Origin of the sequence: Seonamhaeicola maritimus (genome assembly GCF_008056315.1) — a bacterium.
GTDB classification, from domain to species: domain Bacteria; phylum Bacteroidota; class Bacteroidia; order Flavobacteriales; family Flavobacteriaceae; genus Seonamhaeicola; species Seonamhaeicola maritimus.
In genome coordinates this window covers 346,028-461,370 of the sequence record NZ_VRKQ01000010.1, presented here as the reverse complement: position 1 = coordinate 461,370, position 115,343 = coordinate 346,028, and the positions used below count along the sequence as shown (strand labels likewise).

Genomic DNA, 115,343 nt, shown 5'->3' with positions numbered 1-115,343 from the left:
ACCGATATAAAGGATAGGATGCATGAATTGAATAATACCATTAATTGGAAGCCAAAGAGTACTGGTGAAGGACGTTTTGGTAATTGGTTGGCAAATGCTAACGACTGGAATTTATCACGTTCACGTTATTGGGGTATCCCGTTACCAATTTGGAGAACCGAAGATGGTAAGGAAGAATTGTGTATAGGCTCTGTTGAAGAATTAAAAGCTGAAATGCAAAAAGCTATGAATGCAGGTGTTTTAGCAGAAGATATTTTTGCTGATTTTGAGGTTGGCAACATGACCGAAGAAAACTACGCCAAATTAGATTTACATAAGAACATTGTAGATCAAATTACCTTAGTGTCGCCTTTAGGAAAACCAATGAAGCGTGAGAGCGACTTAATTGATGTTTGGTTTGATTCTGGTTCTATGCCATATGCACAATGGCATTATCCGTTTGAAAATGCTAGTTTAATTGATGATGGTACAACATATCCTGCTAACTTTATTGCAGAAGGTGTAGACCAAACACGTGGTTGGTTCTATACCTTACATGCTATTGGTACTATGGTATTTGATTCTATTGCCTACAAAAATGTGGTGTCTAATGGATTGGTATTAGATAAGAACGGGCAAAAAATGTCTAAGCGCCTAGGAAATGCTGTAGATCCGTTTGAAACATTATCAAATTACGGAGCAGATGCTACTCGGTGGTATATGATTTCTAACGCAAATCCTTGGGATAATTTAAAGTTCGATTTAGAAGGTGTTGAAGAAGTAAAACGTAAGTTTTTCGGAACGCTTTATAATACCTATTCATTCTTTAGTTTATATACTAATTTAGATAATTTCAGTTATAAAGAAGCTGATATTCCTTTAGCTGATAGGCCTGAACTAGATCGTTGGATTCTTTCAGAATTGCATACATTAATTCAGAAGGTAGATGCTTATTATGCAGATTATGAGCCTACCAAAGCTGCTAGAGCAATTTCAAATTTTACACAAGACTATTTAAGCAACTGGTTTGTACGTTTAAGTAGAAGACGTTTCTGGAAAGGAGATTACCAAGCCGATAAAATTTCGGCATACCAAACCCTTTACACTTGTATGGAAACCATTGCTAAATTAGGTGCTCCAATTGCACCGTTCTTTATGGATAGATTGTATTTAGATTTAAATGCGGTTACCAAAAAGGAAGCTTTTGAGAGTGTTCATTTGGCAAATTTCCCAGTTTTTGATGAAGCTTTTATAGATAAAAGTTTAGAGCGAAAAATGGAGAGTGCGCAAACAATTTCATCTTTGGTATTGTCGTTAAGAGCTAAAGAAAAGATTAAGGTACGTCAACCGCTTCAAAAAATTATGATTCCTGTTGATAGTGAACAGCTAAAGGAAGAAATATTAGCGGTTTCAGACTTAATAAAACATGAAGTTAATATTAAAGAAGTTGAGCTTTTAGAAGATGCTTCTGATATTTTGGTCAAGCAGATAAAACCAAATTTTAAGGCCTTAGGCCCAAGATTTGGAAAGGATATGAAGCTCATTGCAAACGCCATAAGACAGTTTGATGCAGAGGATATTAAAAAAATTGAACAAACTGGTGAAATTGGTGTTGACATTAATGGAAAAAATGTTACTTTAGGGCTTGAAGATGTAGAGATTACATCTCAAGATATTGAAGGCTGGTTAGTCGCCAATGAAGGTGCTTTAACGGTCGCCCTAGATGTAACCATTTCTGATGATTTACGAAGCGAAGGAATAGCGAGAGAACTTATCAACCGAATTCAAAATTTACGTAAAGACTCAGGGTTTGAAGTCACTGATAGAATTGATGTGAAGCTTCAAAAAGATGATAATATAGTGAATGCTATTGACTCTAATATGGCTTATATTAAAACGGAGACATTGGCTAATGAGCTTAAAATAATTGACAAATTAGATAACGGTATTGATATTACTTTTGATGATATATGTACCAAATTGTTTATTCAAAAACATTAATATTATGGGAACTGCAAATGTTAGATATTCTGATGCTGAATTAGAAGAATTCAGATCTTTAATAAATGAAAAAATAGAAAAAGCGCAACACGATTTAGAGCTTATTAAAAGTGCATATATGAATGACCATAATAATGGAACAGAAGATACCGCACCTACTTTTAAAGCTTTTGATGAAGGAAGCGAAGTAATGAGTAAAGAGTCTAATTCTCAATTGGCTATTCGGCAAGAAAAGTTTATACGTGATTTAAAGAATGCTTTAATTCGTATTGAGAATAAAACTTATGGGGTTTGTCGTGTTACCGGAAAGTTAATTAATAAGAAAAGATTAGAGTTAGTGCCTCATGCTACTTTAAGCATTGAAGCTAAAAACATGCAGAAATAATTAATCCCTTCATTAAATAAGGGTTTTATAAAATAGAAACGCCAATCTTAAATTATTTTATGAAGGGCGTTTTTTGTTTTTCAGTCATATGTCATTAAAGAAATCAATTGTTTTAATTAGTATTATTTTACTTATTGATCAGATAAGTAAAGTGTATATTAAAACACATTTTCAACTTCAACAAAGCCTTGAAGTTTTTAGTTGGTTTCAAATATATTTTATTGAAAACGATGGAATGGCTTGGGGAACAAAAATTAGCGATTTTATTCCCTTTATATCAGATAGTGCAGCAAAAGTAGCTTTAACATTATTTAGAGTTGTAGCGATTTGTGGTATAGGTTATTGGCTTTATGATGTAACAAAAAAGTGCAGGCCTAAAGTGTTAATATTGGCTATTGCTTTGATATTTGCAGGAGCCTTAGGGAATATTATAGATTCTGTTTTTTATGGTGTTTTATTTAGCGAAAGCGCTATAGATGTAGCATCTTTTTTACCAGAAGAAGGTGGTTACGCTGGTTTACTTCATGGTAAAGTTGTAGATATGTTATATTTCCCTTTATGGAAAGGGTATTTACCAGAATGGATACCGGGTTTTGGGGGTAAATATTTTACGTTTTTTGAGCCTGTTTTTAATGTGGCAGATGTAGCTATAAGTACTGGTTTTATTATGCTTATTGTCTTCAACAAAAAGGCGTTTCCTAAAAAAGAACTTTCATAATATTATTTGATTAAGTAAGTGTTTCTTTACTTTATTAGGATTGATTATATTTAATTTTTCAATCTAAAAATCCATTAATGAAATTCAAAACTCTCCTCATTGCCCTAACAATTTTTAGTCTAAATAACCTTTCTGCCCAAAACACTTTCGATATTGTTTTTCCACAAGCTAACCGAAATCAAGTTTGTCAATCTTGTACAAATATTTTCAGGCAAAAGCCCAAAGAGGTCAAGTTTTCAATAGAAAGAGAAAAGTCTAATCTATATTTTAGAATAAATGACAAAAAGTGGTTTAATATGTTATTTAAAAATGCTGGAGACGGTATTGCTATTGATGTAGTTAGAAAAAACAGATATGATTGCGATGAAACAACAACGGCTTCTCAAATAAAAGGATTGCTTTTGAAGCCTGTTTATGGGGCCAAATTGAGAAATATGTTAAAACCGGCCGGAGAAAACAGATTTAGAGTTCATGTTGGCAGGTTACCAGATGCTTTTTTAAATGATGAGTTAGAGTACAATATTTTGTTCTTAAGTAATAAGAATATGTGTAGATATCAGGTTATTTATAATCTGGAATCTTACCCTTGGGAATTGTTAGATATGGGTATGTATTTAGATTCTTTGACCTACAATACAAAACAAATAAAGCCAAGTTCTGGTGAAGGTTATATTCTTAAAAATAAAATATTAAAGTTTACTATTCCTTTTGAAAAGAATAAATCTGAATATTCACATGAAGATATAAAGCCCATTTATGACTCGTTGAGATTGACAGACTTCAACATTAAAACGATCAATATTAAAGCTTATTCATCTGTTGAAGGAAGTTTAGAGCGTAATGTGGAATTACAAGAACAAAGAGCCAATAGTATTGCCGCTGCGTTACAAACTTTTCAAAAGCCTACAATTAAAACTGAGGTGTCATCATCTGAAAATTGGGTGGAGTTTTTAAATGATATAAAAGACACCAAGTATGATAATTTAAGCGGACTGAGTAAAAGCGATGTAAAAGCAAAATTGGTTGGAGCGCTCTCAAAAGAAATGGAGCCTATTTTAAGCCATCATAGAAAAGCATTGCTAGAGTTAGGCTTAGAAAAGAAAGATAAGTATAAAACGATGTCTCCTGATGAGTTGCTTCTGAAATTTAATGATGCCATAAGCAGCGAACAATTAGTTGCTGCTAATGAAATTCAAAACTCCATTTTTGAAAAGCTTAAAAGTAAAGTCATCTCTCCAGAATTTCTGCGGAAAATGAACATACCAAAGCAAGCTAAATTTGCTAAAATATTTAATAAGAATTCTGCTTTTAGGTATATGCTTAATGTAAGGCAAGCTTTAATTGTTTATAACGAACTTTTAGAGCTTGAAAAGTTAGTTCCTAAAAATGGTGAGGTTAAATACAATATCACAGCTATTAAGATTAGACTTTGGCGTTTCAGAGCTTTAGAAATAAATGAAACCAAGCTTAAAAATCAAATTTATGGCTTAAAGAATTATGGAATTGATGCCTCATTAATTTCTAGAATGATGGTAAATTTCCATATCATAAAAGCAGAGAATTTAATGCGAAAACGGGATTATTCTGATAAAGATGCATCGGTGTCATACATTAATAAAAATTACAACAAATTCTCATTATCTGACTATGACTATTTAAGTTTAGCCCAGTTTTTTAGTTACTATGCCAATACAGATATGTCGGTTGCGCTTTTAGAAGAAAAAGCCAGGAGCATTGATATAGATGAAGATTTATTGTTCTACTATTTGAATTTGACTTTAATTAAGGACGAACTCACTTATCAAACAGATTATAGAACCATTATGTTAAATGCCATAAACATTAATAAAGAACGCTATTGTAAACTGTTTAATGTCGTTGAAAAAGGAGGAGTAACCTTTCAGTTATTAGAAAATGAGTATTTAAAAGAAACTTATTGTGAGAATTGTGAGGAGTAAAAGGTTCATGTAGATAGTTTCTTTAATTTATTAATTTTGAAAATTAAGTTTATTTTTGTGTAAAAGTTACACATATGAGTAAGCAGTCCATTAAGTTAACAGTTGATGCAGTCGTATTTGGTTACGAGGAAGGTGAAATTTCAGTTTTACTTATAAAACGAAAGTATGAACCGTTTAAGGAAAAGTGGGCTATTCCTGGAGGATTTGTATTAAATGATGAATCTTTGGAAGAAGCAGTTCAAAGAGAACTACAGGAAGAAACGGGTGTTAAGATTAATTACCTTGAACAGCTTTATACTTTTGGTAATCCAACGAGAGACCCTAGAGGAAGAGTAGTTTCCATTGCCTATTTCGGATTAGTAAGACCGAATACGTTTAAAATATTTGCATCTACAGATGCAGCAGAAGTAGCTTGGTTTAATATTAATGAATTACCCGAACTATCTTTCGATCATAAGGATATACTTGAATTAGCAATTAAGAGATTGAAGGGAAAAATCACTTATGAACCTATAGGCTTTGAATTACTAGATAAAAAATTCCCTTTTTCAGATTTGGAAAAATTATACACTACCCTATTAGGCAGAGAAATTGATAGACGTAATTTTAGAAAGAAAATAATAGGTCTTAATGTGCTTGATGAACTCAATGAAAAAGTATCAAAAGGATCAGGTAGACCAGCCAATTTATTCCAATTTAACCAAAAACGCTACTTTCAACTTAAAAAAGAAGGTATAATATTTGAAATATAAACACCTGTATTTCAACATTATAATGTATTTGCGTAAAAAAAACACAAAATATATTTGGTGACAATAATATTCTAATTTACATTTGTGTAATGAATACGCAAAATAAATTTAAATATTATGAATGGATTATTGCTAACAGACGGGTACAAAACGGGGCATCATCAACAATACCCAGTTGGGACTGAAGAAGTATATTCCAATTGGACACCACGAAGTAATAAATATGCTCCTAAAGGCTGTGATAAAGTAGTTTCTTTTGGCCAGCAGTACGTGATTCAATGGTTACATGATTATTTTAATGACAATTTCTTTTCTAAGCCAAAAGAACTGGTCTGTAGAGAAATTCAAGAAGAACTGTCATTATATCTTGGAGGTAGTTATGATGTTTCTCATTATGAAGAATTACATGATTTGCAGTATCTTCCAATAAAAGTTAAGTCATTGCCTGAAGGTGTTGAAGTTCCTATTCGAGTTCCAATGCTTACAGTTGTAAACACAATAAAGGAGTTTTATTGGGTTACAAATTTTTTAGAGACTATATTATCTACAATGCTATGGCAAACTATGACATCTGCATCTATTGCAATATTGTACAAGCGTATATTTAAAAAGTGGGCATTAATTACAGATAGTGAAAACGTCTCATTTATTGATTTTCAAGGACATGACTTCTCAATGAGAGGAATGGGAGGTCTCGGAAGTGCATTGTCTTCTGGAATGGGGCATGCAAGCGTTTTTTTAGGATCTGATACCCTTCCTGTTATAAGTGGATTACGCAAATATTATAATGCATCAGGGTTTATTGTAGGTTCAGTGAATGCAACGGAACATTCAGTTATGTGTGCAGGAACAAAAGAAGATGAAATTGGCACATTTCAAAGTTTAATGAATACTTACCCAAAGGGAATATTGTCTGTTGTTAGTGATACATGGAATTTATGGAAAGTACTAACGGAATATTTGCCCAAACTTAAAGATGAGGTTATTTCAAGAGATGGTAAATTAGTTATTCGTCCTGATAGTGGTGATCCAGTTGACATTATTTGTGGAGAAATGGCACAAATAGGAGGTCAATTACCTAATGAAAAAGGTGTAATTGAATTGTTATGGGATATTTTTGGAGGGACAATCAATAAAGAAGGGTTTAAAGTTTTAGACCCTCATATTGGAGCTATTTATGGAGATAGTATTACTACCGAAAGAGCTGAACAGATTTGTCAAAGATTACATGATAAAGGGTTCGCCACTACAAATGTGGTTTTAGGGATTGGGTCTTTTACTTATCAATTTAATACTAGAGATACATTTGGATTTGCAATGAAAGCTACTTCTGTTGTTGTACAAGGAGAGAGAAGAGAAATTTTTAAGGATCCTATTACTGATGATGGCATCAAGAAATCTGCAAAAGGATTAATTAGAGTAGATTTTGTGGATGGAGAATACAAAATGGTGGATCAAGTTTCTGAAGTTGAAGAGAATGACGGTGAATTGCAAGTCATTTACCAAAATGGAGAATTTTTGAATCAAATAAAATTGGAACAAATAAGAGACAGAATAAATAAGTGTGTTTAAGTTAGATTTTACAAATAACAAAAAACTAAGAAATGAAGTACGAAATAAATAAATATAAAGATGGGCAAGTGACTGCTAAGATAAAAGAATCAGGTAATTTACATATAAAGATAAGAGGTAATAGTTATGAAGATTTATTTAGAATTGCATCGATAAAAGAGGCATGGGATAATAGCAATTCAACTAATAAAAACCTGATATCTATTCTAACAATTTATTGCCTTATTGGTCAACGTTCAGATAGACGTTTTAATGATTTAGAATCATTTGATTTAAAGATAATTGCAAATTTTATAAATGCAATGAACTTTGATAAAGTTGAAATTTTGCACCCGCATAGTAGCATAACATTAGCATTAATTAATAATTCAAAAGAATTAAAAAGTCATGAATATGTTAAGTTGGCATATTATGATATTGGTAATCCAATACTTGTTAGTCCAGATGCTGGATCTTATAAAACTACTCATGAAATAGCTGAAAAATTAAACGCTGATTTAGTGCCATCAAACAAAGTTAGAATTAATGGTTTACCAATTATTAAAATACAGGGAAATGTAAAAGATAAAGATTGTTTGATAGTTGATGATTTAGCTGATGGTGGAAGAACATTTAAATTTCTTGCTGAAGAATTAAAAAGTCAGGGAGCTCTAAGGGTGTATTTATATGTTACTCATGCACAATTTAATTATGGTTTTGATGAATTAAAAGAATCAATAGATCATATATATTGTACAAATAGCTATAAAGATATAGTTGATCAGTATGTTACTCAAATTAAAGTACTTTAATACTTTTTAAGAACTTAAAAAGTATAATCCCGTTCCGGTGTCACACAAAAGTCCAACCCAATATCGCTATCAAAAACATCAGTTATTTCATTTTCGGCTTCAAAAAACGATAACCCTATTTTAATGGTGTCTGGTTTACAATCGGCTAAAAACCTATCATAAAAACCTTTGCCATAACCTACGCGGTTTCCTTGTTTATCAAAGGCTAAAAGTGGAATAAATACTACGTCAATTTTATCGTTTGATATTTCAATACCATCAAGCGGTTCTGGAATATTGTATGCGTTCTTTTTAATTTTTGTACTATCAGTCAATAAAAAATGTGTCATCGTTCCTTTTTCAAAATCACTTTTAGAAATAAGCACATTTTTATCTTTCCCTGAAAGGATACTCAAAATATAATCGGTATTAACTTCTTTTTGTTCTTCAATGGCTAAGAAAATATGATAAAATGAATACTCCCAAATAGGTAGCTTAATAAGGCTATTGGCAATAGATATACTGGCTTCATCTATATCATCAATAGATAAACCTGCTCTAAGTGCTTTATGTTTTTTTCGTAATTCTGCCTTAGTCATTTACTTTTTCAGTTTGGTGCTAATGTGAAAAAGCGCATCGCCTTGATATACAATGGGAGCTTCATTTACATTAATAATGTAACCGGTGTTTTGGGCTTTAACAAAGTAATTTAGTTTGCCGTAAGGGTCTGTAATATTACCTAAAGCATCACCTTTTTGCACTTTGGAGTTTATTTTAACAACTGCTTTAAACATGCCAGAATATTTGGCACGAATCCATTTGCTTTCCCCAATAATAATAGGTGTCTTTTTAGGGGTTGATGCTTTGTATTTTGAACTTAGCATATCCAAATGATTCAGAACACGCTTAGCGCCATTAACACCAGAATTGGTAACTAAGTCATCAATATGAAATGACTTGCCCCCTTCAAAAAGCAACAAAGTTTTACCTAGTTTAGCACAGGTATTTCTAAACGATTTGTTTAAGTTTTTGGAATATAAAATAAAAGGGGCGCCAAATATTTTAGCTAATTGCTTTGGCTTTCTTTCACCTTCGGCTATACGTATTTGTGGTGCATTAAACCTGTCTGATCCGCCTGTGTGAAAATCCATGATATAATCTACATGCGGAATAACTTCATGAATTAATTTATGGGCAACTCTACTGGCTAATGATCCTTTTGGGCTACCTGGAAAAACACGGTTTAAATCTCTTCCGTCAGGAAATTCACGGTTCAAATTTATAAACCCAAAAATATTAATAACAGGCATGCAAATAATAGTACCGCACTTAGGTTTGTTAATGCCTTTGGCAATAATTTGACGCACAATCTCTACACCATTTACTTCATCGCCATGAATACCTGCCGTAAATAAAACGGTTGGCCCTGGTTTTTTGGCGCGTTCAATAATTACCGGAATATGAACAGGTGTTGAGGTATGTAGATTGGCAACATCAAAACTCACCTCTTTGCTTTCTCCCGGTTCAATAGTTTCGTTAAGTATAGTTAATATTGTTTTATCAGAACTCATAAATCAATTATCATTTTACCGAACTAACGTCGGTTTCTTTCAATGTAAGTAATAATGTTTTTGGCAATATTTTTTCCGGTGGCTTGCTCAATGCCCTCTAAACCTGGTGTTGAATTCACTTCTAAAAGTAATGGTCCTCTAGATGATTGTAACATATCCACACCACAAACAGGAAGTTTTAATGCTCTGGAAGCTTTCATAGCTACTTTTATTTCGGCTTCCGTTAATTTTACTATTTCGGCACTTCCACCTCTATGTAAATTTGATCTAAACTCACCTTCCCGTCCTTGACGTTTCATGGCTCCAACAACATGACCGTCAACTACCAATGCTCTTAAATCGGCGCCTTTAGCTTCAGCAATATATTCTTGTACAAGTGCACGGGCTTGCAATCCGTTAAAGGCTTCTAAAACAGATTCGGCTGCATTTCTTGTTTCAGCTAAAACTACACCTAAACCTTGTGTGCCCTCTAATAATTTTATGATTACTGGTGTTCCTCCAACATGTTCTATCACTTCTTCAACATCTCTAGAATAATTTGTAAATACGGTTTTAGGCATACCAATACCTGCTTTTGAAAGCCTTTGAAAACTTCGCAATTTATCTCTAGAGCGTATTATGGCATCTGAAGTTACCGAAGTGAAAACATTCATCATTTCAAACTGCCTTACTACGGCGCAACCAAAAAATGTAACCGAAGCTCCAATTCTAGGAACAATGGCATCAACATAATCTAAATAACGGTCTTTGTAATAAATAGTTGGTTTTTCCTTTTCAATAATGATGTCACATTTCAACGGGTCTATTACCTCCATTTCATGACCTCTGTCTTCGCCTTCTTCAACAAGTCGTGCTGTAGAATATAAATTCGCGTTTCTAGAAAGAATAACTATGTTCACTTAGTGTAATATTGTACATGCAATATACTAAAAAACCTTATCTCATTTTCAACTATGTTACTTTTAGCATACCTTTGATATAATGAGTGGAACACCTTTAGATATTCAACTTAAAACCTTACCAAATGCTCCGGGTGTTTATCAGTACTTTGATGCTGAAGGAACTATTATCTATGTTGGAAAAGCCAAAAATTTAAAGAAACGCGTTAGTTCATATTTTACCAAAACACATGACTATGGTAAAACTAGGGTTTTGGTTAAAAAAATTGCCAATATCAAACACATTGTGGTTGAAACAGAAACAGATGCGCTGCTTTTAGAAAATAATTTAATTAAAAAGCATCAACCTAGGTATAATGTGATGTTGAAAGACGATAAGTCTTATCCTTGGATTTGTATAAAGAAAGAACGATTTCCTAGAGTATTTTCTACCCGTCGTGTTTTTAAGGATGGAGGCGAATATTTTGGCCCGTACACTAGCGGGAAAACGGTGCACACTTTATTGGATTTAATAAAAGGTTTGTATCCTTTGAGGACTTGTAATTATCATTTATCTGAAGAAAAAATAAAGGCAGGTAAGTATAAAGTGTGTTTGGAGTATCATTTAGGAAACTGTAAAGGGGCTTGCGAGGGTAAAGAAACAGAAGAAGAATACAACGAAAATATAAAAGCCATCCGGCAAATTTTAAAAGGGAATTTTAAAGATTCTCTACATCAGTTTAAGGCTCAAATGAAGCAATATGCTGAAGACATGTTGTTTGAAGATGCTCAAAAAATAAAGGAAAAGATAGAAGTCTTAGAAAACTATCAAGCACGTTCTACTATTGTAAATCCTAAGATTAGCAATGTTGATGTGTTTTCTATTATGAGCGATGAAACCTATGGCTATGTGAATTTTTTGCAACTGTCTTACGGGTCTATTATCAGGTCTCATACTTTAGAAATTAAAAAGAAATTAGACGAAACTGATAAGCAATTATTAGAGCTTGCAATTACAGAAATCAGACAGCGTTTTCATTCAAACTCCAAAGAAATTTATGTGCCTTTTGAAGTTGATTTAGGCGATAAAATAAAGGTGACTATTCCAAAGTTGGGTGATAAGAAGCATATTTTAGATTTATCTCTCAGGAATGCCAAGTATTACAGAATGGAGCGTTTTAAGCAGGATAAGATTGTAGATCCTGACAGACACGCCAATAGAATTATGGCACAAATGAAGGCCGATTTGCGCTTAAGCGAAGAACCTCGTCATATTGAGTGTTTTGATAATTCTAACATACAAGGAACCCATCCGGTGGCAGCATGTGTGGTGTTTAAAAACGGTAAGCCTAGTAAAAGAGATTACAGGCATTTTAATATTAAAACTGTTGAAGGGCCCGATGATTTTGCATCGATGGAAGAGGTGGTTTTAAGACGTTACAAACGGCTGTTAGATGAAGATCAGTCGCTGCCACAACTTATTATAATTGATGGTGGAAAAGGACAATTATCGTCGGCTTTAAAAAGTTTAGATATTTTAGGGTTAAGAGGCAAAATTGCCATTATAGGAATTGCAAAACGTTTAGAAGAATTATACTATCCAAATGATCCAATTCCCTTATATTTAGATAAGAAAAGCGAGACGTTGAAAATCATTCAACAGTTACGAAATGAAGCACACCGTTTTGGTATTGAACACCACCGAAATAAACGCAGTAAAAGTGCGTTAAATACGGAGTTGGAAACCATTCCTGGGATTGGTGAAAAAACAGTAGTTGAGTTATTAAAACATTTTAAATCGGCTAAACGTGTGGCAAATGCTAAGTTAGATGAATTAGAGGCTGTAGTTGGAAATTCAAGAGCCGAAAAGGTTTATAATTATTACAATGGGAATAACTAGAGAGTGTTTAATTTGAAAATAAGATTTATCATATCGATCTTATGTCTATTTGTTTTTATTTTCGCGAAAGCCCAAACAAATACATCTGAAAACAACAAACAAAAAGTTGGGTTGGTGTTAAGTGGTGGTGGAGCTAAAGGATTGGCACATATTGGTGCTCTTAAGGTTATTGATAGTTTAGGTGTTAAAGTAGATTATGTTGCAGGGACCAGCATGGGTGCTATTATTGGTGCTTTGTATGCGTCAGGGTATTCAGGGAATCAACTGGATTCTATTTTTAGAGATGCTGATTTTGATAACATCATTATAGACAACCTTCCTCGTGCATCCAAAGGTTTTTTTGAACGTAATAATGATGAAAAATACGCTGTAAAATTACCATTTGATGATTATAAGTTAAAACTACCTTCAGCACTTTCAAGAGGCCAGAATGCATACAATTATTTGTTAAAGCTGTTACTTCATGTTAATGAAATAGAAGATTTTAGCAAGCTCCCTATTCCTTTTTTCTGTATTGCAACCAATATGGAAACTGGTAAACAGGTAATGTTAGAAAAAGGTAGTCTTACCCAAAGTATTATGGCAAGTGGTGCTTTGCCAACCTTGTTTCAGCCTGTTGCCCTGAATGATATGATTTTAATAGATGGTGGCGTTGTAAACAATTACCCTATTGATGAATTGAGAGCTAAAGGAATGCATATTATTATTGGTGTTGATGTTCAAGACGGACTTATGGGAAGAGAAGAACTAAAATCTGCGCCAGATGTATTACTTCAAATTAACAACTTCAGGACAATAAAAGATATGGAGGTGAAGTCAAAGCAAACGAATGTTTACATTAAGCCTAATATAAAAGATTATAATGTAGTGTCTTTTGGCGCTGCTAAACAAATAGTTAGCTTAGGAATATTAGCTGGTTTAGAAAAGGAGGCAGAACTTAAAGCCTTAGTAAAAAGACGGACAGATGATGTTTCTTCATTAGATGTAAAACCCTATATTCAAGATAGTATTAAAGTAAACGAAATATCTTTAAGAGGATTAGAAAAGTATACCAGGTCTTTTGTTTTAGGAAAACTAAAACTTAAAAGTGAAGAAATAATAAGCTATTCAAACCTTTTAAAAGGTATCAATAGTTTAATTGCAACCAATAACTTTGAGGCGTTTGAGTACCAATTAAAAACCTCAAGAGAGAAAGAAGGGTTTGATTTTATTGCTAATTTAAAGGAAACTGAAACCACCACATTTTTAAAGTTTGGAGTGCATTATGATAATTTATATAAAAGTGGCGTATTGGTAAATATAACTAAGAAAAGATTGCTCTTTGATAATGATATTGCCTCATTGGATGTGGTTTTAGGTGATAATGTTCGTTATAATTTTGAATACTTAATTGATAAAGGATTTCATTGGAGCATAGGCTTGCGTTCAAGGTTTAATGATTTCCACAAAAATATTAGTGCGCAATTGTTATTAGATGATACGGAGTTTGATGCGGTTGGGTTGAATAAAATTGATGTGGAATTACAAGATCAAACTAATCAGTTTTATTTACAAACCTTATTAAGAAAGGATTTTGCCCTAAGTATAGGTGCGGAACATAAACGACTAGAAATTAAGTCGGAAACGCTTGCTGCTGATGAAGAAGATGAGGATTTTGTTTTTGAAAATACAGATTACTTAAGCCTTTTTGGGGAATTAAAATTAGACACCTATGACAATAAGTATTTCCCGAAAAAAGGGGTGTGCTTTAATGGCGATTTGCATACCTATCTTTATGCCTCTCATTTTAATAGCGAGTTTGAAACCTTTTCAATTGCCAAGGCAGATATGGGGTATGCTTTTAGTTTATCTGATATGCTAGCTATTAACTTAAAAACAAGTGGCGGATTTAAATTTGGTGATAAATCTACTCAAACATTAGATTTTGCTTTAGGAGGTTATGGTAATAATTTAATAAATAACTTTATTCCGTTTCTTGGATACGATTTTATATCATTAACTGGTAATAGTTATGTAATGGCATCCGCCAGTGTAGACTATGAGATTTTCAAAAAGCACCACTTAACAATTGAAGGTAATTGGGCTAATGTTGATGATGATATATTTGATACTGGTGAATGGTTTACATTGCCAGACTACAGAGGTTATGCTCTAGGGTATGCTATTGATACTTTTCTTGGTCCCATTCAAGCTAAATACACCTACTCTCCAGAACGAAACAAAGGTATTTGGTTTGTAAATCTTGGTTTCTGGTTTTAACTATTCGTTAAGAAGCAAGTAATTTATTTTACCGATATTTGTGGAGTTATGAAGTTTTTTTTCGAAGACTTATTGCAATTTCTACACTATCTTATCAAGAGGAGTCCTGAATAAGCAGGCATTTTTTGTATATTTATATATGACTGTAAGTTAAAGTTTTACAACTTTTCAACTTATTATTTTCACATTTAAAATTAACAATATGCCTTTTTATCACAAATTAGGAAGTATTCCACATAAACGACATATTCAGTTCAAAAAACCTGATGGCAGTTTGTATTATGAGCAGTTATTCGGTACCATTGGTTTTGATGGTATGTCAACCAATAGTTACCACGAACAACGTCCTACACAAGTAAAGGAGATTAGAAACCAATACAGTGTAGAACCTAAAATAGCTTTAAGGAACAACCTAAAATCCTATCGTCTTAAAGGGTTTCAAGTGAAATCAGAAAATGATTTTTTAGAGAGTCGGAAAACGGTTTTAGTAAATTCAGATTGTGCTATAGTTTTATCGGCGCCAAAATATTTAACAAACGATTATTTCTATAAAAACACGGATGCCGATGAGCTAATTTTTATTCACAAAGGAACGGGTAAATTACGCACCATGTTAGGTAATCTCGATTTTAAATATGGTGATTATCTGTTGATTCCTAGAGGGATTATCTATAAAATAGATTTTGATACTGAAGACAATAGGCTTTTCATTGTAGAGTCTCATAGGCCAATTTATACACCAAAACGATACAGAAATTGGTTTGGTCAGTTGTTAGAGCATTCACCATTCTGTGAACGGGATATTCGTCAGCCACAAGAATTAGAAACTTATAATGAAAATGGTGATTTCCTCATCAAGGTTAAAAAACAAGGAGATATTATAGAAATGGTATATGCATCACATCCATTTGATGTGATTGGGTATGATGGTTACAACTATCCGTATGCTTTTTCAATCCATGATTTTGAGCCAATTACAGGTCGTGTTCATCAACCGCCACCAGTACATCAAACCTTTGAGACAGATGCCTTTGTAGTGTGTAGTTTTGTGCCACGTTTATATGATTATCACCCGCAAGCCATTCCTGCACCTTATAATCATAGTAATATAGATTCTGATGAGGTGCTCTATTACGTAGATGGTGACTTTATGAGCCGAAACGATATTGAGGCAGGTCATATTTCACTGCATCCAGCAGGCATTCCACACGGGCCACATCCAGGAGCAGCAGAACGAAGTATTGGCGAGGTAAAAACCGATGAACTTGCGGTAATGGTAGATACTTTTAAACCATTAATGGTTACAGAAGAGGCTATGAAAATTGCCGATGAAGATTACCATAAATCTTGGTTGGAATAAATTATAATTAGAAGCTATTTCCCGCTTTCGGTAGTCGCTTTTTGCTCGTCATGTTCAATTAATTTCAACATCTCACAAAAGAGCTTCAACAAATACCTCAATCGGGGCTAAAAACATAAAATCATGAGTAAAGACATAAAATCAGTAAACTACGGTTTAGAAAAAATATTTGAGGGAGCGCAAGATTTTTTGCCTCTTCTAGGAACAGATTATGTAGAATTATACGTTGGTAATGCAAAACAGGCGGCGCATTTTTACAAAACAGCATTCGGATTTCAATCTTTTGCTTATAGAGGTTTAGAAACCGGAAGCAGAGACACTGTGTCTTATGTAATAAAACAAGATAAAATTAAATTGGTTTTAACTACACCACTTAATTCAAAACACCCTATTAACAATCACATTGTAAAACATGGTGATGGCGTGAAAGTTATTGCGCTTTGGGTAGAAGATGCTAGAAAAGCATACCAAGAAACAACAAGTAGAGGCGCCAAATCATATATGGAGCCTTTTGTAGAAAAAGATGAACATGGAGAGGTTGTAAGAGCAGGAATTTATACTTACGGAGAAACGGTACATATGTTTGTTGAACGTAAAAACTATAATGGCGTATTTATGCCGGGGTTCGAAAAATGGGAATCAGATTATAATCCAGAAGTATTAGGTTTGAAGTACGTAGACCACATGGTTGGTAATGTGGGTTGGGGTGAAATGAATACTTGGGTGAAATGGTATGAAGACGTTATGGGCTTTGAAAACTTCTTGTCTTTTGATGATAAACAAATTCATACCGAATATTCTGCTTTAATGAGTAAAGTTATGAGTAATGGTAACGGTCGTATCAAATTCCCAATTAATGAGCCCGCAGAAGGAAAGAAAAAATCTCAAATTGAAGAATATTTAGATTTTTATGAAGGTTCTGGTGTACAACATATTGCGGTTGCCACAGACGATATAATATCAACTATTGAAGGTATGCGTTCCAGAGGGGTGGAATTTTTATCAACACCTCCAGATGCATATTATGAAGCTGTACCAGAACGCTTGTTGGCTCATGATCATGAATTAAGAGAAGATATTGAAACATTAAAAGGGCTTGGGATTATGATAGATGCAGATGAAGAAGGGTATTTGCTTCAAATATTCACGAGACCTGTTGAAGATAGACCCACTTTGTTTTTCGAAATAATTCAGCGCATGGGTGCGCGTGGTTTTGGAGCTGGTAATTTTAAGGCACTTTTCGAGTCTATTGAAAGAGAACAAGCAAGACGAGGTACACTTTAAACAAGTATTAATATAGAATTATAAAGCATCATCTAATGTGCTAGATGGTGCTTTTTTGTGTAACAAATTAATGTTAAGAACTTCTTATATAAAGAAGCTGTCCAAAGTTTTTTTATATTTTTGGAATAGTAATTGTAATTTCTTAGGTGAGAATGCTTTGAATAGCTAACAATAGTTTAATAGTTATTACGCTTATTCAAAGATTTTATAGCAATAAAAATGTATTTAAGAAGTTAATTACATAACCCAAAAAAAGAATGAAGAAAATACTACTTATAATATTAACTATTTGTTTCGTGCAAATGTCTTTTTCTCAACAAGAATCGGCATTTGGAGATGGTGAATGGTTTAAATTCAGAATGAGTTACAGTGGCTTTTTAAAAGCTGGTAATGCTACTCTTACTGTAAAAGACACCAAATTAGATAATAAAGATGTATACCATGTAGTTGGCAAGGGATGGACTACTGGTATGATAAAATGGTTCTTTAAAGTAAGGGATAGATATGAAAGCTATTTTGATAAAGAAACCATTGTGCCTTATAAATTTGTTAGAAATATTGATGAAGGTGGTTATACAAAAGATATAGAAATTGATTTTGATCAGCTAAATAATAAGGCTTACGTTAATAATAAAAAGCACAAAAAGAAAACTATTATTGATACCAAACCTAATATTCAAGACATGGTGTCAACCTTTTATTATTTAAGAAATAACATGAATACGGATTCATTGGAGGTTGGTGATGAAGTTAGAGTAGATATGTTTTTTGATGAAGAGAATTACGGCTTCAAACTAAGATATTTAGGTGAGGAAATTTTAGATACTGAATTTGGTGATGTAGAAACATTAAAATTCAGGCCATATGTAATGGCAGGACGCGTATTTAAAGAAGAAGAAAGTTTAACGCTATGGGTGTCGAAAGACAAAAATAAATTACCTTTGCGCATCAAAGCAGATTTGGCAGTAGGATCTTTAAGAGCCGATTTAGATGCCTTTAAAGGATTAAAACATCCTTTCCAAATAGTAGTTAAACAATAATGAGTTTAGATTCTAAAATAACTAACCAACTCAAAGAAAAATATACTGCAATAGACCAGGATTTAGAAGATCACTTAGAAGGTTTGTTGTATAGTAAACCCATTACTTATTGGGATTATATTCAGACCGATGCTTTATTGAATCTACAGTTGCCAAGAACTGATTTTCCAGATGAGATGGTTTTCATTATGTATCATCAAGTTACAGAGCTTTTGTTTAAAATGATTCTTTCTGAAATTGAACAGGTGGCAAAAAATGAAGATGTTGATGCTGTTATATTTACTGATAAGATAATGCGTGTAAGTCGCTATTTTGACGTACTTACATCATCTTTTAGTATTATGAAAGATGGGATGGATGTAGAGCAATATAACAAGTTTCGGCAAACTTTAACGCCTGCCAGCGGATTTCAGAGTGCCCAATACAGAAAAATTGAATTTGCTTCAACAGAATTGATTAATCTTATAGATAAAAGATTTAGGAAAACCATTGATAGAAATTCGTCTTACCAAAATGCTTTTGAACATTTATATTGGCAAGCGGCAGGAAAGGATTATAAAACAGGTAAAAAGACTTATACTTTAACGGTTTTTGAAGAAAAATATAAAGAAGAGTTTATTAGATTTACTAAGTTTTATTACGAAAATAACCTTTGGTCAAAATTTAAAAGTTTACCAAAAGAGGCTCAGGAAAATGAAGCTCTTATTAAAGCAATGCGTCACTATGATTATACTGTAAATATTAAGTGGGTTATGGCACATTATAATACGGCTAACCATTATCTGAATATTGGAGGTGAAACAGCAGAGGCTACAGGTGGTAGCGAATGGGTGAAATATATGCATCCTAAATATCAAAAAAGGATATTTTTTCCAGAGTTATGGACAGAAAAAGAAATAGAAGATTGGGGAACAAATATTTAATTGTAATAGGCTTTTTAGTTGCCTTCTTTGTTAGTTGTAAAGAAGATAAGAAAGATATTATAGAAGAAGTTGCTGTAGTTGAAGAACCAAAAGATGTATATGAGTTTGGTTTCAATTTAAATGACTATGTTGTTAAAAAAGATACTGTAAGATCTGGAGAAAGCTTCGGGCAAATTTTAGAACAAAACAAAATAGGTTATCCCAAAATATTTCACATTGCTGAAAAAACCAAGGAAACTTATAATATTGCTAGATTTTTTCAAGCTGGAAAACCATATACAATTTTATGCTCAAAAGATTCTTTAGAATTACCAGAATCCTTCATTTATCAGCCAAATAAGGAGGAGTATATTGTTATCAATTTTAGAGATTCTATTCATGCATTTAAAAGTAGAAAGCCAATATCCTACGTTGAGAAGACAGTTACTGGTGTAATTACAAGTAGCATTTCTGAAACTTTAGATGCAAAAGGAGTAAGTCCGGTTTTAACCAATAAATTAGCCGATGATATTTATGCATGGACTATTGATTTTAGGCGCCTTCAAAAAGGTGATAGATTCAAAGTAATTTATACCGATAAATATATTGATGACTCTATTTATGGAGGTATTCACGATGTGAAAGCGGCTTATTTTGAGCATAATAATGAGCCATTTTATGCTTTCCAGTTTGAAACAGATTCGGTTAAAGGCATAATTGATTATTTTAATGAAGAAGCTAAAAATTTAAGACGTGCTTTTTTAAAAGCACCAGTCAAATTTAGTAGAATTTCTTCGCGTTATAATTTAAGAAGACGAATTGCTGTTTACGGTTATAAAGTGAGAGCACATAAGGGAACTGATTTTGCAGCTCCAATAGGTACGCCAATTATGGCAACAGCAAATGGTACGGTAACCAAATCTGAACGTAGAGGTGGTAATGGTAATTATGTGAAGATTAGACACAATGCTACCTATGAAACGCAATATTTACATATGCGAAAACGCAAGGTGAAAGTGGGCGAATTTGTTAAGCAAGGCGATGTTATTGGATGGGTAGGAATGACAGGAAATACGGGTGGGCCTCATGTTTGTTATAGATTTTGGGTAAACGGCAGACAGGTGGACCCTTTTAAACAAAAACTACCTGAAGCCAAACCTATTTCAGATTCGTTGAAATATAGATATTTAGAATATATTAAACCAACAAGGTACAAGTTAGATAACATCAATTTCGAGCCAGAAATTATTCAAGAAGAGCAACAAGTACAAACTATAGTTAAACAATCAAATTCGTAATATGTCATTACCAACTATTAATCCAACATCAACTAATGCTTGGAGTAAACTTCAAGACCACTATAATAAAGTGAACAATTTACATATGAAAGATTTATTTGCTCAAGACAAGGAACGAGCGAATAAATTAACCATTAAATGGGATGATTTTTATGTAGATTTCTCGAAAAATAGAATTACCGAAGAAACCTTTAAATATTTATTAGAATTAGCTGATGATGTTAAGCTTAAGGAAGCGATTCAAAGTCAGTTTTCTGGCGAAAAAATTAATCAAACTGAAGGAAGAGCCGTATTACATACAGCTTTAAGAGCGCCAGAAACAGCTATTGTAAATGTTGATGGTGAAAATGTAATACCTGAAGTGTATAATGTTAAACGAAAGATTGAAGCTTTCACAAATGAAGTAGTTAGTGGTGATAGAAAGGGTTTTACCGGCAAACCGTTTACACATGTAGTAAATATTGGTATTGGAGGTTCAGATCTAGGGCCTGCTATGGTTGTTGATTCCCTTCAATTTTATAAGAATCACCTAACTACTTATTTTGTAAGTAATATTGATGGTGACCATGTAAATGAAGTCATTAAAAAGCTTGATCCAGAAACAACACTATTTGTAGTAGTTTCAAAAACCTTTACTACTCAGGAAACATTGTCAAATGCCAATACAATAAAAGATTGGTTCTTACAATCAGCTTCGGAAAAAGATATTGCTAAACACTTTGTAGCAGTTTCAACAAACATTGATGCTGTGAAAGGTTTTGGAATAGACCCTAATAATATCTTTCCTATGTGGGATTGGGTAGGTGGTCGTTTCTCTTTATGGAGTGCAGTAGGATTATCAATAAGTTTAGCCGTCGGTTATGAAAATTATGCCAGCTTATTGGAAGGTGCTCACAAAATGGACGAGCATTTTAAGAGTGAAGATTTTGAATCTAACATTCCAGTAGTGTTGGGCTTAATTAGCATTTGGTATAATAACTTTTTTAAAGCCGAAAGTGAGGCTGTTATTGCATATTCTCAATATTTAAATCAGTTTGCAACATATCTACAACAAGGTATTATGGAAAGCAATGGTAAAAGCGTTGATAGAAATGGAAACCCAATTGACTATGATACCGGAACTTTAATATGGGGTGAGCCCGGGACTAATTCACAACACGCCTTTTTTCAATTAATTCATCAAGGGACTAAATTGATTCCAGCTGATTTTATTGGGTTTGCAAAGTCTTTACATGGAAATCAAGATCATCAAGATAAATTAACATCTAATTTTTTAGCACAAACAGAGGCGCTTTTAAATGGAAAAACTGAAGGTCAAGTTGTTGCAGAAGGAACAAAATCAGGCATTGTTCCATTTAAAATATTTGAAGGAAACAAACCAACAAATACTATTTATATTGATAAGTTAACACCTGAAAGTTTAGGTAAGTTAATAGCCATGTATGAACACAAAATATTTGTTCAAGGTGTTATTTGGAATATCTTTAGTTATGATCAATTTGGTGTTGAATTAGGAAAGCAATTGGCTTCAAAAATATTAAAAGAGTTCAATTGTTCGGATATAGCAGAGCATGATTCTTCTACCTCAAACTTGTTGAATCACTATAAAAGTATGAAGTAAAAAAGCTTACTATTTATAGCCTAAAAGGTGAAAAGGCATGAATATTTTAATATTCATGCCTTTTTTAGTTAAGTTATTGTTAATTAAATTTAATGCACGCATAACAATTTTAAGGTTTTTATATGTATTTTTGCGCTGACTAATTTCAATTAATTAAATAATTAATCTTTCTGAAAAAATGAAAAAAACTACACAATTTTTATTGTTGACTGTGGCTATGTTATTTAGTGCAGCAATTTTTGCTCAAACAATATCAGGGACAATTGTAGAGGCAGGTACTAATGTACCACTTCCCGGTGCCAATGTTGTTGAGGCAAACACATCTAACGGTGTTACTTCAGATTTTGATGGAAACTTTACTTTAAAAGCTACATCATCTTCTGGAGAGATTGTAATTTCCTTTATAGGATATAACTCTAAAACAATTTCTTTTTCTGGTGATACAGATTTAGGAACTATCGAACTTGAATCAAGTCAAGTTGGCTTAGAAGAAGTTCAAATTATTGCTTCTGTTGCTGTAGATAGAAAAACACCAGTTGCTGTTTCTACTATTAAAGCAGCCGATATCTCTTTAAAGTTAAGTACTCAGGAATTTCCTGAAATACTAAAATCAACACCTGGTGTATATGCTACTAGAGCTGGTGGTGGTTACGGTGATGGTAGAATTAACTTAAGAGGTTTTAATTCTGAAAATGTGGCTGTAATGATTAATGGGGTTCCTGTTAATGATATGGAGAACGGTCGCTTATATTGGTCTAACTGGGCAGGTTTAGGAGATGTTACTTCTTCAATGCAAGTTCAAAGAGGTTTAGGAGCATCTAAAGTTGCGGTTCCTTCTATTGGGGGTACTATCAATATTATTACAAAAAGCACTGATGTTGAAGAAGGAGGAAATGTTTTTTCTTCTTTAGCTAATGATGGCTACTTTAAATATGGCATGACTTATTCCACAGGTCTTTCTGAAAATGGATTTGCTGCTACTGTTAGTGCATCAAAAATTTCTGGAGATGGCTATATAGATGGAGGAGAATTTTCTGGATACAATTATTTTTTAAGCTTATCTCAGCAAATAAATGAAAAAAACAGGTTGACATTTACAGCCTTTGGGGCGCAACAAACACATGGTCAACGTTTTAATCGTTCTACTATTGCTGAATTAAGACAAACAGATTCTGGTCCTCAAAAAGTTAATAAAGATTGGGGTTATAAAAACGGAGAGGTTTATCACCAATCATACAACTTCTATCATAAACCACAAATGTCATTAAATCACTTATGGAATATAAATGATAAGTCAGTTTTATCTACCGCTTTTTATGCCTCATTTGGCTCTGGTGGAGGGCGTAGAGATGAAGGGTCAAAAATAGGATCTAATAACTATAGAATTGGTTCTGCAGGTTTGCAACCAATTGATTTTGATAAAGTAATTGAAGAAAACAAAGCAAATGGTATAGGCGGATCTACAGATATTATCTCGTCTTCAAGAAATTCACATGAGTGGTATGGAATTTTATCTACTTATAAAAATAGGGTAAATGATAAGTTAGTTATTTCTGGAGGTTTAGATGCGCGTTCTTATGTTGGGCATCACTGGTATGAGGTTGATGATTTGTTAGGAGGAGATTTCTTTTTAGATAATGAGTCGGATACATTTGCTTACGGACAAGCTTTAACTGTTGGTGATAGGTATAATAAAGATTATGATGGTATTGTAAAAAGATATGGTGTTTTTGCACAAGCCGAATATCAAGTAAATGATAAGCTTAATACTTTTGTTGCTGCAGATATATCAAATACCAATTATAGCAAGAAGGAGTTTATGAATAGTGAAATTGTTGGAAGCAGAGAGTCTGAAGATGCTAATTTCTCTGGTTTTGGTATAAAAGGTGGTGGAAATTATAACTTAGATTTAAACAATAACATATTTGTTAATGTTGGATATTTTTCTAAGGCTCCGTTTTTAGATGGCATTGTTTTTCTAGAAGATGATGAGCTTGATTTAAATAAAGAAGCTGTAAACGAAAAAGTATTTAGTGCAGAAATTGGTTATGGTTACAGAAGCGAAAAGTTTAGCGCTAATGTAAATATCTACCATACTAACTGGTTAGATAAGGCAAATGCAGGATCTCTACAAGGACCAAATGATGAAATGTATTTTTACAATTTGTCAGGTATTGATGCGTTACATCAAGGTGTAGAAATTGATTTTAGATATAAAGCATCAAATAATTTATCAATTACAGGTATGGCTTCTTTAGGTAATTGGGAATGGAAGAGTGATGTGTCTGCTGTTATTAGAGACCAAGCAGGAGATGAATTAGATGTTATTGAGGTTTATGCTGATGGATTAAAAGTTGGTGATGCTGCTCAAACTACTTTTGCTTTTGGTGCAAACTATAAATTGACTCAAGGATCTAATCTTTATTTAGATTATAATTTTGCAGGCGATAATTATGCTTCTTATGATGTAACCAACAGAGGAAGTTCAGACTTGCCAGATGTTTGGAAATTACCAGATTTTGGTTTATTTGATATTGGGTTAAGACATTCATTTGACATGGGGTCATTTGGTGCTGTTTTAAATGGAAAGATAAACAACGTTTTTGATACGGAGTATGTATCTGATGCTAATGACGTTGATGGAACTTCAAATACCGCTTTAGTTTATTATGGGGCAGGTAGAACGTTTAGTGTAGGGTTAAAACTTAATTTTTAAAAAAAGAAAAATGAAAAAATTTATTTATTTATGCACAATTTTATTGGGTACAGCGTTAGTAGGTTGTAACCCTTTAGAGGATATTAATAGTGAAGTTGATGCAATAGAAACTCCTATTGTAGGTGATATAGAAATTACACTTTCTGATGATGATTATGAAGATTTAGACTTGAACTATGGAAATTTTAATTCAGTAGATGATGCTAAAGCCTTATTGCCAGATTTTCTAAGTGATAAATACCCTGTATTAGGCAAAGGGTCTTCTGCTTTGGTTACTTATAAAAGGTATGCTAAAGTTGATACTTTTAGTGAGAATATTTATGAATTAACAGATGCGGATCACAATGATATCACAGGAAGCTCTTATGGTAATTTTGATAGATCTTATCATATCTATAACTACTTAGATGCTGCTTATCCTAGCCCACAAGAAGGTGATTTTGTTTCTTTAAGATACCGTTATTACTCTGGAGGTGAAAGTACATTAACAGATGGTTTTTACTATTCAGATGGGGACTGGAATAAAATAAAAGGTTTTACTGAAGATGAATATAATGCGATGGGAGAGAGTTTTCCTAATTTTTCAGGCCATGATGAAGCTGATACAAAAATCCCAATTGCTTTACTAGATGTTTATAAATATGAACCTAAAGAAGCAGGAGATGTTGTTATGGCAATGTATGAACTGTATAAAGGAGGTGGTGTAACAAAAAGTTATACTAGTAATTTCGTTTTTAACGGAACTTCTTTTGAAAAATACAATAATGAAGCCGTTGAAACTTTACAGTTTGGTCATGATGGTACTGTATGGGTGCCAGACAATACAATTAAATATACGTTAGAGCCAGCCGATTATGCTTTAATAGTGTCTTCATTAAGTTCTAAGTATCCTGCTGCTACAGGTAGTATGGATAACTATGGTAACTTTGAAAGAAGACCGGGTAATGCTGCTGAATGGACTAAACCTATGATAGCTGAGGCTGCGGGAGTTGTAATAGATAATAAAGACCCTTCTGCAGAAAATGGCCAAAAGTATGTTGTTACCTATGATATTTATAATGGATCAAGCGGAACTGAAGATACAGCTGTTATTAAAACAGATGGTGTATGGGTTCTTAATGAGTAATAATATTTTTAGTAATTATTTAAAACCACCTTTGTATCAAGGTGGTTTTTTTTCCTCATATTTCATATCTTAATAATTGTAATGAAAAAAACTATTTTATTTTTTACAGTAGTCTTAATTTTTAGTTGTAGTTCGGGAGGCGGGGACGATTCTCCCACACCAGAACCAGACCCAACTCCAAATGGTAAGTCTGTGGCTGTTAATGATTCTTTTACAACTATAGAGGATACTGCAGTTATTATTCAAAATATATTGAATAATGATACGGTTTTAGATAATGCAAGAATAACGTCATTTGATACTTCGAGTACTGAGGGAGGAACAATTGAAGACAATAGAGATGGCACGTATACTTATACACCTAAAGATAGTTTTATAGGTAGTGATACATTCACGTACACGATCTGCGATAAAGACACTCCGCCAGATTGCTCTACTGCAACAGTTACTGTTACGGTAAATGATGAGGGGAGCCCTACGGCTGAAGATGATGCTGTTAATGTGGCCGAAAATAGCACAAGAATTATTTCTAACTTGTTGGAAAACGACTCTGTTATTGATGATGCGGTATTAACTTCTGTTGATGATACTGGAACACAAGGAACAGTTGTTTTAAATACTGATGGTACTGTTAGTTATACAGCCAAAGCAGGTTTTATAGGTAGTGATTCATTTACATATACCATTTGTGATGACGATACTCCAACAAGCACTTGTTCTACGGCTACTGTAAACATTACGGTATTAAGTTCTATAAGTTATAATATTCCTTCGGAGTTAGAAGCTTATTACAGTGGTGTGATTTTCACAAACGATTCAGATTTAATGTTAGAAGAATTAGAAGACTTAACACAATCTAAACACACAACTATTTTGGCTTACGCACAGAGGCATCAATATTTATATAATGCCGATGAAGATTTGAGTAATGCTGATAATGTTATTCTAATGTATTCTGGTGAAAGCAGATATTGGGAGGAATATGATTCTCCAACAAACAGTCATACTCCACAAACATTTAATACAGAACATGTGTACCCTCAATCTTTATTGGAAGCATCAAATGCAATTACTGATTTACATCATTTAAGAGCCTGTGATGCAAATGTTAATTCTGAAAGAAGTAATTATCCTTTTGTTGATGGAAGTGGAGTATACAAACTCACTGGTGAAACCTGGTTCCCCGGAAATGATTGGAGAGGAGATGTGGCGAGAATGATTATGTATTTGAACATAAGATATGGGGAAACTTTTGAAAAAGTAGGTAATATTGATTTATTTATTGCTTGGAATATTGCAGATCCGGTATCAGATTTTGAAATCCAAAGAAACAATGTCATTTATGCTGCTCAAGGAAACAGAAACCCTTTTATAGATAATCCTTATTTAGCAACTCTAGTTTGGGGAGGAAATGATGCCGAGAATAAATGGGATTAAGAAAAATAAACTTTATAATAAAAACCGCTTCTTTAAAGAAGCGGTTTTTTTATAGATTAAAATCACTATTTTTGGAATCAATAAAATTTTAAAACATGTACCAGACTATACTTAATTTACATTCTTATTGGGCATATATTGTTCTATTAATATTAATCATTGCAACTTTTAATGCAATTATAAAATCTGCAGGAGGTAAAGAGTATAGTGCCAAAGATTTTAGGGTTTCGTTATTCACTTTAATAGTATCTCATATTCAATTATTAATTGGTATTGTACTTTATTTTGTTTCAGAAAGGTTTAGCCTGTGGAGCGAATTAGGAGGTGAAGTAATGGGTAATAGTCTTGCTAGATTATATTTGGTTGAACATCCTTTAGTAAATATCATTGCTGTAGCACTAATAACTATTGGGTACTCAAAGCACAAAAAGAAGTTAACCTCTAAAGCTAAGTTAAAAACAATTGCAATTTTCTACACAATTGCGCTAGTGTTGTTTTTATCTAGAATTCCTTGGAGTACTTGGATGTCTTAAATTCTTTATTCAACCTCTTTAATTAGGTAAACATAAACTGGGTAATGGTCACTATAGCCATTACTAAAACTTCCGTTAGACCAACTTCTAAAAGGGTACCCTTTATATTTACCCCTGCTATGAGTTAAAAAACCAGCGTTAAAAATATTTGCTTTATAATATCTTAAGGAGGAAGTGTCTTCATTTAACAGCGGTTTACTTATTATTATCTGATCAAATAAATTCCAAATGTCTCTGTAAGCGGTTGTACCTAATCCGTTTTTATAGTATGTTGTAAATGGGTTGTAAAGACCTTTTAGGCCAACATCACTTTTGCTTTCTTTGGCATTTAAAACATCTTTTACACTTGCGTTTGTTGGGTTATCATTTAAATCACCCATTAAAATTACTTTAGAATAGGGATCAATAGATTGTAGTGAATCAATTATTCGCTTACTAACTCTAGCAGCCGCAACTCGCTTAGGATTACTTCTGGCTTCTCCGCCTCGTCTTGACGGCCAATGATTAACAATTACATGAATTAATTCACCTTCAAGATTACCGCTAACCAATAATTGGTCTCTCGTATAAATCCTTGATTGGTCTTGGTCGTCATATATTTTCAAACCATGAGTGCTAGAATTTAAAGGAGTAAACGCAGATTTTTTATATAATAGAGCTACATCAATTCCTCTTGCGTCAGGGGCATCATAGTGAATAATTCCATAATCTTTATCAATCAATAAAGGGTGGTTTATAAGGTCTTCTAAAACGTCGTTGTTTTCAACTTCACAAACCCCAATAATACTTGGTGTATTTTGAGCTGTTTTGCTGCCTATAACCGCTAGAACTTCAGCCATATTATTAACTTTTTTCTTATAAGCCTCCTTTCGACCGGTTTTAAGCTCCATTATAGGACTGTACTCATCTAGTTTATTAGGATTGTTTATAGTATCAAACAAATTTTCTAAATTGTAAAAGGCTACAGTATGAATTTTAAATTTCTTGTCTTGTGCATTTGTATTTATACTAAAGACTATCAATAAAAGGGAAAGACAAATTTTTAAGTGCTTCATTGTAATGAAATAGATGTAAGTTATTTGTTAGAAAGCAAAAGCTAAGCCAAAGGTAGGATTTTGTTCGAAATAGATTGTTTTTTTTGATTTTAATCAGAATTAGGTTACTTTTCTTAAACATTTGTGTCTAATCTTTAGAATGAAAAAATCATTACTCTTATTTCTTTTCGTGCTTTTCTCAGTCTCTATTTATGGGCAACAAACTGTAATTAAAGGAAGCGTAAAAGAATCATTGTCTTTTGAGCCTATTGAAGGTGTTTTAGTAGTGATTGAAAAGACCAATTTAAAAACGCTTACGGACCAATTAGGGGAATTTGAATTTTCCGAAGGAATAACTTTTGGAGAACAAATTTTAACAATTTCAAAAACCGGGTATAGCACAAAGCGCTTTCCAATTGTTGTAAACGAAGGAAAGACTGTAAACATATCTGATATGACTTTGGAAAGGGATGTGTCTGAAACAGAGGATTTATTTACTATCACACTATCTGACGATGAATTAAATGATGATACAAGTGGTGCAGATAATATTTCAGGATTATTAGCATCTTCACTCGATGTATTTCAAAGAACAGCGGCGTTTGAGTTTAGCTCGTCTTTTTTCAGAATACGAGGGCTAGATTCTAATAATGGATCCATTTTAATAAATGGAATAGAGATGAATAAGGCATACAATGGAAGGCCACAATGGAGTAATTGGGGTGGGATTAATGATGTTTTAAGAAATCAAGAATTGTCTCTAGGGTTTTCACCTTCAAGCTACGCATTTGGGGGTGTTTTAGGTAGTACAAACATTAATGTTAGAGCTTCAGAAGCAAGACCTGGTGGACGGATAACCTATTCTTCTTCAAACAGAAGTTACACTAACAGATTAATGGCAACGTATGCTTCTGGATTGTTAAAAAATAATTGGGCCTATACCTTATCCATAGGAAGACGATGGGGAAATGAAGGCTATCAAGATGCAACGCTTTATAATTCTAATTCGTTTTTCGCTTCGATAGAAAAGAAGCTAAGTGATGTACATAGTTTAAGCTTAACAACAATTTATACACCTAATAGAAGAGGGAAATCTTCACCAAACACTCAGGAGGTTTATGATTTAAAAGATATAAAGTATAATGAGTATTGGGGATGGCAAGATGGTGAAAAACGGAACTCAAGAATTAAAGAAGTGAATGAGCCCATTGTGATGTTGAATCATTATTGGGATTTAAATTATAAAACGAGTTTAAATACTAATGTAGGTTATCAATTCGGAAAATTAGGGAACAGTCGTTTAGATTATAACGGAACCGATTTAATCAATGGATTCCCGCAAGGAGGTGGTGCAAATCCAAGCCCGACTTATTATCAAAAGTTGCCAAGTTATTTTGAAAGAAACTTTCCGAATGATTTGCAGTTTGCCTATTTGGCATTAAAAGACTTTCAAAATGATGGACAAATCAATTGGAACGCCATGTATGATGCTAATTTAAATCATGTCCAAAACGGAGGAAATGCAATATATGCTTTATACGAAGATAGAGTTGATGACACGCAGCTTACTATAAATTCAATATTTAATAGTAAAGTAAATGATAATGTAATTTTAAACGCCTCGGTTGGGTATAAAAATTTAAAATCCGAAAATTTTGCCCAGGTTTTAAACCTTTTAGGGGCTTCAACCTATTTAGATATTGATGGTTTTGCAACAGATATAGACGAAGCACAAAACGATTTATTAAATCCAAACAGATTGGTTAATGAAGGTGATAAATTCAAATATCATTACAATGTATTGTCTAATGAACTTAATGCCTTTGCACAAGCGCAATTCACTTATAATAAGTTGGATTTTTACCTATCGGGAAGTGTAAGGCAAACGCAATATCAAAGAGAAGGTATCTACCAAAACGGCGGTTTTCCAGATAGTTCTTTAGGTAAAGGAGAACAATTATCGTTTACTGGTTTTGGGGCTAAAGCAGGAACCACACTAAAATTAACCGGAAAGCATGTGTTCAATGTTAATACAGGTTTTATTTCAAGAGCACCGTCTGTTCAAAACACCTTTTCCAATTCTAGGGAAAATCATAATATAGTTCCTAATGTTTCAGAAGAAAATATAATGTCTGTTGATGCTAGTTACATATTGCGTTCGCCAATTGTTCAGTCAAAATTGACTGGATATTACACTAAAATTACCGATGCCAGTGAGATTTCTTTCTTTTTTGCAGATGGTATTGGTGGTGATAATGCTGTGTTTGTTCAAGAGATTTTACAAGGTATTGATAAAAAACATTTAGGTGTAGAACTTGGTGTTGAAGCACAAGTAACATCCAGTATAAAATTAAAAGGAGCAGCTTCGGTTGGTCAGTTTACCTATGATAATAATCCTAATTTGTACCTTTCAACAGAACCAGACCAAGAATCTGTAGATGCTGGTTTTGTTAATGGTTTTAAAGACTTTGGTCAATCGCAATTAAAAGATTATAAGTTGGCTTCTGGCCCACAGAGAGCGTATTCAGTTGGTTTTGAATATAGAGACCCAGAGTATTGGTGGTTTGGAGCTACAGCCAATTTTTTCTCCAACACTTATGTTGATGTTAGTCCGTTAACCAGATCTTCAAATTTTAATACTGATTTTGATGGGAATGTATTTAATGATTATGACGAAGATTTAGCTAGAGCATTGCTGAAGCAAGAAAGATTTGATGATTATATGGTAATCAATTTGGTAGGAGGTAAATCTTGGAAAGTTGGTAAGTATTACATCGGTCTATTTGCAAGTATTAATAACCTTTTGGATGAAGTTTATAAAACCGGGGGTTTTGAACAGGGGCGCAATGCTAATTATAGAGAGTTGAGAGATGATAAAGCATTAGACACACCAGTGTTTGGACCAAAATATTGGTATGGAAGAGGAACAACCTATTTCTTAAACCTTAATCTTAGATTTTAAAAAGATGAAAAAGATTGAAAAAATTATAATGGTACTGGTCTTCACGAATATATTACTATTTGTGAATTCATGTGTTAAAGATGATGATTACGGTATCCCTGATATATCAGTTTCTGAACCTGAAATTCCTCAAAATCAAATAACAACATTTAAGGCTATAAAGTCTTTATATGAACAAGCTGTTAATGGCGGAAATACAACAGTGGTGATTGAAGATGATGTTTATCTTGAAGGATATGTGGTCTCTTCTGATAAAGCTGGAAACTTTTTTGAAGAATTAATTATTCAGAATAAAATTGATGCTAGTAACCCAGACAGCGACCCAAGACTTGGGTTTAAAATAGACATCAACAAGAGTAACTTGTCAGATACTTATCAATTTGGACAAAAAGTTTTTGTTAAATTAAACGGATTAACCATTGGGGAAACAAGTGGAGTAATTACTATTGGTAAAGGAGATGCCGCAAGTGTAAAACAAATTCAAGCAACTGAATATAAAGATATTGTTCTTCGGAGTACTGAAATAGCTGAAATTCAACCTAAGACTGTAAGTTTAGAAAACTTAACAGAGGCCGATGAGAATACACTAATTCAATTAGATAATATGCAATTGAATAGGTTTGAATTGGGTGCAACATTTGCTAGTGAATCTTTTGATGAATTTGATGGTTTACGCTTGTTGGAAAGTTGTGATTCAGGTATTCAAATTATAATGCAAACCAGTACATTTTCAGATTTTAAGTCGCTATTAGTTCCTGAAGGAAAAGGAAGTGTGGTTGGGGTTTTTAGTCGTGATTTTAGAGATGATTTTAGCGTGATTTTACCCTTAAGTTCAGCAAGTGTTAATTTTGATAGTTCTGAAAGATGTGACCCTTTAGAGCTTTCATGCGGATTAGCATCAACTTTTGGTTCTGAGAATTTGTTTTATGAAGATTTTGAGTCTCAATCTAATAATAGACAAGTTTCTATTTCGGGTTGGACTAACTACGTAGAAGAGGGTTCTGAAGGATGGGAGGGCTACTCCTCAACATCTTCTAATGCTTCTTTGGGACGTTCTGCCAGAGTGCAAATAGCAAGTTCAGGAGACATAAAAAATGTTACTTGGTTAATCACGCCAGCTATTGATTTAAACTCTTATAGCAATATTACTCTTCGCTTTAAAACTTCTAATAGTCTAGCAGACAGTAGTTTTATGGAAGTATTGTATTCTTTAGATTGGGATGGTACTGAAGCTAATGTAACATCTGCAACTTGGGGTGTGTTGTCTGATGCTTATGTAGTTAAAGATTCCGATTCTTTCGCTTCCTGGTTTAATTCAGGTAATGTGAATTTGTCCTGTGCCACTGGAACTATGCATATAGCTTTTAAATACACAGGTGGTGGACTAGAGACTTTTGATGGTATTTATGAATTGGATGAGATTAGTGTAGATTATGATTTGTAACTTCTAATGTATCGAAAAACTCATATTAAAAAGTATTAAATTCGCAGAATGACCGTTTTCGACCATTATTTTTATTCCATATTTTCTTTTTATAAAAAACGCTTTAAACAGAGAGCAAATACCATTGCTATAGGTTATGTCTCTATACTTCAGATAAGTTTAATATTTCTGTTGGGATGTTTTTTTGCCGCATTCTTTAATCAAATGAATGTTAATACCATGTCAAGTACAAAAGCATGGACATTATTTGGTATAGTTTCTTTAGGTGTCTATTTTAAAAATTGGCTCCAATATACTGGTAAAAAAAGAATAATGATTAATTCTAAAATGGTTAAAAAGAATAAGTCTCAAACTAATGTTTGGTTGCTTTGGTTGTTGCCAGTTGCCACTCTTTTTTTAGCATATATTTTGTTTCAAGCGGTTTAATCACTTTTTAAAAATAGCGTACACAGGAAAATGGTCACTATAGCCTCCTTTATACTTTTTACCAACATAAGTTCTAAAAGGAGCCCCTTTAAACCTGCCGTTAAAAGTCTTTAAGAAATCTTCGTCAAAGATGTTGGCATTGTAGTATTCAAATTCGTCTTTTGAGCTTTTAAAAAAGTTAGATGAAATAATGGTTTGGTCAAATAAACTCCATTGTTTAAACCTACTAACGGTACCTCTATTATAAGAACGAAGCGTTTCAAATGGATTATACAGTCCATAATTTTCAACTAACCTAACAATACTCTTGTTGTGTGGTTCATCGTTAAAATCACCAATTAGTATAATTTTGGCATTTTCATTTTCGTCCTGTAAAGAAGTTATAATTTCGGCAACTTTCTCCGAGGAAGCTAATCGTTTAAATTCCGTTTCTTTGGTCCCTTCTCTTCTAGAAGACCAGTGGTTAACAATGACATGAATAAATTCGCCATCAAGCTTACCACTTACCAATAGAATATCGCGTGTGTAATCTGGCGATCCATCTTCATCTGTTAAATGAACCGTATAAGGCTCTGAATTTGTGATTTTAAAAGCTTTTTTGTCATATATCAAGGCAACGTCAATTCCGCGTTCGTCTGGAGATTCGTAATGAACGTAGTCGTAATCAAGGTCGTCTAAATGTTTTGAATCTAAAAGGTCATCAATTACTTTGGCATTTTCAACTTCAGCTAAACCAACAATAGCTGGATGTTTGCCGGTTTCTTTTCTGCCAATGTTTGAAATAGCAAATCCAATTTTTCTTAATTTATTTTTATAACGTTTGGGAGTCCATTTTTTAGCCGAAGTAGGTAAAAAGTCATAGTCATTGGTGTGCTCATCTTTAGAGACATCAAATAGGTTTTCTACATTATAAAAAGCTACGGTCTGCATGTTATCTTGAACCGGAATTCCCTCAAATAAATCACTCATAGGTTGTTTTTTCGCATTAAAAATATAAAAATTAAAATGGATGCAATTACGTAACTTTGTGCATTATTAAGATTTATGATAGAAAAGAAAAACATAGCTTTAGAGAAAGCGGTTTTAATTGGAATTATTACGAAAGACCAAGACGAAACTCAGTCTAAAGAATATTTAGATGAGTTAGAGTTTTTGACCTATACGGCAGGAGGTGAAGTAGTAGCACGTTTTACACAGAAAATGGAAATGCCCAACCCTAAAACTTTTATTGGTTCTGGTAAAATGGAGGATGTACGCCGATTTATTGAAGAAAATAAAGTAGGTACAGCAATTTTCGATGACGAGTTATCTGCAGCGCAGGAACGAAACATTAGTAAAATACTTGATGTTAAGGTTTTAGATAGAACCAACCTAATTCTCGATATTTTTGCCCAACGTGCTCAAACTAGTTACGCTAGAACCCAGGTAGAGTTGGCACAATGTGAATACCTGCTTCCAAGACTTAGAGGAATGTGGACTCACCTTGAGCGTCAAAAAGGGGGTATTGGTATGCGTGGTCCCGGTGAAACAGAGATTGAGACTGATAGACGTATTGTACGAGATAAAATAGCCTTACTTAAAGCTAAAATAAAGACCATTGATAAGCAAATGGCAGTACAACGTGGTAACCGTGGTAAAATGGTGCGTGTTGCTCTTGTTGGATATACTAATGTAGGTAAATCTACATTAATGAATGTGGTTAGTAAAAGTGAGGTGTTTGCTGAAAACAAGTTGTTTGCAACTCTTGATACCACGGTAAGAAAGGTGGTTATTCAAAACTTGCCTTTTTTATTAAGTGATACTGTTGGTTTTATTAGAAAACTGCCAACACAGTTGGTGGATAGTTTTAAAAGTACTTTAGATGAGGTAAGGGAAGCAGATTTGTTATTACATGTGGTTGATATTTCACATCCAAATTTTGAAGAACATATAGAGTCTGTAAATAAAATTTTAGGCGAAATAAAAAGTGGGGATAAGCCAACTATTATGGTGTTTAATAAGATTGATGCCTATAAAGCAGAACCTCTAGATGAAGATGATTTAGGTACTGAAAAAACCAAAGCCAATTATAGTTTAGAAGAATGGAAAAAAACTTGGATGAGTAAAATTGGAAACAATGCCTTATTTATTTCAGCTATCAATAAAAGTAATCTAGAAGACTTTAAAAAGCGTGTTTATGATGAGGTAAGAGAAATTCATATCACGCGTTTTCCGTATAACCATTTTTTATATCCTGATTATAATTATGAGGATATGAAGTAATAAAAAGGCATCTTAAAAGATGCCTTTTTTATTTATAATAGTTTCAACTTAGAACTTATAGCTTAAACCTAAAGTCCAATAGGTTTGTAAATCATTGTCAACGTCATCAAAACCAGTTGCCGTAGCTGGGTTTTGCGCTAAAGCATAGTTTAAAGCTTCTTGCTTGTTGCTTCTTAAACCAAAATCAAAACCTACTCCAATCATTTTCCAAAGGGTGTAGCCAAAAGAGTTAGTCCATGTCCAGCTAGAGTAGTCTCCGCTCTTATAACTTTGGAACGTAGAAAAGTTTGTTTTAAAGTTTATAGCACCAATTTGTCTTGTATAATCTGCTACTATTTTGGCACCTAAAGATGATTCAAAAACAGTGTCGCCGCTACTAAATACAAAATTGTAGTTTAATGGATGTATAACAACCACTAAGTTTTCAGCAGGTGTCCATGTTGCACCAATCCCCAAATCTAAATAACCTGGGTCATTGAAGTTGTCTAACAATGTAGTTCTGTACTCACCCATACCAGAAATCGCGAATTTCTCACTTAATTTTTTTCCATAAAGAGACGATATGTTAAACACATCTGTAGTGGGGTTAAAATCGTCATCATCATTTGGGTCATCCTTGTCATCTAATTTAACCCAGTTAAGATTAGTGGTTAAAGCATTTCTCCAAAAGAACTTATCTTCAATTAAGTTAGCATAAGCATTTACGGTAAAGCCTATGTTACCAGAATTGTTATTTGGTGAACCTTGTGCATACCAATTGTTAAAGTTTGATAGACTTCCACCTATAGTCCCAAAGGCTCCAGTTCTCCAGCCTGGTAGAGCATCAATTTGCGCTTGTAAAGCATTTGCTTCTTTTTGAGCAGCATCAGCTTCCGATTGTTTTTCGGCTTTTTTAGTTTGTAATTCTTCTTTAGTTTGGGCATTTATTGAAAATACACCAATAAACAGAAAACATAATAGTAGTACTTTTTTCATGTCTTTGAAATTGTTAAATTTTTTGCAAATATAAAGTTTAGACCCTTTTTTTAAATGAAGGTCACAGGAAAATTATTTGTTTTTATAAAGCGGAACGGAAGAGCATGCTTCACCGTACATAATTGATTTAGCAACGGGTTTAAGCTTGTTAGTTAACATAATGTATGCGTTTTGTGGGACAGGTTTATTAGAACAACCTTTTATAATGATTGGTTTGTCTTGAAATTCATCAATGCTAAGATTATTTATGATATCATGGTAAATAGAAGCTTCCAAGATTTCTAAATCACCCACAACTACTTTTTTGGCATAAGGCTGCAATTGAACGGTTAAAAGCATATAAGCCCACCCAGGAATAATAGCATCTGTACTGCAAGTTAAAGCAATATAATTATCTTGGTATTTTGACCAATCAAATTCAGAAACTTGAGTTCTAAAATCTTTTTCTCGTAAAACGAAACCTTCAAATAACCAGTCTTTAATATCAAACACAATACGATTGCCCTCCGGATAAAAATCCTCAAGGTCTAGGGTAACAAGTTTGCTATTCGCTACGCGATTTATGATTTCGTTTGGCATTTTTATAGTTGTCTTACTGTGATTCCTGCTAAAGGGTTACAAACAGGTTAGATTAAAGCATACCTAATTCCAACTTTGCTTCTTCGCTCATTAAGTCTTGAGTCCATGGTGGATCAAAAGTAATTTCTACTTCAGCGCTTTTTACTTCATCTAAAGATTTTACTTTTTCTTCAACTTCTAATGGCAAGGTTTCTGCTACCGGACAATTAGGCGTTGTTAAAGTCATTAAGATTTTTACATCGTAATCTTCGTTTACAAATACATCGTAAATAAGCCCTAGTTCGTAAATATCTACTGGGATTTCAGGGTCGTAAATGCTTTTTAAAACGTTTACTATTTTTTCGCCTAACAAGGCTGTGTCTATTTTTGTTTCACTCATAATTAATTAGTTTAACTGAGTTTGATATGCAATGGCGTACATTTTTAACTGTTTTACCATACTTACTAAACCATTGGCCCTAGTAGGTGATAAATGTTCTTTTAAACCAATATCATCTATAAAGCTAGTGTCTGCATCAATGATATCTTTTGGATGCTGATTTGAAAACGTTCTAATTAAAATAGCAATGATGCCTTTAGTAATGATAGCATCACTATCAGCTGTAAATTCTAATTTATCGTCTTTCATTTCGGCATGAACCCATACTTTACTTTGGCAACCTTTAATAATATTGCTGTCCGTTTTGTATTGGTCGTCAATTAAGGGTAATTCTTTCCCTAAATCTATCATGTATTGGTAACGCTCTTCCCAATCTTCAAACATTGAGAACTCGTCTATGATTTCGTTTTGAATTTCTTCAATTGTCACAGTGTCAAATTTTAAACAAAAATACAATAAGAAAAGTTGCTATTCAATGTTTTGAGCTATTGATAAGATTTCTTTAACAAGATTGGCGATTTCTGCATGCGGATTGCCGTGGTCAAAAATTGGGGTTTCATATATTTTGCCTTCAAAAGTCACCTTCAATTTAGCAATAGCAGCACCATCATATAGTCTTTTTTGGGAAGGCGCTTCAAGATTTTGAATATTTTCTATATCTATATCTTCAATGGCATCCATAATTTTCTGCCATTGTTCTTCACTACAACCTGTTACTATTACATCTCCTTCTCTTTTATTTTTAATTGTAATAGATTTTTTGTTGATACTTATATTTTGATAGATTCCTCGAGAATGTTGAGAGTACTCAAATGACATAGATTGATTGCGTGTCTCTTTCTTAACAGCTTCAATTAGGAGTATTTTGTTTTCTAGAAGTCTCAAAAATGAATTCTCTTTTGAAAAAGTAATTTCTTTTGAGAGAATGTCTAACATTTCATTTTCTATAGTGTTGAATTCTGGGGGGCACATTTTTCTTGTTGACGCCAATGGTCCCAATTTTAAGGTTTTGCCTTCAATGGTGTAAGAACCAAAAAAACGATTACACCCTGAGAATCCTGATACTTGTTTAGTAGAATTATAAAATGCAATATTTAGTTTGAAATCTGAAACGTCTTTGCTGTTTAAGGTGGTTATGTTGTAGGTATCATTTAACATGGTGACTTGTTTTTGTACGCTTTGATTATCACAAGTTTTCATTGTAATAACACTGAAAAGAATCAATATCCATTTCATAATTAGGAATTTTAAAACTTAATGCACAAAAAAGACGCCAAAGTAAGCGTCTTTAATATTCTTGTATTTATCCAATAATGTTTATGGAAGAACAAAGCTTTCACGAGCACCACCTGACGCAAAGAGTGCACGCATTCTGTCAGTTTGCCCCTGGGTAAACATAAATAAACATCTGTCATCAGTATAATCCATGTAATTCATAGTCATATCGTTACTTCTGCAATGTACTGTAGGGTACAAAGGGCAACCTCTATTAGCTCTGTCTGAATTAGGAGTGTCGGATACAAAATCATCTTGTTTGCATCTTCCATCTCCCCAAATATGACGTAAGTTTAACCAGTGCCCTACTTCATGAACGGTTACTTTGCCAAGATTATTAGGGTAGGTAGCAGTTCCGCCAGTACCAAAGTCATTATAGTCCATAACAACACCATCGGTTTCTGAGTTTCCCCCAGGGAATTGCGCATAACCTAATATTCTTCCGCCGCCGTAAGGTATCTGACTTACCACCCAAATGTTAAGATATTTACTGGTGTCCCAAGCGTCCACACCTCCAAGTTCAGAATGTTTCATTTCTTCAGCACTTGAATATGGCCATGAGGTTTTGTTTGTTTCCTTTCTTGTAATATCATTTAGTACAAATTGAATATTGATATTTCCAGCTTTTACTCCAACAAATTCATTAGGTATGTTGTTGCTGTCAGCGTCAGTTCCATTAAAGGCATCATTAAGAACCTTAATTTGATTGTTAATTTGTGTACTACTAATATTTTCATTAGTCCCTGCTCTGTGTAGTACATGAACTACAACAGGAATAGTTACAGTACCTTCAAATACAATGGGGTCTTCCCCTCCTCCGTTTCCACCACCAGGGCGTCCACCACCATTACCATTCCCGCCTTTTTTTGCAGTAATTAAAGCTCTGGTGTGATGTTCAATATCAAACATTTTTTTCTCTAAACCTGAATTCTTGGCAAGTTGATGATTTAAGTTTTGCATTGAAAAGCATGATTTAAAATTGCTTTTCTCATTAGTTTGTTTAGCTGCAACATTATTTTCTTCTGGACTAGTATAGACATAAAAATCACTCATATCAATGGTGTCTTGGATCAATTCTTGATCCCGGTTTTGAGTGTCTTCTTCACAACCAAGAAATAGTAATCCTAAAGCTGTTAAACCAAAAAGTAATTTTTTCATAAATATATAATTTGAATTAGTCGTTGATTAAGATATCATTTTTTAACGAAACCTTTAAATTAAATCTGAAATGACGACTCAAAAATTCGATAAACTGTGAGGGATGTCAGAAAATAATTGTTTAAGACAACATCTTTTTAGCTTTCTTAACGCCTTCAACCAAAGCATCAATTTCAGATTTGGTGTTATAAAAAGCGAAAGAAGCTCTTATTGTTCCAGGGATTTTGTAGTAATCCATAATGGGTTGTGCACAGTGGTGACCCGTGCGTACAGCAATACCTAATTTATCTAAAATAGACCCAACATCATAAGGATGAATACCTTCTAAATTGAATGATAATACAGAAGTTTTATGTTTTGAGGTCCCGTAGATTTTTAAACCATCAATTGATAACAATTTTTCGGTAGCGTATTCAAGTAATTCATTTTCATATTGGGCAACTGCATCGAACCCTATACTATTCATATAGTCTATTGCAGTGCCAAAAACGATACCTCCAGCTATGTTTGGTGTGCCTGCTTCAAATTTATGAGGTAAATCTGCGTAGGTGGTTTTTTCAAAAGTAACTTCGGCAATCATTTCACCTCCACCCTGATATGGCGGTAGTTTATTTAACCATGCTTCTTTACCGTAAAGCATACCAACACCTGTTGGTCCACACATTTTATGAGCGGAAGCCACATAAAAATCAACGTCTAAAGCCTGAACATCTGGTTTAATATGTGGACATGCTTGTGCACCATCAATTAAAACAGCAGCTCCAACAGCATGCGCTTTTTTGATAATATATTCAATAGGATTTATAGTTCCCAAAGCATTCGAAATATGATTTGTAAACACCAATTTTGTGTTTTCAGAAAGCAGATTATCATATTCGGACATTACCAACTCTCCTTGATCATTCATAGGAATGACTTTAAGATTAGCACCAGTATGTTCACAAAGCATTTGCCAAGGTACAATATTGCTATGGTGCTCTAAAGCCGAAACAATGATTTCATCTCCTGTTTTTAAGATAGATGAAAAGCCATTGGCAACTAAATTAATACCATGTGTTGTTCCTGATGTGAATATGATTTCATGCGAAAACTTAGCATTGAAATGTGCTTGTATCTTTTGTCTTGATTGTTCGTACAAATCTGTTGCCTCTTGACTTAAGGTATGTACGCCTCTATGAATATTGGCATTGAAGTTTGAATAATAATCTACAATAGCATGAATAACTTGTTGCGGTGTCTGAGATGTTGCAGCATTATCAAAATATACTAAAGGTTTACCATTAACTTCTCTTGAAAGAATGGGAAAATCTTTTCTTATTGCTTCAACGTCTAACATACTTTTGTTTTAGCCCCGATAGAAGCGGCATCCTTTTTTGAGGAACGAGAAAAAGATACAGCGGATAGCGGGAAATAGCTTCTAAATATTTTATAAATCGAAACCAATATCAACACCTAATTGATTTGCGATAATTTTTGTGATACGACGTTTAATCTCTGGGATTTTTACCGAACTAAGCACATTATTACTAAAAGCGTACATCAATAAAGCTTTGGCTTCCTTTTCAGGAATACCACGAGAACGCATATAAAATAGAGCACTTTCGTCTAATTGACCAATTGTACAACCGTGTGAACACTTAACATCATCAGCAAAAATTTCTAATTGTGGTTTGGTGTTAATCGTTGCTTTGTCAGAAATTAAAATATTGTTATTTGCTTGAAATGCATTGGTTTTTTGCGCTTCCTTTTCAACTACAACTTTACCGTTAAAAACACCTGTTGCATTATCATTAAAAATACCCTTATAGTCTTGATGACTTTCGCAATTTGGTTCTATATGGTGTACCAATGTATTATGGTCTACATGCTGTTTGTTGCCAATAATGGTAACACCTTTTAAAGTGGAATCAATACGTTCTCCTTCTTGGTAGAAATTAAGATTATTACGTGTTAATTTCCCTCCAAATGAGAATGTATGAACAGATACAATACTTTCTTGCTTTTGCTTTATGAAGGTGTTATCTATTAGAGAAGCATCTATAGTGTCATTCTGGATTTTATAATAATCGACAATAGCACGTTTTTTAGCAAATATTTCAGTAACACTGTTGGTTAATACTGGGTTACTTGTTAAACTTTGATGACGCTCTATAATTTGAACATGTGAATTCTCATCAACCACAATTAAATTACGCGGTTGCAACATGGTTGCTGATTCGTTTCCTGTTGAAAAGTGAATTATTTGGATTGGTTTTTCAACAATCTTTCCCTTTGGGATATTTATATAGGCGCCTTCTTTTGAAAATGCTGTATTAAGCGATGTTAAACTATCATCAGTAGCTGCTTTATTAAAGTAATTTTCTATTACTAAGCGGTACTTTGGTTTGTTTAATGCTGCAGACATTAAACATACATCCATACCATCGTGCGTGGTTTCAGATAAGTGAGATGAATACTTTCCATCTATAAATACAATTTTGTAAGTGTCTATTTCATGGATTAAGTATTTTTTAACCTCTCTGTATTCCAAAGCGTTTTCTTGCTTTGGGAATACGCTATAATCTTCTTTTAAAAGTTTGTTTAAAGAGGTGTATTTCCAAGCCTCGTCTCTTTTTGTTGGGAAGCCTTTTTCTTCAAACGCTTTTATAGCATCATTTCTAACATCACTTACATAAGAATCAATTTCGGTTTGATTCTCAAATACTAGAAAGGACGATAATAGTTTTTCTTTTAAATCCATTTGCTTTTTATTAAGCGTTCACTTCTTCTTTAATCCAATCGTATCCTTTTTCTTCAAGCTCATGAGCAAGTTCTTTGGTTCCGGACTTTACAATTCTACCATTGTGTAATACATGGACAAAATCGGGAACGATATGATCTAATAAACGTTGATAGTGTGTAATAACTATGACAGCATTATTTTCGCCTTTAAGTTTATTTACGCCATTAGCTACAATACGAAGCGCATCAATATCTAACCCAGAATCAGTCTCATCAAGAATAGCTAATTTGGGGTCTAACATAGCCATTTGAAAGATTTCATTACGTTTCTTTTCACCTCCGGAAAATCCTTCGTTCAGCGAACGAGATAAAAACTTTCTATCAATCTCTAATAAATCAGATTTTTCTCGAATCAATTTAAGCATGTCTTTAGCGGGCATATCCTCCAACCCTTGTGCTTTTCTTGTTTCGTTAATGGCCGTTTTAACAAAGTTTGTTACTGAAACTCCAGGTATTTCAACCGGGTATTGAAATGATAAAAAGATGCCTTTGTGAGCTCTTTCTTCAGCAGCTAATTCTTCAATGTCTTCTCCTTCAAATAGAATACTTCCTTCTGATACTTCGTACTCTTCTTTACCTGCAATTACAGATGACAAGGTGCTTTTTCCAGATCCGTTTGGACCCATGATAGCATGAACTTCTCCTGGTTTTACTTCAAGATTAATACCTTTCAAAATACTTTTATCTTCAACACCTGCGTGTAGATTTTCTATCTTTAACATATTACTGACTTAGTTTTATAACGTTATTATAGTCTTCATTAGGAAGCGCTTTTACATTGAGAATTTCTGTAATCTCAATTTTATCTTCCCAAAGAATAGTTTCGTGTTTTTCTTTATTTATAATTGCTCTAATTTCAACCTTAACCATGTCTGTCGGCTGTTTTTTTAAAGGTTCAACTTTTTGATTTAATTCATGCACTTTCTCATTAATAATAACGCCATAAATTAGAGTGTCTGTCTGTAAAACAGCCGCATCACCATGAAAGACATAATCGCCCGAAATTATTTCACCACTCTTTTGTTCTTGTTTGCAACTAAAAAAAGCAAAAAAAAGGCATGTAAAAAGAATAATTGATTTTTTCATAAAAAGTAGTTTTTACCCAACACTTCCTTCTAAACTTATTTCTAATAATTTTTGAGCTTCAACAGCAAACTCCATTGGTAACTTATTCAACACCTCTTTACTAAACCCGTTTACAATTAATGCAATGGCTTTTTCGGTATCAATACCTCTTTGGTTACAGTAGAATATTTGGTCTTCACCAATTTTACTCGTTGTGGCCTCATGCTCAATTTGAGCAGTTTGGTTTTTCGCTTCTATATACGGAAATGTATGTGCCCCACACTCGTTACCCATTAATAAACTATCACATTGTGAAAAGTTACGAGCGTTTTCAGCCCTTGAATTAATTTGAACTAAACCACGATATGAGTTTTGAGATTTTCCTGCCGAAATACCTTTTGATATGATTGTAGACTTAGTGTTTTTTCCTAAATGAATCATTTTGGTACCAGTATCGGCTTGCTGATAATTGTTTGTTACGGCAATTGAGTAGAATTCACCAACCGAATTATTACCTTTCAATATACAAGAAGGGTATTTCCAAGTTACTGCACTACCAGTTTCTACTTGAGTCCAAGAAATTTTCGCATTGGTTTCACATAAACCACGTTTAGTAACAAAGTTGTAAACACCACCTTTACCTTCGGCATTTCCAGGGAACCAGTTTTGTACAGTAGAGTATTTAATCTCTGCATCATCAAGTGCAATCAATTCAACTACAGCAGCGTGTAATTGATTTTCATCTCTGCTTGGAGCAGTACACCCTTCAAGATAACTTACATAACTGCCTTCATCTGCAATTACTAGTGTTCTCTCAAACTGTCCTGTTCCGGCTTGATTAATTCGGAAGTATGTGGATAATTCCATCGGGCACCTAACGCCTTTTGGTATATAACAGAAACTTCCATCACTAAAGACGGCACTATTTAAAGCCGCGTAAAAGTTGTCTTTTTGAGGTACAACCGATCCAATATATTTTTTTACAAGTTCTGGATGCTCTTTTATAGCTTCAGAAATACTCATAAAAATAATGCCTTGTTCTGCTAAGGTTTTTTTAAACGTTGTAGCTACTGAAACAGAATCTACCACAACATCCATAGCTACTCCAGCTAACTTTTTTTGTTCGTCCAATGAAATCCCAAGTTTTTCAAAAGTAGCCAATAACTCAGGGTCCACTTCATCTATACTATCGTATTTTGGTTTGCTGTTAGGTGCAGAGTAATAAGAAATACCTTGAAAATCTGGTTTTTCATAATTAACATTAGCCCATTCAGGCTCTTCCATAGCTTTCCAGATTCTAAAAGCCTCTAAGCGCCATTCAGTCATCCATTCAGGTTCTTCTTTCTTTTTGGAAATGGCACGAACTATATCTTCATTCAGGCCATTCGGAAAAGTTTCTGACTCTATATCTGTATAAAAACCATATTCGTATTCTTTGGTTTTTAGTTCTTCGCGAAGATCATCCTCGGTATATTTCGACATAATGCTTTCTTAAAAATTTTATAATGAAAATGATTCGCCACAACCACAGGTTCTGTTGGCATTTGGGTTGTTGAATACAAACCCAGTTCCGTTAAGTCCGCCGGAATATTCCAAAGTAGTACCAATTAAATACAAAAAGCTTTTTTTGTCAACAATGATTTTCACGCCATTGTCTTCAAATAACTTGTCGCCATCTTGTTGTTCCTTGTCAAATTTCAAATCATATGACAACCCTGAGCAACCACCACTTTTCACACCAACGCGAACAAAATCTGTAGACGCATTATAACCATCTTCGGTCATAAGCTCAATTACTTTTTTCTTAGCTGTTTCTGAAACTTTAATCATTTGTTTTTAATTAGATTGACTCTAAATAGAGTGCAAATATACAATATAAGTCATGGATTACAAGATAACCTAACATTATATTAATATATGGTTTTATAGTTTTTAGTTATTGGTTTTTAAAAGCAGGATTATTGATGAATTCATAATCTGAAAGTGATAATAGAAAAGACTTTAAATCTGCCTTATCTTGTTCACTTAATTGTACACCTCCTTGCGCTACTTTTTTCATTAAAGGATCTATTGTTGGGGAGTTTTGAAGACCTTCGCTATAATGATTAATTACTTCATCTAAAGTGCTAAACCTACCATCGTGCATGTATGGTGCGGTAAAAACTAAATTACGAAGTGAAGGAGATTTGAATTTGCCATTATCAGCAGGGTCTCCTGTAATTGCTCCAAATCCTAAATCTGAGAATTGAGAGTCTAATCCATTATTGTGAAACAAATTGTCAGTCCATAATGGATTGTTTTCACTACCATGACAATGGAAGCAATCGCCTTTGTTTTCATCCATAAAAACATTGAAACCATTAAATTCTTCTGGAGTTAAAGAGATTTCATTTAAAAGATATTTATCAAATTTTGAATTAGAGGATATCAAGGTGCGTTCAAATTGAGCAATAGCCTTAGTAACTAAAGATGAGTCAATTGTTGCAGTGCCAAATGCTAATTGAAACAAGTTGGGATATTCAGAATGGTTTTGAAGTTTTTGTTCAACATCTTTCCAGGTGCTTGCCATTTCTATAGGGTCTGTAACCGGAATAAAAGCTTGATGTTCTAAGCTAAAAGAATTCCCATCCCAAAAGAATTTTTCGTCATAATTCCAAGCTAAATTGAATATAGGCATGGAATTACGAGTTCCTAAAGCACCGCTTATTCCATCGCTAAATCGGTCTGTGTCGGTAAAAGCATTTTCTGGAGCATGACAATCGGCACAGGCCTGTGTGTTATCGGCGGATAAAATAGGGTCAAAGAATAACTTTTTTCCCAATTCTATACCTTCTTCTGTTTGAGGGTTGTCAATTGGAATAACCGGATTTAAAATTTTGTCTTCAAATAGCTGCGGTATTTGTAACGGGCTTGGAGTTGAACTAAATATATCTACCTTTTCATTGGTGCATGAAGCAATAATGAATAGAGTTAATAGGCAAATATGTAAGTTTAATTTTTTCAAACATTACTGATTTATAGATTCTAAACTAAATACGTTTTGCCCGTTATCATACATTAATATTTGTGCGTTAGAATTTGGCATTAACATTTGGTTAAGTACATTTAAATCCCAAGTATGCGGATTTTTAAACCATTCGGCAATGTTCATTTCAATATTAAATATAGCATCATTTGAAATAGTTACGTTTCCTAAATGCACTTCAAAAAAGGTGTCTTGCGGAAAGGTTGGGTTCATACCCGGGTTATCTGCAGCTCTAATAGCATGATAGTTGTACCCTTGTTCAGTATTAGAACTATTTAGAAATTTACCGTCTAATTGCATATAATGATAACCACCACCTAACATAGCAGGGACATTCCATGAAGTCGCGTTTAAATCTGGATATGCCCCATCAATATTTTTCTCATTTTTAAAACCAAAAATGAAAGAGACATTTGAATATGTGCCTTTTCGAATAGATACCGAAGGTGCAAAACTTAAGTTTTGATTGTTTGTAACATCTATCAAATTATAACCTTCAATAATAATGCTTTCACCATTAGAATTTTCAAATTTGATATCTGAGATTAAATAACGTAATCGTTCAATACTTAATTGATCATTGTTAGCATTGGTGAATTTTATGGAGTTAAAATCTTCATTGCTAACAGGTGTTTCATCCCAATTATGGCTAAAGTTAAAACTAAAATTAACCGTGTTGATTTTATCATCTGTACCACATGCAAACAATGAAAAAAGGAGTAGGATGGAGATGATTTTTTTCACTACAATTATTTTGTTTTAATAATTAAAACATCTGAAAACCCTTTGTTTTCCAGAATATCGATATCCGAACTACTCGATTCTCCAACAATTATAACAGATTTGTCATTAAGTTCAATAGCATCGTAGGCAAGATCAATATCTGATCCACCTATACTTTTTTGCCATTCTATTTTACTGCTACTATCAATTTTAATCACCCATGCATCATTTTGTCCATTATTATTGGTAAGGTTCTTATTAGCACTTCTTGAGCTTCCGCATATAATAAAACCACCATCTTGAGTTTTTGAAACAGAACGAGATGCATCAAAACTACTTCCTCCAAAGGTTTTTTCCCAAATCAAATTACCGTCAGGAGAAATTTTTATTACCCAAAAATCGGCCGCTCCATTATTAGCGGAAACATCAATATCATTGCTTCTGGTGTCTCCAACTATTAGGTAATTGCCATCATTAGTTTTAGTAATGGCTCTAGCTTCATCGGTTTGAGAACCTCCAAAAGATTTTTCCCAAATAAGTGCGCCAGTTTCTGAAATCTTGATAACCCAAAAGTCATAAGAGCCTTTATTGGTTTTGATATCTACATCATCGCTATCCGAAGAACCAATAAGAATGTATCCGTTATCATTGGTCTGAACAACATCAAAAGGGGTGTCTGTAAAAGAGCCTCCAAAATATCTGGTCCATTCCTGCTTTCCAGTTGAATTGAGTTTAATAGCCCAATAATCACCACCAGCATGTCTTTTATAAGAATAAGATTTACTATTTCCTTGTCCTCCTGATGCAGATACATCTAAAACCCCTATAAGAAGAAATCCGTTGTCGGCCGTTTCGATGATTGATATGCCGTCATCTGCTCCTGAAAAACCAAATGATTTTTCCCAAGCAATGTTACCGGAATCATCTGTTTTTAAAACCCAAAAATCATTAAAGCCATTATTGGTGGTAACATTGCCATCATTACTTTTGCTAGAGCCTAAAATTACAAAGCCGCTATCTGAGGTTTGAATTATGCTACTACCTCTATCATCATTACTTCCTCCATAGGTTTTTTGCCATTCTATGGCGTGGCTTTGATTGAATTTGAGTAGTAAAAAATCAAAAGATTCATCTGTTTTACCTGAGATATCACCATCGGCACTTTGCGTATAGCCTAGAATAGCGTACCCTCCGTCTGAAGTTTTGATCAATGAGCGACCGCTTTCGTTTTTAGAGCCGCCAAATGTTTTTACAAAATCTATTTCTAAAATTTCTGAATCTTTTTCTGAAACACTATTTTCCGAGCAACTAAAAATAAGTAAAGCAAATAGGGCTAAATATGTTTTGGGGCGAATCAACATAAAGTATAGTTGATTATAAATTATTTTTTTTTACTATAAAAAGACCGTTATTCATGTCACTTATAATAATATTTCCACTAGGAAAATAAGGGTAAACATTCCAAGCTCCATCAAATTCTGGCGCATCATTTTCAGGATAGGTGTCAAAGAATCCTATTTCTGAAAACGATTTGTTTTGAATGCCAGATATGTCTAAGATTTTTATTCCTGCTCTGTAATTCGCAAAATAGTACAAATTGTCTTTGATATAGCCATTATGATCTATAGCTGCGGATGAACCGAAATAATTAAAATGGAATATGGGGTTGTCCAAATCTGAAAAATCAAAAACTATGGTCTTGGTATTAATCCCTATCCTAAATTCATCTAATTCATCTCCCAGAATAAAATATTTCATATCTGAGGTAAACCAACCTTGGTGAGCATACCTAACGTTGTTGTATGTTATTGTTGAAATAACTACAGGATTTGACTTTTCAGTAACATCCGCTATAACTACTTCATTTTCATTACTTCCAATAAGGATTTCTCTACCAGTATAATCACTGTCAGGTCCATTATATGTTACTACTTGTGCATCATGGGAATAGCCGCCAGCTGCAAAACCTCCCTCAATAACCGGAGTAGTAGGGTTTTGAATATTTATAAAAACAGGTCCGCCTGAATAAATATTATTTCTATTACCTCCTACTATATAGGCATAGCCACTTTGTTCATTAATGACTATATTATGTGCCCGACCAATACCTGTGAAACGTATGTCTTCTGTAAAGTTTTCTGGCGGATTTGATATGTTTCTTAGTCTGCTTAAGTCAAAAACCTGCATACCGTGGCTATCTTCACCAACCACATTATCTGCAACTATAAAGGCATAATTATTATAAACTTTTATATCTCTCCAAGGACTTGAAATGGTAGCAGTTGCAAGTTTTCCTAGGAAAATAGGCGAATTAGGAATTGATATATCAACAAAGGCTACGCCATTATCAAGCCCCATTAAAGCATACTCCTTTTCAGTTGCCGGATCTGTCCAGCCCCAAGAATCATTACCAGAAGAGGCATTAAAAATACTAAGTGGTATATGTGCCATCAAGTCATAATCATTACATGGATAAATGTCGGCAAAACCGTTTTCGCAATATGCTAATGGCAAGTTGGGGTCGGCGTAGTCTTCATCACAGGCATTACCTATACCATCCCCGTCATCATCATTTTGATCTGGATTTGAGATAGATATACAATTGTCGTTTTGGTCTAAAACACCATCATTGTCCGTATCTACATTTTGTGGAGGTATTTCAACAGGTTCTGTATTGCATGATTGTAATAATGGAGTGAATGCTATAGAAAATAGAATTAAATAAAGAATTTTATTTAGGAAAAGTTTCATAGATGCAATTTTTTCTTTTCTATCAAATTTAGAAGAATATTATCAACTAACCTTTAGAACTTAATTATTTTAACGATAAAAACAAGTTAAAAGTATTATTTAGGTTTTTGTGTGCATGTTTTGCAATCAGTATAGTGAGTTTATAAAATAGCTTCTTATTTTTGCAGCATGATAGAAGATAAAAACAAACAGCGGACTCAATTAAGTGATTTAGGGGAGTTTGGATTGATTGATCATTTAACAAAGAATTTTGAAATTAAGCAATCCTCAACGGTTAAGGGCATTGGTGATGATGCAGCCGTTTTAGATTTTAAAAAGAACAAAATTGTAGTTACTACAGATCTACTTGTCGAAGGTGTGCATTTCGATTTAAGTTACATGCCATTAAAACATTTGGGATATAAGGCTGTTGTTGTGAACTTATCTGATGTATATGCAATGAATGCAAATGCTACACAAATCACCGTATCAATTGGAGTTTCAAATAGATTTCCTTTGGAAGCTTTGGAGGATTTATATGCAGGTATTATGACAGCCTCTAAAGTTTATAATATTGATGTTGTTGGTGGAGATACCACCTCTTCAAATACAGGATTGTTAATTTCTGTTACGGCTATTGGTGAGGTTGAAGAAGATAATGAAGTTTATAGAAATGGAGCAAAACCAAATGATTTATTGGTTGTAACTGGAGACCTTGGAGGTGCCTATTTGGGTTTGCAGGTTTTGGAAAGGGAAAAAGAAGTTTATAAAGTGAACCCTAATAATCAGCCTGATTTAGAGCCCTACTCATATGTTGTTGAGCGTCAGTTAAAGCCAGAGGCAAGAAAAGATGTGGTTAAATTATTGAAAAATTTGGATGTGAAGCCAACCTCAATGATTGACGTTAGTGATGGGCTTTCTTCTGAAATCATTCATATTTGTAAACAAAGTAAGGTTGGGTGCGATTTATATGAGAATAAAATTCCGTTAGACCCTCAAGTTATTTCAGCTTGCGAAGAATTTAATATTGATAGTACAACGGTTGCTTTAAATGGTGGTGAAGATTACGAGTTGCTTTTTACCATTTCTCAAAAAGATTTCCCGAAAATAAAAGCAAACCCTAGTTTATCCGTTATTGGATATATTAGAGAACCCCAGGATGGAATTCATTTAGTTACAAGGGCAGAAACTAAAATTCCAATTCAGGCACAAGGGTGGAAAAATTTTAATGCTTAAATGCCAATAAGTTTAAGTCTGAATTTAATTTTTTCCGAGCTTTTGTAATGCGCCTATTGTGGATGTTACCTAATACTTGATTTATTTCCTTGAATTTAGGGGTGAGGGCTGTAATATTTCCGCTACTGTCGGTAGTGAATTCCTTTTTACAATTATTACAAGTGTATTCTTTTACAAAATTTGTAACATGACGAGAGATGTAAAAATCATGTCCGAATACTTTGCAGTGAATGTACTTCATAAAACTTTTCGCTATTAATTTAATACTTTGAGAGGCAAGAGATTAAATGTATAAAAAAATCGATAAAAGTTTTGTTAACTGATTAACAAATCGATGAAGCGAATGATTTCCTCTTTAAACGGCGCATTCTAGATTCATGAATGCGTTCCAAAATGTTATTTATTTCTTTAAACTTTGGAGTAAGTTCAATTAAATTTCCATTGCTGTTTGTAGTTAGCTCTTTTTTACAGTGACAACAAGTATATTCTTTTACATGCTTGGTAACTTTTTTGGAAATTTCGTAATCATGACCAAAAAGCGAGCAATAGATGCTAGGAATAAACGCAGGTTTTCTAGTAGAATTTTTCATAACTCATAGATTTGGTACTGTAAACGTACGAAAAAAAGTATAAATAACGATTAAAAGTTATATAAATTCGATGAAATGCAATATATTTTGTAAGAAAATATGTTTATTTTCTATATAAGACATGTGGCCGCCACTAAATTCTACAACATTTACTTCTGTGTTTTCTGTTTGAGATTTTAAAGTATTGTAGGGAAGAGCAGGATCATTTTTTCCTATAATCATCATTTTTTTATAAGGCGAAAAATGAAGGAGCACCTCTCTATCTTCTCTAATTTTCATGCCCTCCAAAGCGGCAACAATTCCTTGAAGTGGTGTTTTTAGACATTCTTTTACAAGTGCATCTATTTCTTTTGAAAAGAGAGATTGGTTTTTTGGAGTAAAGAGGTTAGCGATGGCAATTCTAATAAAGGTTTTATGATTTTGTTTAACAGCTTCTATACCTCTATCTCTATTTATTTTCTTTTCGTGAGTATCAGCACTCGCAGTTGAATTCATCAAACATAAACCTTTTATATTATCCGGGTTTTTTTCAGCAAAAGCCAGAGCAACATAACCACCCATAGAGTGCCCAATTAGAATAGACTTTCTAATCCTTAAATGTTTTAAGACAGCTTCAACAGCTTCTGCCATTAATTCCATAGAATGGATATACCCTAAACATTCTGTTTTGCCATGACCTAATAGGTCTATACAAATAATTCTGTTTTTTTTCGAAAGTTGGGTTAGAAAAGGAGACCATATTTTTGAACTCTCTAAAAATCCGTGAAGTAAAACTACCGTTTTTCCTTTGCCTTCATCTGTATAAAAAACATTGATGCCTTTGTGTTCTAAAATCATAGATTTAAAGTAAGCCACAAAGGTAAAATGGATTACCCAAATTTACTAAGATTTCACTCTTTTTATAGCTGTAAAAGCTTTATCAACATATTCGTCTTCCACCAAAATGGTAAACTCATTTGTAGTAGAAAGCACTTCGTATAAAACAATACCTTCCCATGCTAATCGCTTGAAAAAATGATAATATAAACCAGCAATTTTTGAGTTGTCTTGAGGCAAATTGATACTAATGGCTGAGAGGCCTCCTTGAACCGCCAGAAAAGTTTCATTTATTAAATTTTCCTGAACGAATTCTTTAAGGCTACTGGAGATTATAATATTACTTTCATGAATCCCTCTAGTAAAGGTGTAAAACAACTTATTTTCTTGGTTAATTCTTGCTAAAATTTTGGCGTGATTATCAATTAAAGTATCTGAGTTCCTAACTGTAAAATCGGTCAGATTTGAACGTACAGTGATGTCTCCCAAATTTTGGATAACACGTTTCATTTTAATTGAATTCCCTAGCGTTGGTGGCGGATTATATCTTCTTAAAGCCATCATAATGGCTCCTGGTTTCACATCCTTTTTTAGCATTTTGCTAATAGGTTCAGTAAGTTCAACGGCTAAGGCACTGTAGTTAATAATGTTTCTTGATAATGCCTCCTCTAGGTACGGTTGTGTGATTAATATGTCTTCTACACAGTTAGATACGGTCTTCATGTTAATTATTTAACAATATGTGTAAAAGTAAACTTTTTTTTATAAAAATAGTTTGAATGAATAATCGAATTTTACTTTTGCACCTCAAATTGATGATAATGATGTGAATAGGTGATAATGCCTATTAGAATTAAGAAAATATATGAAAGTTTTAAAGTTTGGAGGTACTTCTGTTGGGTCTATTGAAAGCATTAATAATGTTAAATCCATTATTAATGATGGAGATAAAAAAATAGTAGTACTTTCCGCTATGTCTGGTACTACTAATTCATTGGTGAGTATTGCTTCAAAAATTGAAAGCAATAATATAGAGGAGGCTAAATTAGAAATAGAGGATTTATATAAAAAATATGTTGAAGTTGTAAATGAATTGTTGGTTGATGAAGGGCTGAAAGCTCAAGTAGGTACTTATTTATCTGAGCGCTTTAACTATTTGTTAGAATCTGCTAATCAGTCATTTTCCTTGAATTTAGAAAATCAAATATTAGCTCAAGGAGAATTGCTTTCAACCTTTATGTTTAATGCGTATTTACAACAAGAAGGTATAAATTCTCAGTTGTTGCAAGCATTAGATTTTATGAAAATTGACGCTATTAAAGAACCGGATTTAGATTATATAAGGGAGCGTTTAAATAATGTTTTAAAATGCACTCCAGAGGCTGAAATTTATATTACTCAAGGTTTTATTTGTTTGGATGATGAAGGAGCGGTTTCTAATTTACAACGTGGAGGTAGTGATTACACAGCAACTATTGTTGGAGCGGTCATTAAAGCAGAGGAAGTTCAGATTTGGACAGATATTGATGGGATGCATAATAACGATCCTAGATTTGTTGAAGGTACGCAGCCTATATCAAATTTATCCTTTGATGAGGCAGCGGAGTTAGCCTATTTTGGTGCTAAAATTTTACACCCACAGACGGTATTACCAGTAAGAGCAGATGGTATTCCGGTGAGGTTGAAAAATACTATGAACCCTCCTAAGCCTGGGACATTAATTAGTAGTAATCATGTTGAAAATGGTATAAAAGCCATTGCAGCTAAAGATAATATTACCGCAATTAAAATCAAGTCTGGTAGAATGCTTCAAGCACACGGCTTTTTAAGAAAAGTATTCGAAATCTTTGAAGTTCATGAGACTCCTATAGATATGATTACCACTTCTGAAGTAGCGGTTTCATTGACTATTGATGATGATAAAAATCTTGATAAAATTGTATCTGAATTAGAATCTATTGCCACAATTGAAGTAGATAAAAACCAGAGTATTGTATGTTTAGTAGGTCATTCTATTGTAAATCATGAAGGCACTTTTAAACTATTCCAAATTTTAAAAGATGTAAAAATTAGGATGATTTCTTATGGTGGAAGTAGAAATAACATTTCACTACTAATTGATACTGAAAATAAAATAGACACATTGCAAAAACTAAACGCATATTTATTTGAATTAGTCACTCTTTAAAATTAAGGTCAAAAGTTTTAGCAATAAAAAAGGGTCGTGACAAGCGACCCTTTTCCTTTTTATGAATTCATAATATCCTCAATTTCATCAGCTTCAATAGGAATGTTTTTCATTAAATTGAAAGGTTCTCCCTTTTCTTGAATAACAACATCATCCTCTAACCTAATGCCGAAACCTTCATCAGGAATATAAATGCCGGGTTCAACTGTAAAAACCATATTGGCTTGCATAGGTTCTGTTAAGATGCCATAATCATGTGTGTCTAACCCCATATGGTGACTTGTTCCATGCATTAGATATTTCTTATATGCCGGCCATTCAGGATTTTCATTTTGAACATCAGCTTTATCCAATAGGCCCAAACCTAATAATTCGGAAGTCATTATTTTACCTACTTCAATATGATATTCTTCCCAAAGTGTTCCGGGGACTAACATTTTAGTAGCTTCTTTTTTTACCCTATTCACCGCATTATAAACAGCTCTTTGTCGCTCATTAAATTTACCTGATACAGGAATAGTTCTGGTCATGTCACTAGAATAATTAGCGTATTCAGCTCCAACATCCATTAAAATTAATTCGCCAGCATTACATTGTTGATTATTTTCAATATAGTGTAATACATTGGCATTATTGCCAGAAGCCACAATAGGTGTATAAGCAAACCCCTTAGATCTGTTTCTTATAAATTCATGGATGTATTCAGCTTCAATTTCGTATTCCATAACGCCTGGTTTTACAAAACTCAAAACTCTACGAAATCCTTTTTCAGTTAAATTACAGGCATGCTGTATGAGTTCTATCTCTATTGGGTTTTTTACAGAACGAAGTCTTTGTAAAATAGGATTGCTTTTTGCTACTGAATGTGCTGGGTATTTTTCTTTCAGCCAATTTGTAAACCTATCCTCTCTGGTTTCAACATCAACATTAGAGCGGTAGTGTTCATTGGTGTTAATGTAAACTGTATCACATTGTGTCATGATTTCAAACATAATTTTTTCCATGTCCTGTAGCCAATAAACGGTTTTTATGCCGCTAACTTCAAATGCTTTTTCTTTGGTAAGTTTTTCACCTTCCCAAACAGCTATATGTTCATTGGTTTCTCTTAAGAATAAGATTTCTCTATGTTTTTCTTTAGGACAATCCGGGAATAAAACCAATATACTTTCCTCTTGATCTACGCCTGATAAGAAAAAAATGTCTCTATGTTGTTGAAAAGGCAAGGTACTATCAGCACTGATTGGGTATATGTCGTTTGAGTTAAAAACAGCTAAACTGTTTGGTTTCATTTTAGAAGCAAAATTCTTTCTATTGTTAATAAAAAGTTTGCTATTTATTTGAGAGTATTTCATTTTATTTAAATTTATCGGTTAAAAGTAGCAAATAATTAATAAATTTTTAAGTGCGAATCGAGATAAATTAGAGTTTGGCGAATTAGTAAAACAGGTTGAATAGAGTAAGGTTTATTTTTGGTTATAATAGAGAAAAAATTAAATATTCTTTGATAGATGACTATGATGAGATAAAGGAATTTCATTAGAAGCTTTATATAATCATCATAATAAATACTTAGTTTCTTTATGTAATGGCAAAGAATAGTATTGAATAATATAAAGTTTTCATTTTGATAGGTTTTCTTTAAATTCATTCTAAATAACAAAACATGACATTTGTTATTTGTCTAAAATGTCCACCTAACCTACCTTTGCCTTTCATAAATTAACTTCAAAAAAATGAGCGGATTTTTCAAATCTTCAATTGGAAGAAAAGTAGCCATGGCGCTTTCAGCATTCTTCCTAATGTTTTTCTTAATCATTCATTTAGCAGTTAACCTTACTTCAATTTTTAGTGAAGATTTATTCAATGAGCTGTCTCACTTCATGGGGACAAATCCAGCTGTACAATTTGCAATGCAGCCAGTATTATTATTCGGGGTGGTTTTTCACTTTGTAATGGGGTTTGTTTTAGAGTTGAGGAACAGAAAAGCTATTGGTGTATCTTATGCTAAAAATAATGGAGCTGCAAACTCTACTTGGATGAGTAGAAACATGATTTATAGTGGATTGGTAATACTAGCGTTTCTGGTATTACATTTTATTGATTTCTGGATTCCTGAGATCAATGTAAAATACATTCAAGGTGATATGTCTGGAATGCATGATGGTGAGTTTAGATACTTTCATGAATTACAGCATAAATTTTTAAGTCCTGCCAGAGTGGGAGCCTATGTAATTGCATTTATATTACTTGCATTACACTTGCTTCACGGATTTACATCGGCGTTTCAGTCAATGGGTTCTACAGCAGGTAGAAAGAAAGCGTTGCAAACTTTTGGAAAAGTTTATTCTATAATTATCCCATTAGGATTTATTATAGTGGCTGTTTATCATCATTTTAATCACCATTAATTTTTAGAATATGAGTGTTTTAGATTCAAAAGTACCAAAGGGTCCAATTAAAGATAAGTGGACTACTTATAAAGATAAAATAGATTTAGTAAACCCTGCTAACAAACGTAATATTGATGTTATAGTTGTTGGTACAGGTTTAGCTGGTGGTTCTGCTGCTGCAACATTAGCAGAATTAGGATATAATGTAAAGGCTTTTGCTTATCAAGATTCACCTAGACGTGCGCATTCTATTGCGGCTCAAGGAGGTATCAATGCAGCAAAAAATTACATGGGTGATGGTGACTCAACTTACAGATTGTTTTATGATACTGTTAAGGGAGGTGATTATCGTTCTCGTGAGGCTAACGTACATCGTTTAGCTGAAGTTTCTGGAAATATCATAGATCAATGTGTGGCACAAGGTGTTCCTTTTGCTCGTGATTATGGTGGGTTGTTAGACAACCGTTCTTTTGGTGGGGTTCTAGTATCAAGAACGTTTTATGCTAAAGGACAAACGGGTCAGCAATTATTATTAGGCGCTTATTCTGCAATGAACCGTCAAATTGCTCGTGGTAAAATACAAATGTACAATCGCCACGAAATGTTAGATGTAGTTGTTGTTGATGGAAAAGCAAGAGGTATTATTACTAGAAACTTAATTACTGGTGAAATTGAACGTCATTCAGCTCACGCAGTAGTAATTGGTTCTGGTGGTTACGGAAATGTATATTTCTTATCAACCAATGCCATGGGGTCTAATGCAACCGCTGCTTGGAAAATTCATAAGAAAGGAGCATTTTTTGCAAACCCTTGTTATACACAAATTCACCCAACTTGTATTCCACGTTCAGGGGATTATCAGTCTAAGTTAACCTTGATGTCTGAGTCACTTCGTAATGATGGTCGTATTTGGGTTCCAAAAAATATTGAAGATGCTAAGGCAATTCAGCAAGGAAAATTAAAGCCTACTGATTTAGCTGAAGAAGATAGAGATTACTATTTAGAAAGACGTTATCCTGCTTTTGGTAACCTAGTACCTCGTGATGTGGCATCTAGAGCTGCAAAAGAGCGTTGTGATGCAGGTTACGGGGTTAATGCTACTGGTGAAGCGGTTTATTTAGATTTTGCTGCGGCGATTGAAAGATATGGAAAAGAGCAAGCTAAAATTCAAGGTATTGATAATCCTTCTGCAGACAAAGTTTACGATTTAGGTCAAGCTATTGTTGAGGCCAAATACGGAAACTTATTCCAAATGTATGAGAAGATTGTTGATGAGAATCCATACAAAACGCCTATGATGATTTATCCTGCAACGCACTACACTATGGGAGGTGTTTGGGTAGATTATAACTTGATGACTACTGTTCCTGGGTTGTACTGTATTGGAGAAGCTAATTTCTCTGATCACGGAGCCAACAGATTGGGAGCATCTGCCTTAATGCAAGGACTTGCAGATGGATATTTTGTGTTACCATACACCATTGGAGATTATTTATCTGATGAAATTAGAACTGGTGCTATTCCAACAGATACACCTGAGTTTGAAGAGGCTGAAAAAGCTGTGAAAAGTCAGATAGATTTCTTTATGAATAATAATGGAACCAAGTCTGTAGATCATTTCCACAAACGTTTAGGTAAAGTGATGTGGGATAAAGTAGGAATGGCACGTAATGAGAAAGGTTTAAAAGAAGCCATGGCTGAAATTAAAGCTATTCGTGAAGAGTTCTGGAAAGATGTGAAAGTTCCAGGTATTGCTAACGAGATGAACCCTGAATTGGAAAAAGCAGGTAGAGTTGCAGATTTCTTAGAGTTAGGAGAATTGTTTGCTAAAGATGCCTTAATGAGAGAAGAGTCTTGTGGTGGTCACTTTAGAGAAGAATCTGTTGAAGAATCTGGTGAGCAAAAAGGAGAAGCAAAACGTAATGATAAGGATTTTGCTTTTGTTGCCGCTTGGGAATTTAAAGGAGAACCTGCAGATGCAGTCCTTCATAAAGAAGAATTAGAATTTAAAGACATTGAATTAAAACAACGTTCATACAAATAAGAAAGTTATGTCGGGAAAAGGAATGAATTTAACATTAAAGATTTGGCGTCAAAAGGATGCTCAATCTAAAGGTAAGATGGAAACTTACAATGTAACTGATATTTCAGAACACATGTCTTTCTTAGAAATGATGGATGTTCTAAATGAGCAATTAATTGCTTCTGGTGATGAGCCTGTAGCTTTTGATCATGATTGTAGAGAAGGTATTTGTGGAATGTGTTCTTTATATATTAACGGTGAAGCTCACGGACCAGATAGAGGCATTACAACCTGTCAATTACATATGCGTATGTTTAATGATGGCGATACTATTTATATTGAACCATGGAGAGCAGCAGCTTTTCCGGTAATCAAGGATTTGGTAGTAGACAGAACATCTTTTGAAAGAATACAACAAGCAGGAGGATACATTTCTGTAAATACCTCTGGTAACACTCAAGATGCAAACGCATTACCTATTTCTAAACACGCTGCCGATGAGGCTATGGATGCGGCAACTTGTATTGGTTGTGGTGCTTGTGTAGCAACTTGTAAAAATTCATCAGCAATGTTGTTTGTAGGTGCTAAAGTATCTCAATATGCTTTATTACCTCAAGGACAAGTTGAGGCTGCAGATCGTGTTAAAAATATGGTAGCTCAAATGGATTTAGAAGGTTTTGGTAACTGTACCAATACTGGTGCGTGTGAAATTGAGTGTCCTAAAGGAATTTCATTGGAAAATATAGCTAGAATGAATAGAGAATTAATGAAAGCTAGTATTAAATAGACTAGTAAAAAATAATTTTTAAAAGCCCATAAAATTTAATTCTATGGGCTTTTTTGTTGTATTCTAAATATTGTTTTACCATTCTGCAAAACTACCATCTTCATGTCTCCAAATTGGGTTAGACCAATCGTGACCTATTTTTTGTGCTTCACGTAATTTATCTTCGTCTATTTCTACTCCTAATCCTGGTTTTTTAAGTAATTCTATGTAACCGTCTTTAATATCAAATACTTCTGGATTAGACATGTAATCTAAAATATCATAACCTTTATTATAGTGAATCCCAATGCTGCTTTCTTGAATAATTGCATTTGCAGACACGAAATCAACATGTAAACAAGAAGCCAAAGCTACGGGTCCAAGAGGGCAATGAGGAGCTAAAGTAATATCATAAGCTTCTGCCATTGCTGCAATACGTCTAACTTCAGAAATACCTCCAGCATGACTTAAATCTGGTTGAATAATATCTACAACACCTTGATGTAATATTTCTTTGAAATCCCACCTTGAAAACATGCGCTCACCTGTAGCTATAGGTATGCTAGTATATCCATATATATGTTTTAAAGCATCATTATTTTCAGTTAAAACTGGCTCTTCAATAAACATAGGTTCATAAGGGGCTAATTCATCTATCAATCTTTTAACCATTGGTTTATGAACTCTACCATGAAAGTCTAAACCTATGTCTAAATCGTATCCAAACTCTTCTCTTAATAGTTTTATATTATTTGCTACAGTTTTAACATCTTTAATTGAAGACACCCATTCCATGGCACCAGTAGCATTCATTTTAACAGCTTTGAAGCCATCTTTCACCTTTTCATGTGCTTGCTCTAAGACTACATCTGGATTATCGCCTCCAATCCAGCAATACATTTTCATTTTATTACGAACAGCTCCTCCCAAAAGTTCATGAATGGGTACATTTAAATGTTTACCTTTTATATCCCATAAGGCTTGATCAATTCCCGAAATAGCACTCATTAAAATAGCTCCTCCTCTGTAAAATCCGCCACGATATAAAATTTGCCATATATCTTCAATTTCATTTGCATTACGGCCAATTATAAATTTTTCTAATTCTTTAATGCAAGCAGCAACTGAATCAGCTTTTCCTTCAACAACAGGTTCTCCCCAACCAATAATACCTAATTGAGTAGTTATTTTTAGAAATAACCATCGAGGTGGCACTTTGAATAATTCTATCTTAACAATTTTCAAGTCGTTCATCTAAAGTTGTTTTTATTCTTTACAAGTTACAATATATTCAACTTTGCTAACAATTGGATGCTATGTTTCAATAGCATTATTTATTCTGGTTTCATTTAAAACAATTCTTAATTGCATTTGATACTTACAGCACAGGATGGTATTTTATTTAATATTGCCTGAATGAAAAGATCTTTTAAAAGCTTCAATTTAGGCGTAAAAGATAAAATGTTGTTAAAAAAAACCCATACCTACTATTAGGCATGGGTTTTGTTTTTTAATATGTAAATCTTAATATTTGTATATTGAATTTATTAAACAGCGCATTATGTATCAACTACATTTAAAAATTACTTTGTTTTTTCTGGTTGGTTTTCAAGCTTTAATATTTTCGCAAGAAAAGATTGAGTTAGAAGGTTTAGTTAAGGATGAGCACGGTTATGAAGTACCATATGCAGCAGTTGGAATTCCATCAAAGTATGTAGGTACAGCCACTACTGAAGATGGTAATTTCTATTTACTACTGTCAAATAGTAACTTGGAAGATGTTTTAGAAGTTTCAAGTATTGGTTACTTAACCTTCAAAATTAAAGTTCAAGATTTGCTCAATTTAAAAGAAAAGGTCATAGTATTAAAAGAGGATATTGTGTCACTTGATGAGGTAAATCTTCTTGCTTCTACAGATTATGTAAAGAATGCTTTTAAGAACTTGAAGAACTCAGCTATGAGTACTACACATCAACTAAATATGTTATATCGAAGATTCTCAACCGAAGCAGGAATGGCACGTTTTTTTGTAGAGCATTATATTAAAGTATTAGACCGTGGTCCTATATCTCCGGAGTATAATCGTATTGAAGTTGTTGAAGGAAGAAAATCAGCAGATTATAGATTTATTAAGGATAAATATTCTGGACATCAGGCCATAGTAACTGCTAATAGAAACCCTTTAAGGCAAGGTATTAATCAGAAAAGTTTTAAATGGACCAAAGTTGGTGATAGCTCTTATGATGGGGAAGATTTAGTGATTCTTGAAGGTGTTGGCATTAAAAATAAATGGAAAAAAATCAAACTTTATATTGGTGTAGAATCTTACGGCGTTTATAAAATTGAAACGTCTGATTTAAACGCTGTATGGATTTATAGAAAGGCTAGTAATGGTAAGTTGGTATTGAGTTATCATAATAGAGTTTGGGAAAAAGATTTGCCAATTAATGATATGCAACGAAGACTTTTACAAATAGATAAGAATAAAGTTAAAGTATCTTATAGACATGAATTGTATATTCTAGGAACCGAGACCAATAAAAAGAAAATTAAGGTTGGTAATTATGAGGGTTATAAGAAAGATATGGGAGATATAGAAATTAAATACAATCCATACTTCTGGAAAAACTTTAGTATGCCACCTGAGACGGCCTTTTATAAGAAAAGTGTAAAAGAATTGGAGTCTATTTATGGCGTACCTTTAGAGCAACAGTTTAATGCTGTAAATAAGTAATAGAATTTTTGAGGTATTTAAAAGACTTATATAAACAAACATTAGCACTAGTTTTCACTAGTGTTTTTTGTGTTTCTATTGGTTTTTCTCAAAAATCGAGCTCAAAAAGTTATTTTGATCAAACCACATTGTTAAGGCATGTTGAAGCTTTGTCTTCAGATGCTTTTGAAGGAAGACGAACCGGAACTAAGGGAGCCGTTAAAGCAAAAAAATATATCATAAATCAGTTTCATAGCTTAAAAGTAAAGCCGCTAAAAAAGTCGTATGAACAAACTTTTGTTTTCTCTAAAGGGAAAAAAGAATATAAAGGTACCAACGTTATTGGTTTTATAAAGGGAACATGTGAACCCAATAAGGTAATAGTTATTAGCGCACATTATGATCATGAAGGGATAAAAAGAGGAAAGGTTTATAACGGAGCAGATGATAATGCTTCGGGAATCGGTGCCTTATTTAGTTTTGCTGAATATTTTAGAAAAAACCCACCTAAACACTCCGTGATTTTAGCAGCTTTTGATGCGGAGGAATTAGGAATGAAAGGGTCATCATATTTTATAAATAATCTGTTTTTTTCTCCCAAGAAAATAATAATGAACTTAAACATGGATATGATTAGTCGAAGCGATAGGAGCGAACTATATGTGGTAGGAACAAACTTAAATCATTCTTTCAAAAATGCTATTTGCTGTATTAAATCTAAAAGAATAAAGCTTGTCTCCGGTCATGATGGTTATGATAATAAAGACAGTTGGGTCTATTCATCAGACCATGCAAACTTTCATAAAAAAGGAATACCGTTTTTGTATTTTGGTGTTGAAGATCATAAAGATTATCACGAACCCACCGATGATTTTGAAAATATTCATCCAGAATTTTATATTGAAGCGGTAAATGTTATTATCTCCGTTTTCAACAAAATTGATTCACATTAAAAATAAGCTTTCAACTGAATAGATCCAGTATGGATGGTTTTACTAGTTTCGGTTTTTCTTCCAAAGTAACTTAAGTTTAAATCTAAAAATTTGGTGAGTTTCTTTTGAGCCAGCAATGTCCAAGTAAAGTTTTTCCCTGGTTGTAATCCTTCTAACATTTGGTATGCAACAGGAGTATTAGCATTTCCATTAAAAGTGTTTGAAAAGAAATTAAATTCACCATTAATGGCACTTCTGGCATTGGTAGCAAACATAAAGGAAGCTCCATATTTTTGTTGTTTCAAAGACTCCATTCCACCAATTAAATTGTCCTTTTTTGCAAATTGATAGAAAATATCAAAGCTGGAGTTGTCATTAAACAAATAGGATAATTTAGGGTTAAAACGCGTTTCTTCAAAGTTGTAATTCTTGCTTGCAAAATTCTCGCTTAAACTTTCGTTGTCTTCAAGGGCTGTTAGTAATGTCATTAACCAATTGTCAGATAATTTATGATTGAAATTAAGTTGATGGCTTTTTAAGCTATTTTCAACAAAACCTACCGAAAGTATGTTTCTGGTTTTATTTTCTAAATAGGTGTAAGAGGTTGTGTATTTCTGTTTTCCTCTATTAAAGAACAAAACATTTCTGAAATTAAGTTGAAGTCCTAATTGATTATCAATATCACTTTTAAAAGGATTTAAATTAAAACTGTTGCCATCACGCCTAATTTTTCTGTCTATTAAATAACTGGTCTGATTATAAAAATGAGACCAAAATTTCTTTGATTTTTTTTCGCTTACAGACCATTGAGAAGGATTAATAGTAAACGTTTGACTTAATCTATTTTGATGTGTTTTTATAAAAACCCTGTTTGGTAAAAGCACACGAATATATTTGCCTTGGTCTTGAAATTGGGCTATTTCAAATTCTTCCAATTCTTGTATGCCATTTTCGTTATAATCAATCCAAGTGTAGGTGCCTTGTCCTGCTTCAACTTCAACATAAGTAAAATCTTGTTGAGGTAGTGTTCCCGAATTGGTTTCAAAAATGGTATTCCATTGCACAACATTCTTAAAAAGTTTCTGATTAAATTGAAGTCTTGAGTTTATAGATTGCTCATCATCAATTCCAGATTCTTCACTTTTTAAATTACGGTAGTTAGCATACAATGATAAGTTGGTGTTTTTGTTTTGTATCAATTTTGAATCTAAATAAAAGGTGTTGGAGGTATTGACTTTTTGTAATTCGTTATTTCTAATACTGTCATTAACACGGTTTTTATATCCTACTTCAACAAAAACGTTAGTGCTATCACCAACACCAAAGAATAGCTCATAGGATTTGAATTTTTGACTCAAAGGAGTTAAAGTTTGTGTTGAGACTTCTTTTTGCTCATTATCTTCAATTGATAATTTGGTTCCAACCCAACTTTTTTCCATACCATATGTAAGCGTACTATATGATCTTAAGAACGAGGATTCATTTAAATCAGATTTGGCATTCAAAAAACTGGAATAGGAGTTGATTCTGAATTTGTTCAATTGTAAGTCAACATTAGCCACATGTCTATTCCCGTTAAAACCATCAGAATAATTTAAATGCTCAAATTGATAGTTGATTAAACCTTTTTCAGGATGAAATAGACGCAAACCAGAATGCATTAATGTTTGGTCACCAATATTAATGTTTGAGACGTTGCCGTTTGAAGATAACAAGTTCCAATCTCTCGCAAATTCCGCATTGTACAAACGTTCAATGGTTCTGAAATTGTCTTGAATATGATCAGCATTTGCAAAAACATTTAATGACCATAGGCTGTCTTTTTTTATTAGGCTTTGTTCAATATTTAGCTTACCAGCGAATCCGTCATTATCATCATCATCTAAATTAGAAAACAAATTCAGGTCGTTTTTACTTCCAGCTAATTCAAAAGCAATATTGGTTTTTTCATTAGGTTCATAGCTTCCATTTAGAACCGCGATTTGAAGTTTGGTAGGTGCAATTAATTGTACAATGGGAGCATAATTACCTAATCCAACGCCAGCATATTCATAAATATTATTGATAGCATTAATATTACTGAGGTTGTAATCACCTTGGTTGGCACCAACTTGAGTAAAGGTGACACGATACAATTCATCGTTGGGGTTGTTTGAAAAGACAAAAGCTTCTACGCCTCCAATGAGTTCTTTTCTATATAAGATGCGGTTTTCATTTAAGGCTTCCTGAACTTCTGATGGGGCTACCATTTGTGTTCTATCATCACCGGCACCTGCTAAAATTTGAACTTGTGCTTCTGATAAATTTTGTTGTAAGGGTTGATTTTTCGCGTCATTTTCAGAATACACCGAAACCCCAATTTTTAATTTTTCGCTATTCAAATTACCGCCGCCATAAGCCACAAAGCGAGAATAATTACGTTCACTAAATTGATAATCAACCGTGATACGCATTTCGGACGTTATGGGATAGGTTGAGTTGAAAATTATTTCACCTGCGTTATAATCAATAATATAATCTTGATCTTCACCACGTTTTACAGGAACTCCATTCACATAAACTGTTTCACTGCCAGAGACAATGAGCACAAATAATTCACCATTTGGCCCTTGTAGCTTATATGGCCCTTGGTTGCCTTCTTGAGCTGTAAACTGGCTTCTAGTAAATTGCCCCCGAACAATAGCTCCAGCAGCAAATAAATTGGTTTGAGAATCTTCGTCACCTATATTAGCGTTTACCGATAATCCTTGTACCCGCTTTGAAAATTTTGCGAAGTACGAGTTGTTGTTTTGCAGGTCAATATCACCAGCTCTAATGTTCCAATTATCACTAAATAATTCAATAAAAACTTGGTCAAACTCATCTAAACGCTGACTATAACCACTTTCTTGTAACGGAATATTGGCATCTTGAATTGAGGCTCTCAATGATACTTTATCATTCAATTTTCCGGTGATTTGTAAATCTAATTCACTATTTAAAACCGAGTTTTGATTGTTTCCAACGGTAACACCTCTTGAAATACTACCAGAAGTAGTTAAACCATCAAAAGGTGTAAAATTATTGCTAGTATTGGGTTGTGATAGTTTGTAAAGTGTTTGGTTGTTGCTGTTGTCTGAAATTATAATCGACTCATCTAACTGCTTGTAAGTTTTGGTCAAAAACTCAGGGAACTTCAAATAATTTATGATGATAGAATCCGTTTCAACGGGTTTTTTAAATGTTAAAAGTGCCTTTGCAAAATCAACATAGTAATAAGAGGAATCAATTAGAGTTTGGTTGTTTCTCAGTATTGAAAAACTATTCGAATTAATACTTACACTATCAATTTTTATAGAATCTTGTACAGCTACTTTTATCACTTTGTAGTTAGAATTTTGCTGTTGTGCAAATCCACAAATGCAAAAAGTTAAAAAAAGAAAGCGTAAAAGATATTTCATTTAAATACTTAAACTGCAATAAGTTTAAAATAGTATGTTGATAGTTTTCTGTATAAATGCTTGTTAAAGCTTTAGTGTAAAAGTAATGTATTATTTATTTTAGCTGAAATCAAAAGATAAGAGAGTGAAAATTATATCATATAACGTAAACGGCATTAGAGCTGCGGTGAATAAAGGGTTTATAGATTGGTTAAAAGTGGCAAATCCAGATGTAATTTGTTTACAGGAAATTAAGGCTTTAAAAGAGCAGTTAGATTTAAGCATTTTTGAAGAAGCCGGATACAAGTATCACTATTGGTTTAGTGCACAAAAAAAGGGGTATAGTGGTGTTGCTGTTTTATGTAAAGAAGAACCAAATCATATAGAATATGGTACAGGTATTGAATCTATGGACTTTGAAGGGCGTAATTTACGTGTAGATTTCAATAATTATTCAATTATGAGTTTGTATTTGCCATCTGGCACAAATATTGCTAGGTTGGAACATAAACTAGAGTATATGGCTATGTTTCAAGATTACGTGAACGAGCTTAAAAAAACCATTCCTAACTTGATAATTTGTGGAGATTACAATATCTGTCACGAAGCAATCGATATTCATAATCCTAAAATGAAAAATGTTTCAGGGTTTTTACCTGTGGAACGTGAGTGGATTGGTGCTTTTATAGATAGTGGATTCATTGATTCTTTCCGACACATAAACCCAGAAACACAACAATATAGTTGGTGGAGTTACAGGGCCAATGCGCGTGCTAACAACAAAGGTTGGCGATTAGATTATGCTATGGTTTCAGAACCATTACAAGAAAACATAAAAAGAGCCGTTATACTCTCGGATGCTGTTCATAGTGACCACTGTCCAATACTAGTTGAAATAGATAAATAATTAAATACAGTCAAATCAAAAAACCTAACCTAATGATTAAAAGAATCTCAGTATTAGTGCTAACCTTAGCAGTTTTTGCTTCTTGCGTATCTCCAAAAGTTTATAAAGAACTAGAAGGGAAATACAATAATTTGAAAAATGAAAACCGAAAACTATCCGATGAAAATGAAACCCTTTTAAAGGCTAAAAACGCAGCAACAAATGAATTAAAACAAGTTCAGGCAGCTTACGAAGAAGCCATTGCAGACCGCGATAAGTTGCAAGGAGATTATAATGCAATGAAATCTAATTACGATGCCTTAAAGGCATCATACGATGCTTTAGAAAAAAATAGTTCAGCAGCCATTGCCAAAAACTCTCAAAAGAACAGAGAGCTATTAGCACAACTTGAAGCTAAAGAACAAGCCTTAGCTGCAGAAAATGCACGTTTAGCAAAACTTAAAAAAGAGTTAGAAGACCGTTCCAACAGAGTAGCAGAATTAGAGAAGGTTATTGCAGACAAAGATGCAGCTATGAGTGCCTTAAAAGATGCCATTTCAAGGGCTTTAACAGATTTTGAAGGTAAAGGATTAACCGTGGAACAACGTGATGGTAAAGTTTATGTTTCTATGGAAAACAAGCTGTTATTCAGTTCAGGAAGTTGGGCCGTTAATTCAGAAGGACGTAGAGCGGTACAACAACTAGGTTCTGTGTTAGGAGACAATCCAGACATAGCGGTATTAATAGAAGGTCATACAGATAACGTACCTTATAAAGGTAGCGGACAATTAAGTGGTAACTGGGATTTATCAACCAAACGTGCCACGGCTATTGTAAATATTCTTAGAGAGAACGTAGCTATTGCTCCAGAGAATTTAACAGCGGCTGGACGTGGTGAATATGCACCGGTTGCTACCAATGATACCTCAGAAGGAAAAGCTAAAAACAGACGTATAGAAGTAATTTTAACGCCAAAGTTAGATGAGCTTTCTAGGTTGTTGAATGATAATTAGCGTTTGGGCGTTACCCTAGCGGGTCGCACTTTCGGCAGTCACTCTCTTCGAGGAGCTTCAACAAATGCCTCAATCGCTAACGCATAAAAAACCTCTCAAAGTATAATAACTTTGAGAGGTTTTTTATATTTACTCCTTTCTAATAACCTAATAGTATAAATTAGTCTAACAATCTATAATGAAATACACTAAACTTCCCAACACCGATATAAAAGTCAGTAAAATATGCCTAGGTACCATGACCTGGGGAAACCAGAACACCCAAGACGAAGGCTTTGCACAAATGGATTATGCCTTAGATAAAGGAGTAAATTTCTTTGACACAGCCGAATTATACCCGGTGCCAGCAACCGCAGAAACCTATGCAGAAACCGAACGTATCATTGGTAACTGGTTTAAAAAGTCTGGGAACAGAGAAAAGGTTGTGTTGGCTACAAAAATATGTGGCCCTGGAGATTATACGGCCCATGTTCGTACAACAGGATTCAGTACAGAAGCATTAAAGGAAGCTTTAGAAAACAGTTTAAAACGTTTGAAGACCGATTATATAGATTTATACCAACTCCATTGGCCAGAGCGACAAACCAATTTTTTCGGACAAAGAGATTATAAACATAATCCTAATGATGCTTGGGAAGATAATTTTAATGAAGTTCTACAAACCTTAGATGGTTTTATTAAAGCCGGTAAAATTAGAGAAATAGGGATTTCTAACGAAAAGGCATGGGGAACCATGCGCTATTTAGAAGAATCTAAAACCAATAATTTACCAAGAATCAGAACCAAACAAAACGCATATTCTTTATTAAACAGAACTTTTGAAGGCGATTTAGCAGAACTATCTATTCGTGAAAATATTGGCCTTTTAGCTTATTCACCTTTAGCCTCGGGGACTCTTTCAGGAAAATATATTGGAGGCAAAGTACCCAAAAACTCAAGGTTTGATTTGTTCCCTAGGTTTGCAGGACGTTATAATAGTCCGCAAGCATTACAAGCTACAGAGCAATATTTTAAAATAGCCCAAGACCATGGTTTATCACTAACTCAAATGTCATTGGCATTTATAAACCAACAACCTTTTTTAACGGGTAACATTATTGGTGCAACTAGTTTAGAACAACTAGAAGAGAACATAAGTAGTATTGATGTTGATTTAAGTGATGATGTTATAGATGGTATCAACGCAGTACATAGTGCTATTCCTAATCCAGCACCTTAGATTTAGATTGTTATTTCGAACTGTTCATTTATGAAGAAAATTATAATTATCACTTTATTCCTATTCCTGGTTTCGTCTTGTAAAGAATCTGAACAATCCCTATTTGAGGAGAACGGATTGTCTTTTATTTGTGCAAAAGGATGGTCGGTTGTAGATAAGGAATTTTTAGAAGGAGATACTTATTTTCTTTCTTTGGAAAAAGATGGATTTGATTCAAGCGGTGCTATTACCTTAGTTGTTTCGGATTATTTCATTAATTCAAATGCCAATATTGAAGCTTATCAAAATGAGTTAAAAACAGCTTATATTTTTAAGAAAGCTAATATTGTCTTTGAGCCAATTAAGTTTGATAAATTCAATGGTTTTGATTGTAAATCTAGTGATTTTACTTTTAAGCTTTTAGGGTTAGAGCATCATGGAATAATTTATTCGTTTTTTAAAGATGATCGTAGTTTTTTGATTCTTAGGCAAGAGGCTATAGAAGATAGAACAGACAATGAAGAAGGATTTCATTTGTTCGAATCAACTTTAATCTTTATATAGAGTTAGTTTTAGGTGGTTGACCTCACAAATCGAGTAACCCCAAATCAGTCCTTTAATTATTTAAATTATAAACCTTATTTTTATTAGGTTGATAAAACCTAATACAATGAAAACAATTATTGCAGTATTCGTATGCGCATTTCTGTCATTGGGAATGTACGCTCAAAACATTATTGGTGCTTATGAAGCTTTTGAAACTTCCGAGAATGGAGATAAAATAAGGAGTGTGGTAATTTTTGCTGATGGTTACCAAGTACTTTCTAAATACAATGTAACTACCGGAAAATTTATTCACACCAACGGTGGAACATGGAAATTAGAAGGAGATATGATGACCGAAAAAGTGGAGTTCCATACCGATAATGCGGAAAGTGTAGGAACCGAAGTCACTTTTAAAGTTGCTATTACAGAAAACACCATTCAAATTGTGGGTCATGACATGATATTAAAAAGAATTGATGATGGCACACCCGGAGAACTTCAAGGCGCTTGGTTAATGTCTGGCAGAATAAGAGATGGAAAAACCCAAACTAGAGACACCAATAGACCGAGAAAAACCATGAAAATCTTATCAGGAACACAGTTTCAATGGATTGCATATAATACCGAAACTAAACAGTTTATGGGGACTGGTGGCGGTACTTACACTACCATTGATGGTAAATATACGGAGAACATTCAGTTCTTTTCTAGAGACGACTCTAAAGCAGGTTTGAGTTTAAAATTCAACTATGAATTGATTGATGGCAACTGGCTTCATTCAGGTTTGTCTAGTAAAGGTAGTCCTATTCATGAAATATGGAGTGTTAGGGAATAATTTCTAAGTGTTTTAAGAACTACACTATAACCAATTATTTACTGCGCAACCAATGATTAAATTTTTTAGAAAAATTAGACAAAAACTACTTGCTGAAAATAGATTTAGTAAATATTTGCTTTATGCTGTTGGAGAAATTGTTTTAGTGGTTATTGGTATTTTAATTGCTCTACAAATAAATACTTGGAATCAAGAAAAAGCAAACCAGAAACTAGAGGTGAAAATTTTAAAAGAATTAAAAAGAAATCTTAAAAAAGATTTAATCGAAATCACTTCTGATATAGGGGTTATGGATGAAAATCAGATTAGGTTGGGTGAAGTAATTAAAGAATTAAAAAATAATGTGAATCCTTCTGATGAATTTTATAATAATGTTGCAGCACTAAAACGAGTACCACATTTTGATCCAATTAAAAGCGCTTATGAATTCTTACATTCTAAAGGGGTGGATATTATAAGTAATGATAGTCTTAGGGAAATAATATCTAATCATTACGAATTAAACTACCCTTATTACAACAAATATGAAAATGAAAGACTGCAATTCAAAATTCATCAAACAAACGACTATATGTTAAATCATTTTATTTGGTTTGATAATCCTGAAAGGGGTGGACGAGATGAATATATAATTACGGGCGAAGAATTTTTAAAAGTTAGAGATAATGGTAGCTTAGAAAGAATAGTAGCCGCGGGCATATGGGAAAATAGTCTGATTAGAGATAGGGCTAAAAGGGTTGAGGAACAGATTGAAGGCCTAATTCAATTGATTAATAAGGAACTTGAATAAGTAGCTATTAAGGTTACTACCGAAATTGTCAAAAAAAAAGCCTTACTAAATAAATAGTAAGGCTTTTTAAATTATTTAATTTGATTACCATCTTTATCGAAAAAGTGGTACTCTAAATATGTGTAAGCATCTCTTGGTAAAATTTTAACCCATTTTTTGTGTTCAAAAAACCATTTTGAACGTATAGATGGAAAACCTTTAGTTAAAAAGGCTGCTATAAAAGGATGTGTGTTTAAGGTCACCTTTTTATAGTCTTTACGGTACAATACTTCAAGATCGTGCGTTATTTTTTGTACTAAACCAATAGGTGCTTCTACTTCGGCACCATTAATACCGTTAGGATTTTCCTCCCGGGTTTTAATATTCATTTCTGGTCGTACACGCTGTCTTGTAATTTGAATCAATCCGAATTTACTTGGAGGCAAAATTTTGTGTTTTGCTCTATCGTCTTTCATTTCATCACGAAGATGATTAAAGAGCTTTTGCCTGTTTTCGGCACTGGTCATGTCAATAAAATCTACTACTATAATTCCGCCCATATCACGTAATCGTAACTGGCGAGCCATTTCTGTAGCGGCTATTAAATTAACTTCTAGCGCTGTATCCTCTTGGTTACTGGCTTTGTTAGAACGGTTTCCGCTATTTACATCTATAACATGTAATGCCTCTGTATGCTCTATTACTAAATAGGCACCTTTAGCCATAGAAACGGTTCTTCCAAAGGAGGTTTTTATTTGTCTTTCAATTCCGAATTTTTCAAAAATTGGAACTTTGGATTGATGCAACTTAACTATTGATTCTTTCTTTGGTGCAATTTCTTGCAGATAATCTTTTACTTGATAATAAAGCTCTTCATCATCAACTGTTATTCCTGTAAAGGTGTCGTTAAAAATGTCTCGTAAAATAGACGAGGCTTTGTTCATTTCTCCTAACACTTTACTAGGATGATGGGCTCTATGTAACTTTTTACACATTGCTGTCCAACGACTAAGCAAATTCTGTAAATCTTTATCTAGTTCGGCTACTTTTTTGCCTTGTGCTACCGTACGTACAATAACTCCAAACCCTTGTGGTGTTATACTTTTTACCAATCGTTTTAAGCGGTCTTTTTCTTCGCGTTCTTCTATTTTTTGTGAAATAGAAATGCGACTAGAAAAAGGTACTAAAACAATATATCTACCGGCAATAGAAAGCTCTGAGCTTATTCTAGGGCCTTTTGTAGAAATGGGTTCTTTTACTATTTGTACTAATAGCGATTGATTTGATTTTAATGCGTCGACAATCTTGCCGTCTTTATCAATATCTTTTTCAAATGGGAAATTTTTTAAAGAAAAATCTCTTAATTTACCTGTGCTTACACGTTTTGTGAATTTTAAAAGTGAAGGCAATTTTGGACCTAAATCATGATAATGCAAAAATGCATCTTTGTCATATCCTACATTAACAAATGCAGCATTTAAACCCGGAACTGTTTTTCTTATTTTGGCTATAAACACATCACCAACAGAAAAATTGTTCTCGTCTTCATCCTTTTGTAATTCAATTAGTTTTCCATCTTTTAATAAGGCAAAATCAACAGCTTCGGAACTAGATCGAATAATCAATTCTTTATCCATTTAGTTAATTTTTATCCATACGCTTCATAATTGGTTCTCAGTTTTTCTGTTTTCATTTTTATCTGAAAACTAATTACTATCAACCAATTACAGGATTGTACAGATGGATTAAACAATATTTTATAGATTACCTAAGGTTTGTTTTAGATAATCTTCACAGGATTTTTAACCCGTGGAGTTCATACTCTATGAACTCATTTCAAAGAACGTTGTTGTTTTTAACCAAAAAAGTAGTTAGGATAACTACTTTTTTGATTTATTTTTTCTTTTTGTGACGATTAGCGCGTCTACGTTTTTTACGCTTGTGCGTCGCTACCTTATGTCTTTTGCGTTTTTTACCACTTGGCATAAATAGTGTATTTTTAAATTAATAATTTATTTTTAAATGCGTTTGTTACTTAACGTCTACGTTAGTTTTAACTCCTTCAACAAAAACTTTTGCAGGCTTAAATGCAGGAATGTTGTGAGCAGGAATTTTAATAGTTGTGTTTTTAGAAATGTTTCTACCAGTTTTTTCAGCTCTTGTCTTAATAATAAAGCTACCAAAACCTCTTAAATAAACGTTGTCACCACTTTCTAAAGAAGTTTTTACTTCTTCCATAAAAGATTCAACAGTTGCTTGAACATCTCCTTTTTCAATTCCTAATTTCTCAGAAATTTTTGCTACTAAATCAGCCTTCGTCATTTTAAATTTTTATTTTTTGATTACTATAATAATATTTTAAAGGGATGCAAATATAGGAATTAAATATTCAATATTTCAAACCTAATTCATTAAAATTTAAGATTATAAAGGTTTATTTTAGCCCTTCGTCTAAAAACGGCTAATGCAATTTTCAGAATCTTTAATCAACTGGTATTCAATCAATAAGAGAAGTCTTCCGTGGAGGGAAACTAAAGACCCTTATTCTATTTGGCTTTCAGAAATTATTTTGCAGCAAACACAGGTTAAACAGGGGTTACCTTATTATGAAGCTTTTTTAAGTGAATTCCCTACTGTCTTTCAATTGGCATCGGCAGATGAGAGCAAAGTGTTAAAGCTTTGGCAAGGGTTAGGATATTATTCACGCGCCAGAAATTTACATGCTGCCGCAAAATACATTGTTAATGAATTAAATGGTAGGTTCCCAAGCACCTATAAAGAACTGTTAACTTTGAAAGGTGTGGGTGATTATACCGCTAGTGCCATTGCTTCTATTTGTTTTAATGAATCAGCAGCTGTAGTTGATGGTAATGTGTATAGAGTGCTGTCTCGGTATTATGGCATAGATATACCTATTAATTCATCAAAAGGAACTAAAGAATTTAAAACTTTAGCTCAGGAACTAATTGATAAAAAAGATCCAGCCAATTTCAATCAAGCTATTATGGAATTTGGTGCGGTGCAATGTAAACCACATAGTCCGGATTGTACAATATGTCCTTTTAAAGATTCTTGTGAGGCATTTAATAAAAATTTAATTAATCAATTACCCGTCAAGATTAAATCCGCTAAAGCGAAAAAGAAATATTTCAATTTCTTGGTTTTTATTTCTGGAGATGGAAAAACCATTTTAGAGAAACGAGAAGGAAAGGGTATTTGGCAGAATTTATATCAATTCCCTTTAATGGAAACAGAAGCTGAAATGGATTTTGATGCCTTTAAAAGGCAAATTGAAGCTCATGAATTTGCTAAAGACATGCCTTTTGAGTTGTCTCTTTACAATGAAAAAAGTGTTGTTCATAAATTATCGCATCAACATTTATATACTAAGTTTTGGATTGTTAATGTTGAAAGCCTTAAGACTGAAGGAGTTTCAATTGAGAAAGTAGATCAATTTGCGGTCCCAATTTTAATTGGCAACTTTATTGAAGCTTTTAGTTTTTAGCTCAAAAGAATTGCTAATCATATTTTTTTATTAATTTTAAAAATGAGTTACAATTAAGTAATTTTGCATACATAAATAATTAAAGCTATGTCAGGAACATTAAATAAAGTAATGCTAATAGGGCATTTAGGAGATGAGGTGAAAATGCATTATTTTGAAGGAGGAGGATGCATTGGAAGATTCCCTTTAGCAACAAACGAAACCTATACTAACAAACAAACTAATGAACGTGTTACCAATACAGAGTGGCACAATATTGTTGTTAGAAATAAAGGCGCTGAAATTTGCGAAAAGTACTTAAGTAAAGGCGATAAAGTTTATATTGAAGGGCGTTTAAAAACACGTAAATGGCAAGATGATAACGGAAATGAACGCTATTCTACAGAAATTCAGTGTAACGATTTTACTTTTTTATCTACAAGAAAAGAAAGTGAGAATAACGCTGCTTCTAGTAAACCGGCGCCAGCTCAAAATCCTGTTGCAAACAATCAACAGCCTGCTGCAAGTGAACCTGTTCAAGACGATGACCTTCCGTTTTAAAGAATTAATGAGCCTTTTTTACGGCTTTTGTTTAACTAAAACCAAAGTATTTGGACCCTGACCCTTCCAGTTTTGTAAGCCTATTCATTACAATTGATTTTTCAGTTGTTTCTGGTTTTGTATTGCTGATTATACTTTTAATTTGTTCTGCGCTTATTTCTGGTGCCGAAGTGGCGCTTTTCTCGCTGAGTAAAAATGATATTGAAATAGGTTTAGAGGAAAAGTCTAAACGCTTGCAATTAGTTTCAAAACTATTAGACAGACCTAAAAAGCTATTGGCAACTATTCTTGTTGCGAATAATTTTATAAATATTGCTACGGTTATTTTATTTGCTTATTTGGGCGATTTTATTTTTGGAAATATTTCAGATCCAACAGTGAAGTTTATTATTGAAGTAATTGTAATTACCTTTTTAATCTTGCTTTTTGGTGAAATATTACCCAAGATTTATGCTAGCAGAAACAATGTAAAGTTTGCTTCTTTTATGGCGTATCCGCTTAAGGTTTTAGATGTGGTTTTTTCTCCCGTTAGTTTACCAATGCAAAGTGTAACCTTGGCTATCCATAATAAATTAGGTAGACGTAAATCTAATTTGAGTGTAGATCAATTATCACAAGCATTAGAGCTTACAAGTGAAGAAGATACAACTAAAGAGGAGCATAAGATTTTACAGGGCATTGTGTCATTTGGAAATACCGATACTAAACAAGTTATGCGTCCGCGCATTGATATTTTTGCCTTAAATGTAGAGCAAAAATATGCAGAAATTATGCCTGAAATAATTGCAAAAGGGTATTCAAGAATTCCAGTTTTTGAAGATAACATTGATCAAATTAAAGGGATACTTTATGTAAAAGATTTGTTACCTCATATAAATAAGAAACAATTTAATTGGGTAAAATTGATTAGAGAACCATTTTTTGTTCCAGAGAATAAAAAGTTGGACGATTTAATGGCTGAATTCCAAGATAAAAAAGTGCATTTAGCAGTTGTTGTTGATGAATATGGAGGAACCTCTGGTTTGATTTCTTTAGAAGATATTATTGAAGAAATTGTAGGCGATATTAGTGATGAGTTTGATGATGAAGATTTGCAATACTCTAAATTAGATGAGAACAACTATGTGTTTGAAGGGAAAACAGCTTTAAAAGATATTTATAGAATAACCAAAATTGAAGACGAAGATCTTTTTGAAGAAAATAAAGGTGAAGCCGAGACCATTGCTGGTTTTGTTTTAGAAATATCTGGAAGCTTTCCGAAATTGAATAGTAAAATAAATTTCAAAAATTACGTTTTTACTATTGAAGCTTTAGACCGAAAAAGAATTAAACTTGTAAAATTCACTATTACCTAATGAGTCGTTATTTTTTACTTTTCCTGGTTATTGTTTGTGTTTCTTGTGGTGAAGATTATAAGCCAAAGCCTAAAGCTTTTTTAAGGTTAGATTACCCAGAAGCAAAATATGTGAAGTCTAATTTTAAAGTGCCTTTTTCGTTTGAAACCAATTTATTAGCTGAAAATATTTCTTTAAAAGAAATGAAAGCTCCAACAAAGAGCTATGGTATTAATATAGAATACCAAACACTAAAGGGAACTATTTTTTTAACCTATAAAGCGGTTGAAGGCAATAAAAAAAACTTGCAGAATTTTCTGCGTGATGCTCAGAAATTCACTTTAGAACATACTAAAAAAGCCGATGAGATTCCGGTTACACCATATGAAAATGCAGAGCATAAAGTTTATGGTACTTTGTCTGAAGTGAAGGGTAATGTCGCGTCCCCTGCACAGTTTTATGTAACGGATAGTGTGAATCATTTTTTAACAGGTTCTTTATACTTTTATGCGAGACCTAATTATGATTCAATTTTACCGGCAGCAAATTATCTTCAAAAAGATATTATGCATATTATGGAAACCCTTAGGTGGAAATAAAAAAGCTTCCCTTAAAAAGAGAAGCTTTATTTCTAATAAAAACTCGTTAAGCTTTTTGTGCGCAACAGGCCTTTTTACAATCTTCTGCACATGCTTTTTTCTCTACTTCGGTTTTATCTGCACAACATTCTTTTTTACAGTCATCAGCACATTTCTTTCCTGTCGAAAAATCATCAACAGATTTCATATCACTAACTTTATAAATGTCGGCAACTTTAGTTACGGTTTCTTCTAAAGAAGTTGTAGTTACTTTAGCATCATTATATTCAACCATAGCTAGTTTTCTGTCAAAATCTACCTTAGCAGACTTTACGCCTTCCATTTTTGCTATTTTCTTTTCAATGGTCTTAGCACAACCAATTTCACAGGTCATACCATCAATTTTAAATTCAGCTTTTGTGTAGTTAGCGTTTGGGTCTAAAGTTTTTGAAGTTTCAGAAGCAACGTCAACCGTCTTAACTTCTGGTTTTACTTCATTTTTGCAATTAAGAGTTATTAGAACCATTATTGCAAGGGCCATAATATTTTTTAATGTTTTCATTATGATAGAAATTTAAAAGGATAAACAATTTACTAATACAGCGTTAATAATCAAAGGACTTAAGAATTAATTAACACCTTATGCAATTGCAAAATTACTAAATAAAGCTGTGTATTGAATTAAAAATACGCACTTTTGTGTATGCAAAATTTGTATAGGTATGGGAAGAAATATTAAATGGGTTTACCTAATTGTACTTTCATTAATTTGGGGTAGCTCATTCATACTTATTAAAAAGGGGTTGGTAGGTTTGACTCCAATGCAGTTAGGAGCCATCAGAATCATATTCACAGGAACATTTCTGTTCATTATAGGGTTTAAAAGAGTAAAAGAAATTCGTATTAAAGAATGGAAAGGGATTATTCTAACCGGACTATTGGGGACTTTTTTCCCTGCATTTCTTTTTGCTTTTGCAGAAACGGAAATAGATAGCTCCATTGCTTCTATATTAAACTCTTTAGTGCCGTTAAATACCATAATAATTGGTTTTTTGATTTTTAAAATGAAATCAAGTAAGCGACAGGTTTTGGGAGTATTTGTTGGATTGATTGGAACCATAATGCTAATTATGAATGGGGCTACATTAAACCCAAATCAAAATTATCTTTATGCTTCTTTAGTAATTATAGCTACATTCATGTATGCTGCCAGTACAAATATTATAAAGCAACATTTACAGCATGTAAAAGCATTAACGATTGCCGTTGGCAATTTTGTAGTTATCATGATTCCGGCAATTATAGTTTTAATAAGTACAGGGTTTTTTAAAGAAGAAACACTTACTAACGAACATTTAAAACCAGCATTACTGTATATGCTGCTCTTGTCGTTATTTGGAACAGCAGTGGCAAAAGTGTTATTTAATAAATTGGTACAAGTATCTACACCAGTTTTTGCTGTTTCTGTTACTTATTTAATGCCAATTGTAGCTGTTTTTTGGGGGGTTTTAGATGGAGAACGTTTTGGGTTTTGGCAGGGATTTGCAACTATTATAATTCTTATTGGGGTGTATTTAGCACATAAAAAGAAGGGATAACGATCTGAAATTTTAGAGTTAAATTGTTGATTCTCATAATTTTTCACGAAATTTAAGAACCTAACACCTCTAGAAAAGATGAAAACACTATCACTTCCAGTCAGATTTGGCCTTGTAACAAGTGCTGTTTTAATAGCATATTTTTTAATCTTATCCTTGTTCAATAAACACATAAATCCTGCTTTTAGTTTTTTTAATGCACTCATCACTGGTTTTGGTGTATATGAAGCGGTAAGATTAAGTAAGTTTCAATTATCTGATTCGTTTTCTTATGGAGAAGGGTTTAAAACAGGCATGATTACAGGGTTTGTTGCAACTCTATTATTCACTGCTTTCTTTTTATTTTATTCCACTGAGGTAAATCCTGATTTTTTGCCTGAATTGATGCAAACTTTTAATGGTAAATTTAAAGTTGATATAGGTATGGTGACTTTTGTTGTAGCCGTTATGGGGTTGGCAACAACCGTAGTAGCTACCTTAGCAGTCATGCAGCTTTTTAAGAACAGCAGAAATATTTCTCAAAATAAATAAAACGTTTGTAGTTTAATTATTTAGCAGTATATTTGCACCCGCCTTTGAGGAATCAAAGGTGTTTGTTTAATAGAATTAATTAATAAAAACGTTACGCTATGTACGCAATTGTAGAGATAGCAGGGCATCAATTCAAAGTTGAAAAAGACCAAAAAGTTTTTGTTAACCGTTTACAAACAGAAGAAGGAAAGAAAGTAGCTTTCGATAATGTTCTTCTTGTTGCAGATGGTGACAATGTAACTGTAGGCGCCCCGGCTATAGACGGCGCTCAAGTAGGAGCAAAAGTCGTTAAGCACCTTAAAGGTGATAAAGTAATCGTCTTCAAAAAGAAAAGACGTAAAGGTTACCGTGTAAAAAATGGTCACCGTCAAGCTTTAACAGAAATAGTAATTGAAAGTATTGCTGCTTCAGGAGCTAAAAAAGCTGCACCAGCTAAAGCTGCTGCTAAGAAAGAAGCACCTAAAGCTGAGGCACCAAAAGCAGAAGCTAAACCAGCTGAAGTTACTCAAGATTTAAGCAAATTAACTGTTGCTGAATTAAAAGAATTGGCTAAAGCAAAAGGAGTTACTGGGATTTCTTCAATGAAGAAAGCCGATTTAATTGCTGCATTAAGTTAGTATAACAATATAAAATCGAAATAAAATGGCACATAAAAAAGGAGTCGGAAGTTCGAAAAACGGTAGAGAATCAGAATCGAAACGCTTAGGTGTTAAGATTTTTGGTGGTCAAGCTGCAATTGCAGGAAACATTATCGTAAGACAAAGAGGAAATACACATCACCCAGGTGAGAACGTATATTCTTCTAAAGATCATACATTACATGCCAGAGTAGATGGTATTGTAAAATTCACAAAAAAGAAAGACAATAAATCTTATGTATCCATTGAGCCATTTGATGCTTAAGATTAAGGTTTAATGATATTAAAAAAGCCCTTTCTGGAAACAGAAAGGGCTTTTTTGTTGAAAACAGGTTTTGCTTGCAGAAGGTTATTGTTTCCTAGTTGCACACTATATTATGCTTGCTGCCGTTTAAAGTTTTATGAATAAATCTTTAGCGACATTTTTTTATTTGTTATCTGTATAAGTTTTGGGCAATCAAAACCGAGAACTATACATGTGTTTGTTGCACTTTGTGATTCTGCGTTATGGATTGAACGGTCTGTTTGAGCTCCCAGACGAAGGAGGGAGCGAGTAGTGAAATATTTATATTCATGAATACATTAATTAGTAATTTTAACACAATTAGTAAAGCCTGACCTGAAAGGGTAACCCCCAAATAAAAAACCCCAAACATTTCTGTTTGGGATTTCATCTGATATTCTAAAAATCTAGGAATCTAAGAAGTCTAGATTAATATCTATAATGCTCTGGCTTGTATGGGCCTTTAACTGTAACACCAATGTATTCCGCTTGGTCTTCACGCAATTCTGTTAACTCAACACCTATTTTAGCTAAGTGTAGTTTTGCTACTTTTTCGTCTAATGCTTTAGGCAACATATACACATCGTTTTTGTAAGCATCGGCATTATTCCAAAGTTCAATTTGTGCTAAAGTTTGGTTTGTAAATGAGTTACTCATTACAAAACTTGGGTGACCTGTTGCACAACCTAGGTTTACTAAACGACCTTCGGCAAGTATAATAATATCTTTTCCGTTGATTGTGTATTTATCTACCTGAGGCTTGATAGTGTTTTTGGTATGACCATGGTTTTCGTTTAACCAAGCCATATCAATTTCGTTATCAAAATGCCCGATGTTACAAACTATAGCCTTGTCTTTTAAAGCTTCAAAATGACGTCCTTGTACAATATCCTTATTTCCTGTGGTTGTAATAACAATATCTGTATTGCCAATTACAGTTTCCAGTTTTTTAACTTCAAAACCATCCATAGCAGCTTGTAAAGCACATATTGGGTCTATTTCTGTAATGGTAACGATACTTCCTGCGCCTTTAAAAGACGCTGCCGTACCTTTACCAACATCGCCATAACCACAAACCGTAACACGTTTTCCTGCCAACATAATATCAGTGGCACGACGTATTGCATCTACAGCACTTTCTTTACAACCGTATTTGTTGTCGAATTTAGATTTTGTGACAGAATCATTTACATTAATTGCAGGCATTGGGAGTGTTCCATTTTTTACACGTTCATAAAGCCTGTGAACACCTGTAGTAGTTTCTTCAGATAAACCGTTAATTCCTGCAGCTAATTCTGGATATTTGTCTAAAACCATATTGGTTAAATCACCTCCATCATCCAAAATCATGTTTAACGGTTGTCTGTTTTCACCAAAAAATAAAGTTTGTTCTATACACCAATCAAATTCTTCTTCAGTCATGTCTTTCCAAGCATAAACAGCAGTTCCTGCAGCAGCAATAGCTGCGGCAGCTTGATCTTGTGTAGAGAAGATGTTACAAGAACTCCAAGTTACCTCGGCACCTAAAGCTTGCAAAGTTTCAATTAACACTGCTGTTTGAATAGTCATATGTAAACAACCAGCAATACGTGCTCCTTTTAAAGGTTGGGACTCCTTGTATTCTTCACGAAGACTCATTAACCCAGGCATTTCTGCTTCGGCTAATTCAATCTCTTTTCTTCCCCAATCGGATAGTGAAATATCTTTTACTTTATTCGCAACGTAAGGAATTGTTTTTGTGCTCATATCAATTTTTCTTTTTGTTTTAAAACCTAAACTTGATTGTGATTAGTGCCTAAAATACTTAAATTCGCTAATCAAAATATTAAATTCGCTTAAGGCGGTGCAAAGATAACCAATAACTTTCAGAATATTAAATGCCTCTTTATAAAACCATTATCCCCAACTCACAAACTTGTGTTAAAATCTGGAAGATTTCTGAGTCGTACAAAGAACTTATGAAACCTTTAGCTTTAACTGTAGCAAGTCAAGAACGTGTTGAAGATATGAAAAGCGAAATGCACCAGCGAGGTTTTTTAAGTGTGAGACATTTGTTGCGAGAATTCGGTTATCAGGATTCTGATTTGTTTTATGATGAATGTGGAAAACCACATTTAAAAGATGGTAAACAGATTTCAATAACACATTCCTTTAATTTTTCAGCAGTTATTATTAGTGATTTAATTGTTGGGATTGATGTTGAAAAACAACGAGATAAAATAACAATCATTGCTCATAAGTTTATTGATTACGAAAATGATTATTTAAACGAAGAAGCATCCGATTATATAAAAAAATTAACCCTACTTTGGTGCATTAAAGAATCATTATACAAGCTTTTTGCAACCCCAGGGTTGAGTTTTAAAGATCATTGTTTGGTGATTCCGTTTAACATTGAAGATCAGGAAACCACTGCATGGATTGATTATAAAAACAAGAAGTATCGATACAGCATTCAATTTTTAGAATTTGAAGGGTTTTCATGTGCTTATGCAATTGCTTAAATGGATACAATTTATAACAACATACTATCATCCGTTTTAAATGGAAAGAAGCTTCTGGCGGTTTTGATTGACCCAGATAAGATGACTATTGAAAAAGTTGGAGCTTTTATTTCAAAATTGAATCAATCTATTACTACTCATGTTTTTGTTGGAGGGAGTACGGTTGATGAAAATTCAACAGACCTTTTAGTTGAGGAAATAAAAAGCCATACTAAGCTTCCTGTTATATTGTTTCCTGGTGATGTGTATCAGATAACAGATAAAGCAGATGCAATTTTGTTTTTGTCACTTATTTCAGGCAGGAATTCTGAGTATTTAATAGGGAAACATATTGATTCAGTTTCAAAATTGAAGAAGACAAATCTTGAGGTGATTTCAACAGGGTATATTTTGATTGAAAGTGGAAAAGAATCAGCAGTTGAAAGAGTAACAGGAACTAGCCCTATGCCAAGAAATAGTATTCAGAAAATTGTTGATACAGCTAAAGCAGGTGAGCTTTTAGGTATGAAATTGATATATTTGGAAGCAGGCAGTGGTGCTCTTAATTCAATTTCGAATAAGATAATTGTTGAAGCAAAAAAAGAATTAAAAATACCTCTTATAGTTGGAGGAGGAATAAGAACAAAAGAGGATCTAGATGAGGCTTACAAAAGCGGTGCAGACCTAGTTGTTATTGGTACTGCTTTTGAGGAGGATGAATCGTTTTTTAAAGAGATAAAAAAATAATATGAAAATATCAGTAGAATTAACACTAACACCATTGCATGACGATTTTGAACCTGCAATTATTCATTTTATAAAAAAACTTAGAGCCTCCAACTTAAATGTTTTGGAGAACCCTTTAAGTACACAGGTTTATGGTGATTATGATGAGGTAATGAATCTGTTAACTTCAGAAATAAAAGAGGCTTTTGATTTAATAGATAGGGGTTTGTTGCACATGAAAATCGTAAAATCTGATAGACACGATTATGAGCCTCATTTTTGAATTTTTCTTCGAGCAGTATTCGGGGTATGAAACTATAGATATAGCTTTAGAGTCTATAGCAATAATTTTCGGGTTCCTCTCAGTTTGGTATTCCAAGCAAAACAAAGTTTTAGTATTCCCAACTGGAATGATTAGTACCATCATATTTGTATACCTACTTTTAAAATGGGAACTTCTTGGGGATATGATGATAAACGGATACTATTTTATAATGAGTGTTTATGGCTGGTTTGTGTGGACTAGAAAAGTAGATGAAACCCATGTAACCCCAATTTCAAGAAGTACCAAAAAGGAAAACGTAGCCAGTGTTTTTATTTTCTTTGCAACTTTATTGTTCGTGTTTATAGTATACAAAACCTTTGATAAATGGACGAGCTGGGTGGCTTATATTGATACCATAACCACGGCAATATTCTTTGTTGGAATGTGGTTAATGGCAAGACGAAAAATTGAAAATTGGATTTACTGGATAGTAGGTGATATTATTTCAGTGCCACTTTATTTTTATAAAGGATTTACGCTCACAAGCCTTCAGTATTTAGTATTTACAATTATAGCTATATTTGGATATTTAGCATGGAAAAAGACCTTAAACAGCAACCAGCAAACTGCATAAAAATAGTTTTGTTTGGTCCAGAGTCTACAGGCAAAACAACTTTGTCTAGGCAACTTGCCAGACATTATAATTCAGTTTGGGTGCCTGAGTATGCACGTGAGTATCTTCAAAATAAATGGAATAACGAACGTAAAACTTGTGAACAGAAAGATTTATTACCCATTGCAAAGGGTCAAATGAGACTTGAAAATGATTTGGCAAAAAAAGCAGATTCCATTTTAATTTGTGATACAGATCTTTTGGAAACCAAAGTTTATTCGGAAGCATATTACGCAGGGAAATGTGATCCATTTCTAGAGAAATACGCCATAGAAAACACTTACGATTTGTATTTTTTAACCTATATTGATACACCTTGGGAAGCGGATGATTTACGCGATAAACCAAATGAAAGAACACGTATGTTTAAGGCTTTTCAAGATGAATTAATAAAGCAAAATAGGCCTTATATTCTACTTAAAGGAAATATGAAAGAAAGATTGGAAGAAGCTGTTAAGCAGATTGATAATCTATTAAATAAAAAGTAATGTTTACAGAAAAAGATATTCAACACATACATAATAAGGGTATTACTATAGATCAAGTAAACTCTCAAATACAACGTTTAAAGAACGGCATGTCATATTCTAAATTGTTGGCGGCTGCAACTATTGGAAGGGGTATTGAGCGTTTCTCTGAAGCTGAATCACAAGAACTTATTCAACTTTTTGATGGTAAAAAGAATAATCTTGAAATTGTAAAATTTGTTCCAGCTTCTGGTGCAGCAACTAGGATGTTTAAATTTTTGTTCCAGTTTCTTAAAAATTTTAATCCGAATAAAAGCACATTAAAGCAATTCATTGAACGGCATAATGATAATTTGTTGGAAATCTTTTTTGAAGATTTGGAAGCGTTCCCGTTTTATAATGAAGTAATCAATTATATAAGAGGTTTAAATCTGGATTATGATAAGTTGTCTATTGGTGAAAAATCTTTGGCTTTTGTAAGAGCTATGGTAGATGATGATGCTTTAAATTATGGTTTTTTCCCAAAAGGATTATTGCCCTTTCATAAGTATGAAGATGAACCAGTTTCTGCTTTCAGAGAGCATTTATTAGAATCTACTATTTACGCTAGTTCAAATAATAAGGCTAATCTTCATTTTACAGTTTCAGAAAAGCATCATGATTTTTTTAAGAAAGAATTTGGAAAAATAAGTAACGAATTACAAAAGGAAACAGATGTGGCTTTTAATGTTTCTTATTCTTATCAAAAGGAAGAAACTGAGACCTTAGCATTGAATACAGATAATTCTATATACAGAAAAGAAGATGGATCTATATTGTTCAGGCCTGCTGGTCATGGAGCTCTATTAGAAAACTTAAATGAATTAGATTATGATCTTCTTTTTATAAAGAACATTGATAATATTGCTGTAGCCGAAAAGAACAGTTCAATTTCAGAATATAAAAAATTGCTTGCAGGAGTTCTACTCAATATTCAAGAAAAGATATTTGCCTATTTGAATAAACTAGATAAGAATGATTGTGATACTGAAGATTTCAAAATCATGGCCTTGTTTTTAATTCATAGGTTGAACGTATCTATATCGCAAGATTTTGATGCATTTAGTTCTGAAGGAAAAGCAACTTATTTAAAAGAAAAATTCAATAGACCTTTAAGAGTTTGCGGCATGGTTAAAAATGAAGGGCAACCTGGTGGAGGTCCATTTTGGGTTAAAGATGATCATGGTAATGTCTCGCTTCAAATAGTGGAATTTGCTCAAATTAATTTCAGTGATAAAGAGCAACAGGCAATAGTTTATAAAGCAACTCATTTTAATCCCACAGATTTAGTTTGTGGAGTAAGAAATTATAAAGGAGAGAAATTCAATCTTAAAAAGTACGTAGATCCTGATGCGGCTTTTATAACCATGAAAACTCAAAATGGAACTGATATTAAAGCTCTAGAACTTCCTGGGCTCTGGAATGGTAGTATGGCATATTGGAATTCAGTTTTTGTTGAAGTGCCCTTGGAAACATTTAATCCGGTAAAAACAGTGAATGATTTGCTTAATCCGGCTCATCAGGTAAAGTAATGTTTAACAAAGAAATCTTGCTAAAAGAACTTACTTTTAAAGCTGTTAGAAGCTCTGGAAGTGGAGGTCAACATGTGAATAAAGTAGCTAGTAAAACTGAGTTGCTTTTTAACCTAAAAGATTCTAAAGCTCTCTCGGAAGATCAAAAGAATTTATTGTTACTAAAACTTCAAAACAGATTAACAAAAGAAGGCTTACTAATTCTGCAATGCGATGAAACAAGGAGTCAACATAAAAATAAGGGGCTAGTTATAAAACGGTTTTTCGATATAATTAGAGGGTCTCTTACAGTTCAAAAAAGACGAATTTCAACTAAAACACCTAAGTCGGTAATTAGAAAACGTTTAAAGAACAAACGAATAAAATCAGAAAAAAAGGCAAACAGGCGCAAACCGAATATTGACTAAAAAAATCACAAAACGTAATTCATATTTCGTATTTCTAGTATATCTTTGCGGCGTTCTCAAAAAGGGGTGCCTTAAAAGTGGCTGAGATCATACCCATTGAACCTAGAACAGGTAATGCTGTTTAGGAAGGCGATAATCGCCGTTTAGATATTTTTTGGTTTGTTACCTAGAGCTAAGTAGATAGGTCTTAATATTAAGAGTATCAAAAATCAATTTTTAATTAACATAAAGAATAATTACCTCTTTTTATTCGATTATTATTTTTTTTAATCGACATGAAAAATTTATTTCTTTTTTTAACACTGTTTGTGTTATCGGTCAGCGTATGTGCGCAACAAAATCAAGTTAAACAAGATTCAACCAATACAGAAAAGCTAGATGAAGTTTTAGTAAAGGCAGTAAGGGTTGATGCAGATTCTCCAATTACTCATTCAAATGTAAAAAAGGAAGAATTAGCAAAACGTAATTTAGGGCAAGATTTACCTGTCTTGCTAAATTATCTGCCGTCAGTGGTTACAACAAGTGATGCGGGAGCGGGTATAGGTTACACAGGAATTCGTGTGCGTGGTACAGATGCAACAAGAGTTAATGTAACTATTAATGGAATTCCGTACAACGATCCTGAAAGCCAAGGAACATTTTGGGTAAATTTAGGTGATTTTGCATCGTCTACAGAGAGCTTACAATTGCAACGTGGTGTTGGAACTTCAACTAATGGTTCCGGTGCTTTTGGTGCTAGTTTAAATGTATTGACAGATGCTTTTGCAAAAGAAGCTTATGCCGAAATTTCAAATAGTTTTGGTAGTTATAATACCAGAAAACATACAGTTAAATTAAGTACGGGACTAATTGACGATTATTTTGAAATCTCAGGGCGCTTTTCAAAAATAGATTCTGATGGTTATGTAGATAGAGCTTTTACAGATTTAAAATCGTATTTCTTGCAAGGTATTTATAAAGATGGTAATACTTTGATTAAGGCTTTGACTTTTGGTAATAAAGAGTATACTTATCAGTCTTGGTACGGTTTAGATGCTGCACAATTGAAGGAAGATCGTCGTCAAAACCCCTACACTTATGAAAATGAAACCGATAATTATTGGCAAGATCATTATCAATTACATTGGAACGAACGTTTTGATAATAATTGGTCTACTAATATTGGTTTAAATTATACCAAAGGAAAAGGGTATTTTGAGCAATATAAACTAGAAGAGTCAGCAGAAGACTTTGCTAATTTAATTGAAGATGATTCCGATGTAATCGTCCGTCGTTGGTTAGACAACAATTTTTATGTAGCTAATGCTAATGTAACTTACAAAGATCAATCCATTGAGCTTATCACTGGGTTATCATATAGTGTTTATACAGGAGATCATTTCGGTGAAGTTATTTGGGGATCTGCTTTAGCTCCAAATACTGATATTCGTGATCAATATTATGATGGTGATGCCACTAAAAATGACTTCAGCGTATTCTCTAAAGCCACTTTTAAATTATCTGATGATGTTACTGGATTTGTTGATTTACAAGGGCGTTTTGTGAGTTATAAAACCAATGGTTTAAATTCAGATAGAGCACCATTTGTAACAGATGCTAACTTTAGTTTTTTCAATCCTAAATTAGGTTTAACGTATCGGGCAAATATTAATAATAGTTTGTATGTGTCCTTCGCAAGAGCCAATAGAGAACCAAATAGAGATGATTTCGAAAATGGTGTTACAGAAAATGAAACTCTAAATGATATTGAATTGGGGTGGAGACACAACACAGATAAATTAGCGATTAGTAGTAATATTTATTATATGTTCTACCAAAACCAATTAGTATTAACAGGGGGACTTGATGATGTTGGAAGTCCTATAAGAGCCACAAGTGGTAAGAGCTATAGATTAGGTTTAGAAATTGATGCCAATATTCAATTCTGTAAATCATTTAGCACCTCAACTAACATTGCATTAAGTAGTAATAAAAATAGAGATTTTAGTGCCTCAATTGATGGTGCTTTGGTTAATTTAGGGAATACTAATATTTCTTTTTCACCTGATTTAGTAGTAGGAAATGCTTTTAATTTCTACCCTGCTAAAAATCTTCAGTTATCTTTCTTAAGCAAATATGTTGGTGAGCAATATATGGGTAATGTAGATTCTGAGTTTTCAAAACTAGATAGTTATTTTGTTAATGATTTTAATATCAATTTTGAAATAAAACCAAATAAGTTATTCAAGTCAATAATCTTATCAGGTTTAGTTAATAACATATTCAATAAGAAATATGTTTCTAACGGTTATTATTATACTTATGATGATGATTGGTCAGATCCGATTGCAATTACAACAATAGAGGGAACTGGATATTATCCGCAGGCAACAACCAACTTTTTAGTTGGAGCAACATTGAAGTTCTAAATTTAAATGAATAATAAAGCTAAAGGCGACTCAAAATGAGTCGCTTTTTTTTTAGTTGAAAATTAAAAGGCTATTCCCGTTTTTTTCAACTCTATAAAACTTTAGGGAACAACGCAATGATGAATCTTCTAAAGGTGCACCAGTAATAAGGCTATATTTGTTTTTATCAGAGCAACCACAAGTAGCTTCTAAACCAGAAGGCACTAAGGCAGAACAAGCACTTGGCACATGATTAGGGTCACTGGCATCCCATGCATAAAAATCAAAACCAGTACTTGCGACAATAATACCGGCATTTCCTCCAAAGGGGATGTATTCAGAATTCCCCGCAAATTGTAACTGGCTATACTGAGGTAAACTTAAATCTATTGTTTCACGAACATTAATGTCTAATAAAAACTTGCAGTTTTCGTCTTCTTCAGAATTACCACTGCAAGCACTTAATAGAATTAAGCCGATAAGGGAGTATATAAACTTCATATTTTAAAAATGAAATGCAATTTACAATAAAAACTAAACCCACTTAATTATTTTGTATATTTGCAATACAATCTCGTGAAAGCGGGATTTTTTTGATGCTGGACTTGTTCAGCATCTTTTTATTAAAAACGATGAAGTTATGAGTAAAGTATCTTACTATACACCTGAAGGATTAAAAAAATTAAGAGATGAGTTGAAGCAATTGAAAGATGTTGAGCGTGTAAAAGCCTCAAGAGCTATTGCTGAAGCTAGAGATAAAGGCGATTTAAGTGAAAATGCCGAATATGACGCTGCTAAAGAAGCTCAAGGAATGTTAGAAATGAGAATTTCTAAACTAGAAGAAGCTTTGGCTGGTGCAAGGGTGATAGATGAATCTCAATTAGATAATTCTAAAATATTAGTATTATCAAAAGTTAAAATAAAGAATCAAACTAACGGTATGGAAATGAACTATACTTTAGTGGCTGATGGAGAAGCAGACTTAGCTTCTGGTAAAATTTCGGTGAATTCACCTATTGGAAAAGGACTATTAGGAAAATCTGTTGGTGATGTAGCAGAAATTCAAGTGCCAAATGGTGTTATGAAATTTGATATTATAGAGATTTCAAGATAATTAGAATTTATTATGGCTTCAATTTTCACTAAAATAGTTAATGGCGAAATACCATGTTATAAAATTGTCGAAACAGAAGATTATTTGGCGTTTCTTGATGTGAATCCAAATAGTAAGGGGCATACACTTTGTATACCTAAAAAGGAAGTTGATAAAATCTTCGATTTAGATGAAACTACTTATAACGGATTAATGAGTTTCTCAAGGACCGTGGCAATGGCTATTGAAAAAGCTATTCCATGTGAAAGAGTTGGAGTTTCTGTTATAGGGTTAGAAGTATCGCATGTGCATGTTCATTTAATTCCATTACACTCTATGGATGATGCACGATTTATTCAAAAAGTAAAGCTGTCGTCTGAAGAATTTCAGGAAATTGCTAGTGCCATTCAATCCCATTTATAGGTTAGGATAAATTGCTAAAATTGTAATTGTAATAATTACTAAAGCGAATAATAAAATAGATATCCAAGAGGCTTGTTTTAAATATTTTGAAGCCTTTTTTGGTTTAACGGCTTTTTGTTGATATTCAAATACACGTTCAATATCATCTGTCCATTGGACAGGATAAATAGTGGTATTACAAACTTTACATTCTAAAGAATGATTAACTTCTGAAGTAATAGATTTATAAAACTTAGTTTCAATCAGTTTTTGCTTGAAACTTAATCGCAAACCTTCGTTACTATAGCATTCCGGACAGTTGTTTTTCAATACAACCTCTTTTAATTTAATAAACGATTCAGTCATAATCTAAGCCCGTTTTAAACTAATTTGAATGGTAGTTCCTTTTTCTTTTTCAGAATTAAGGACCTTAATTTTACCATCATGAAAATCTTCAATAATGCGTTTTGTTAGAGATAGTCCTAACCCCCAACCACGCTTTTTTGTGGTAAATCCGGGTTCAAAAATCTTAGTATAGTGCTTTTTAGAAATACCTTTCCCAGTATCTGACACACTCACTTTAATGTCGTTTTCAAGTTCAGAAATTTCAACTGTTAATTTCCCACGCCCTTTCATAGCATCAATGGCGTTTTTAACTAAGTTTTCAATAGTCCAACTATAAAGTTGCTTGTTTAGGTTAACGGGAATGTAATCATCTGGTTTAATAAGTTCAAATTCTATAAGGTTAGATGACCTGGCTTTTAAATAATCATAAGACTCAATGGTTTCTTCAATAATATTGGCCGTTTCTAGGGTTGGTAGAGATCCTATTTTACTAAACCTTTCAGTAATTATTTGCAATCTGTCTACATCTTTTTCTATTTCAGAAATATAGTCAGGATTTACATTTTCGCTTTTTAAAATTTCGGTCCATCCAATTAGTGATGATAAAGGTGTGCCAATTTGATGCGCCGTTTCTTTTGCCATTCCAGACCATAACTTGTTTTGGGTGGCATTTTTATTGCTACTGTAAAAGAAGAAAATTACCGCTCCAAAAAGCACTACAATAAGTATTAGTGCAATAGGGTAATACTTAAGTTTATTTAATAAAGGGGAGTTTCCGTAATATATTGTACTATGAAGTCTGCCGTCAAGAATAACCTCAATAGGCTTGTTTTCCTTTTCAAACCTTGCAATGAGTTTTTTGACCATTTTTGATTCCGTTAATTTAGATTCATCAATATTATTATGACTTCCAATTTCCCCGTTGTCTAAAATCTCTATTATTGGCGTAGTTTGGTTACTGTTTAAAACCTTTAATGTAAGGTCAAGATTTGTGTTGGTGTCAGAATTAATAATATCAGATTGTGCGAAGGACCAATTCTCCATTTTAGTACGTTCTTCATGCTTAAAATGTTGGAAAAATTCGTAGGTTTTCCACATAATAACAGAAACAATAATAAACGAAGCAACAATAATTACCCAACGGAAGGCATTTTGGTGTTTAGTGAATATCATCAAAAGCTTATTTAACATGTAATATAATGTAAATCTGTTAATATTATTGCCCTAGTTGTTAGTAAATATGTTTTTAGTAGCACTTCAGATTGGTTACATTTGTTGAAATTAAAAGTGTTTTAATGGCGTCATTTGAACCTAAGGATTTATCAACAGGAAAGTTACATAGCTATCTTTTAGGTGCAGTAGCGCCTAGGCCCATAGCTTTTGCTAGTACAGTTGATGTAAACGGAGTTCCTAACCTGTCACCTTTTAGTTTTTTTAATGTGTTTAGTGCAAACCCGCCCATCATGATTTTTTCGCCTGCACGAAGGGTTAGGGATAACACAACAAAACATACATTGCATAATGTTGAAGCCACCAAAGAAGTAGTTATAAATGTGGTGAATTATGAGATTGTGCATCAAATGTCATTAAGTAGTACGGAATATCCTGAAGATGTTAATGAGTTTGAGAAATCGGGTTTAACCATGTTGAAATCAGATTTGGTAGAACCTTTTAGGGTGGCCGAATCACCGGTTCAGTTTGAGTGTAAAGTGAACGATGTAATAGCTTTAGGAGATAAAGGAGGTGCAGGAAACTTGGTTGTTTGCGAGGTAATTAAACTTCATATTGATGACGAAGTTTTAAATAATGAAAAAGCTATAGATCAAACAAAATTAGATTTGGTAGCACGTGCTGGAGGCAGCTTTTATAGTAGAGCAAATGAAGGTTTTTTTGAAATACCAAAACCGTTGTCTACTTTAGGAATAGGTGTTGATAGTATACCGTTGTCTATTAGAAATAGTATGATTTTAACAGGGAACGATTTAGGTATGTTAGGTAATGTGGAAGCCTTACCAAATAATGAACAAGTTAAAATGTTTATTGATGATGTAAGTGAAAATCATCCTAATGTAAAAACGGCAAGTCAAAAAGAAAAACATAAATTAGCACAGAACTACTTAAGCTTTGGTGATGTAGAAAGTGCTTGGAAAATATTATTAAGTAAATAAGTAATAATTAGATATAAATAGAAATTAATGGAAGTTCAAGGAAGAATTAAAGTTATTGGAGAAACTCAAACTTTTGGAGCAAATGGGTTCAGAAAGAGAGAATTAGTTGTAACTACAGAAGAGCAATATCCGCAACATATTATGGTAGAATTTGTTCAAGATAAAACAGATTTGCTGAACAGTTTTCAGGTAGGTCAACAAGTAAAAGTAAACATCAATTTACGTGGTAGGGAATGGGTGAACCCACAAGGTGAAACTAAATATTTTAATTCTATTCAAGGATGGCGAATTGAAGCATTACAGCAAGAGCCGGCAGACGGAAATGTACCTCCAGTTCCTCCAATGGATGCTTTTGAGCCTGCAGGAGAATTAAATAAAGAAGATCACGACGATTTACCATTCTAAAATTTTAAGTCATTCTTATGACTGCAAGAATCTAAAAAAACCTCGACTATATCAGTTGAGGTTTTTTATTTTTATCCAATGTTCTATTTAGGTCAAGATTTATGGTTCCCAGATGTAAATGAAGCAAGTTCGGAAGGCTTGCTGGCTATTGGAGGAGATCTTTCTGTAGAACGATTAATATTGGCATATAAATCAGGTGTTTTTCCTTGGTTTGATTCTGAAGAACCCTTGTTATGGTGGAGTCCAGATCCTCGTTTTATATTATTCCCAGAGAAATTAAAAGTTTCTAAAAGCATGAAACAGAGTATTCGAAATAAAGACTATACAATCACCGTAAATAAGGCTTTTAAAGAAGTTATTACAGAATGCGCTAAAACAAAACGTAATGGACAACAGGGGACGTGGATAACCCAAAATATGATAGAGGCTTATACAAAGCTTCATAAACTAGGATATGTTAAATCTGTAGAAGTTTGGAATGGAGATAGTCTTGTAGGGGGTCTTTATGGTGTTGATTTAAACAATGGTGTTTTCTGTGGAGAAAGTATGTTTGCTAAAGAAAGTAATGCTAGCAAAGTGGCATTTATTAGCTTTATTAAAAACACGAATTATAAGCTAATAGATTGCCAAATATACACCAGTCATTTGGAAAGTTTAGGGGCGGAAGATATGTCAAGAAATGAATTTTTAAAGTATTTAGAAATTTAAATTTTCATGATTAATTAAAGTAAATCATATAAGATACTTATATTGAAAGAGAAAGCTTTTTCGAATAAATAGTAAATCATATGAAAAATCAATTGTCCTTTCATGCCATTGTCAAATTTGTTGTTTTATCCCTCCTTCTTATAGGCTCAGAGGTAATTGCTCAAAGTTTCAACATAATACCTGAGCCAGTTGAAATAGAGCAAGGTTCAGGTTTTTATACTCTAAATAAATCAACTGAAATTATAGTTCCTTCTGAACAAGATGAAGTAATAAATATTGCAGCTTATTTAGCAGATAAGATAAGGCCGGCTACTGGCTTTGATTTATCCATTGCACATTCTGATAAAGGAGGAATACAACTTAAGCTTAATACAAAGTTTAATGCAAAAATCGGAAAAGAGGGTTATAATCTTGAAGTAACCCAAAAAAATATTCGGATAAGGGCTAATACTCCCAAAGGCTTGTTTTATGGTGTGCAAACCTTATTACAGCTTCTCCCGCCAGAAATTGAGAGTAAATCTACAAAAAGTGTGAATTGGCAGCTGCCAGTTGTAAATATCGTTGACTATCCGCGTTTTGAATGGCGTGGTATTATGTTAGATGTGAGTAGACATTTCTTCTCAAAAGATTATATTAAAAAATACATAGACCAAATAGCTAGATACAAATACAATATTTTTCATTGGCACTTAACAGATGATCAGGGTTGGCGAATAGAAATCAAAAGTTATCCTAAGCTTACTGAAATTGGAAGTTGGCGTGTGCCTAGAACCGGAACATTTGGGCAGCATTCAGAACCCAAACCTAATGAGTCTCCAACGTATGGAGGGTTTTATACACAGGATGATATAAGGGAGATTATTGCTTACGCTAAAGAACGTTACATAGAGATACTTCCTGAAATTGATGTACCAGGTCACAGTATGGCCGCTATAGCTGCTTATCCAGAATTAAGTGTTACTAAGGACCCTAATGCTGTAGTAAATCCGGGAACAAATTTTTCAAAATGGTTTGGGCCCTCAGATTTTGAAATGTTTATAGATAATAGCCTTAATCCAACTGATGAAAAAGTTTATGAATTTCTTGATTCAGTTTTTTCCGAAGTAGCTGACTTGTTTCCATTCGAATATATTCACATGGGTGGAGATGAATGTTATAAAGGTTTTTGGAAAAAAGATATTGATGTTCAGGCCTTTATGAAGAAAAAAAATATTCATAGCGTTGAAGAACTTCAAGGCTATTTCAATAATCGTGTGGCCAAAATTGTATATAAAAACAAAAAGAAACTAATTGGATGGGATGAAATTTTGGAAGAAGATTTGTCTCAAGATGCAGCTATTATGAACTGGCGCAGTTGGCATAATGCGGGAATAAAAGCTGCGGAACAAATGCATTTTGTGGTAATGAGTCCAAGCCCTTTCTATTATTTAGATTTACGTCAGGGAGACCGTTCGGTTGAGGCACCTGTATATAGGGATTCCCGAATTAAAAAGGTTTATGATTATAATATCTTACCTGAAGGTATAGATTCAACTTATGTTTTAGGAGGGCAAGGAAACCTGTGGACGGAGCAAATACCAACTGAACCTCAGGTTGAATATATGAGCTATCCAAGGGCATTCGCAATTTCTGAATCTTTATGGTCTCCAAATCAGAAGAAGAATTGGGATAACTTTATAGGTAAAATTGAAAACCATTTTAAAAGATTAGATCATTCACAGATAAACTATGCAACTAGCATGTACGACCCAATAATAGAGGTGACAAAAAATAAAAATGGATTATTAAAAGTTGAATTGTCTACAGAAGTGAAAGATCTAACTATTTATTATACTTTGGATAATGCAATACCTAATCAATATCATCCTAAATATAGCGAAACTATTGTTTTATCAGAAGATGTAGATATGCTTAGACTTGTAACCTACAGGAATAATAAACCAATAGGTAAGTTAATAACCATATCAAGCGAGGAGTTAGCAAAAAGAGTGAAATAATTTATTTCTGATTTTTTTACAGAGTTTCAAAGTAACACAGACTATATAAAAAATATATTACTGTTTTATTGAGCTTAAGAAACGATAGTTATTAACCAAATGTAACTAAAAAAGAATCATTTGACTCGGTTAATTAGGTAGGTGTTAACTATATTTATTGAAATTTTATGCGCATGTTTTTACTTAAAAAATCACCCTTATTTTTATTGACTTTTTTAATAGTATTTTCTGTTGGTTATTCTCAAGATTTAGGAACATTTGAGTATACAAAAAAAATAAAACCTAAAGACCGTATTTGTTTTGCACTGTATACAGTACATGAAAACATTGTAAAAATGACGGCTCAATTTTATCCTATTCAGGATTATGAGCCTTTTGAAGCTGATTTACAATTAAAAAAGAATGGAAATTGGGAAACTGTTGACCATTCTAGAATTGAATACCCAGGCTACACAGCACATTTTAGGTTAGAAAATTGGGATGATACTAAAGAAGTAGAATACCGTGTTGTTTTTATGGATAAAGCATTTTATAACGGTATTATTAGAAAGAACCCGGTGAATAAAGATGAATTTGTAATGGCTACATTTTCGTGTAATTCCATTTACTCAAGACATGATGGGAATATTCCAAAAACCGATATTATTGATAACTTAAAAAAGAACAAGCCAGACTTATTATACTTTGCTGGCGATCAAATCTACAATCACAGTTTTCATTTAATTCATTGGTTACAATTTGGACGTGATTTTGGGGAAATTATCAGAAATACACCTACTATTACAGTGCCAGATGACCATGATATAGGCCAAGGAAATCTTTGGGGTGCTGGTGGAAAAGAAGCGTCTTCAAGACATGGTAATATGGGAGGTTACTATATGCCTGTTGAATATATAAAGGAAGTGGAGCGTGCACAGACTAGCCATTTGCCAGATCCGTATGATGCTACACCTATTGAACGTGGGATTGGTGTTTATTATACAGGCTTGAAGTGGGGTGGTATGAGTTTCGCTATTTTAGAAGATCGTAAATTTAAAAGTGGTCCAAAACCTATTACTGATAAGGTAAGAAAGGAAAATAAGGGGTTTAATAATTTGGACCCCAAACTGTTTGATGTGCCCGGAACCACTATGCTTGGAGAAAGGCAATTAAGTTTTTTAGAAGATTGGACTACCGATTGGGAAGATGTCGAAATGAAATCGGTTCTATCACAAACCATATTTTGTAAATCTGCTAATTATGGTCAACAGGGGAAAGGTGAAATAAGATTTGATTTTGATTCTAACGGATGGCCACAAACGGGACGGAATAAGGCATTGAAAGTAATACGTAAGAGTTTTTCAACCATGGTTGCCGGAGATCAGCATTTAGGTTCTGTAATTCGTCATGGTGTAGATGAATGGAATGATGCTGGATATTCTTTTGCGGTACCTGCAGTTGCTAACTTTTGGGTGCGTTGGTGGGATCCAGCTACACCTGGGAAAAATCGTAAAAAAGGAGCCCCGTATTATACGGGAGAGTTTTTAGATGGCTTTAATAATAAGATAACTGTTGAAGCCATCGCGAATCCTAACTTCAAGAAGGATATGGAATCTGGTGATAGACTAAACACTCGAGCTGCTGGTTACGGAATCATCAGATATAACAAACCTAATAGACAGGTTACTTTTGAATGCTGGGGTAGAAATATAGATATGAATGACCCAAGTAGTAGGCAATATCCTGGGTGGCCTGTTACGGTTTCTCAAGAGGATAATTATAATATTAAAAACGGATTTGAATTACCGAAATTGCAAATTTTAAAAGAAAATCAAGTGGTTACGGTTATTGATAAAACATCTGGTGAAGTGATTTCTTCTCAAAGAATTAAAGGAACTACTTATCAACCTAAAGTTCATAATGAAGGGATATATATCATTAAAATAGGTGAAGGGGATAATATTCAAACTATCGAAGTTTCAGCTAAAAAGAAAAACCGAACAACTAAAAAGATAACCTTATAGTAAATTAAACTTCGTTATGCCTAAAACAGGATGTAGTATGGTCATTTACCATTCCAGTGGCCTGCATATGTGCATAAACAACTGTGGTGCCTACAAACTTGAATCCACGTTTTTTTAAGTCTTTACTAATGGTGTCACTTAAAGGTGTGTTTGCTGGTATTTCGTTTAAGCTTTCAAATTTATTTTTAATGGGTTTGCCATCGGTAAAGCCCCAAATGTAATTGGTAAAACTGCCAAATTCCTTTTGAATATCAATAAAAGCCTGTGCATTGGTTACTGTTGCATTTACTTTTAATTTATTTCGAATGATACCGGCATCCTGAAGTAGGGAATCAATTTTTTCCTGACTGTAATTGACAATCTTTTTATAATCGAAATTATCAAAGGCCCTTCTGAAATTTTCACGTTTACGCAAAACAGTAATCCAACTTAAACCTGCTTGAAAGGTTTCCAAAATTAAAAACTCGAAAAGTTTATCATCATTATATACAGGAACGCCCCATTCTTCATCATGATATTTTTCATAGAGTTCGTCACCTTCGCACCAAGCACATCTATGTTTTTGGGTCATAAATTGTAAGTTTTAAAATTTGAGCATGACAAATGTCATCTTATAAAGAGTAGCAAGATACTACATTTGTAGCGTTACATAAAGAATTTATCATGAATGCAAATATAAAATCAGGGTTAAAAAACAGCATGTCTTATGCGGATTATAGAGATCTAATGTTTCAATTAGTTGAAGAAAGAAATACCTCTGGTAATGAGAAAAGTGAAGAGAGAATAGAATTCACAAAGTTGAATAACCGACGTATGAAACGCTGGGACAAAACTTTAAAAATAAGTGTGAAAGCTAAAAAAAGGTTAGCAGATTTTGATACTCATGTTACTTGGTTGGTGCTTACTGAAACTTGGTGTGGAGATGCAGCTCATGTATTACCTGTTTTAAATAAAATTGCTGAATTGAATTCTAACATAAATCTGAGATTAGTGCTTAGAGACGATAATCTGGACTTAATGAATGAATTTTTGACTGATGGAAACCAAGCCGTTCCTAAGTTGATTATGATTGATGATGAAACCGGAACTGTTTTAGATGTCTATGGCCCAAGACCAAGTGAAGCCGCTGGTTATGTTAGCAGGTTTAAAGCGGCCAATGGTAAGTTAACACCTGAGTTTAAAGAAGATTTACAGCACTGGTATAATAAGGATAAAGGTGTCACAATTGTGGAAGATGTTACCTTAATGCTTTGTAGGTTTCAACCTAGTTTTTGCCAATAAAATTAAAAGTAATTGAACCTATTTGACTTGGTTTAGAGGCATCAGGACTAAAAACCGATTCTTTTGCATAATCTAAAGCATGTTCTATTAAACATTCATTATCAGAATTTGATGATGTGTTAACATAGGCATCAATTACATGTCCTTTGGCATTCACAGTAATGTTTACAACAATTTTACCGCTGTTTTCACAAAGATAGATGGGTATTGGTATATGAACTTTAGTTCTGTCTTTTAAAGAATAACCTATAGTGCTATTAGCGTTATTAGCTTCTTCTTGTTGCTTTTTTAATATATCATTGGCTTTGTCAAACTTGGTGAGAGCATCATTATTCAATTCATCTTTGTGCTCATTCTTATACTTTTCTTTAAGGTTGTTTAAAGCCTCATCACCATTTATATCACTAGTTTTTGGAACGTAATCTTCAGGTGGTGCAATAGTTTTGTATGCTTGGGCAAATTTGTTAGCACTTTTAGATTGATTGAAAGCCGTATTAGTCTCAGCTTTAGAATTATTTAAATTTTCTAAAGCTTCAATTATCTTTAATTCTTCCTCAGTAAGTTCTTCTTTAGGCTCAATTTCATAGTAGCTTTCGGCAATGCCTTTTTCTTTTTGTTTTAAGCTTAAACTAAAAACAGACATGACTACAGTTCCTGCAATAAAGAACGTTATAAGTAAGGCTTTATGTTGATCTGAGAGATGCAATTTTTAATAAATGTTTACCCAATATACGTAAAAATATATGGTTTAGTCTTTTAAACCAGCTATAAAGCCTTCTATGGATATGGCATCATTAACGTTGAAGCTTCCAATTTTTGATCGCCTTAAAGCCGATAAATGAGCACCTGAATTTAAGGCTTTTCCAAAATCGTTTGCTAAAGAACGTATGTAGGTTCCTTTACTACAAACTACTCTAAAATTGACATTTAAACCATCAATATTAGTGATTTCAAACTCAGAAATATTAACATTTCTTGGTTTTATTTCTACATCTTCACCTGCCCTAGCAAATTCGTATAGACGTTTCCCGTCTTTTTTTATAGCCGAAAAAACTGGTGGAAATTGTTCTATGTCGCCAATAAATTGTTTCGTGGTTTTATGAATTAAATCCTTTGAAATATGTTCAGTAGGGAAGCGTAGATTGATTTCTGTTTCTAAATCGAATGAAGGTGTGGTGCTTCCCAAAACAATGGTTCCAGTATATTCCTTTATTTGCCCCTGATAGATATTGATTTCTTTTGTTTTTTTACCTGTGCAAATCACTAATAAACCTGTAGCTAAAGGATCTAAAGTGCCTGCGTGTCCAACTTTAATTTTTTTAATATTAAAGGCTTGCCTAATTTCCCAACGCAGTTTATTTATCGCTTGAAACGAAGTCCAATTTAGTGGTTTGTCTATAAGTAAAACTTGTCCTGTAAGATAGTCTTCGGCAGTCATTTTCTAGTTTAAAAATGAAACAATAATGGCTATAATTCCAACAACAACACAGTAAATAGCAAAATAAGAAAGCTTACTTTTTTTTACGAGCGTTATCATCCAAGTACAAGCAAATAATCCCGAAATAAAAGCTGCAACAAACCCAATAGATAAAACTGTAAAGTTTTGACTGTTTGTAGAAATCTCACCACTCAATATATCTTTGGCAATTTTTCCAAAAATTAAGGGAACCACCATTAAAAACGAAAAACGAGCTGCTTTGGTTTTGTCATTACCTAATAAAACCGATGTAGAAATAGTAGCTCCAGAACGAGAAATACCGGGTAACATCGCTATTGCTTGAGATACTCCAATAACTAAGGCATTGCTAAAACTTACTTTTTTGTTAGTGTCCTTGGCTTTATCTGCTAAAAACAAAAGGGCAGCCGTAATTATGAGCATACAACCAACCAATAAAATGTTTCCGCTAAAAAGAGCTTCTAATTGTTCTTCAAAAAATAAGCCAACAACAACAGCAGGAATCATAGAAACCCCGATTTTAAAAAGGAATTGCAAATCTTCGTTCCATTTAAATTTTAAGCAACCCTTAATAATGTCCAAAACATCTTTTCTAAAAACAACTAAGGTGCTTAAAGCGGTTGCGAAATGTAAAACAACCGTAACCAATAGGTTGTCTTTTTGTTCAGGATTACTTCCTAAAATAGCTTTTCCTAATTCTATGTGTCCGCTGGAAGAAACAGGTAAGAACTCTGTAAGCCCTTGGATAATTCCTAAAATAATTGAATCTATAATATCCATTGCGCAAAAATATTAAAATTGGAATACTAATAGAGAGATTGTAGATTAAATTATATTTTAAGAAGCTTTAAAAGTAGAGTCTCTAATTATAAGGTTCCCTTTTAATTCTATAGTTTTATTCCCAATATCGTTTGGGTTTTCAATTTCTTCAATCATATATTTAACAGCTGTAGCACCCATTCGTTCTCCTGGTTGGTCAATAGTTGTAAGCATAGGTTCTATTATGGTAGAATTTATGGAATTACTAAAACCTATAATAGCAATTTCTTCCGGAATCTTTATGTTAAATTTTTTTAGAGTTTGTATTACCCCTATGGCTGCACTATCGGTAATTGCAAAAATAGCGTCCGGTTTGTTTTTAATACTCAATAGTAAATTAGTCATTCGTTTACCTTGTCTTAAAGAGATATCATCAACACTAATAATTATTTTTTCATCTATAGGGATGTTATGTTCTTTTAGGGCACGTAAGTAGCCAGCATACCTGCGTTCAGAATTATAAGAATATTCGTTTTCTTTTATAATGGCTATCCGTTTTTTACCTATATTAATTAGGTGTTCAATAGCATTATAGGCAGATTCCTCTTCATTTATAACTACTTGGGAACAGGGAATTTTGTTAGATGCTTTATCGAATAAGATTAATGGAACATTATCAATAATTCTTAAAATATCATCAACTTGACGAGTTACTTTTGAAATGGACATTAAAATGCCATCTACGTTAAACTGTAACATAGTTTTTAACATTTCTGTTTGTTTCACAGCATCATTGTTCGATTCTGAAATAATGACCCTATAACCTTTTAACGAAGCTTCTTCTAAAATGCCCTTTAAAATGGTTGATGTAAAATAGTGGGTAATATTTGGAACTATAACTCCAATGATATTAGTTTTATGCTGTCTGAATCCTTTAGCAAATATATTTGGGACGTAATTTAGTTTTGCAGCTAATTTTTGAACTTTTGTTTTAGTGGAATCACTAATATCAGGATGGTCATTTAAAGCGCGTGAGATTGTAGAAACAGATAGATTTAATTCTTGTGCCAATTTCTTTAGTGATGTTGTTTCTTTTTTCATGAATAGATTTTTTGAAAATGCAAACGTTACCGCAAACGTTTGCGTACAAATATTGCAAAAATATACCGATTTTTATAGAAAGTTATTATTTAATTAGCATCAAAATTAACTAATTCTCAAAAAAATGAAAAAAGCAATTTTTACTTTATTATGCCTTTTAACTGTTTCTGCAATGGTTGCGCAGACCGAAATTTCGGGAACAGTAAAAGATGGAAGTGGAGTGCCAGTTACAGGAGCGAATGTTTTAATATTAAATAGTTCTTCAGGTTCTACTTCTGATTTTGATGGAAACTTTAGTTTCACAACCAGTCTTTCGGGAACACAAAAATTACAAGTTTCGTTCTTAGGTTACGAAACCTATATTCAAGACATTGAATTGAATGGGGCAGCAATTACTTTGCAAATTGTATTGCAAGAAGGAGGTACAAGTTTAGATGAAGTGGTATTAACCGCCTCTGCAACATTTAGATCACAAAAAGATACTCCAATGTCTATTAGTTCTTTAAAACAAAGAGAGATAACTAAGTTATCTGCAAACTCACAGGCTGATATTATTAGAAGTATTCCAGGTATTACTGCTGAAGGTGGTGGTGGAGAAACCGCTTCAAATGTTTTTGTAAGAGGTTTGCCTTCTGGTGGACAGTATGTGTTTAATCCTTTGCAATATGATGGGATGCCACTCATGAGTACGTTTGGTTTAAACTCTTCCGCTCATGATGTTTATGCAAGACCAGATATAGGTTTTAAAGGTGTAGAGTTTGTTCGAGGTGGCGCTGCGGTATTGTATGGAGCAGGATCTGTGGCTGGTATCATTAACTATACAAGCAAAACAGGGGATTCTAATGATGAAAATATCATTAATGTGGAATGGGCCGATAAAGGGCGTCTTAAAACAGATTTTTATACTGGTGGTAAATTAGGAGGAGAAGATTCTAATACTTACTACGCTTTTACAGGTTTTGTTAGAAAAGATGATGGGCCAATTGAAACTGGCTTGCCAACAAAAGGGGTTCAGTTTAGAGCGAATATTAAGCAAAAATTCGAAAATGGGTCATTTACAGTCCATGGCCAGTTTATAAATGATAATGCACAATTCTTTTTACCTCTTCCATTAGATGGTGATAGAAAAAGAATTGCTGGTAATGATGGAGAGCCGGTGTCTCAATTGCTTTCTGGTGAATTAGCACAGACTTCTTTTTTAACTCCTGGAGGTGTTTATGAAAGCCCAATTGAAGATGGGGTACATACACAAGGCGGTTATTTAATGGGAGATTTTAACTATAATTTCTCAGAAGATTTAAAGTTTAAATCTAAAGTGAGATATGCTAATTATAAGCATAATTTTGCTTTATATGTTGGAGGTAACGGAGCTAATAATAACCCAATTACTTTAAATGATTATGTGGCTAATGTTGCTCCAGGTAATCAGGGGTTTACTGCAATGTATCAAGGAACAACATCAGATATTAATGGTTCAGATTTAGTTGTAGACAATTTACATATTGATAGACTACGTCCAATGACCGATTACTCGGGAGAGGCTTCACTTACTAAGACATTACATGTTGAAAATGGAACTCATAATATTACTGGAGGTGTTTTCCTAGCGCGTACAGAGGCAGAAGATGTTAACTATCAATATAGAGTATTATCAGAGTTTAATAACAATCCAAAATTGGTAAACTTAAGTTATACGGATGCAGGTGGGAATAATGTAGTCTTTTCAGATGGTGGATTGTATAACAGAATTGGAATGACATCAAATAAGTTCTTATCTCAAAATAAAACGGCCTTCTATTTAACAGATGAGATGGTTTTTGATAAATGGCGTTTTGATGTTGGTTTTAGAATTGAAAATACTGAAGGTACTTTTAGCAACGGAAACATTGTAGAAAGTCAAGTATATGAAAATACAGATTTAACTCCTGAGTTAGCTAATGTAAGATTTGCTGATGGTAGTTTTACCAGAGCAAATGTAAGTGCAACAGACTGGGCTCTATCCTTGGCTGGGTTATATAAACTAAGTGACGCCGTAAACCTTTATGCTAACTTCTCTAAAGGATTTTTCTTTCCACAAATAAGAGGATTTTCTCCTATTTCAACTGGGGTAACAGGAAGTAAGTATGATTCTGAAAAGATTATTCAGGTTGAAGCTGGTGCCAAAGTTGGTACAGAAAAATTTAAGGGGTCATTTGCTGGATACTATGTAGGTTTAAGTGATAGAATTAAAATTGATCAAGGTTTTGTTAATGGTACATTAGTTGATTTAACAAGATCTGAGCAAAGTACTAGAACAATTGGTTTAGAGTCTACTTTTGATTGGGCATTTGCAGAGAATTTTAACTTACGTGGTTCTGCTACTTATCAAAATCATGAGATATCAAAGAATGTTTCAACGGATTTAACTAATAATACATCTTCTACCCAAAATGAGGGTAACAAGTTGGCAAGACAGCCAAATTTCTTAGGTAGTTTAGGAGCATACTATGACGATGGAGCTTTTGATGCCCTGTTGTCTTTTAATCATACAGGAAGCAAATTTGCAGCAGACAATAATACAGTAGAATTAGATGCTATCACTATTGCCCGTTTAGGTGCTGGATATCAATTTGGAATGGGTGGTGAAGATAGTGATGACACTTTAAGATTAGGGTTCTCTATATTTAATTTGTTTGATGATAAAGGCGTAACTGAAGGAGACCCAAGAAATGTAAATCAAGCTGGTGATGCAGAGTTTTTCTTTGGAAGACCAATATTACCAAGACGCTTTTTCTTAACAGCAACATTTAACTTTTAATTTTCATAAGTAGTTTAGTTGGTTAATACTCACCACCTTTTTGCTAAGGTTTTAGGTGGTGGGTATATGTTAAATGACAATTAAAATAAAACATTTATTAGTAGCACTCTCAATTTCCAAAGACCTGTCAAAGCAGGTAGGTCTTTTTAAGAAAATATCTTACTTATAACACTATGAAAAACGATTTATATAATAAAGCTAAAGAAGTTTTAGTAAATAATTGGAAAGAAGGGTTTAGCATTCCTTGTGCCAAATTGTATCCATTTCAATGGTTTTGGGATTCGGGTTTAATCGCTATAGGGTTTGCACATTTTGATATGGAAAAGGCAGAACAGGAAATAGCTACATTACTTGATGCGCAATGGGGAAATGGTTTTATACCTCATATTATATTCCATACAGAAAGTGATACTTATTTTCCTGGGCCAGATTTTCATAGATCAGATTTACATCCGCAGGCATCGAAAAAATACAGATCTACGGGAATGACCCAACCTCCAGTTACAGGATTTGTTCTGGAAGAAATTTATAGAATAAGCAAGGATAAATCTGCTACATTAAAATTTATTGAAAGCGCTATAGACAAAGTGTATTTTAATCATGAATATTTTTATAATAATAGGGATCCCAAAAATGAAGGTTTAGTTTATATATATCATAATTGGGAATCTGGTACCGACAACTCTCCTATTTGGGATGATATATGGGATACCATGAATCCACCAGAATATACATTTGAACGCCGAGATACAACTCATGTTGATGCTTCTGAAAGACCATCAAAAAGAGAATATGATCATTATTTGCACATCATTGATATTGCCAAAGAAAATAATTATAGTGATGAAAAAATTGCTGAATATTCTCCTTTTTTAGTTCAGGATCCTTTGTTTAATGCCTTGTTAATTAAGTCCACGGAAAGTTTAATTAAACTTTATGAGCTTATTGGGAATAATGTTGAAAAAATAAATCAGTTGAAACTCTGGCAAAATAAGGCTATAACTGCTTTTAACGATAAACTTTATGATGAAGCTTTGGGAGTATATGTTCATTATGATTTAAGAAATGAAAAACCACTTAGGTTTTTGTCATCATCATCCTTTTCACCTTTGTTCGCTAATATTCCTAATAAGGAAAGAGCAGATAGAATGGTGAAAGTTATGATGGATAAATTTGGTGGCGACCATCAGTATTTATGTGCTTCTTTTGATCCCGAAAGTGAACGTTTCAATCCTAAAAAATATTGGCGCGGTCCAGTTTGGGTAAATTTAAATTGGATGTTATTTAATGGTTTAAAACAATATGGATTTAACAAGGTAGCACATCGTATGAAACAAGATACCGTTGCCTTAATGGAGAATAACGGGTTTTATGAATATTTCGATTCAAGAAAAGAAATGCATAAAAATGGAGATGCTGGATACGGAGGGAATAATTTCTCTTGGAGTGCTGCATTATTGATTGATTTGTTAGAAAACGGTTAAAGCTTGTTGAACTTTGATTTTGATAGTGATTATGTTTTAGAAGATGACTATGTAAGATTAAGTCCTCTTAAATTGGAATATGTTGAACATCTATTGTCAATTTCAAATGAACCTTATTTGTGGACTTATATGCTAGAAAAAGGAAATGGGTTAGATAACTTAACTGAATATGTGCTTTCAGCAATTAACAACCGAAATTCTAGAAAAGAATATCCTTTTATAGTTTATGACAAAGTTGCAAAACAGTATGCCGGAACTACAAGGCTTTATGAGTATTCAAACAAATTAAGGGCTATTAAACTAGGCCATACTTGGTACGGAAAATTATTCAGAGGAACTGGTTTAAATAAACATTGTAAATATTTGTTGTTTGAATTCGCGTTTGAAAAATTGAAATTAGAACGCATTGGTTTTGGTGCACATGCTGAGAATAAAATAAGTATTGCAGCAATGAAAAGTGTTGGCTGTATAAAAGAAGGCGTTCTAAGAAATTTCATACCTTCATTTGATGGGAAAGGAAGAGCAGATATTGTATTAATGAGTATTCTTAAAAAGGATTGGGAAGATAAAGTGAAGATTGAATTAAAAGATAAATTGAACATTAAAATTTAAAAGCATGAATTGGCTAGACTATAGTATTATTATATTATACATTGTTTTCTTCTTAGGAATGGGGTTCTTTTTTAAAGATAATAAAGACTCTAAAGATTATTTTTTAGGAGGAAAAAGTATGGGTTGGTTCCCTTTGAGTCTATCAACTATGGCTACCCAATTATCGGCCATCAGTTTTATTTCAGCTCCTGCGTTTGTAGGTATTAAATTAGGAGGAGGTATGAAATGGTTAACCTTTGAGTTCGCTGTGCCATTAGCCATGATTTTTATTATGATTGTTATAATTCCTCCATTGTTTCGTTCAGGGGTAGTTAGTATTTATGAGTTTGTAGAAAAACGTTTTAGTTCATCAACAAGGTTGGTTTTAAGTGTTGTTTTTCAGTTAAGCAGGGCATTGGCTACTGGTGTAATGGTGTATACTATTGCTATTATTTTACAGGCAGTCCTAGATATTGATTTTGGTTATACCATTTTAATAATTAGCGTCATTACTATTATTTATTCATGGCAAGGAGGTATGAAGGCTGTAGTATGGGGAGATGCAATACAAATGATTATTCTATTTGTTGGCTTAATTATTTGCCTTTATTTTGGCTGGAACCTTTTACAGAGTTACGGAGGTTTGGCGGAAGGATTTAACCCTGAGCGCCTAAAAGTAATCGATTTCAATTTAGGTATTGGAGAAGGTGAAGAATATGGGTTTTTACCAATGGTTATTGGAGGGTTCTTTTTATATGTGTCTTATTACGGTTGTGATCAAACACAAGCGCAGCGTATGTTGTCTGCGAAAAACGAAAAAACAATAAGACAGTTATTATTAGCCAATGGATTATTGAGGTTTCCAGTAGTACTAATTTATTGTGTTATGGGGCTAATAATAGGTGGGTTAGTAACATTGGCTCCAGATTTTTTACAAGACATAGCTGATACCACACAAAAGTATTTTCCCGAAGAGTTTGCAAAAAATGGGATGAAAGCAGATTTAATGATACCTGTTTTTATTATTAAATATTTACCACACGGACTTATAGGGATTTTAATGGTTGGGATACTTTCGGCAGCCATGTCTTCTCTTAGTTCAACAGTTAATTCGTTATCTGCCGTAACCGTGGAGGATTTTTTCAATAGAGGAAAAACTAAATTAAGCACTAAAAAATATATGGTTATTTCAAAAGCATCTGTTGTTTTTTGGGGCGCAGTTTGTATAGCAAGTGCTTTCTTATTTGGAGGAAGTAAAAGTGCGGTGATTGAAATTATTAATGCCATTGGTTCAGTGTTTTATGGTCCCGTACTCGTTACCTTTTTCTTAGCATTCTTTTCAAAAAGGGTAAATCATATTGGTATGAATGCTGGAATAATTCTAGCTGTTTTAATAAATCTCATTTTTTCAAAAACTATTCAAGAGCTGTTTAATATAGATTTAGGAATTCATATTTTTTGGATTTGGTTGAACTTTACGGGTGTTATTATTTCTTTGGTTGTTGCCTACTTTGTAAGCGCATTAACCAAAAATGTAGAACCGAAAAAAATTTCTAATTTTAATGTAGCTGTTAAGAAAGAAGATTTCTTAATAAAGGAAGTTTACATTTTGGTTGCATTTTTTATAGCTATCGTGGTATTTAGTTATTTTGTGCCAACTATCTTTGGTTAAACTCTTAATATTTTTTAGAAATGAAAATAGTTCTGGCGCCAGATAAGTTTAAAAATTCATTAACAGGATTGGAGTTTTGTAATGCTATTGAAGAAGGGGTTTTAGGTGTTTTACAAGATGTCGAAATCATTAAACTTCCTTTGGCCGATGGCGGCGATGGTACAATAGAGGTTGTGAATTATTACCTTAAAGGAAGAGAAATTGAGGTAGTAGTTAATAACCCTTTTTTTCAGCCCATTGAAGCTACTTATTTATTCTCTCAAACAACAAAGACGGCATTTATTGAAATGGCTGAAGCCTCAGGTGTTAAGTTGTTAAAACCAGAACAATTCGATTGTAAAAATGCTACCACTTTAGGTACCGGAGAAATGATTGTGGATGCCATAGAGAAAGGGGTGTCAAAAATTATTTTAGGTATTGGCGGTAGTGCCACTAACGATTGTGGCTTGGGTATGGCAACTGCATTAGGATATCGGTTTTTAAGTAAAAATGGAGAGGAAGTTAAGCCCATTGGAGCAAATTTATCTAAAATTGTATCAATTGATGTAACTGGCGTTCATCCAAAATTGCGTGAGGTAAGTTTTAGTGTTGCATGTGATGTTACTAACCCTTTATATAGTGAAAATGGAGCTGCTTATGTATATGCTTCTCAAAAAGGCGCAACCATGGAAGACATTGAAATGTTGGATAAAGGATTACGAAGTTTCTCAAAACTATTGGATGATGTTTTTCATGGTGAATCACAAGCAATTGTTGGAGCAGGGGCTGCTGGCGGTATGGGAATTGCTTCCAAAGTATTTTTGAATGCCGACTTAAGCCCAGGAATTGAGCTGATAAAAAGTTTGGCACAGTTTGAAACAAAAATAACAGGGGTCGATTGGATTATTACAGGCGAAGGTAAATTAGATTCTCAAACCCTATCAGGTAAAACCATTCAGGGTGTAATTGATTCTGCGAAGGCAAAACAAATAAAAGTTGCGGCCTTTTGTGGAGCTATAGAATTGTCAAAAGAAGAAATGGCTAAAATGGGAATTAGTTATTCCGATTCAGTAATTGAAAAAGCAGAGTCTTTGGAAGATGCTATGGGAAATGGTTATTATTATGTTAAAACTATGGCTGAAAATTTTGCCAAAAGCCTAAAAAAATAGCCATCAATTAGACTGATTTTGAAGATTGAGAAAGTGTATTGAGAACTACTTCTTGTCCGGATTTAATAGAATAGCATAAATCTGAATACCAAAACCAATAAGTACTAATGCAGGTGCTAAACGAATACGTCTCCAAGAAAAGATTTCAGGATTAAATACATTGGGGTCGTCACTACCACCGCCAGACATCAAAATAAAACCTAAGGCAATACAGGCTAAACCAATAAACATGAATTTATAGTTCTTCTTTCCAAAAACAAAGGTTGGTTTTGCGTTTTCTTTTCGTTTTTTTTCTCCCATAATTAATCGAATTCTGTAAAAACAACTTCGTTATCAACAGATAATTGAGCAATATATTCTGATGTTACTACTCAGCCCAATAATTTAGGCAAGTGCAAAGTAACGGTTTTATTTAAAACTTTTGCGTTAAGAGAATCTAAAATTAATCCTCGTTCTAAACCTCTGTTTATGTAGTAGTGGTCTCCCTGATTATCACTAAATACAATATCGAACGAAGTTCCTTCTTTAATATGGATAATAGTTTCATTTTGAATCACACACTCCTCTGGTTTTGGGTCTTTGATGACACAAGACAATAGAATCATACTAAAACCTAAAAGAAATATATGTTTTTTCAAAGCTATAAGTGTTTAGTAATATAGCTCATCTGTTCTCAAATTCAAAAAACGTTGAGTGGCAAAATGAGTGCTAATCCATGTAATAACAACACCTAATCCGAAAATTACAACAAATAAAAGCCCTACCAAAACTATGTTATTCATTAATTCTAATTCAGGGAATGTTTGGTTTAAATAATAAAAAACGATGGCCATTCCAATCAACGCCAATGAAGCCCCAATGATTCCCAAACGGATGCTTTTCCAAATAAAAGGCCGTCTTATAAACTGTTTCGTGGCACCAACCATTTGCATGGTTTTAATAGTGAATCTCTTTGAGTAAACTGAAAGGCGTAATGAACTATTGATTAGTAAAACAGCAATAACAGTAAATAAAGCGCTAATAATCAATACCCAAAAACTAATTTTTTTCACGTTATCATTCATCAGGTTTACCAAATCATTATCATAACTCACTTCTTCAACAAATTTTTTGTTTAAAGCTTCGGTAGAAACGGTTTCTAGATGCTCAGAGGTTACATAATCTGCTTTTAAATGCACATCAATAGAGTTTTGTAACGGATTATATCCTACAAAATCCATAAAATCTTCTCCGGTTTCAGCCTTCATAAATTCAGCGGCTTGCTCCTTAGATACATATTCGGTCGATTTTACATAGTCGCTCATAGCTAAACTCTTTTCAAGCTGCTTTATCTCAATCTCTTTTGCATTTTCCTTTAAATAAATTGTAACCACAACTTGTTCTTTGAAATGATCAGATACTTTTTTTGCATTTAGGAGGATGATGCCCAATAAACCCAATAAAAATAATACCAAAGCAATACTTAAAACAACCGAGAAATAAGAAGAAATAAGGCGTCGTTTTTGTTGTTTTTCGTAATATGAACTCATAAATAATTTACTTGATTTTGTAAAAATAACAAAGTATGATGAATCTCAATTTATATAAACTAAAACATATCAACATTGTTGTTTTAAAGGTTATAGTATTTAACTGCTTTTTGGCTTTTTGCTGATAAGATATACCCCAATAATGACCATAACACAACTAATGATTTTCACCAAATCAATATCTTCATTATAAATGTCATTGTGGAACACATACGAAAGTATAATAACAATAATGAAACTTACTGCGGGTTGAACATAGCTATAACTGCCAGCTACAGCAGGAGATACTTGTCGTAATCCATAAATGTTAAACAAGAATGTTAAAAACGTTGTACAAAGTATAATGTACGCAATTGCCAAATTCGTATTAGTGTCAAACGCTGCGTAATCTGTATTGTAAATAACATCTTTTAATCCCAACGGAATTAAAAATAAAAAGCCAAACAGAAAAACCCAACTTATAATGGTAATGAAATGATAAGAGCGCATAAGCGGTTTCACGATGACTTGATACATGGAATAAAACAACACGTTAATAAAAACGAACAGGTTTCCTGAAAAAGAACTGTTGTTGTCAGATACTTGGCCATACCAAATTAAAGTAATAGCTCCTAAAGCGCCAATGCTGAGACCTAATAGTTTGGCGCCAGTTACTTTTTCTTTTAAAAAGAAAATACTCAAAATAAAAACAACTGTTGGGGCCGATGTCATGATTATTGAAGTATCAATAGGTGATGTTAAATTAAGCCCATGAAAGAAAGACAACTGATTAATAGATGCTCCAAATAGTCCGCATAAAGCAAGTTTGAAAAAGTCTTTTTTTGCAATGCGTTCTCTTATAAAGAACTTGATACCCCAAAATAATAATCCAGCCCCAATAACCCTAAATACAACTAAAGCATTTGGGTTGATTTTTTCGGGCATAATGTCTTTAGCAATAAAGTGATTTGCTGCATAAATAACATGACTTGCAAAAAGAGCCAAATGTGCTTTTATTATATTACTTCGCAATACTTTAGCTTTTATTTTAAAGAATTTAAAACCCAAAAGTAAACCTATTATTTTACAAATAATTAGTCGCTCCTTTTTTTAAGGATTAATCATACTTATTTCTATTTAAACCTTAAATTTGCGTTTTTATTTATCGGAAGAATTACACAATGAGATACGATTTCAATACAATCGAGAAGAAGTGGCAAGACTATTGGGCAAAAAACCAA

Annotated in this window: 110 protein-coding genes (2 of these 110 running past the window's edge); 66 read left to right on the top strand and 44 right to left on the bottom strand. The window is 33.3% G+C overall.

The annotated features are described in order from the left end of the window. The 7 genes from ileS to FUA22_RS10175 form a co-directional block, all read left to right on the top strand. Positions 1-1,980 carry the 3' portion of an isoleucine--tRNA ligase gene (gene ileS, locus FUA22_RS10205; protein WP_147767961.1) on the top strand. It extends 1,425 nt beyond the left edge of the window, so 1,980 of the gene's 3,405 nt are visible here — the last part of the coding sequence; its start codon lies off the left edge, out of view; it ends in the stop codon at positions 1,978-1,980. Positions 1,981-1,984: 4 nt separating this feature from the next. Continuing rightward, on the top strand, positions 1,985-2,365 hold the full coding sequence (locus FUA22_RS10200) for a TraR/DksA family transcriptional regulator (protein ID WP_147767959.1): 381 nt from the start codon (positions 1,985-1,987) through the stop codon (positions 2,363-2,365). 88 nt (positions 2,366-2,453) lie between these two features. Beyond that, positions 2,454-3,083, top strand: a complete 630-nt coding sequence (locus FUA22_RS10195) for a lipoprotein signal peptidase (protein WP_147767957.1) — start codon at positions 2,454-2,456, stop codon at positions 3,081-3,083. Positions 3,084-3,160: 77 nt separating this feature from the next. Continuing rightward, positions 3,161-5,041 (top strand): hypothetical protein, encoded by a 1,881-nt coding sequence (locus FUA22_RS10190; protein WP_147767955.1) that lies wholly within the window; start codon positions 3,161-3,163, stop codon positions 5,039-5,041. 74 nt (positions 5,042-5,115) lie between these two features. After that, the gene (locus FUA22_RS10185) at positions 5,116-5,793 is read left to right on the top strand and encodes an NUDIX hydrolase (RefSeq protein WP_147767953.1); all 678 of its coding nucleotides are present in this window, start codon (positions 5,116-5,118) and stop codon (positions 5,791-5,793) included. Between the two features lie 117 nt (positions 5,794-5,910). Beyond that, positions 5,911-7,365, top strand: a complete 1,455-nt coding sequence (locus FUA22_RS10180; protein ID WP_147767951.1) for a nicotinate phosphoribosyltransferase — start codon at positions 5,911-5,913, stop codon at positions 7,363-7,365. 32 nt (positions 7,366-7,397) lie between these two features. After that, positions 7,398-8,156 carry a phosphoribosyltransferase family protein gene (locus FUA22_RS10175; RefSeq protein ID WP_147767949.1) on the top strand — a complete coding sequence of 253 codons (759 nt, stop codon included), beginning with the start codon at positions 7,398-7,400 and terminating at the stop codon, positions 8,154-8,156. Between the two features lie 14 nt (positions 8,157-8,170). On the opposite strand, the gene FUA22_RS10170 is transcribed toward FUA22_RS10175, so the two are convergent. Genes FUA22_RS10170 through rimK form a run of 3 tightly spaced genes read right to left on the bottom strand, consistent with a single transcriptional unit; the run spans position 8,171 to position 10,605 of the window. Next, complete coding sequence (locus FUA22_RS10170; RefSeq protein ID WP_147767947.1) at positions 8,171-8,734, bottom strand: 5-formyltetrahydrofolate cyclo-ligase; 564 nt, start codon at positions 8,732-8,734, stop codon at positions 8,171-8,173. Beyond that, on the bottom strand, positions 8,735-9,706 hold the full coding sequence (locus FUA22_RS10165) for a succinylglutamate desuccinylase/aspartoacylase family protein (protein WP_147767945.1): 972 nt from the start codon (positions 9,704-9,706) through the stop codon (positions 8,735-8,737). A gap of 23 nt (positions 9,707-9,729) precedes the next feature. Next, the gene (gene rimK, locus FUA22_RS10160; protein WP_147767942.1) at positions 9,730-10,605 is read right to left on the bottom strand and encodes a 30S ribosomal protein S6--L-glutamate ligase; all 876 of its coding nucleotides are present in this window, start codon (positions 10,603-10,605) and stop codon (positions 9,730-9,732) included. Positions 10,606-10,687: 82 nt separating this feature from the next. On the opposite strand from rimK, the gene uvrC reads away from it, so the two are divergent. The 12 genes from uvrC to FUA22_RS10100 all read left to right on the top strand — a co-directional run bounded on the left by uvrC (position 10,688) and on the right by FUA22_RS10100 (position 28,060). Continuing rightward, positions 10,688-12,484, top strand: a complete 1,797-nt coding sequence (gene uvrC / locus FUA22_RS10155) for an excinuclease ABC subunit UvrC (protein ID WP_147767940.1) — start codon at positions 10,688-10,690, stop codon at positions 12,482-12,484. 12 nt (positions 12,485-12,496) lie between these two features. Beyond that, positions 12,497-14,743 carry a patatin-like phospholipase family protein gene (locus FUA22_RS10150; protein WP_241664809.1) on the top strand — a complete coding sequence of 749 codons (2,247 nt, stop codon included), beginning with the start codon at positions 12,497-12,499 and terminating at the stop codon, positions 14,741-14,743. A gap of 202 nt (positions 14,744-14,945) precedes the next feature. Beyond that, positions 14,946-16,103, top strand: coding sequence for a homogentisate 1,2-dioxygenase (locus tag FUA22_RS10145; RefSeq protein ID WP_147767938.1), 1,158 nt, complete (start codon positions 14,946-14,948; stop codon positions 16,101-16,103). 123 nt (positions 16,104-16,226) lie between these two features. Then, the gene (gene hppD, locus FUA22_RS10140; RefSeq protein ID WP_147767936.1) at positions 16,227-17,387 is read left to right on the top strand and encodes a 4-hydroxyphenylpyruvate dioxygenase; all 1,161 of its coding nucleotides are present in this window, start codon (positions 16,227-16,229) and stop codon (positions 17,385-17,387) included. A 257-nt stretch (positions 17,388-17,644) separates the two neighbouring features. Beyond that, the gene (locus FUA22_RS10135; protein WP_147767934.1) at positions 17,645-18,427 is read left to right on the top strand and encodes a DUF3108 domain-containing protein; all 783 of its coding nucleotides are present in this window, start codon (positions 17,645-17,647) and stop codon (positions 18,425-18,427) included. Then, positions 18,427-19,350 (top strand): tryptophan 2,3-dioxygenase family protein, encoded by a 924-nt coding sequence (locus FUA22_RS10130; RefSeq protein ID WP_147767932.1) that lies wholly within the window; start codon positions 18,427-18,429, stop codon positions 19,348-19,350. The genes FUA22_RS10135 and FUA22_RS10130 overlap by 1 nt, the downstream gene beginning before the upstream one ends. After that, positions 19,308-20,627 (top strand): peptidoglycan DD-metalloendopeptidase family protein, encoded by a 1,320-nt coding sequence (locus FUA22_RS10125; protein WP_147767930.1) that lies wholly within the window; start codon positions 19,308-19,310, stop codon positions 20,625-20,627. The genes FUA22_RS10130 and FUA22_RS10125 overlap by 43 nt, the downstream gene beginning before the upstream one ends. Before the next feature lies 1 nt (position 20,628). Further along, positions 20,629-22,248 (top strand): glucose-6-phosphate isomerase, encoded by a 1,620-nt coding sequence (gene pgi / locus FUA22_RS10120; protein ID WP_147767928.1) that lies wholly within the window; start codon positions 20,629-20,631, stop codon positions 22,246-22,248. 178 nt (positions 22,249-22,426) lie between these two features. Continuing rightward, a complete protein-coding gene (locus FUA22_RS10115; protein ID WP_147767926.1) occupies positions 22,427-24,964 on the top strand; it encodes a TonB-dependent receptor in 2,538 nt (845 codons plus the stop codon). A gap of 10 nt (positions 24,965-24,974) precedes the next feature. Beyond that, positions 24,975-26,090 (top strand): hypothetical protein, encoded by a 1,116-nt coding sequence (locus FUA22_RS10110; protein WP_147767924.1) that lies wholly within the window; start codon positions 24,975-24,977, stop codon positions 26,088-26,090. Between the two features lie 81 nt (positions 26,091-26,171). After that, positions 26,172-27,527, top strand: a complete 1,356-nt coding sequence (locus FUA22_RS10105; RefSeq protein WP_147767922.1) for an endonuclease — start codon at positions 26,172-26,174, stop codon at positions 27,525-27,527. 95 nt (positions 27,528-27,622) lie between these two features. Next, the gene (locus FUA22_RS10100) at positions 27,623-28,060 is read left to right on the top strand and encodes a hypothetical protein (protein ID WP_147767920.1); all 438 of its coding nucleotides are present in this window, start codon (positions 27,623-27,625) and stop codon (positions 28,058-28,060) included. Positions 28,061-28,065: 5 nt separating this feature from the next. On the opposite strand, the gene FUA22_RS10095 is transcribed toward FUA22_RS10100, so the two are convergent. Further along, entirely contained in the window at positions 28,066-29,115 is a 1,050-nt protein-coding gene (locus FUA22_RS10095) for an endonuclease/exonuclease/phosphatase family protein (protein ID WP_147767918.1), read from the bottom strand. A gap of 139 nt (positions 29,116-29,254) precedes the next feature. Between FUA22_RS10095 and FUA22_RS10090 the strand changes: the two genes are divergently transcribed. From FUA22_RS10090 to FUA22_RS18600, 3 genes are all read left to right on the top strand, one after another. Then, positions 29,255-32,056, top strand: a complete 2,802-nt coding sequence (locus FUA22_RS10090; protein ID WP_147767916.1) for a TonB-dependent receptor — start codon at positions 29,255-29,257, stop codon at positions 32,054-32,056. A gap of 4 nt (positions 32,057-32,060) precedes the next feature. After that, positions 32,061-33,500: a DUF5689 domain-containing protein gene (locus FUA22_RS10085; RefSeq protein WP_147767914.1), complete on the top strand. Its 1,440-nt coding sequence runs from the start codon at positions 32,061-32,063 to the stop codon at positions 33,498-33,500. Positions 33,501-33,719: 219 nt separating this feature from the next. Beyond that, complete coding sequence (locus FUA22_RS18600) at positions 33,720-33,926, top strand: hypothetical protein (RefSeq protein WP_241664808.1); 207 nt, start codon at positions 33,720-33,722, stop codon at positions 33,924-33,926. On the opposite strand, the gene FUA22_RS10075 is transcribed toward FUA22_RS18600, so the two are convergent. After that, positions 33,927-34,895, bottom strand: coding sequence for an endonuclease/exonuclease/phosphatase family protein (locus FUA22_RS10075; RefSeq protein ID WP_147767910.1), 969 nt, complete (start codon positions 34,893-34,895; stop codon positions 33,927-33,929). A 75-nt stretch (positions 34,896-34,970) separates the two neighbouring features. Here FUA22_RS10075 and hflX point away from each other — a divergent pair, with 75 nt between their 5' ends. Further along, entirely contained in the window at positions 34,971-36,188 is a 1,218-nt protein-coding gene (hflX, locus tag FUA22_RS10070) for a GTPase HflX (protein WP_147767908.1), read from the top strand. A gap of 48 nt (positions 36,189-36,236) precedes the next feature. Here the strand turns inward: hflX and FUA22_RS10065 are convergent, their stop codons facing one another. The 16 genes from FUA22_RS10065 to FUA22_RS09990 form a co-directional block, all read right to left on the bottom strand. Next, positions 36,237-37,163 carry a DUF3078 domain-containing protein gene (locus FUA22_RS10065; protein ID WP_147767906.1) on the bottom strand — a complete coding sequence of 309 codons (927 nt, stop codon included), beginning with the start codon at positions 37,161-37,163 and terminating at the stop codon, positions 36,237-36,239. A gap of 72 nt (positions 37,164-37,235) precedes the next feature. After that, a complete protein-coding gene (locus tag FUA22_RS10060) occupies positions 37,236-37,742 on the bottom strand; it encodes a DUF2480 family protein (protein WP_147767904.1) in 507 nt (168 codons plus the stop codon). A 52-nt stretch (positions 37,743-37,794) separates the two neighbouring features. After that, the gene (locus FUA22_RS10055; RefSeq protein ID WP_147767901.1) at positions 37,795-38,121 is read right to left on the bottom strand and encodes a DUF59 domain-containing protein; all 327 of its coding nucleotides are present in this window, start codon (positions 38,119-38,121) and stop codon (positions 37,795-37,797) included. Positions 38,122-38,127: 6 nt separating this feature from the next. Further along, positions 38,128-38,550 (bottom strand): SufE family protein, encoded by a 423-nt coding sequence (locus FUA22_RS10050; RefSeq protein ID WP_147767899.1) that lies wholly within the window; start codon positions 38,548-38,550, stop codon positions 38,128-38,130. Between the two features lie 39 nt (positions 38,551-38,589). Beyond that, positions 38,590-39,357: an META domain-containing protein gene (locus FUA22_RS10045; RefSeq protein WP_147767897.1), complete on the bottom strand. Its 768-nt coding sequence runs from the start codon at positions 39,355-39,357 to the stop codon at positions 38,590-38,592. Positions 39,358-39,438: 81 nt separating this feature from the next. Further along, positions 39,439-40,554 (bottom strand): zinc metalloprotease, encoded by a 1,116-nt coding sequence (locus FUA22_RS10040; protein WP_147767895.1) that lies wholly within the window; start codon positions 40,552-40,554, stop codon positions 39,439-39,441. A gap of 121 nt (positions 40,555-40,675) precedes the next feature. After that, the gene (locus FUA22_RS10035; protein ID WP_147767893.1) at positions 40,676-41,890 is read right to left on the bottom strand and encodes an aminotransferase class V-fold PLP-dependent enzyme; all 1,215 of its coding nucleotides are present in this window, start codon (positions 41,888-41,890) and stop codon (positions 40,676-40,678) included. Positions 41,891-41,980: 90 nt separating this feature from the next. Further along, positions 41,981-43,294, bottom strand: a complete 1,314-nt coding sequence (sufD, locus tag FUA22_RS10030) for a Fe-S cluster assembly protein SufD (protein ID WP_147767891.1) — start codon at positions 43,292-43,294, stop codon at positions 41,981-41,983. Positions 43,295-43,304: 10 nt separating this feature from the next. After that, on the bottom strand, positions 43,305-44,057 hold the full coding sequence (gene sufC, locus FUA22_RS10025; protein ID WP_147767889.1) for a Fe-S cluster assembly ATPase SufC: 753 nt from the start codon (positions 44,055-44,057) through the stop codon (positions 43,305-43,307). A gap of 1 nt (position 44,058) precedes the next feature. Then, the gene (locus tag FUA22_RS10020) at positions 44,059-44,421 is read right to left on the bottom strand and encodes a hypothetical protein (protein WP_147767887.1); all 363 of its coding nucleotides are present in this window, start codon (positions 44,419-44,421) and stop codon (positions 44,059-44,061) included. 12 nt (positions 44,422-44,433) lie between these two features. After that, positions 44,434-45,882, bottom strand: coding sequence for a Fe-S cluster assembly protein SufB (sufB, locus tag FUA22_RS10015; protein WP_147767885.1), 1,449 nt, complete (start codon positions 45,880-45,882; stop codon positions 44,434-44,436). 18 nt (positions 45,883-45,900) lie between these two features. Then, a complete protein-coding gene (locus FUA22_RS10010; protein WP_147767883.1) occupies positions 45,901-46,230 on the bottom strand; it encodes a HesB/IscA family protein in 330 nt (109 codons plus the stop codon). Positions 46,231-46,336: 106 nt separating this feature from the next. After that, on the bottom strand, positions 46,337-47,404 hold the full coding sequence (locus FUA22_RS10005) for a cytochrome-c peroxidase (RefSeq protein WP_147767881.1): 1,068 nt from the start codon (positions 47,402-47,404) through the stop codon (positions 46,337-46,339). Positions 47,405-47,407: 3 nt separating this feature from the next. Beyond that, positions 47,408-48,169 (bottom strand): MbnP family protein, encoded by a 762-nt coding sequence (locus FUA22_RS10000; RefSeq protein ID WP_147767879.1) that lies wholly within the window; start codon positions 48,167-48,169, stop codon positions 47,408-47,410. Positions 48,170-48,174: 5 nt separating this feature from the next. Next, entirely contained in the window at positions 48,175-49,509 is a 1,335-nt protein-coding gene (locus FUA22_RS09995) for a hypothetical protein (protein WP_147767877.1), read from the bottom strand. A 13-nt stretch (positions 49,510-49,522) separates the two neighbouring features. Next, positions 49,523-50,899, bottom strand: a complete 1,377-nt coding sequence (locus FUA22_RS09990) for a choice-of-anchor B family protein (protein WP_147767875.1) — start codon at positions 50,897-50,899, stop codon at positions 49,523-49,525. Positions 50,900-51,067: 168 nt separating this feature from the next. On the opposite strand from FUA22_RS09990, the gene thiL reads away from it, so the two are divergent. Further along, positions 51,068-52,114 carry a thiamine-phosphate kinase gene (thiL, locus tag FUA22_RS09985; RefSeq protein ID WP_147767873.1) on the top strand — a complete coding sequence of 349 codons (1,047 nt, stop codon included), beginning with the start codon at positions 51,068-51,070 and terminating at the stop codon, positions 52,112-52,114. Here thiL and FUA22_RS09980 read toward each other — a convergent pair. From FUA22_RS09980 to FUA22_RS09965, 4 genes are all read right to left on the bottom strand, one after another. Continuing rightward, a complete protein-coding gene (locus tag FUA22_RS09980; protein WP_147767871.1) occupies positions 52,104-52,355 on the bottom strand; it encodes a hypothetical protein in 252 nt (83 codons plus the stop codon). The genes thiL and FUA22_RS09980 overlap by 11 nt on opposite strands. A gap of 82 nt (positions 52,356-52,437) precedes the next feature. Then, entirely contained in the window at positions 52,438-52,704 is a 267-nt protein-coding gene (locus FUA22_RS09975) for a hypothetical protein (RefSeq protein WP_147767869.1), read from the bottom strand. A 57-nt stretch (positions 52,705-52,761) separates the two neighbouring features. After that, positions 52,762-53,541: an alpha/beta fold hydrolase gene (locus tag FUA22_RS09970; protein ID WP_147767867.1), complete on the bottom strand. Its 780-nt coding sequence runs from the start codon at positions 53,539-53,541 to the stop codon at positions 52,762-52,764. A 45-nt stretch (positions 53,542-53,586) separates the two neighbouring features. Beyond that, positions 53,587-54,243 carry a hypothetical protein gene (locus FUA22_RS09965; protein WP_147767865.1) on the bottom strand — a complete coding sequence of 219 codons (657 nt, stop codon included), beginning with the start codon at positions 54,241-54,243 and terminating at the stop codon, positions 53,587-53,589. A 142-nt stretch (positions 54,244-54,385) separates the two neighbouring features. On the opposite strand from FUA22_RS09965, the gene FUA22_RS09960 reads away from it, so the two are divergent. Next, positions 54,386-55,708 (top strand): aspartate kinase, encoded by a 1,323-nt coding sequence (locus tag FUA22_RS09960; RefSeq protein WP_147767863.1) that lies wholly within the window; start codon positions 54,386-54,388, stop codon positions 55,706-55,708. Positions 55,709-55,767: 59 nt separating this feature from the next. Here the strand turns inward: FUA22_RS09960 and FUA22_RS09955 are convergent, their stop codons facing one another. Beyond that, positions 55,768-57,060 carry an aminopeptidase P family protein gene (locus FUA22_RS09955; protein ID WP_147767861.1) on the bottom strand — a complete coding sequence of 431 codons (1,293 nt, stop codon included), beginning with the start codon at positions 57,058-57,060 and terminating at the stop codon, positions 55,768-55,770. A 381-nt stretch (positions 57,061-57,441) separates the two neighbouring features. Between FUA22_RS09955 and FUA22_RS09950 the strand changes: the two genes are divergently transcribed. Genes FUA22_RS09950 through FUA22_RS09940 form a run of 3 tightly spaced genes read left to right on the top strand, consistent with a single transcriptional unit; the run spans position 57,442 to position 60,908 of the window. Next, complete coding sequence (locus tag FUA22_RS09950; protein ID WP_147767859.1) at positions 57,442-58,116, top strand: succinate dehydrogenase cytochrome b subunit; 675 nt, start codon at positions 57,442-57,444, stop codon at positions 58,114-58,116. A gap of 10 nt (positions 58,117-58,126) precedes the next feature. Continuing rightward, positions 58,127-60,142, top strand: a complete 2,016-nt coding sequence (locus FUA22_RS09945; protein WP_147767857.1) for a fumarate reductase/succinate dehydrogenase flavoprotein subunit — start codon at positions 58,127-58,129, stop codon at positions 60,140-60,142. Positions 60,143-60,164: 22 nt separating this feature from the next. Continuing rightward, the gene (locus FUA22_RS09940) at positions 60,165-60,908 is read left to right on the top strand and encodes a succinate dehydrogenase/fumarate reductase iron-sulfur subunit (protein ID WP_147769060.1); all 744 of its coding nucleotides are present in this window, start codon (positions 60,165-60,167) and stop codon (positions 60,906-60,908) included. Positions 60,909-60,983: 75 nt separating this feature from the next. Here FUA22_RS09940 and dgoD read toward each other — a convergent pair whose 3' ends face one another. Next, a complete protein-coding gene (gene dgoD / locus FUA22_RS09935; protein WP_170309892.1) occupies positions 60,984-62,141 on the bottom strand; it encodes a galactonate dehydratase in 1,158 nt (385 codons plus the stop codon). Between the two features lie 307 nt (positions 62,142-62,448). Here dgoD and FUA22_RS09930 point away from each other — a divergent pair, with 307 nt between their 5' ends. Together FUA22_RS09930 and FUA22_RS09925 are read left to right on the top strand one after the other, a co-directional pair. After that, a complete protein-coding gene (locus FUA22_RS09930; protein WP_147767855.1) occupies positions 62,449-63,621 on the top strand; it encodes a carboxypeptidase-like regulatory domain-containing protein in 1,173 nt (390 codons plus the stop codon). Positions 63,622-63,629: 8 nt separating this feature from the next. Then, positions 63,630-64,553 carry a M28 family peptidase gene (locus FUA22_RS09925; protein ID WP_241664807.1) on the top strand — a complete coding sequence of 308 codons (924 nt, stop codon included), beginning with the start codon at positions 63,630-63,632 and terminating at the stop codon, positions 64,551-64,553. Here FUA22_RS09925 and FUA22_RS09920 read toward each other — a convergent pair. Further along, positions 64,550-67,972: a hypothetical protein gene (locus FUA22_RS09920; protein WP_147767853.1), complete on the bottom strand. Its 3,423-nt coding sequence runs from the start codon at positions 67,970-67,972 to the stop codon at positions 64,550-64,552. The two genes, FUA22_RS09925 and FUA22_RS09920, sit on opposite strands and share 4 nt — an antisense overlap. Before the next feature lie 124 nt (positions 67,973-68,096). Between FUA22_RS09920 and FUA22_RS09915 the strand changes: the two genes are divergently transcribed. From FUA22_RS09915 to FUA22_RS09890, 6 genes are all read left to right on the top strand, one after another. Continuing rightward, complete coding sequence (locus tag FUA22_RS09915) at positions 68,097-68,858, top strand: exodeoxyribonuclease III (RefSeq protein WP_147767851.1); 762 nt, start codon at positions 68,097-68,099, stop codon at positions 68,856-68,858. 32 nt (positions 68,859-68,890) lie between these two features. After that, the gene (locus tag FUA22_RS09910) at positions 68,891-69,850 is read left to right on the top strand and encodes an OmpA family protein (protein ID WP_147767849.1); all 960 of its coding nucleotides are present in this window, start codon (positions 68,891-68,893) and stop codon (positions 69,848-69,850) included. A 178-nt stretch (positions 69,851-70,028) separates the two neighbouring features. Further along, positions 70,029-71,069, top strand: a complete 1,041-nt coding sequence (locus FUA22_RS09905; RefSeq protein ID WP_147767847.1) for an aldo/keto reductase — start codon at positions 70,029-70,031, stop codon at positions 71,067-71,069. A 30-nt stretch (positions 71,070-71,099) separates the two neighbouring features. Further along, entirely contained in the window at positions 71,100-71,612 is a 513-nt protein-coding gene (locus FUA22_RS09900) for a hypothetical protein (protein ID WP_147767845.1), read from the top strand. 106 nt (positions 71,613-71,718) lie between these two features. Next, positions 71,719-72,429, top strand: a complete 711-nt coding sequence (locus FUA22_RS09895) for a membrane or secreted protein (RefSeq protein WP_147767843.1) — start codon at positions 71,719-71,721, stop codon at positions 72,427-72,429. Between the two features lie 52 nt (positions 72,430-72,481). Beyond that, positions 72,482-73,219, top strand: coding sequence for a DUF6090 family protein (locus tag FUA22_RS09890; protein WP_147767841.1), 738 nt, complete (start codon positions 72,482-72,484; stop codon positions 73,217-73,219). A 71-nt stretch (positions 73,220-73,290) separates the two neighbouring features. Here FUA22_RS09890 and FUA22_RS09885 read toward each other — a convergent pair whose 3' ends face one another. Then, complete coding sequence (locus FUA22_RS09885) at positions 73,291-74,835, bottom strand: Rne/Rng family ribonuclease (protein ID WP_147767839.1); 1,545 nt, start codon at positions 74,833-74,835, stop codon at positions 73,291-73,293. A gap of 394 nt (positions 74,836-75,229) precedes the next feature. Further along, complete coding sequence (locus tag FUA22_RS09880) at positions 75,230-75,520, bottom strand: HU family DNA-binding protein (protein ID WP_076698473.1); 291 nt, start codon at positions 75,518-75,520, stop codon at positions 75,230-75,232. A gap of 142 nt (positions 75,521-75,662) precedes the next feature. Here FUA22_RS09880 and mutY point away from each other — a divergent pair, with 142 nt between their 5' ends. The 4 genes from mutY (at position 75,663) to gldD (ending at position 79,176) form a co-directional block, all read left to right on the top strand. Further along, positions 75,663-76,703, top strand: coding sequence for an A/G-specific adenine glycosylase (gene mutY, locus FUA22_RS09875; RefSeq protein WP_147767837.1), 1,041 nt, complete (start codon positions 75,663-75,665; stop codon positions 76,701-76,703). A gap of 87 nt (positions 76,704-76,790) precedes the next feature. Beyond that, a complete protein-coding gene (locus FUA22_RS09870) occupies positions 76,791-77,243 on the top strand; it encodes a single-stranded DNA-binding protein (protein ID WP_147767835.1) in 453 nt (150 codons plus the stop codon). Positions 77,244-77,293: 50 nt separating this feature from the next. Continuing rightward, the gene (locus tag FUA22_RS09865) at positions 77,294-78,598 is read left to right on the top strand and encodes a gliding motility-associated protein GldE (RefSeq protein ID WP_147767833.1); all 1,305 of its coding nucleotides are present in this window, start codon (positions 77,294-77,296) and stop codon (positions 78,596-78,598) included. Next, positions 78,598-79,176 (top strand): gliding motility lipoprotein GldD, encoded by a 579-nt coding sequence (gldD, locus tag FUA22_RS09860; RefSeq protein WP_147767831.1) that lies wholly within the window; start codon positions 78,598-78,600, stop codon positions 79,174-79,176. The genes FUA22_RS09865 and gldD overlap by 1 nt, the downstream gene beginning before the upstream one ends. A 46-nt stretch (positions 79,177-79,222) precedes the next feature. On the opposite strand, the gene FUA22_RS09855 is transcribed toward gldD, so the two are convergent. Then, positions 79,223-79,717 (bottom strand): heavy-metal-associated domain-containing protein, encoded by a 495-nt coding sequence (locus tag FUA22_RS09855; protein ID WP_147767829.1) that lies wholly within the window; start codon positions 79,715-79,717, stop codon positions 79,223-79,225. A 160-nt stretch (positions 79,718-79,877) separates the two neighbouring features. Between FUA22_RS09855 and FUA22_RS09850 the strand changes: the two genes are divergently transcribed. The 4 genes from FUA22_RS09850 to rpmA all read left to right on the top strand — a co-directional run bounded on the left by FUA22_RS09850 (position 79,878) and on the right by rpmA (position 82,187). Further along, entirely contained in the window at positions 79,878-80,753 is an 876-nt protein-coding gene (locus FUA22_RS09850) for a DMT family transporter (protein WP_147767827.1), read from the top strand. Positions 80,754-80,831: 78 nt separating this feature from the next. Next, positions 80,832-81,284: a DUF4199 domain-containing protein gene (locus FUA22_RS09845; RefSeq protein WP_147767825.1), complete on the top strand. Its 453-nt coding sequence runs from the start codon at positions 80,832-80,834 to the stop codon at positions 81,282-81,284. Between the two features lie 98 nt (positions 81,285-81,382). Beyond that, positions 81,383-81,901, top strand: coding sequence for a 50S ribosomal protein L21 (gene rplU, locus FUA22_RS09840; RefSeq protein WP_147767823.1), 519 nt, complete (start codon positions 81,383-81,385; stop codon positions 81,899-81,901). 25 nt (positions 81,902-81,926) lie between these two features. Then, positions 81,927-82,187 (top strand): 50S ribosomal protein L27, encoded by a 261-nt coding sequence (gene rpmA, locus FUA22_RS09835; protein WP_147767821.1) that lies wholly within the window; start codon positions 81,927-81,929, stop codon positions 82,185-82,187. A gap of 447 nt (positions 82,188-82,634) precedes the next feature. On the opposite strand, the gene ahcY is transcribed toward rpmA, so the two are convergent. After that, the gene (gene ahcY, locus FUA22_RS09830) at positions 82,635-83,951 is read right to left on the bottom strand and encodes an adenosylhomocysteinase (RefSeq protein ID WP_147767819.1); all 1,317 of its coding nucleotides are present in this window, start codon (positions 83,949-83,951) and stop codon (positions 82,635-82,637) included. Between the two features lie 131 nt (positions 83,952-84,082). Here ahcY and FUA22_RS09825 point away from each other — a divergent pair, with 131 nt between their 5' ends. The 8 genes from FUA22_RS09825 to FUA22_RS09790 all read left to right on the top strand — a co-directional run bounded on the left by FUA22_RS09825 (position 84,083) and on the right by FUA22_RS09790 (position 91,205). Beyond that, complete coding sequence (locus tag FUA22_RS09825; RefSeq protein ID WP_147767816.1) at positions 84,083-84,709, top strand: 4'-phosphopantetheinyl transferase family protein; 627 nt, start codon at positions 84,083-84,085, stop codon at positions 84,707-84,709. Then, positions 84,710-85,435 carry a phosphoglycerol geranylgeranyltransferase gene (locus FUA22_RS09820; RefSeq protein WP_147767814.1) on the top strand — a complete coding sequence of 242 codons (726 nt, stop codon included), beginning with the start codon at positions 84,710-84,712 and terminating at the stop codon, positions 85,433-85,435. It begins immediately after the preceding gene. Between the two features lies 1 nt (position 85,436). Continuing rightward, positions 85,437-85,697: a thiamine-binding protein gene (locus FUA22_RS09815; protein ID WP_147767812.1), complete on the top strand. Its 261-nt coding sequence runs from the start codon at positions 85,437-85,439 to the stop codon at positions 85,695-85,697. Next, complete coding sequence (gene pnuC / locus FUA22_RS09810; RefSeq protein WP_147767810.1) at positions 85,681-86,313, top strand: nicotinamide riboside transporter PnuC; 633 nt, start codon at positions 85,681-85,683, stop codon at positions 86,311-86,313. Before FUA22_RS09815 ends, pnuC begins: the two co-directional genes overlap by 17 nt. Then, positions 86,274-86,840 carry an AAA family ATPase gene (locus tag FUA22_RS09805; protein WP_147767808.1) on the top strand — a complete coding sequence of 189 codons (567 nt, stop codon included), beginning with the start codon at positions 86,274-86,276 and terminating at the stop codon, positions 86,838-86,840. The genes pnuC and FUA22_RS09805 overlap by 40 nt, the downstream gene beginning before the upstream one ends. Continuing rightward, on the top strand, positions 86,840-88,390 hold the full coding sequence (locus tag FUA22_RS09800; protein WP_147767806.1) for a DUF4301 family protein: 1,551 nt from the start codon (positions 86,840-86,842) through the stop codon (positions 88,388-88,390). Before FUA22_RS09805 ends, FUA22_RS09800 begins: the two co-directional genes overlap by 1 nt. Positions 88,391-88,407: 17 nt before the next feature. After that, complete coding sequence (arfB, locus tag FUA22_RS09795) at positions 88,408-88,797, top strand: alternative ribosome rescue aminoacyl-tRNA hydrolase ArfB (protein ID WP_317132093.1); 390 nt, start codon at positions 88,408-88,410, stop codon at positions 88,795-88,797. Positions 88,798-89,072: 275 nt separating this feature from the next. Beyond that, positions 89,073-91,205 carry a TonB-dependent receptor gene (locus tag FUA22_RS09790; protein ID WP_147767802.1) on the top strand — a complete coding sequence of 711 codons (2,133 nt, stop codon included), beginning with the start codon at positions 89,073-89,075 and terminating at the stop codon, positions 91,203-91,205. Positions 91,206-91,256: 51 nt separating this feature from the next. Here the strand turns inward: FUA22_RS09790 and FUA22_RS09785 are convergent, their stop codons facing one another. Continuing rightward, entirely contained in the window at positions 91,257-91,685 is a 429-nt protein-coding gene (locus FUA22_RS09785; protein ID WP_147767800.1) for a Rieske (2Fe-2S) protein, read from the bottom strand. A 139-nt stretch (positions 91,686-91,824) separates the two neighbouring features. On the opposite strand from FUA22_RS09785, the gene greA reads away from it, so the two are divergent. Next, the gene (greA, locus tag FUA22_RS09780; RefSeq protein WP_147767798.1) at positions 91,825-92,298 is read left to right on the top strand and encodes a transcription elongation factor GreA; all 474 of its coding nucleotides are present in this window, start codon (positions 91,825-91,827) and stop codon (positions 92,296-92,298) included. Between the two features lie 12 nt (positions 92,299-92,310). Further along, positions 92,311-92,700: an HIT family protein gene (locus FUA22_RS09775; RefSeq protein WP_147767796.1), complete on the top strand. Its 390-nt coding sequence runs from the start codon at positions 92,311-92,313 to the stop codon at positions 92,698-92,700. On the opposite strand, the gene FUA22_RS09770 is transcribed toward FUA22_RS09775, so the two are convergent. Both FUA22_RS09770 and FUA22_RS09765 read right to left on the bottom strand, forming a co-directional pair. Then, positions 92,695-93,045 carry a hypothetical protein gene (locus FUA22_RS09770; RefSeq protein WP_147767794.1) on the bottom strand — a complete coding sequence of 117 codons (351 nt, stop codon included), beginning with the start codon at positions 93,043-93,045 and terminating at the stop codon, positions 92,695-92,697. The two genes, FUA22_RS09775 and FUA22_RS09770, sit on opposite strands and share 6 nt — an antisense overlap. Positions 93,046-93,048: 3 nt before the next feature. Then, the gene (locus tag FUA22_RS09765; RefSeq protein WP_147767792.1) at positions 93,049-94,197 is read right to left on the bottom strand and encodes a sensor histidine kinase; all 1,149 of its coding nucleotides are present in this window, start codon (positions 94,195-94,197) and stop codon (positions 93,049-93,051) included. Positions 94,198-94,319: 122 nt separating this feature from the next. On the opposite strand from FUA22_RS09765, the gene FUA22_RS09760 reads away from it, so the two are divergent. The 5 genes from FUA22_RS09760 (at position 94,320) to FUA22_RS09740 (ending at position 100,305) form a co-directional block, all read left to right on the top strand. After that, positions 94,320-95,192: a flavin reductase family protein gene (locus FUA22_RS09760; RefSeq protein ID WP_147767790.1), complete on the top strand. Its 873-nt coding sequence runs from the start codon at positions 94,320-94,322 to the stop codon at positions 95,190-95,192. A 27-nt stretch (positions 95,193-95,219) separates the two neighbouring features. Then, positions 95,220-95,597: a DUF3127 domain-containing protein gene (locus FUA22_RS09755; RefSeq protein ID WP_147767788.1), complete on the top strand. Its 378-nt coding sequence runs from the start codon at positions 95,220-95,222 to the stop codon at positions 95,595-95,597. 78 nt (positions 95,598-95,675) lie between these two features. Then, positions 95,676-96,305: a leucyl/phenylalanyl-tRNA--protein transferase gene (aat, locus tag FUA22_RS09750; protein WP_147767786.1), complete on the top strand. Its 630-nt coding sequence runs from the start codon at positions 95,676-95,678 to the stop codon at positions 96,303-96,305. Between the two features lie 80 nt (positions 96,306-96,385). Continuing rightward, positions 96,386-98,302, top strand: a complete 1,917-nt coding sequence (locus FUA22_RS09745; protein WP_147767784.1) for a beta-N-acetylhexosaminidase — start codon at positions 96,386-96,388, stop codon at positions 98,300-98,302. A gap of 173 nt (positions 98,303-98,475) precedes the next feature. After that, a complete protein-coding gene (locus tag FUA22_RS09740; RefSeq protein ID WP_241664806.1) occupies positions 98,476-100,305 on the top strand; it encodes an alkaline phosphatase D family protein in 1,830 nt (609 codons plus the stop codon). Positions 100,306-100,309: 4 nt separating this feature from the next. Here FUA22_RS09740 and FUA22_RS09735 read toward each other — a convergent pair whose 3' ends face one another. Then, positions 100,310-100,876, bottom strand: coding sequence for a DNA-3-methyladenine glycosylase I (locus FUA22_RS09735; RefSeq protein ID WP_147767780.1), 567 nt, complete (start codon positions 100,874-100,876; stop codon positions 100,310-100,312). 92 nt (positions 100,877-100,968) lie between these two features. Between FUA22_RS09735 and FUA22_RS09730 the strand changes: the two genes are divergently transcribed. Then, positions 100,969-101,586 (top strand): thioredoxin family protein, encoded by a 618-nt coding sequence (locus tag FUA22_RS09730; protein WP_147767777.1) that lies wholly within the window; start codon positions 100,969-100,971, stop codon positions 101,584-101,586. On the opposite strand, the gene FUA22_RS09725 is transcribed toward FUA22_RS09730, so the two are convergent. Genes FUA22_RS09725 through FUA22_RS09710 form a run of 4 tightly spaced genes read right to left on the bottom strand, consistent with a single transcriptional unit; the run spans position 101,570 to position 104,902 of the window. Continuing rightward, entirely contained in the window at positions 101,570-102,292 is a 723-nt protein-coding gene (locus tag FUA22_RS09725) for an energy transducer TonB (RefSeq protein ID WP_241664805.1), read from the bottom strand. The genes FUA22_RS09730 and FUA22_RS09725 overlap by 17 nt on opposite strands. Positions 102,293-102,334: 42 nt before the next feature. Then, entirely contained in the window at positions 102,335-103,024 is a 690-nt protein-coding gene (gene truB / locus FUA22_RS09720; RefSeq protein ID WP_147767775.1) for a tRNA pseudouridine(55) synthase TruB, read from the bottom strand. Positions 103,025-103,027: 3 nt separating this feature from the next. Next, complete coding sequence (locus FUA22_RS09715) at positions 103,028-103,822, bottom strand: undecaprenyl-diphosphate phosphatase (RefSeq protein WP_147767773.1); 795 nt, start codon at positions 103,820-103,822, stop codon at positions 103,028-103,030. Positions 103,823-103,879: 57 nt separating this feature from the next. Further along, positions 103,880-104,902 (bottom strand): LacI family DNA-binding transcriptional regulator, encoded by a 1,023-nt coding sequence (locus FUA22_RS09710; RefSeq protein WP_147767771.1) that lies wholly within the window; start codon positions 104,900-104,902, stop codon positions 103,880-103,882. Positions 104,903-105,026: 124 nt separating this feature from the next. Between FUA22_RS09710 and FUA22_RS09705 the strand changes: the two genes are divergently transcribed. The 5 genes from FUA22_RS09705 (at position 105,027) to FUA22_RS09685 (ending at position 112,594) form a co-directional block, all read left to right on the top strand. Beyond that, on the top strand, positions 105,027-107,699 hold the full coding sequence (locus tag FUA22_RS09705; protein WP_147767769.1) for a TonB-dependent receptor domain-containing protein: 2,673 nt from the start codon (positions 105,027-105,029) through the stop codon (positions 107,697-107,699). Positions 107,700-107,872: 173 nt separating this feature from the next. Beyond that, entirely contained in the window at positions 107,873-109,183 is a 1,311-nt protein-coding gene (locus FUA22_RS09700) for an MGH1-like glycoside hydrolase domain-containing protein (RefSeq protein WP_147767767.1), read from the top strand. Between the two features lie 3 nt (positions 109,184-109,186). Beyond that, complete coding sequence (locus tag FUA22_RS09695; protein WP_241664804.1) at positions 109,187-109,795, top strand: GNAT family N-acetyltransferase; 609 nt, start codon at positions 109,187-109,189, stop codon at positions 109,793-109,795. Positions 109,796-109,799: 4 nt separating this feature from the next. Beyond that, a complete protein-coding gene (locus tag FUA22_RS09690) occupies positions 109,800-111,446 on the top strand; it encodes a sodium:solute symporter family transporter (RefSeq protein WP_147767765.1) in 1,647 nt (548 codons plus the stop codon). Between the two features lie 20 nt (positions 111,447-111,466). Beyond that, positions 111,467-112,594, top strand: coding sequence for a glycerate kinase (locus FUA22_RS09685; protein WP_147767764.1), 1,128 nt, complete (start codon positions 111,467-111,469; stop codon positions 112,592-112,594). A 45-nt stretch (positions 112,595-112,639) separates the two neighbouring features. On the opposite strand, the gene FUA22_RS09680 is transcribed toward FUA22_RS09685, so the two are convergent. From FUA22_RS09680 to FUA22_RS09665, 4 genes are all read right to left on the bottom strand, one after another. Beyond that, positions 112,640-112,894 (bottom strand): DUF3098 domain-containing protein, encoded by a 255-nt coding sequence (locus FUA22_RS09680; RefSeq protein ID WP_147767763.1) that lies wholly within the window; start codon positions 112,892-112,894, stop codon positions 112,640-112,642. A gap of 71 nt (positions 112,895-112,965) precedes the next feature. Next, positions 112,966-113,232, bottom strand: coding sequence for a hypothetical protein (locus tag FUA22_RS09675; RefSeq protein ID WP_147767762.1), 267 nt, complete (start codon positions 113,230-113,232; stop codon positions 112,966-112,968). A gap of 12 nt (positions 113,233-113,244) precedes the next feature. Continuing rightward, on the bottom strand, positions 113,245-114,123 hold the full coding sequence (locus FUA22_RS09670) for a cell division protein FtsX (protein ID WP_147767761.1): 879 nt from the start codon (positions 114,121-114,123) through the stop codon (positions 113,245-113,247). 99 nt (positions 114,124-114,222) lie between these two features. Then, entirely contained in the window at positions 114,223-115,134 is a 912-nt protein-coding gene (locus FUA22_RS09665) for a DMT family transporter (protein WP_147767760.1), read from the bottom strand. A gap of 149 nt (positions 115,135-115,283) precedes the next feature. On the opposite strand from FUA22_RS09665, the gene leuS reads away from it, so the two are divergent. Next, on the top strand, positions 115,284-115,343 hold the start of the coding sequence (gene leuS / locus FUA22_RS09660) for a leucine--tRNA ligase (RefSeq protein ID WP_147767759.1). It continues 2,754 nt past the right edge of the window; 60 of the gene's 2,814 nt are visible here — the first part of the coding sequence; the start codon lies at positions 115,284-115,286; its stop codon lies off the right edge, out of view.

Excerpts from the sequence above, each read along its gene's own strand:
- FUA22_RS10125 (WP_147767930.1), top strand. The coding sequence starts at position 19,308 with ATGGACAGAAAAAGAAATAGAAGATTGGGGAACAAATATTTAATTGTA.
- FUA22_RS10065 (WP_147767906.1), bottom strand. The coding sequence starts at position 37,163 with ATGAAAAAAGTACTACTATTATGTTTTCTGTTTATTGGTGTATTTTCA.
- FUA22_RS18600 (WP_241664808.1), top strand. The coding sequence starts at position 33,720 with ATGTCAAGTACAAAAGCATGGACATTATTTGGTATAGTTTCTTTAGGT.
- FUA22_RS10170 (WP_147767947.1), bottom strand. The coding sequence starts at position 8,734 with ATGACTAAGGCAGAATTACGAAAAAAACATAAAGCACTTAGAGCAGGT.
- FUA22_RS10075 (WP_147767910.1), bottom strand. The coding sequence starts at position 34,895 with ATGAGTGATTTATTTGAGGGAATTCCGGTTCAAGATAACATGCAGACC.
- FUA22_RS10165 (WP_147767945.1), bottom strand. The coding sequence starts at position 9,706 with ATGAGTTCTGATAAAACAATATTAACTATACTTAACGAAACTATTGAA.
- FUA22_RS09770 (WP_147767794.1), bottom strand. The coding sequence starts at position 93,045 with ATGACTGAATCGTTTATTAAATTAAAAGAGGTTGTATTGAAAAACAAC.
- FUA22_RS09870 (WP_147767835.1), top strand. The coding sequence starts at position 76,791 with ATGTCAGGAACATTAAATAAAGTAATGCTAATAGGGCATTTAGGAGAT.
- FUA22_RS10020 (WP_147767887.1), bottom strand. The coding sequence starts at position 44,421 with ATGAAAAAATCAATTATTCTTTTTACATGCCTTTTTTTTGCTTTTTTT.
- FUA22_RS09975 (WP_147767869.1), bottom strand. The coding sequence starts at position 52,704 with ATGAAAAATTCTACTAGAAAACCTGCGTTTATTCCTAGCATCTATTGC.
- rplU (WP_147767823.1), top strand. The coding sequence starts at position 81,383 with ATGTACGCAATTGTAGAGATAGCAGGGCATCAATTCAAAGTTGAAAAA.
- FUA22_RS09685 (WP_147767764.1), top strand. The coding sequence starts at position 111,467 with ATGAAAATAGTTCTGGCGCCAGATAAGTTTAAAAATTCATTAACAGGA.
- FUA22_RS09910 (WP_147767849.1), top strand. The coding sequence starts at position 68,891 with ATGATTAAAAGAATCTCAGTATTAGTGCTAACCTTAGCAGTTTTTGCT.
- FUA22_RS10060 (WP_147767904.1), bottom strand. The coding sequence starts at position 37,742 with ATGCCAAACGAAATCATAAATCGCGTAGCGAATAGCAAACTTGTTACC.
- sufD (WP_147767891.1), bottom strand. The coding sequence starts at position 43,294 with ATGGATTTAAAAGAAAAACTATTATCGTCCTTTCTAGTATTTGAGAAT.
- FUA22_RS09740 (WP_241664806.1), top strand. The coding sequence starts at position 98,476 with ATGTTTTTACTTAAAAAATCACCCTTATTTTTATTGACTTTTTTAATA.
- FUA22_RS09845 (WP_147767825.1), top strand. The coding sequence starts at position 80,832 with ATGAAAACACTATCACTTCCAGTCAGATTTGGCCTTGTAACAAGTGCT.
- FUA22_RS09940 (WP_147769060.1), top strand. The coding sequence starts at position 60,165 with ATGAATTTAACATTAAAGATTTGGCGTCAAAAGGATGCTCAATCTAAA.
- FUA22_RS09900 (WP_147767845.1), top strand. The coding sequence starts at position 71,100 with ATGAAGAAAATTATAATTATCACTTTATTCCTATTCCTGGTTTCGTCT.
- FUA22_RS09705 (WP_147767769.1), top strand. The coding sequence starts at position 105,027 with ATGAAAAAAGCAATTTTTACTTTATTATGCCTTTTAACTGTTTCTGCA.
- FUA22_RS09990 (WP_147767875.1), bottom strand. The coding sequence starts at position 50,899 with ATGAAACTTTTCCTAAATAAAATTCTTTATTTAATTCTATTTTCTATA.
- FUA22_RS10055 (WP_147767901.1), bottom strand. The coding sequence starts at position 38,121 with ATGAGTGAAACAAAAATAGACACAGCCTTGTTAGGCGAAAAAATAGTA.
- sufB (WP_147767885.1), bottom strand. The coding sequence starts at position 45,882 with ATGTCGAAATATACCGAGGATGATCTTCGCGAAGAACTAAAAACCAAA.
- uvrC (WP_147767940.1), top strand. The coding sequence starts at position 10,688 with ATGAGTGGAACACCTTTAGATATTCAACTTAAAACCTTACCAAATGCT.
- FUA22_RS10145 (WP_147767938.1), top strand. The coding sequence starts at position 14,946 with ATGCCTTTTTATCACAAATTAGGAAGTATTCCACATAAACGACATATT.
- FUA22_RS09905 (WP_147767847.1), top strand. The coding sequence starts at position 70,029 with ATGAAATACACTAAACTTCCCAACACCGATATAAAAGTCAGTAAAATA.
- pnuC (WP_147767810.1), top strand. The coding sequence starts at position 85,681 with ATGAGCCTCATTTTTGAATTTTTCTTCGAGCAGTATTCGGGGTATGAA.
- FUA22_RS10190 (WP_147767955.1), top strand. The coding sequence starts at position 3,161 with ATGAAATTCAAAACTCTCCTCATTGCCCTAACAATTTTTAGTCTAAAT.
- gldD (WP_147767831.1), top strand. The coding sequence starts at position 78,598 with ATGAGTCGTTATTTTTTACTTTTCCTGGTTATTGTTTGTGTTTCTTGT.
- FUA22_RS09930 (WP_147767855.1), top strand. The coding sequence starts at position 62,449 with ATGTATCAACTACATTTAAAAATTACTTTGTTTTTTCTGGTTGGTTTT.
- FUA22_RS09950 (WP_147767859.1), top strand. The coding sequence starts at position 57,442 with ATGAGCGGATTTTTCAAATCTTCAATTGGAAGAAAAGTAGCCATGGCG.
- FUA22_RS10010 (WP_147767883.1), bottom strand. The coding sequence starts at position 46,230 with ATGATTAAAGTTTCAGAAACAGCTAAGAAAAAAGTAATTGAGCTTATG.
- FUA22_RS09890 (WP_147767841.1), top strand. The coding sequence starts at position 72,482 with ATGATTAAATTTTTTAGAAAAATTAGACAAAAACTACTTGCTGAAAAT.
- thiL (WP_147767873.1), top strand. The coding sequence starts at position 51,068 with ATGATAGAAGATAAAAACAAACAGCGGACTCAATTAAGTGATTTAGGG.
- FUA22_RS09955 (WP_147767861.1), bottom strand. The coding sequence starts at position 57,060 with ATGAAATACTCTCAAATAAATAGCAAACTTTTTATTAACAATAGAAAG.
- FUA22_RS10045 (WP_147767897.1), bottom strand. The coding sequence starts at position 39,357 with ATGAAATGGATATTGATTCTTTTCAGTGTTATTACAATGAAAACTTGT.
- FUA22_RS09700 (WP_147767767.1), top strand. The coding sequence starts at position 107,873 with ATGAAAAACGATTTATATAATAAAGCTAAAGAAGTTTTAGTAAATAAT.
- sufC (WP_147767889.1), bottom strand. The coding sequence starts at position 44,057 with ATGTTAAAGATAGAAAATCTACACGCAGGTGTTGAAGATAAAAGTATT.
- aat (WP_147767786.1), top strand. The coding sequence starts at position 95,676 with ATGTTCTATTTAGGTCAAGATTTATGGTTCCCAGATGTAAATGAAGCA.
- FUA22_RS09980 (WP_147767871.1), bottom strand. The coding sequence starts at position 52,355 with ATGAAGTACATTCACTGCAAAGTATTCGGACATGATTTTTACATCTCT.
- FUA22_RS09710 (WP_147767771.1), bottom strand. The coding sequence starts at position 104,902 with ATGAAAAAAGAAACAACATCACTAAAGAAATTGGCACAAGAATTAAAT.
- pgi (WP_147767928.1), top strand. The coding sequence starts at position 20,629 with ATGTCATTACCAACTATTAATCCAACATCAACTAATGCTTGGAGTAAA.
- FUA22_RS09970 (WP_147767867.1), bottom strand. The coding sequence starts at position 53,541 with ATGATTTTAGAACACAAAGGCATCAATGTTTTTTATACAGATGAAGGC.
- FUA22_RS09765 (WP_147767792.1), bottom strand. The coding sequence starts at position 94,197 with ATGATATTCACTAAACACCAAAATGCCTTCCGTTGGGTAATTATTGTT.
- FUA22_RS09775 (WP_147767796.1), top strand. The coding sequence starts at position 92,311 with ATGGCTTCAATTTTCACTAAAATAGTTAATGGCGAAATACCATGTTAT.
- rpmA (WP_147767821.1), top strand. The coding sequence starts at position 81,927 with ATGGCACATAAAAAAGGAGTCGGAAGTTCGAAAAACGGTAGAGAATCA.
- FUA22_RS09735 (WP_147767780.1), bottom strand. The coding sequence starts at position 100,876 with ATGACCCAAAAACATAGATGTGCTTGGTGCGAAGGTGACGAACTCTAT.
- FUA22_RS09965 (WP_147767865.1), bottom strand. The coding sequence starts at position 54,243 with ATGAAGACCGTATCTAACTGTGTAGAAGACATATTAATCACACAACCG.
- FUA22_RS09715 (WP_147767773.1), bottom strand. The coding sequence starts at position 103,822 with ATGGATATTATAGATTCAATTATTTTAGGAATTATCCAAGGGCTTACA.
- FUA22_RS09730 (WP_147767777.1), top strand. The coding sequence starts at position 100,969 with ATGAATGCAAATATAAAATCAGGGTTAAAAAACAGCATGTCTTATGCG.
- FUA22_RS10090 (WP_147767916.1), top strand. The coding sequence starts at position 29,255 with ATGAAAAAATCATTACTCTTATTTCTTTTCGTGCTTTTCTCAGTCTCT.
- FUA22_RS10180 (WP_147767951.1), top strand. The coding sequence starts at position 5,911 with ATGAATGGATTATTGCTAACAGACGGGTACAAAACGGGGCATCATCAA.
- greA (WP_147767798.1), top strand. The coding sequence starts at position 91,825 with ATGAGTAAAGTATCTTACTATACACCTGAAGGATTAAAAAAATTAAGA.
- hppD (WP_147767936.1), top strand. The coding sequence starts at position 16,227 with ATGAGTAAAGACATAAAATCAGTAAACTACGGTTTAGAAAAAATATTT.
- FUA22_RS10085 (WP_147767914.1), top strand. The coding sequence starts at position 32,061 with ATGAAAAAGATTGAAAAAATTATAATGGTACTGGTCTTCACGAATATA.
- FUA22_RS10040 (WP_147767895.1), bottom strand. The coding sequence starts at position 40,554 with ATGAAAAAATTACTTTTTGGTTTAACAGCTTTAGGATTACTATTTCTT.
- FUA22_RS10185 (WP_147767953.1), top strand. The coding sequence starts at position 5,116 with ATGAGTAAGCAGTCCATTAAGTTAACAGTTGATGCAGTCGTATTTGGT.
- FUA22_RS10105 (WP_147767922.1), top strand. The coding sequence starts at position 26,172 with ATGAAAAAAACTATTTTATTTTTTACAGTAGTCTTAATTTTTAGTTGT.
- FUA22_RS10175 (WP_147767949.1), top strand. The coding sequence starts at position 7,398 with ATGAAGTACGAAATAAATAAATATAAAGATGGGCAAGTGACTGCTAAG.
- FUA22_RS10195 (WP_147767957.1), top strand. The coding sequence starts at position 2,454 with ATGTCATTAAAGAAATCAATTGTTTTAATTAGTATTATTTTACTTATT.
- FUA22_RS10135 (WP_147767934.1), top strand. The coding sequence starts at position 17,645 with ATGAAGAAAATACTACTTATAATATTAACTATTTGTTTCGTGCAAATG.
- dgoD (WP_170309892.1), bottom strand. The coding sequence starts at position 62,141 with ATGAACGACTTGAAAATTGTTAAGATAGAATTATTCAAAGTGCCACCT.
- FUA22_RS09760 (WP_147767790.1), top strand. The coding sequence starts at position 94,320 with ATGGCGTCATTTGAACCTAAGGATTTATCAACAGGAAAGTTACATAGC.
- FUA22_RS09825 (WP_147767816.1), top strand. The coding sequence starts at position 84,083 with ATGCCTCTTTATAAAACCATTATCCCCAACTCACAAACTTGTGTTAAA.
- FUA22_RS10100 (WP_147767920.1), top strand. The coding sequence starts at position 27,623 with ATGTACCAGACTATACTTAATTTACATTCTTATTGGGCATATATTGTT.
- hflX (WP_147767908.1), top strand. The coding sequence starts at position 34,971 with ATGATAGAAAAGAAAAACATAGCTTTAGAGAAAGCGGTTTTAATTGGA.
- FUA22_RS10035 (WP_147767893.1), bottom strand. The coding sequence starts at position 41,890 with ATGTTAGACGTTGAAGCAATAAGAAAAGATTTTCCCATTCTTTCAAGA.
- FUA22_RS09945 (WP_147767857.1), top strand. The coding sequence starts at position 58,127 with ATGAGTGTTTTAGATTCAAAAGTACCAAAGGGTCCAATTAAAGATAAG.
- FUA22_RS09960 (WP_147767863.1), top strand. The coding sequence starts at position 54,386 with ATGAAAGTTTTAAAGTTTGGAGGTACTTCTGTTGGGTCTATTGAAAGC.
- FUA22_RS10200 (WP_147767959.1), top strand. The coding sequence starts at position 1,985 with ATGGGAACTGCAAATGTTAGATATTCTGATGCTGAATTAGAAGAATTC.
- ahcY (WP_147767819.1), bottom strand. The coding sequence starts at position 83,951 with ATGAGCACAAAAACAATTCCTTACGTTGCGAATAAAGTAAAAGATATT.
- FUA22_RS09850 (WP_147767827.1), top strand. The coding sequence starts at position 79,878 with ATGGGAAGAAATATTAAATGGGTTTACCTAATTGTACTTTCATTAATT.
- FUA22_RS09790 (WP_147767802.1), top strand. The coding sequence starts at position 89,073 with ATGAAAAATTTATTTCTTTTTTTAACACTGTTTGTGTTATCGGTCAGC.
- FUA22_RS09885 (WP_147767839.1), bottom strand. The coding sequence starts at position 74,835 with ATGGATAAAGAATTGATTATTCGATCTAGTTCCGAAGCTGTTGATTTT.
- FUA22_RS10110 (WP_147767924.1), top strand. The coding sequence starts at position 24,975 with ATGAAAAAATTTATTTATTTATGCACAATTTTATTGGGTACAGCGTTA.
- FUA22_RS09785 (WP_147767800.1), bottom strand. The coding sequence starts at position 91,685 with ATGAAGTTTATATACTCCCTTATCGGCTTAATTCTATTAAGTGCTTGC.
- FUA22_RS09680 (WP_147767763.1), bottom strand. The coding sequence starts at position 112,894 with ATGGGAGAAAAAAAACGAAAAGAAAACGCAAAACCAACCTTTGTTTTT.
- FUA22_RS09920 (WP_147767853.1), bottom strand. The coding sequence starts at position 67,972 with ATGAAATATCTTTTACGCTTTCTTTTTTTAACTTTTTGCATTTGTGGA.
- FUA22_RS09815 (WP_147767812.1), top strand. The coding sequence starts at position 85,437 with ATGAAAATATCAGTAGAATTAACACTAACACCATTGCATGACGATTTT.
- FUA22_RS09800 (WP_147767806.1), top strand. The coding sequence starts at position 86,840 with ATGTTTACAGAAAAAGATATTCAACACATACATAATAAGGGTATTACT.
- FUA22_RS10115 (WP_147767926.1), top strand. The coding sequence starts at position 22,427 with ATGAAAAAAACTACACAATTTTTATTGTTGACTGTGGCTATGTTATTT.
- FUA22_RS09995 (WP_147767877.1), bottom strand. The coding sequence starts at position 49,509 with ATGTTGATTCGCCCCAAAACATATTTAGCCCTATTTGCTTTACTTATT.
- FUA22_RS09755 (WP_147767788.1), top strand. The coding sequence starts at position 95,220 with ATGGAAGTTCAAGGAAGAATTAAAGTTATTGGAGAAACTCAAACTTTT.
- FUA22_RS10130 (WP_147767932.1), top strand. The coding sequence starts at position 18,427 with ATGAGTTTAGATTCTAAAATAACTAACCAACTCAAAGAAAAATATACT.
- FUA22_RS09805 (WP_147767808.1), top strand. The coding sequence starts at position 86,274 with ATGGAAAAAGACCTTAAACAGCAACCAGCAAACTGCATAAAAATAGTT.
- FUA22_RS09855 (WP_147767829.1), bottom strand. The coding sequence starts at position 79,717 with ATGAAAACATTAAAAAATATTATGGCCCTTGCAATAATGGTTCTAATA.
- FUA22_RS09820 (WP_147767814.1), top strand. The coding sequence starts at position 84,710 with ATGGATACAATTTATAACAACATACTATCATCCGTTTTAAATGGAAAG.
- FUA22_RS09880 (WP_076698473.1), bottom strand. The coding sequence starts at position 75,520 with ATGACGAAGGCTGATTTAGTAGCAAAAATTTCTGAGAAATTAGGAATT.
- FUA22_RS09670 (WP_147767761.1), bottom strand. The coding sequence starts at position 114,123 with ATGAGTTCATATTACGAAAAACAACAAAAACGACGCCTTATTTCTTCT.
- mutY (WP_147767837.1), top strand. The coding sequence starts at position 75,663 with ATGCAATTTTCAGAATCTTTAATCAACTGGTATTCAATCAATAAGAGA.
- FUA22_RS09745 (WP_147767784.1), top strand. The coding sequence starts at position 96,386 with ATGAAAAATCAATTGTCCTTTCATGCCATTGTCAAATTTGTTGTTTTA.
- FUA22_RS10095 (WP_147767918.1), bottom strand. The coding sequence starts at position 29,115 with ATGAAGCACTTAAAAATTTGTCTTTCCCTTTTATTGATAGTCTTTAGT.
- FUA22_RS09690 (WP_147767765.1), top strand. The coding sequence starts at position 109,800 with ATGAATTGGCTAGACTATAGTATTATTATATTATACATTGTTTTCTTC.
- FUA22_RS09895 (WP_147767843.1), top strand. The coding sequence starts at position 71,719 with ATGAAAACAATTATTGCAGTATTCGTATGCGCATTTCTGTCATTGGGA.
- truB (WP_147767775.1), bottom strand. The coding sequence starts at position 103,024 with ATGACTGCCGAAGACTATCTTACAGGACAAGTTTTACTTATAGACAAA.